The organism is Aureimonas sp. AU20, assembly GCF_001442755.1.
GTDB lineage: Bacteria > Pseudomonadota > Alphaproteobacteria > Rhizobiales > Rhizobiaceae > Aureimonas.
Window position 1 is genome coordinate 2498319 of the sequence record NZ_CP006367.1, and the last position, 115343, is coordinate 2613661.

The 115343-nt window shown below is 63.6% G+C and carries 97 protein-coding genes and 4 tRNA genes (2 of these 101 cut by a window edge); 33 read left to right on the forward strand and 68 right to left on the reverse strand.

Going from position 1 to position 115343, the window contains the following annotated elements:
• The 8 genes from tmk to coaD all read right to left on the reverse strand — a co-directional run.
• On the reverse strand, positions 1 to 384 hold the 5' portion of the coding sequence (gene tmk / locus M673_RS11110; protein ID WP_061976125.1) for a dTMP kinase. The gene continues 318 nt to the left of window position 1, outside the view; only the first 384 of its 702 coding nucleotides appear in the window; its start codon is at positions 382 to 384; the stop codon falls past the left edge of the window.
• Positions 381 to 1718, reverse strand: coding sequence for a D-alanyl-D-alanine carboxypeptidase family protein (locus M673_RS11115; RefSeq protein WP_244493155.1), 1338 nt, complete (start codon positions 1716 to 1718; stop codon positions 381 to 383). The genes tmk and M673_RS11115 overlap by 4 nt, the downstream gene beginning before the upstream one ends.
• Entirely contained in the window at positions 1654 to 2649 is a 996-nt protein-coding gene (locus M673_RS25090) for a septal ring lytic transglycosylase RlpA family protein (RefSeq protein WP_274534656.1), read from the reverse strand. The genes M673_RS11115 and M673_RS25090 overlap by 65 nt, the downstream gene beginning before the upstream one ends.
• Before the next feature lie 398 nt (positions 2650 to 3047).
• A complete protein-coding gene (gene tgt / locus M673_RS11125) occupies positions 3048 to 4187 on the reverse strand; it encodes a tRNA guanosine(34) transglycosylase Tgt (protein ID WP_061976127.1) in 1140 nt (379 codons plus the stop codon).
• Positions 4184 to 5266, reverse strand: a complete 1083-nt coding sequence (gene queA / locus M673_RS11130; RefSeq protein WP_061976128.1) for a tRNA preQ1(34) S-adenosylmethionine ribosyltransferase-isomerase QueA — start codon at positions 5264 to 5266, stop codon at positions 4184 to 4186. The genes tgt and queA overlap by 4 nt, the downstream gene beginning before the upstream one ends.
• A 12-nt stretch (positions 5267 to 5278) precedes the next feature.
• Positions 5279 to 5749 carry a peptidylprolyl isomerase gene (locus tag M673_RS11135; RefSeq protein ID WP_061976129.1) on the reverse strand — a complete coding sequence of 157 codons (471 nt, stop codon included), beginning with the start codon at positions 5747 to 5749 and terminating at the stop codon, positions 5279 to 5281.
• A gap of 99 nt (positions 5750 to 5848) precedes the next feature.
• On the reverse strand, positions 5849 to 6391 hold the full coding sequence (locus tag M673_RS11140; protein WP_061976130.1) for a peptidylprolyl isomerase: 543 nt from the start codon (positions 6389 to 6391) through the stop codon (positions 5849 to 5851).
• A 19-nt stretch (positions 6392 to 6410) separates the two neighbouring features.
• Complete coding sequence (coaD, locus tag M673_RS11145; RefSeq protein ID WP_061976131.1) at positions 6411 to 6923, reverse strand: pantetheine-phosphate adenylyltransferase; 513 nt, start codon at positions 6921 to 6923, stop codon at positions 6411 to 6413.
• A gap of 38 nt (positions 6924 to 6961) precedes the next feature.
• On the opposite strand from coaD, the gene M673_RS24185 reads away from it, so the two are divergent.
• Positions 6962 to 7234, forward strand: coding sequence for a hypothetical protein (locus M673_RS24185; RefSeq protein ID WP_148640031.1), 273 nt, complete (start codon positions 6962 to 6964; stop codon positions 7232 to 7234).
• Between the two features lie 27 nt (positions 7235 to 7261).
• Here M673_RS24185 and gyrA read toward each other — a convergent pair whose 3' ends face one another.
• Positions 7262 to 9967 (reverse strand): DNA gyrase subunit A, encoded by a 2706-nt coding sequence (gene gyrA / locus M673_RS11150; RefSeq protein WP_244493173.1) that lies wholly within the window; start codon positions 9965 to 9967, stop codon positions 7262 to 7264.
• Between the two features lie 462 nt (positions 9968 to 10429).
• Here gyrA and M673_RS11155 point away from each other — a divergent pair, with 462 nt between their 5' ends.
• On the forward strand, positions 10430 to 11065 hold the full coding sequence (locus M673_RS11155; protein ID WP_061976133.1) for a MarC family protein: 636 nt from the start codon (positions 10430 to 10432) through the stop codon (positions 11063 to 11065).
• An 11-nt stretch (positions 11066 to 11076) separates the two neighbouring features.
• Here M673_RS11155 and ssb read toward each other — a convergent pair whose 3' ends face one another.
• Complete coding sequence (ssb, locus tag M673_RS11160) at positions 11077 to 11640, reverse strand: single-stranded DNA-binding protein (RefSeq protein WP_061976134.1); 564 nt, start codon at positions 11638 to 11640, stop codon at positions 11077 to 11079.
• 248 nt (positions 11641 to 11888) lie between these two features.
• Between ssb and uvrA the strand changes: the two genes are divergently transcribed.
• The gene (gene uvrA / locus M673_RS11165) at positions 11889 to 14765 is read left to right on the forward strand and encodes an excinuclease ABC subunit UvrA (protein WP_061976135.1); all 2877 of its coding nucleotides are present in this window, start codon (positions 11889 to 11891) and stop codon (positions 14763 to 14765) included.
• A gap of 3 nt (positions 14766 to 14768) precedes the next feature.
• Here the strand turns inward: uvrA and M673_RS11170 are convergent, their stop codons facing one another.
• The gene (locus M673_RS11170) at positions 14769 to 16217 is read right to left on the reverse strand and encodes an NAD(P)H-hydrate dehydratase (protein ID WP_148640032.1); all 1449 of its coding nucleotides are present in this window, start codon (positions 16215 to 16217) and stop codon (positions 14769 to 14771) included.
• 284 nt (positions 16218 to 16501) lie between these two features.
• On the opposite strand from M673_RS11170, the gene M673_RS11175 reads away from it, so the two are divergent.
• Positions 16502 to 16840 carry a P-II family nitrogen regulator gene (locus M673_RS11175; protein WP_019995247.1) on the forward strand — a complete coding sequence of 113 codons (339 nt, stop codon included), beginning with the start codon at positions 16502 to 16504 and terminating at the stop codon, positions 16838 to 16840.
• 56 nt (positions 16841 to 16896) lie between these two features.
• Positions 16897 to 18306 (forward strand): type I glutamate--ammonia ligase, encoded by a 1410-nt coding sequence (gene glnA, locus M673_RS11180; protein ID WP_061976137.1) that lies wholly within the window; start codon positions 16897 to 16899, stop codon positions 18304 to 18306.
• Between the two features lie 72 nt (positions 18307 to 18378).
• Here glnA and M673_RS11185 read toward each other — a convergent pair whose 3' ends face one another.
• On the reverse strand, positions 18379 to 19434 hold the full coding sequence (locus M673_RS11185; protein ID WP_148640033.1) for an alpha/beta hydrolase family protein: 1056 nt from the start codon (positions 19432 to 19434) through the stop codon (positions 18379 to 18381).
• A gap of 52 nt (positions 19435 to 19486) precedes the next feature.
• Between M673_RS11185 and parE the strand changes: the two genes are divergently transcribed.
• From parE to M673_RS11200, 3 genes are all read left to right on the forward strand, one after another.
• Complete coding sequence (parE, locus tag M673_RS11190; protein ID WP_148640034.1) at positions 19487 to 21520, forward strand: DNA topoisomerase IV subunit B; 2034 nt, start codon at positions 19487 to 19489, stop codon at positions 21518 to 21520.
• A 12-nt stretch (positions 21521 to 21532) separates the two neighbouring features.
• On the forward strand, positions 21533 to 22117 hold the full coding sequence (locus tag M673_RS24620) for a hypothetical protein (RefSeq protein ID WP_061976139.1): 585 nt from the start codon (positions 21533 to 21535) through the stop codon (positions 22115 to 22117).
• 205 nt (positions 22118 to 22322) lie between these two features.
• Complete coding sequence (locus M673_RS11200; protein ID WP_061976140.1) at positions 22323 to 23888, forward strand: DEAD/DEAH box helicase; 1566 nt, start codon at positions 22323 to 22325, stop codon at positions 23886 to 23888.
• A gap of 147 nt (positions 23889 to 24035) precedes the next feature.
• Here the strand turns inward: M673_RS11200 and sufA are convergent, their stop codons facing one another.
• From sufA to M673_RS11235, 7 genes are all read right to left on the reverse strand, one after another.
• Positions 24036 to 24410 carry a Fe-S cluster assembly scaffold SufA gene (gene sufA, locus M673_RS11205; RefSeq protein ID WP_061976141.1) on the reverse strand — a complete coding sequence of 125 codons (375 nt, stop codon included), beginning with the start codon at positions 24408 to 24410 and terminating at the stop codon, positions 24036 to 24038.
• 79 nt (positions 24411 to 24489) lie between these two features.
• Positions 24490 to 24846, reverse strand: a complete 357-nt coding sequence (locus M673_RS11210) for an SUF system Fe-S cluster assembly protein (protein ID WP_306302817.1) — start codon at positions 24844 to 24846, stop codon at positions 24490 to 24492.
• 83 nt (positions 24847 to 24929) lie between these two features.
• Positions 24930 to 26183, reverse strand: coding sequence for a cysteine desulfurase (locus M673_RS11215; RefSeq protein WP_061976143.1), 1254 nt, complete (start codon positions 26181 to 26183; stop codon positions 24930 to 24932).
• 56 nt (positions 26184 to 26239) lie between these two features.
• Positions 26240 to 27484, reverse strand: coding sequence for a Fe-S cluster assembly protein SufD (sufD, locus tag M673_RS11220; RefSeq protein WP_061976144.1), 1245 nt, complete (start codon positions 27482 to 27484; stop codon positions 26240 to 26242).
• Positions 27484 to 28239: a Fe-S cluster assembly ATPase SufC gene (gene sufC / locus M673_RS11225; protein WP_061976145.1), complete on the reverse strand. Its 756-nt coding sequence runs from the start codon at positions 28237 to 28239 to the stop codon at positions 27484 to 27486. The genes sufD and sufC overlap by 1 nt, the downstream gene beginning before the upstream one ends.
• Positions 28240 to 28319: 80 nt before the next feature.
• Positions 28320 to 29858, reverse strand: a complete 1539-nt coding sequence (gene sufB, locus M673_RS11230; RefSeq protein WP_061976146.1) for a Fe-S cluster assembly protein SufB — start codon at positions 29856 to 29858, stop codon at positions 28320 to 28322.
• 140 nt (positions 29859 to 29998) lie between these two features.
• Entirely contained in the window at positions 29999 to 31171 is a 1173-nt protein-coding gene (locus M673_RS11235) for a cysteine desulfurase family protein (protein WP_061976147.1), read from the reverse strand.
• Positions 31172 to 31367: 196 nt separating this feature from the next.
• Between M673_RS11235 and M673_RS11240 the strand changes: the two genes are divergently transcribed.
• Positions 31368 to 32042, forward strand: coding sequence for an alpha/beta hydrolase (locus M673_RS11240; RefSeq protein ID WP_061976148.1), 675 nt, complete (start codon positions 31368 to 31370; stop codon positions 32040 to 32042).
• A gap of 53 nt (positions 32043 to 32095) precedes the next feature.
• Positions 32096 to 33346, forward strand: coding sequence for a tyrosine--tRNA ligase (gene tyrS, locus M673_RS11245; protein ID WP_061976149.1), 1251 nt, complete (start codon positions 32096 to 32098; stop codon positions 33344 to 33346).
• A gap of 52 nt (positions 33347 to 33398) precedes the next feature.
• On the opposite strand, the gene M673_RS11250 is transcribed toward tyrS, so the two are convergent.
• Positions 33399 to 36737 carry an AsmA-like C-terminal region-containing protein gene (locus tag M673_RS11250; protein WP_187301254.1) on the reverse strand — a complete coding sequence of 1113 codons (3339 nt, stop codon included), beginning with the start codon at positions 36735 to 36737 and terminating at the stop codon, positions 33399 to 33401.
• 296 nt (positions 36738 to 37033) lie between these two features.
• Here M673_RS11250 and M673_RS11255 point away from each other — a divergent pair, with 296 nt between their 5' ends.
• The 3 genes from M673_RS11255 (at position 37034) to M673_RS11265 (ending at position 39671) form a co-directional block, all read left to right on the forward strand.
• Positions 37034 to 37516: a peroxiredoxin gene (locus M673_RS11255; RefSeq protein WP_061976151.1), complete on the forward strand. Its 483-nt coding sequence runs from the start codon at positions 37034 to 37036 to the stop codon at positions 37514 to 37516.
• On the forward strand, positions 37513 to 38334 hold the full coding sequence (locus M673_RS11260; RefSeq protein ID WP_061976152.1) for a ferritin-like domain-containing protein: 822 nt from the start codon (positions 37513 to 37515) through the stop codon (positions 38332 to 38334). Before M673_RS11255 ends, M673_RS11260 begins: the two co-directional genes overlap by 4 nt.
• Positions 38335 to 38426: 92 nt before the next feature.
• Entirely contained in the window at positions 38427 to 39671 is a 1245-nt protein-coding gene (locus M673_RS11265) for a M23 family metallopeptidase (protein ID WP_061976153.1), read from the forward strand.
• 81 nt (positions 39672 to 39752) lie between these two features.
• On the opposite strand, the gene prfB is transcribed toward M673_RS11265, so the two are convergent.
• From prfB to M673_RS11280, 3 genes are all read right to left on the reverse strand, one after another.
• A protein-coding gene (gene prfB / locus M673_RS11270; protein ID WP_148640037.1) for a peptide chain release factor 2 occupies positions 39753 to 40881 on the reverse strand; the annotation gives its coding sequence in 2 pieces (ribosomal slippage) (positions 39753 to 40811 and positions 40813 to 40881; 1128 coding nt in all).
• A gap of 86 nt (positions 40882 to 40967) precedes the next feature.
• A complete protein-coding gene (locus tag M673_RS11275; protein ID WP_061976155.1) occupies positions 40968 to 43409 on the reverse strand; it encodes a penicillin-binding protein 1A in 2442 nt (813 codons plus the stop codon).
• A 190-nt stretch (positions 43410 to 43599) separates the two neighbouring features.
• The gene (locus M673_RS11280) at positions 43600 to 44778 is read right to left on the reverse strand and encodes an N-acetylmuramoyl-L-alanine amidase (RefSeq protein ID WP_082639371.1); all 1179 of its coding nucleotides are present in this window, start codon (positions 44776 to 44778) and stop codon (positions 43600 to 43602) included.
• Between the two features lie 567 nt (positions 44779 to 45345).
• Between M673_RS11280 and M673_RS11285 the strand changes: the two genes are divergently transcribed.
• Positions 45346 to 48243: an Rne/Rng family ribonuclease gene (locus tag M673_RS11285; protein WP_061976156.1), complete on the forward strand. Its 2898-nt coding sequence runs from the start codon at positions 45346 to 45348 to the stop codon at positions 48241 to 48243.
• 62 nt (positions 48244 to 48305) lie between these two features.
• Here the strand turns inward: M673_RS11285 and M673_RS11290 are convergent, their stop codons facing one another.
• On the reverse strand, positions 48306 to 49475 hold the full coding sequence (locus tag M673_RS11290; protein WP_061976157.1) for a pyridoxal phosphate-dependent aminotransferase: 1170 nt from the start codon (positions 49473 to 49475) through the stop codon (positions 48306 to 48308).
• A gap of 101 nt (positions 49476 to 49576) precedes the next feature.
• Between M673_RS11290 and M673_RS11295 the strand changes: the two genes are divergently transcribed.
• From M673_RS11295 to aat, 5 genes are all read left to right on the forward strand, one after another.
• A complete protein-coding gene (locus tag M673_RS11295) occupies positions 49577 to 50968 on the forward strand; it encodes a M48 family metalloprotease (protein WP_244493156.1) in 1392 nt (463 codons plus the stop codon).
• Positions 50965 to 51759: a DsbA family protein gene (locus tag M673_RS11300; protein WP_061976158.1), complete on the forward strand. Its 795-nt coding sequence runs from the start codon at positions 50965 to 50967 to the stop codon at positions 51757 to 51759. Before M673_RS11295 ends, M673_RS11300 begins: the two co-directional genes overlap by 4 nt.
• Positions 51760 to 51995: 236 nt before the next feature.
• Positions 51996 to 52478 carry an acetyl-CoA carboxylase biotin carboxyl carrier protein gene (gene accB, locus M673_RS11305; protein ID WP_061976159.1) on the forward strand — a complete coding sequence of 161 codons (483 nt, stop codon included), beginning with the start codon at positions 51996 to 51998 and terminating at the stop codon, positions 52476 to 52478.
• Positions 52479 to 52531: 53 nt separating this feature from the next.
• Positions 52532 to 53884, forward strand: a complete 1353-nt coding sequence (gene accC / locus M673_RS11310) for an acetyl-CoA carboxylase biotin carboxylase subunit (protein WP_061976160.1) — start codon at positions 52532 to 52534, stop codon at positions 53882 to 53884.
• A 7-nt stretch (positions 53885 to 53891) separates the two neighbouring features.
• Positions 53892 to 54563: a leucyl/phenylalanyl-tRNA--protein transferase gene (gene aat / locus M673_RS11315; protein ID WP_061976161.1), complete on the forward strand. Its 672-nt coding sequence runs from the start codon at positions 53892 to 53894 to the stop codon at positions 54561 to 54563.
• Here aat and M673_RS11320 read toward each other — a convergent pair.
• From M673_RS11320 to M673_RS11350, 7 genes are all read right to left on the reverse strand, one after another.
• Positions 54503 to 54913, reverse strand: a complete 411-nt coding sequence (locus M673_RS11320; protein WP_061976162.1) for a DUF2155 domain-containing protein — start codon at positions 54911 to 54913, stop codon at positions 54503 to 54505. The two genes, aat and M673_RS11320, sit on opposite strands and share 61 nt — an antisense overlap.
• Before the next feature lie 17 nt (positions 54914 to 54930).
• On the reverse strand, positions 54931 to 55320 hold the full coding sequence (locus M673_RS11325) for an NADH:ubiquinone oxidoreductase subunit NDUFA12 (protein WP_061976163.1): 390 nt from the start codon (positions 55318 to 55320) through the stop codon (positions 54931 to 54933).
• 68 nt (positions 55321 to 55388) lie between these two features.
• Positions 55389 to 56888, reverse strand: a complete 1500-nt coding sequence (gatB, locus tag M673_RS11330; protein ID WP_061976164.1) for an Asp-tRNA(Asn)/Glu-tRNA(Gln) amidotransferase subunit GatB — start codon at positions 56886 to 56888, stop codon at positions 55389 to 55391.
• A 67-nt stretch (positions 56889 to 56955) separates the two neighbouring features.
• Entirely contained in the window at positions 56956 to 58437 is a 1482-nt protein-coding gene (gatA, locus tag M673_RS11335) for an Asp-tRNA(Asn)/Glu-tRNA(Gln) amidotransferase subunit GatA (RefSeq protein ID WP_061976165.1), read from the reverse strand.
• Positions 58438 to 58463: 26 nt separating this feature from the next.
• A complete protein-coding gene (locus tag M673_RS11340; RefSeq protein WP_061976166.1) occupies positions 58464 to 58940 on the reverse strand; it encodes a GNAT family N-acetyltransferase in 477 nt (158 codons plus the stop codon).
• Position 58941: 1 nt separating this feature from the next.
• Positions 58942 to 59229 carry an Asp-tRNA(Asn)/Glu-tRNA(Gln) amidotransferase subunit GatC gene (gene gatC, locus M673_RS11345; RefSeq protein ID WP_061976167.1) on the reverse strand — a complete coding sequence of 96 codons (288 nt, stop codon included), beginning with the start codon at positions 59227 to 59229 and terminating at the stop codon, positions 58942 to 58944.
• 101 nt (positions 59230 to 59330) lie between these two features.
• The gene (locus M673_RS11350; RefSeq protein ID WP_061976168.1) at positions 59331 to 60032 is read right to left on the reverse strand and encodes a metal-dependent hydrolase; all 702 of its coding nucleotides are present in this window, start codon (positions 60030 to 60032) and stop codon (positions 59331 to 59333) included.
• Positions 60033 to 60131: 99 nt separating this feature from the next.
• Between M673_RS11350 and ruvX the strand changes: the two genes are divergently transcribed.
• A complete protein-coding gene (ruvX, locus tag M673_RS11355; protein WP_061976169.1) occupies positions 60132 to 60626 on the forward strand; it encodes a Holliday junction resolvase RuvX in 495 nt (164 codons plus the stop codon).
• On the opposite strand, the gene M673_RS11360 is transcribed toward ruvX, so the two are convergent.
• Entirely contained in the window at positions 60563 to 60895 is a 333-nt protein-coding gene (locus M673_RS11360) for a DUF6105 family protein (protein WP_061976170.1), read from the reverse strand. The two genes, ruvX and M673_RS11360, sit on opposite strands and share 64 nt — an antisense overlap.
• Entirely contained in the window at positions 60895 to 61422 is a 528-nt protein-coding gene (locus M673_RS11365) for a hypothetical protein (RefSeq protein WP_061976171.1), read from the reverse strand. Before M673_RS11365 ends, M673_RS11360 begins: the two co-directional genes overlap by 1 nt.
• Positions 61423 to 61576: 154 nt before the next feature.
• Here M673_RS11365 and M673_RS11370 point away from each other — a divergent pair, with 154 nt between their 5' ends.
• The 8 genes from M673_RS11370 (at position 61577) to rpmG (ending at position 71572) form a co-directional block, all read left to right on the forward strand.
• Entirely contained in the window at positions 61577 to 62530 is a 954-nt protein-coding gene (locus tag M673_RS11370; protein WP_061976172.1) for an aspartate carbamoyltransferase catalytic subunit, read from the forward strand.
• Positions 62527 to 63843, forward strand: coding sequence for a dihydroorotase (locus M673_RS11375; RefSeq protein ID WP_061976173.1), 1317 nt, complete (start codon positions 62527 to 62529; stop codon positions 63841 to 63843). The genes M673_RS11370 and M673_RS11375 overlap by 4 nt, the downstream gene beginning before the upstream one ends.
• Before the next feature lie 10 nt (positions 63844 to 63853).
• Positions 63854 to 64459, forward strand: a complete 606-nt coding sequence (gene plsY, locus M673_RS11380) for a glycerol-3-phosphate 1-O-acyltransferase PlsY (RefSeq protein WP_061976174.1) — start codon at positions 63854 to 63856, stop codon at positions 64457 to 64459.
• Positions 64456 to 65580, forward strand: coding sequence for a DNA-processing protein DprA (gene dprA / locus M673_RS11385; protein WP_061976175.1), 1125 nt, complete (start codon positions 64456 to 64458; stop codon positions 65578 to 65580). Before plsY ends, dprA begins: the two co-directional genes overlap by 4 nt.
• Positions 65581 to 65697: 117 nt before the next feature.
• The gene (gene topA, locus M673_RS11390) at positions 65698 to 68445 is read left to right on the forward strand and encodes a type I DNA topoisomerase (protein WP_061977805.1); all 2748 of its coding nucleotides are present in this window, start codon (positions 65698 to 65700) and stop codon (positions 68443 to 68445) included.
• Between the two features lie 8 nt (positions 68446 to 68453).
• Positions 68454 to 70754 carry a ribonuclease R gene (rnr, locus tag M673_RS11395; RefSeq protein ID WP_061976176.1) on the forward strand — a complete coding sequence of 767 codons (2301 nt, stop codon included), beginning with the start codon at positions 68454 to 68456 and terminating at the stop codon, positions 70752 to 70754.
• A complete protein-coding gene (locus M673_RS11400; protein ID WP_082639376.1) occupies positions 70751 to 71194 on the forward strand; it encodes a DUF983 domain-containing protein in 444 nt (147 codons plus the stop codon). Before rnr ends, M673_RS11400 begins: the two co-directional genes overlap by 4 nt.
• Before the next feature lie 210 nt (positions 71195 to 71404).
• Positions 71405 to 71572 (forward strand): 50S ribosomal protein L33, encoded by a 168-nt coding sequence (rpmG, locus tag M673_RS11405; protein ID WP_019995293.1) that lies wholly within the window; start codon positions 71405 to 71407, stop codon positions 71570 to 71572.
• 588 nt (positions 71573 to 72160) lie between these two features.
• On the opposite strand, the gene M673_RS11410 is transcribed toward rpmG, so the two are convergent.
• Positions 72161 to 73531: a PleD family two-component system response regulator gene (locus M673_RS11410; RefSeq protein ID WP_061976177.1), complete on the reverse strand. Its 1371-nt coding sequence runs from the start codon at positions 73529 to 73531 to the stop codon at positions 72161 to 72163.
• A 3-nt stretch (positions 73532 to 73534) separates the two neighbouring features.
• A complete protein-coding gene (locus M673_RS11415) occupies positions 73535 to 73906 on the reverse strand; it encodes a response regulator (protein WP_058598284.1) in 372 nt (123 codons plus the stop codon).
• Between the two features lie 118 nt (positions 73907 to 74024).
• Between M673_RS11415 and M673_RS11420 the strand changes: the two genes are divergently transcribed.
• Both M673_RS11420 and M673_RS11425 read left to right on the forward strand, forming a co-directional pair.
• A complete protein-coding gene (locus M673_RS11420; protein WP_061976178.1) occupies positions 74025 to 74336 on the forward strand; it encodes a DUF3572 domain-containing protein in 312 nt (103 codons plus the stop codon).
• Positions 74336 to 74998, forward strand: coding sequence for a hypothetical protein (locus M673_RS11425; RefSeq protein WP_061976179.1), 663 nt, complete (start codon positions 74336 to 74338; stop codon positions 74996 to 74998). The genes M673_RS11420 and M673_RS11425 overlap by 1 nt, the downstream gene beginning before the upstream one ends.
• A gap of 12 nt (positions 74999 to 75010) precedes the next feature.
• Here the strand turns inward: M673_RS11425 and dnaE are convergent, their stop codons facing one another.
• The 26 genes from dnaE to M673_RS11555 form a co-directional block, all read right to left on the reverse strand.
• Positions 75011 to 78481 (reverse strand): DNA polymerase III subunit alpha, encoded by a 3471-nt coding sequence (dnaE, locus tag M673_RS11430; RefSeq protein ID WP_061977807.1) that lies wholly within the window; start codon positions 78479 to 78481, stop codon positions 75011 to 75013.
• Positions 78482 to 78900: 419 nt separating this feature from the next.
• A complete protein-coding gene (locus M673_RS11435; protein WP_061976180.1) occupies positions 78901 to 80457 on the reverse strand; it encodes a GMC family oxidoreductase in 1557 nt (518 codons plus the stop codon).
• Positions 80454 to 81044, reverse strand: coding sequence for a gluconate 2-dehydrogenase subunit 3 family protein (locus tag M673_RS11440; protein WP_148640038.1), 591 nt, complete (start codon positions 81042 to 81044; stop codon positions 80454 to 80456). Before M673_RS11440 ends, M673_RS11435 begins: the two co-directional genes overlap by 4 nt.
• Positions 81045 to 81286: 242 nt before the next feature.
• A complete protein-coding gene (locus M673_RS11445; RefSeq protein WP_061976182.1) occupies positions 81287 to 81976 on the reverse strand; it encodes an ABC transporter ATP-binding protein in 690 nt (229 codons plus the stop codon).
• Entirely contained in the window at positions 81973 to 83289 is a 1317-nt protein-coding gene (locus tag M673_RS11450; RefSeq protein WP_374755557.1) for a lipoprotein-releasing ABC transporter permease subunit, read from the reverse strand. The genes M673_RS11445 and M673_RS11450 overlap by 4 nt, the downstream gene beginning before the upstream one ends.
• Positions 83289 to 84611 (reverse strand): proline--tRNA ligase, encoded by a 1323-nt coding sequence (gene proS / locus M673_RS11455; protein WP_061976184.1) that lies wholly within the window; start codon positions 84609 to 84611, stop codon positions 83289 to 83291. Before proS ends, M673_RS11450 begins: the two co-directional genes overlap by 1 nt.
• 467 nt (positions 84612 to 85078) lie before the next feature.
• Complete coding sequence (locus M673_RS11460) at positions 85079 to 85345, reverse strand: DUF1467 family protein (protein ID WP_061976185.1); 267 nt, start codon at positions 85343 to 85345, stop codon at positions 85079 to 85081.
• A gap of 46 nt (positions 85346 to 85391) precedes the next feature.
• Positions 85392 to 87002, reverse strand: a complete 1611-nt coding sequence (locus tag M673_RS11465) for a ribonuclease J (RefSeq protein WP_244493174.1) — start codon at positions 87000 to 87002, stop codon at positions 85392 to 85394.
• Between the two features lie 118 nt (positions 87003 to 87120).
• On the reverse strand, positions 87121 to 87897 hold the full coding sequence (locus M673_RS11470) for a biotin--[acetyl-CoA-carboxylase] ligase (protein WP_061976187.1): 777 nt from the start codon (positions 87895 to 87897) through the stop codon (positions 87121 to 87123).
• A 3-nt stretch (positions 87898 to 87900) separates the two neighbouring features.
• Complete coding sequence (nuoN, locus tag M673_RS11475) at positions 87901 to 89349, reverse strand: NADH-quinone oxidoreductase subunit NuoN (protein ID WP_061976188.1); 1449 nt, start codon at positions 89347 to 89349, stop codon at positions 87901 to 87903.
• A 20-nt stretch (positions 89350 to 89369) separates the two neighbouring features.
• A complete protein-coding gene (locus tag M673_RS11480; RefSeq protein ID WP_061976189.1) occupies positions 89370 to 90878 on the reverse strand; it encodes an NADH-quinone oxidoreductase subunit M in 1509 nt (502 codons plus the stop codon).
• Positions 90878 to 92854, reverse strand: a complete 1977-nt coding sequence (gene nuoL, locus M673_RS11485) for an NADH-quinone oxidoreductase subunit L (RefSeq protein ID WP_061976190.1) — start codon at positions 92852 to 92854, stop codon at positions 90878 to 90880. Before nuoL ends, M673_RS11480 begins: the two co-directional genes overlap by 1 nt.
• A gap of 8 nt (positions 92855 to 92862) precedes the next feature.
• A complete protein-coding gene (nuoK, locus tag M673_RS11490; protein WP_061976191.1) occupies positions 92863 to 93171 on the reverse strand; it encodes an NADH-quinone oxidoreductase subunit NuoK in 309 nt (102 codons plus the stop codon).
• A 22-nt stretch (positions 93172 to 93193) separates the two neighbouring features.
• Entirely contained in the window at positions 93194 to 93808 is a 615-nt protein-coding gene (locus M673_RS11495; protein ID WP_061976192.1) for an NADH-quinone oxidoreductase subunit J, read from the reverse strand.
• 109 nt (positions 93809 to 93917) lie between these two features.
• Positions 93918 to 94409 carry an NADH-quinone oxidoreductase subunit NuoI gene (gene nuoI, locus M673_RS11500; RefSeq protein WP_061976193.1) on the reverse strand — a complete coding sequence of 164 codons (492 nt, stop codon included), beginning with the start codon at positions 94407 to 94409 and terminating at the stop codon, positions 93918 to 93920.
• Positions 94410 to 94513: 104 nt separating this feature from the next.
• The gene (gene nuoH / locus M673_RS11505; protein WP_061976194.1) at positions 94514 to 95560 is read right to left on the reverse strand and encodes an NADH-quinone oxidoreductase subunit NuoH; all 1047 of its coding nucleotides are present in this window, start codon (positions 95558 to 95560) and stop codon (positions 94514 to 94516) included.
• Between the two features lie 15 nt (positions 95561 to 95575).
• Positions 95576 to 97651: an NADH-quinone oxidoreductase subunit NuoG gene (gene nuoG / locus M673_RS11510; RefSeq protein WP_061976195.1), complete on the reverse strand. Its 2076-nt coding sequence runs from the start codon at positions 97649 to 97651 to the stop codon at positions 95576 to 95578.
• Between the two features lie 68 nt (positions 97652 to 97719).
• A complete protein-coding gene (gene nuoF / locus M673_RS11515; protein WP_061976196.1) occupies positions 97720 to 99027 on the reverse strand; it encodes an NADH-quinone oxidoreductase subunit NuoF in 1308 nt (435 codons plus the stop codon).
• Positions 99028 to 99044: 17 nt separating this feature from the next.
• Positions 99045 to 100238 (reverse strand): NADH-quinone oxidoreductase subunit NuoE, encoded by a 1194-nt coding sequence (nuoE, locus tag M673_RS11520; protein WP_061976197.1) that lies wholly within the window; start codon positions 100236 to 100238, stop codon positions 99045 to 99047.
• Positions 100239 to 100395: 157 nt separating this feature from the next.
• Positions 100396 to 101586: an NADH-quinone oxidoreductase subunit D gene (locus M673_RS11525; RefSeq protein ID WP_061976198.1), complete on the reverse strand. Its 1191-nt coding sequence runs from the start codon at positions 101584 to 101586 to the stop codon at positions 100396 to 100398.
• Between the two features lie 2 nt (positions 101587 to 101588).
• Positions 101589 to 102020 (reverse strand): GFA family protein, encoded by a 432-nt coding sequence (locus M673_RS11530; protein ID WP_061976199.1) that lies wholly within the window; start codon positions 102018 to 102020, stop codon positions 101589 to 101591.
• Positions 102017 to 102625 (reverse strand): NADH-quinone oxidoreductase subunit C, encoded by a 609-nt coding sequence (locus M673_RS11535; RefSeq protein ID WP_061976200.1) that lies wholly within the window; start codon positions 102623 to 102625, stop codon positions 102017 to 102019. Before M673_RS11535 ends, M673_RS11530 begins: the two co-directional genes overlap by 4 nt.
• Position 102626: 1 nt before the next feature.
• Positions 102627 to 103184: a NuoB/complex I 20 kDa subunit family protein gene (locus M673_RS11540; protein WP_061976201.1), complete on the reverse strand. Its 558-nt coding sequence runs from the start codon at positions 103182 to 103184 to the stop codon at positions 102627 to 102629.
• Positions 103175 to 103540 (reverse strand): NADH-quinone oxidoreductase subunit A, encoded by a 366-nt coding sequence (locus tag M673_RS11545; RefSeq protein ID WP_019995320.1) that lies wholly within the window; start codon positions 103538 to 103540, stop codon positions 103175 to 103177. Before M673_RS11545 ends, M673_RS11540 begins: the two co-directional genes overlap by 10 nt.
• Positions 103541 to 103827: 287 nt before the next feature.
• Positions 103828 to 103904, reverse strand: a tRNA-Asp gene (locus tag M673_RS11550).
• A gap of 58 nt (positions 103905 to 103962) precedes the next feature.
• Positions 103963 to 104039, reverse strand: a tRNA-Asp gene (locus tag M673_RS11555).
• 270 nt (positions 104040 to 104309) lie between these two features.
• On the opposite strand from M673_RS11555, the gene M673_RS11560 reads away from it, so the two are divergent.
• Positions 104310 to 104385: transfer RNA gene (locus M673_RS11560), tRNA-Val, on the forward strand.
• Positions 104386 to 104715: 330 nt separating this feature from the next.
• On the opposite strand, the gene M673_RS11565 is transcribed toward M673_RS11560, so the two are convergent.
• The 6 genes from M673_RS11565 to M673_RS11590 form a co-directional block, all read right to left on the reverse strand.
• Positions 104716 to 104994, reverse strand: a complete 279-nt coding sequence (locus M673_RS11565) for an HU family DNA-binding protein (protein ID WP_061976202.1) — start codon at positions 104992 to 104994, stop codon at positions 104716 to 104718.
• Between the two features lie 164 nt (positions 104995 to 105158).
• Complete coding sequence (gene lon, locus M673_RS11570; RefSeq protein WP_061976203.1) at positions 105159 to 107585, reverse strand: endopeptidase La; 2427 nt, start codon at positions 107583 to 107585, stop codon at positions 105159 to 105161.
• A gap of 246 nt (positions 107586 to 107831) precedes the next feature.
• Positions 107832 to 109100, reverse strand: coding sequence for an ATP-dependent Clp protease ATP-binding subunit ClpX (gene clpX, locus M673_RS11575; protein WP_061976204.1), 1269 nt, complete (start codon positions 109098 to 109100; stop codon positions 107832 to 107834).
• Between the two features lie 245 nt (positions 109101 to 109345).
• Entirely contained in the window at positions 109346 to 109978 is a 633-nt protein-coding gene (locus M673_RS11580) for an ATP-dependent Clp protease proteolytic subunit (RefSeq protein ID WP_061976205.1), read from the reverse strand.
• A 197-nt stretch (positions 109979 to 110175) separates the two neighbouring features.
• Positions 110176 to 111531: a trigger factor gene (gene tig / locus M673_RS11585; RefSeq protein ID WP_061977808.1), complete on the reverse strand. Its 1356-nt coding sequence runs from the start codon at positions 111529 to 111531 to the stop codon at positions 110176 to 110178.
• 76 nt (positions 111532 to 111607) lie between these two features.
• Positions 111608 to 111691, reverse strand: a tRNA-Leu gene (locus M673_RS11590).
• A gap of 307 nt (positions 111692 to 111998) precedes the next feature.
• On the opposite strand from M673_RS11590, the gene M673_RS23670 reads away from it, so the two are divergent.
• Both M673_RS23670 and trmFO read left to right on the forward strand, forming a co-directional pair.
• Positions 111999 to 112142, forward strand: a complete 144-nt coding sequence (locus M673_RS23670) for a DUF1127 domain-containing protein (RefSeq protein WP_082639382.1) — start codon at positions 111999 to 112001, stop codon at positions 112140 to 112142.
• A gap of 219 nt (positions 112143 to 112361) precedes the next feature.
• Entirely contained in the window at positions 112362 to 113795 is a 1434-nt protein-coding gene (trmFO, locus tag M673_RS11595; protein WP_061976206.1) for a methylenetetrahydrofolate--tRNA-(uracil(54)-C(5))-methyltransferase (FADH(2)-oxidizing) TrmFO, read from the forward strand.
• On the opposite strand, the gene M673_RS11600 is transcribed toward trmFO, so the two are convergent.
• Positions 113796 to 115343, reverse strand: partial view of a DUF4153 domain-containing protein gene (locus M673_RS11600; RefSeq protein WP_061976207.1) — the 3' portion only. Its footprint extends 219 nt past the window's final position; only the last 1548 of its 1767 coding nucleotides appear in the window; its start codon lies off the right edge, out of view; it ends in the stop codon at positions 113796 to 113798.

The following is a 115343-nucleotide window of genomic DNA, read 5'->3' on the forward strand; positions in this document are numbered from 1 at the left end:
CACGGCCAGCGTCTCGGGCGCAACGCCGCCGACGCTGCCCTGATAGACCCGGGTCGAATCATGGAACCGGTCGCAGAGCACGATCTCGCCGCGCCAAAGGGCCGGCAGGATCACGCCCTCAATATGGTCGCGCCGTCCCGCCGCGAACAGCAGGGCCTCCGTTTCGCCGCCGAGGTCGCGAGCCCGGCCGGACAGGAGGATCTGCCGGAGCGCATCGGCGGCCGGTGTCCCGCCGGGCTCGCGCGTCGTGCAGACCTCATGCCCCTGCTCGCGCAGGAATGAGGCCAAACGAGCGATCTGCGTCGTCTTGCCGCTTCCCTCGCCTCCCTCGAAAGTGAGAAAGAAGCCGGCGCTTGGATCGGTTATGGACGTGGCTTCTCTCATAGGCTGCGGATCCAGCCAAAAGCCAGTTCCTGGATCGCGCCCGCCGCCCGCGCGGCAAACGTACCTTCCGACACGTCCTCTCCGACGAAGACGTCTCGCTGCAAGGCAGGCTTTCCCTCGATCGTCACGTTCAACGTGCCGATTCGATCGCCTTTGCGCAGAGGCGCCTGCAACGGGCCGTCATATCGCACGGTGGCGGCAACGAGGTCGGTGCGTTTGCGCGGGATGTAAAGTTCCACCTTGCCATCGACCACTGCTGAAACCTGACCGGCCGTTCCGCCGAAGACCTGCGCCTGACCCACTGCCTGACCGGACGCGAAGATCGTGCGCCGCTCGAAATTCGCGTTGGTCCAATCGAACAGGCGCACCGTCTCCTTGGTTCGCGCCGCGTCGCTTTCGAAACCGAAGAGTGAAAGAACGGTCTGACGACCATCCTTCCCGATCACCCCGACGATCGAATAGCCCTCGCCGTCAGTGAAGCCGGTCGCCAGCCCAGTTGCGCCGATGCCAAGGCGCAGCAGCGGGTTGCGATTGCGTTGTAGAATGCGGTTCCACTCGAACTCCGGCTCGGCGTAGAGCACCGCCTGCTCGGGATAGGCCGAGACGATATGACGGCCGAGAAGTGCCATGTCTCGCGCCGAAACGGCCTGCCCCTCGGCCGGCAGACCCGTCGCGTTCACGAAGTGGGAGGCGGTGAGGCCGAGTTCAGTGGCGCGTCGGTTCATGTGCTCGGCAAAGGCGCGTTCCGAACCTTCCAGGCCTTCCGCAAGGATGATCGCAGCATCGTTGGCGCCCTGAATTGCCAAGCCCTTCAACAGCGCGTCCACCGGCACGTTGGAGCGCACTGAAGCAAACATCGTGGCGGTCCGGGATGGTGCGCCGCCGGTGCGCCAGGCATGGTCGCTGACGGGATAAGTCGTTTGGGGCTCGATGGCGCCCTTGGCCAGCGCGTCCAGAGCGATGTCGGCAGTCATCAGCTTCGCGAGCGAGGCCGGCGCGAAGCCCTGATCGCCGTTTTTCTCCAGAAGAATGCTGCCAGTTTCGACATCCAGGACATAGGCGCTGCGCGCTGCCGTGTCGGTAAAGAACGGGGCGTCCGGCCCTTGGGCCTGCGCGGGACCGTTAGCTGCCGCAAGTATGCCGGCGGCAAGCAGCGACGCGGCCAACGCTCGATAGATCGGCTCCGGCATACACCTCAAGGAGTCGAGGGGCATGGAAGCGAACGGCATGGAGGAACGATCGAAGCGGGCGAATGCAATCCCCTGCAGCTCACTCGTCCCGTAGGGCGAAGGCATCCTTGAAACCGGCAGACCAAAGGCGGCGCAGACCGACATCGATGCTCTGCCCCTCGGCCACCACCAGCGCGAAGGACGATCCCTCCGCGCTTTTCTGCTCGACAATCTCGCCATAGCCAGCCGCCGCGTTCTCAAGCGCCATCAGTTGGGAGATATCATCGACCCGACCGATTTCGATACGGTTGCTGGGCGCGTCATTCGGCGCGATCGCGGCAATCGCCCGCATCGCGTCGGACGACAGACCGAGCGACTTGGCGTAAGACATCGTGATCTTCGGCATGGACACGCCCGGCGGCGTCGCGGCGTCGTAGGTGTCGATGAGGTCCTCGATGGAGGATGGCTTGGGCGCGCTCTTCGCCACCGCCTTGGGGACCGGACGCACCAGAGGCTTGGTCGCAACCTCTGCCGGCTGTTCCTGCCTGCGCGGGCTGAAGGCTGCGGTAAGAAAGGACGGCCAAACCGACTCGCTCTTCGAGGCCACCATGACGCCAGACGAGAGCCCGGCATCCTCCGGCTTCACGGTACCAGGATGGTACGAGGCCATAAGGACTTTCGTGTCGTCGCCTTCCAGCGGGGCTCGGCCGACATATTCGACCTTCACATCGGCAATGCCGTCCTGCTGAAAGCCCAGAAGCTGGGCTGCGCGCGAGGAGACATCCATCACCCGATCATGGACATAGGGGCCGCGATCGTTGACGCGCACCATGACGGAGGCGCCGGTCTTTCGGTTGGTCACACGGGCGTAGGACGGCAGGGGGAAGGTCGGATGCGCGGCCGACAGATGATACATGTCGTAGATTTCGCCATTGGCCGTCAGACGGCCATGGAAATTCGCGCCGTACCAGGACGCGGTGCCGGACTTCACGTAGCCCGGCTCTTCCTTGGGATAATACCATTTGCCCTTGACCATGTAGGGCTTGCCGGTCTGATCGCGGCCGCCGCCCTTGGGCACGGTCTTGGACCGCGTCATCCGCGGGCTCGCCTTAACGCCGAAGATGCTCGAGCTGAAGATCGGCGCATCGTCCTCCGGCGCCAGCTCCTCATGGGTCGAAGACGAGGTCGACTGACAGGCCGACAGGGTCAAGCCGACAACGCAGACCGTCGAGACGAGCAGGACCTTCCGGCCGCGACACGTGGCTTCGGTTTTGATCATCAAAACTCATGTCCCCCAAAGGGTGCTTCGCGCCGCACCCAGATGCTTCCCTATTCCCTCACCCTAAAAACTTACGAAGAATTTAAGATGGCGATCAAGTTGTCTCGTTCGCAATCAAGGGATGGCGGTCGGTTTCGCGACGATAGGACGAGTTTATCCCCAGATCATTGGCGAGGCAGGGTCGTTTCACGGGCTTGGGAAGCGGTGCAAACCGTTCAGGCAGCCTTGCGGGCAGCTTCCCCACGCGTCCATCGCTCGGTGGTCTCGGCGGCGAAGTCGTCGAAGTGCCCTTCTTCGATCGCCAATCGCATGCCCGCCATAAGCCGCTGATAATACGCGAGATTGTTCCAAGTCAGGAGCATTCCAGCCAAGGCTTCGTCGGCGCGAACGAGGTGATGCAGATAGGCGCGGGAGTAATCACGGGTTGCGGGACAGTCGGACGTATCGTCCAGCGGGCGTGGATCTTCAGCATGCCGTGCGTTCTTCAGATTGACGCGTCCGTCGCGCGTGAAGGCCAGACCATGCCGACCCGCCCGCGTCGGCATGACGCAATCGAACATGTCGATTCCCCGCGCCACGGACTGAAGAATGTCGTCCGGCGTACCGACGCCCATGAGATAGCGAGGCTTCTCCGTTGGAAGGGACGGCAGAGTTTCTTGAAGCGTTTCCAGCATGACAGCTTGCGGCTCGCCGACCGCCAGACCGCCCACCGCGTAGCCCTTGAGATTCATCGCCGCCAGACGCTCGGCCGATCGAATGCGCAGATCCGGCTGGTCGCCGCCCTGAACGATGCCGAACATGGCCTTGCCCGGCTGGTTGCCGAAGGCGACGGCGGAGCGCTCGGCCCAGCGCAGAGAAAGCTCCATGGCCCGCTCGATTTCGCTACGCTCGGCCGGCAAGCGAATGCATTCGTCGAGTTGCATCTGGATGTCGGCATCCAGCAGCCCCTGAATCTCGATCGAGCGCTCCGGGCTGAGGTCATGCACCGAGCCGTCGACATGCGAGCGGAACGTGACGCCCTTCTCGCTCATCTTCCGCAGGCTCGACAACGACATGATCTGGAAGCCGCCGGAATCGGTGAGGATCGGAAAGGGCCAGCGGGCGAACTCGTGCAAGCCGCCGAGGCGCGCCACGCGCTCCGCCCCAGGCCGGAGCATCAGATGATAGGTGTTGCCGAGGATGATATCGGAGCCGAGCTCGTGCACCTGGTCGAGATACATGGCCTTGACCGTGCCGGCTGTTCCCACCGGCATGAAGGCCGGCGTGCGGATCGTCCCGCGCGGCATGGTGATCTCGCCGCGACGCGCCTTGCCGTCGGTCGCCAGAAGCCGAAATCCGAATTCATTCGTGGTCATGAAACTGCCTTCGGACGCTCCAGCAGGCAGGCGTCACCATAGGAATAGAAGCGATAGCCCGTCTCGATCGCATGGGCATAGGCGTGTCTCATGCGATCCAGCCCGCTGAATGCGGAGACGAGCATGAAGAGCGTCGAGCGCGGCAAATGGAAATTGGTCAGCAGCGCGTCGACCGCGCGGAACTCGTAGCCCGGCGTGATGAAAATGTCGGTCGCCGCATGGAAGGGTTCGATCCGGCCACTTTCCGCCGCGCTCTCCAGAACGCGCAGCGAAGTCGTGCCGACAGCCACGATCCGCCGGCCCGCGTCCCGGGCCGCCGAAAGGCGCCGGGCGGTACCGGGGTCGATCGAACCGAATTCGTGATGCATGCGGTGGGCCAACGTGTCCTCGGCCTTCACCGGCAGAAAGGTCCCTGCCCCGACATGCAGCGTCACATACTCGAAGCCGACCCCCGCAGACGCCAGGGATTCGAGAAGCTCCGGCGTGAAATGCAGGCCTGCCGTCGGCGCAGCGACAGCGCCGTCATGCTTGGCATAGATGGTCTGGTAGTCGGCCCGGTCCTGCTCGTCTTCCGGTCGCTTGGACGCGATATAGGGCGGCAGCGGCAGATGGCCGACACTCGCAATGGCCGCGTCCAGCTCCGGCCCCGAACTGTCGAAGCGCAGCACCGTCTCGCCGCCATCGCCCCGTTCTTCGACCTCGGAGCGCAGCGTGGTACCGTCCGCGCCTTGGAAGGTGATGCGATCGCCGACCGATACGCGCTTGGCCGGACGCACGAATGCGGCCCAGCGCCCCGCGTCGAGCCGCATGTGAAGCGTCGCCTCGATCTGCGCGACACCTTGACCTGCCGGCAGCCCTTCGCGCCGGCGCTCGCCGTTCAACCGCGCAGGAATGACGCGAGTGTCGTTGAAGACGAGAACGTCGCCGGCGCGTAGCAAGGACGGAAGATCGGCGATGCGACGATCACCCAGCCCGCCCGAAGCCGGGACATGAAGAAGGCGCGCCGATTCGCGCGGAAGAGCGGGTCGCAGGGCGATCCGCTCTTCCGGTAGGTCGAAATCGAAAAGATCGACCCGCATCCCGCCCGAACCTTAGAGGTCGGCGGCGACGCGTGCGGTGGTGATCGAGTCCGGGTCGCGAACCGGCTCGCCGCGCTTGATCTGGTCGATCGCGTCCATGCCCTCGATCACCTCGCCCCAGACCGAATACTGGCGGTCCAGCCAAGGCGCGCGCTCGAAGCAGATGAAGAACTGCGAGTTGGCCGAGTTCGGGTTCGCCGTGCGAGCCGCCGAAACAGTGCCGCGCTTGTGCGGCTCGGCCGAGAACTCGGCCTTGAGGTCGGGCTTGGACGACCCACCTGTGCCGGTGCCGGTCGGATCGCCGGTCTGCGCCATGAACCCGTCGATCACGCGGTGGAACACCACGCCATCGTAGAACTTCTCGCGAGCGAGTTCCTTCACGCGGGCGACATGGCCCGGGGCCAGGTCCGGCCGGAGCTTGATGACCACACGGCCCTTGGTGGTTTCGAGGACGAGGGTGTCTTCCGGGTTTTCGAAGGTCATGCCTTCCTCCTGGTCAAACGACGAATGGCCTGGACCCGCCAGGCCATTCCGATGTGCTTCCTTGGCCGATCCCCCTCGCGCATGCAAGGGGACCGCCGGTTACTTCCCGTCGACGACCTTGACGCTGACCATCTTGTCGGGGTTCGTCACTTGCCCGTTGCGGGCCTCGTCGCCCTTCTTGATCTTGTCGACCACGTCCATGCCCTTAGTCACTTCGCCGACCACGGTGTACTGGCCGTTCAAGAAGTCGCCGTCACCGAGCATGATGAAGAACTGGGAGTTGGCCGAGTCCGGGTTCTGAGCGCGCGCCATACCGACCGTGCCGCGCTTGAACGGCTCCTTGGAAAACTCCGCCTTCAGGTCCGGACGCTTGGAGCCGCCCATGCCTGTGCCCGTCGGGTCGCCGGTCTGCGCCATGAATCCGTCGATCACGCGGTGGAACACCACGCCGTTGTAGAAGCCTTCGCCGGCGAGCGCCTTGATCTGTTCGACATGCTTGGGCGCGAGATCGGGGCGAAGCTTGACGTCGATCTCCCCCTTGTCGGTGGTGATCACCATCGTCTCGGCCGCCTGGGCGAGGCTCGGCAGCGCCGAGGAGGCCAGAACCATGGCGGCCAATCCGATCGAGGCAAACAACTTCATACCAAACTCCCTCTTCGGCTCAGTGCCGAACGAATTTCTCACGTAGGGCCTCGGCGACCATGGGCGGCACGAAGCCGGAAACGTCGCCGCCGAGGCCGGCGATCTGACGAACCAATGTGGCCGTTATGGGCCGGGTTTCGATCGAGGCCGGCAGAAACACCGTTCCGATATCGCGGGCCAGGCGGCTGTTCATGCCTGAGAGTTGCATCTCGTAATCGACATCGCCGGAGTCGCGAACGCCCCGAATCAAGGACGTGGCGCCATGGCGCCGCGCTTCATCCACCGTCAGCCCCTGGAAGAAACTGACCTCGATCACGGCGTCTAGGCGTTCGCCCTCGACCACCCGGCGCACCAGGGCCGCCCTCTCGTCCGCGTTGAACAGGGGCGCTTTCCCCGGATGCACGCCGATCGCGACCACGATGCGGTCGAAGAGGTGCGAGGCCTGCGTCAGAATGTCGAGATGGCCATTCGTCATCGGATCGAATGAGCCGGCGAAAAGACCAGTCCGGCGTGTTCGCCGCTCGCTAACCATTGCATCAAACTCCCTGCGATCGGCATCGGCCCGAGGTCATGACTTCGCACTTCGAAAACCATTCCGCCATCAGGATGGGCTTCCTCAGAACACGTGGCGAGCAAGAAATCTCGAAGCTGGCCACGTTCAGGGAACGAACTAACAATTTCTTACGTTTTAGCAGCGAATTCGGAGATATGATGATGCTGGTTTTTGCCCTGTCTCTCGCGATGATCGCTTCTCTGGTCACTGCCACGGCCGTTGCGGTTCATAACGAAGCCGACAAGTCGCGCGTCAAGATCGCTGCCAAGACGCGTCGCATCCTCCGCTAGACCTTCGCCCCAAAGTAGAGGCGGCGCTTACGCGCCGCCATCGTCTTGGGCACCGTCCGGGGTCTCGTTGTTCTCCACGTCCATGGCAACGATTTCGTCGTCCCCGCCTTGATCCGGTATGCGCTCGACCGAAACGACCTTCTCGCTGTCGGCGGTATTGAAGATCGTAACGCCCTTCGTCGCACGACCGGCGACGCGGATGCCTTCCACCGGAACGCGGATCATCTGCCCGCGATCGGAGATCAGAAGGATCTGGTCGCCCGCTTCCACAGGGAAGGCTGCCACCAACTGACCGATGTCGGCCAGACGTGAGACATCAGTGGCTCGAATGCCCTTACCGCCACGTCCGCTGGTGCGGAACTCGTAGGACGACGAGCGTTTACCGAAGCCGAATTCGCTGAGCGTCAGAACGAATTCCTCCGACGCGCTGAGGAAGGCGTAACGCTCCGACGAGAGCGACACTTCCTCCACGCCCTCCTCATCCACCATGCTATCTGCAGCCGCCGCCTCGCCTTCGACGGCCCGGCGCATCCGCAGATAGGCGGCGCGCTCGGCAGCGGTCGCGTCGACATGGCGAAGGATCGCCATGGAAATCAGTCGATCATTCTCGGCAAGGTTCATGCCGCGAACGCCGATCGAGTTGCGCCCGGCGAAGACGCGGACCTCCGGCACGGAGAAGCGCGTGCACTGGCCGCTGGCCGCAGTCAGAAGCACGTCATCGTTTTCCGAACAGGTCGCAACGGCGAGGATCTCGTCCTCCGCTTCTTCGAGCTTCATCGCGATCTTGCCGTTGCGATTCACCTGCAGGAAGTCGGCCAGCTTGTTGCGGCGGACCGTGCCCTTGGTGGTCGCGAACATGACGTTCAGCTCGGCCGCCTGCTGCTCGTCGTTCGGCAGCGGCAGGATGGAAGTGATGCGCTCGCCCTTCTCCAGCGGCAGCATATTGACCAGCGCCTTGCCGCGCGACTGGGGCGTCGCGAGCGGAAGCCGCCAGACCTTCTCCTTGTAGACGATGCCGCGCGAGGAGAAGAAGAGAACCGGCGTGTGCGTGTTCGCCACGAAGAGACGCGTGACGGAATCCTCGTCGCCCTTCAGCGACATGCCCGACCGGCCCTTTCCGCCGCGCCGCTGGGCTCGGTAGGTGACGAGCGGCACGCGCTTGATGTAGCCGCCATGGCTGACCGTGACGACCATGTCGTCGCGCGGAATGAGGTCTTCGTCCTCGAGATCCCCGGCGCCTTCCAGAAGCTCGGTCCGGCGGGGCGTCGCAAACTCGGCCTTCACGGCCGCAAGCTCGTCCTTGATGATCTCTCGGACTCGAACGCGTGAAGAAAGGATTTCGAGGTATTCCCGAATCTCGTTTCCGATGCCGTTCAGCTCGTCGCCGATCTCGTCCCGCCCGAGCGCCGTCAGACGCTGCAGACGAAGGTCGAGAATGGCGCGTGCCTGCGTCTCCGAAAGGCGATAGGTGCCAGCGTCGCTGATCCGGTGTCGAGGATCGTCGATCAAGCGGATCAGGGGCGCCACGTCGCGCGCGTCCCACTCCCGCTCCATCAGTTGCTCGCGAGCCGTGGCCGGGTCCGGCGCATGGCGAATGAGCTTGATGATCTCGTCGATATTGGCGACGGCGATCGCCAGACCCACTAGGACATGTGCCCGCTCGCGCGCCTTACGCAGGAGGTACTTCGTCCGCCTTTGAACCACTTCCTCACGGAAGGACACGAAAGCCGAAAGCATGTCGAGAAGGTTCAACTGCTCCGGCTTGCCGCCGTTCAGCGCAACCATGTTGGCGCCGAAGGTCGTCTGCAGAGGGGTGAAGCGGTAGAGCTGGTTGAGGATGACGTCGGACGACGCGTCCCGCTTCAATTCGACGACGACGCGGTAACCCTCGCGGTCGCTCTCGTCCCGGATGTCGGAGATGCCCTCGATCCGCTTTTCGCGAACCAAATCGGCCATCTTCTCGATCATCGTCGCCTTATTCACCTGATAGGGAATCTCGGTGATGACGATGGACTCGCGGTCGCCCCGCATCTGCTCGACATGCACCTTGCCGCGCATGAGGATGGAGCCGCGACCGGTGGCATAGGCGTTGTTGATCCCCACACGCCCGATCACCAGCGCGCCGGTCGGAAAATCCGGCCCGGGGATGAACTCCATCAACTCGTGAAGCGGCAGAGACGGGTTGTCGATCAGCGCCACGCAGCCATCGATCAGCTCGCCCAGATTGTGCGGCGGGATGTTGGTGGCCATGCCGACGGCGATGCCGCCCGATCCGTTCAGGAGAAGGTTCGGAACACGCGCGGGGAGCACGACAGGCTCCATCTCGCGCCCGTCGTAATTCTCCTGGAAATCGACCGTATCCTTGTCGATGTCCGACAGGATCGCGTCGGACACTTTCTGGAGTCGGCATTCGGTGTAGCGCATGGCGGCAGGCGGATCGCCGTCGATGGAGCCGAAATTGCCCTGCCCGTTGATCAGCGGCGCCCGAAGCGAGAAGTCCTGCGCCATGCGAACCAAGGCGTCGTAGATCGACGCGTCGCCATGTGGATGGAACTTCCCCATCACCTCGCCGACGACGCCGGCGGACTTGCGGAACGACTTGTTGTAGACGAGGCCCATCTCATGCATCGCGTAGAGAACGCGGCGATGCACCGGCTTCAATCCGTCCCTCACATCCGGCAACGCACGGCTCACGATGACGCTCATGGCGTAATCGAGATAGGACCGCTGCATTTCCTCGATAATGGAAACCGGCTCGATGCCGCTTGGCCGCTCGGGCGGCTGATCTTGCTTAGTGTCGGACAAGGACAAGTTCCCAAACTCAACGTCGAAGACTTATAGCGTGCCCAGCCCACACTTGGCAAATCGAGTCTGCAGTAATTGCTCAGTAAAATCAGTTGGTTATTCGACCGCAAAGACAATTCGAATTTCTACAGGCCATTGCGCGCTGCGCCAGCCGCGAAATGCAAGGTTTGCCGGTCGCGGCATAGGCGGGGTGGCGGGTCTGCACGACATGGAGAGAGTCAGCTTCAAGCGCTCAGCATGCGGGAAACATGCCACGTCTGAGACATAAGGCTTGTCTCACGACAGGAGACGGGCGGCCTCGGTACGCGCCTCAGCTAACCGACTCGCCGATGGCTTGCCCTCTCCTCCTCACCCCCTCTAGGGAGAGGTGGAACACGATTGGGGGCCGGAATGATCGAAACTCTTTTGAACGGCTTCGCGACCCTGTTCGTGATCATAGACCCGATCGGGTTGGCGCCGCTGTTCCTTGGCCTTACGCCCGGACTCGCCATGGCGGATCGCCGCCGTCTGGCGCTGCGGGCCTGCCTGATCGCCTTCGTGATCCTGGCGGTCTTCGCGCTGGCGGGCGTCGCCGTTCTGCAGACGCTCGGCGTGTCGCTCGGCGCCTTCCGCGTGGCCGGCGGGCTGTTCCTGTTCTGGATCGCTTTCGAACTGGTCTTCGAGAAGCGCAAGACGCGCAAGGAGAAGGACGCGGAAACGGCCATGACCGAGCACGAGGTCTACGAGATCGCCGCCGTGCCGCTCGCCATTCCGCTTCTAGCGGGGCCCGGCGCGATCTCCGCCGTGATCCTTCTATCCGGCGCCCTGCCGGGGCCGACGGGTCAGATCAGCCTCCTGCTCGTGATCGCCGCCGTTGTCGGTGCGACCTATCTCATGCTGAGCGTGGCGCATCGCCTCGACCGCTTCCTAGGGCAGACCGGCCGCGCCGTGGTGACGCGGCTCTTAGGCGTGCTTCTGGCCGCGCTCGCGGTTCAGTTCGTGGCGGACGGCATCGCTTCTCTCATCGAAGGAAGCCGTCTCGCCTGAGTAGAAATCGATCAGAACGGGATTTCGTCGTCCATGTCGTTGGATGGGCGTCCGCCGCCACCGCTGCCGCCGCCATAGCCCCCACCGGAGCCACCGCCACCGCTGCGGCCACCGCCGCCGCCGCCCGAACGACCGCCCGAGCCACCACGATCGTAACCGCCACCACCGCCGGCGCCGCGATCATATCCGCCGCCTTCGGCTCCACCGCCGCCGCCCTCGCCGCGCCCGTCAAGCATCTGCAGCTCGCCGCGGAATCGCTGGAGAACGATCTCGGTCGTGTAGCGCTTCTGGCCGGACTGTTGGTCATCCCAGGCGCGGGTCTGGAGCTGGCCTTCGATATAGACCTTGGCGCCCTTCTTCAGATACTGCTCGGCGACCTTCACCAGACCGTCGTTGAAGATCACGACGCTGTGCCACTCGGTGCGCTCCTTGCGCTCGCCCGACGCCTTGTCGCGCCAGGTTTCCGAGGTCGCAATGCGCAGATTGGCCACGGCGTCGCCCGAGTTCAGCCGCCGGATTTCCGGGTCGGCACCCAGATTGCCGACGAGGATGACCTTGTTGACGCTTCCCGCCATTCTTCTTCTCCGTATGTAGCTCTCGTCGCGCGAACTCTAAGGGCGCTGGCAGCCGAGGGATAGCGCGCCGCCCCATCCATCCCCAGGCGGATTCAGCGAATCGGCAGGGAGATTGTCCGCAGGACGCTTGTCGGTTAGAACAAATTAGGAACAATACGCATCCGACGCCAGTGCCTGGTTCGAAACCTTTGATTCCCGACGCGACCTCCCGATATGGGGGCCGAGATCGGACAGAATGCGGCGACCCCATGAAGAACGTCATTTCCATTCGCGGTGCGCGCGAACACAATCTTAAGAATGTCGATCTCGACATTCCGCGAGACAAGCTCATCGTGATGACCGGCCTGTCGGGATCGGGCAAGTCCTCGCTCGCCTTCGACACGATCTATGCCGAAGGGCAGCGTCGCTATGTCGAAAGCCTTTCGGCCTATGCGCGCCAGTTCCTGGAGATGATGCAGAAGCCTGACGTCGATCAGATCGACGGCCTGTCGCCCGCCATCTCCATCGAGCAGAAGACGACGTCGAAGAACCCGCGCTCGACTGTCGGCACGGTGACGGAGATCTACGACTATCTCCGCCTTCTCTATGCGCGCATCGGCGTCCCCTATTCGCCGGCCACCGGCCTGCCAATCGAGAGCCAAACGGTCAGCCAGATGGTGGACCGCATCATGGCGGTGGACGAAGGCACGCGCCTTTATCTACTGGCTCCGATGACTCGTGGTCGCAAGGGCGAGTTCAAGAAGGAACTGGCCGAGCTGCAGAAAAAGGGCTTCCAGCGCGTCCGCATCAATGGCGAGTTCCACGACATCGCGGACGCGCCCGCGCTGGACAAGAAGTTCAAGCATGACATCGACGTGGTGGTGGACCGCATCGTCGTGCGCGGTGATATCAAGGCGCGGCTTGCCGACTCGCTGGAGACCGCGCTCGGGCTCGCCGAAGGCCTCGCCGTCGCGGAATATGCCGATGGGCTGGACGAGAACGGCAAGCCGCGTCAGCTCCTGTTTTCCGAGAAGTTCGCCTGTCCGGTTTCGGGTTTCACCATCCCGGAAATCGAGCCGCGTCTTTTCTCCTTCAACAACCCGTTCGGCGCCTGCCCTCGTTGCGACGGGCTGGGCGCGCAGCAGCAGATCGACCCCAAGCTCATCGTCCCGGACGAGTCGCGCACGTTGAAGAACGGCGCCATCTCGCCCTGGGCGAAATCCACCTCGCCCTATTACGGCCAGACGTTGGACGCGCTTGGCAAGGAATACGGGTTCAAGCAGACCGATCGCTGGTCGGCACTCCCGCCCGAAGCCCGCAAGGCCATCCTGCACGGCACCGGCACGCGCAAGATCGAGTTTCTCTATAACGACGGCCTGCGCTCCTACTCCACCACCAAGACCTTCGAGGGGATCATTCCCAATCTCGAACGGCGTTGGAAGGAGACCGACTCGGCTTGGTCGCGCGAGGAGATCGAGCGCTTCATGTCGGCGACGCCCTGCCCGGCGTGCGGCGGTACGCGGCTGAAGCCCGAGGCGCTGGCGGTCAAGATCCGTGGTTGCCACATCGCCGAGGTGACGGACCTGTCGATCCGCAAGGCGCGCGACTGGTTCGAGGATCTGCCCGAGCATCTCACGCAGAAGCAGAACGAGATCGCCGTCCGCATCCTGAAGGAAATCCGCGAACGCCTGCGGTTCCTCAACGACGTCGGGCTCGAATATCTCAGCCTGTCGCGCTCCTCCGGCACCTTATCCGGCGGCGAATCGCAACGCATTCGTTTGGCCTCCCAAATCGGCTCGGGCCTGACGGGCGTTCTCTATGTCCTCGACGAGCCGTCGATCGGTCTGCACCAGCGCGACAACGAGCGGTTGCTTGGAACGCTGCGGCATCTCCGCGATATCGGCAACACGGTGATCGTCGTCGAGCATGACGAGGATGCCATTCGTCTCGCCGACCATGTGGTGGATATCGGTCCGGCCGCCGGCATCCATGGCGGACAGGTCATCGCCTCGGGCACCCCTGCCGAGGTCATGGCCAATCCGGCGTCGCTGACGGGCCAGTACCTTTCCGGCGCGCGCGGCGTGCCGTTGCCTCCTAAGCGCCGCAAGCCGCAGAAGGGCAAGGCGATCAAGGTCGTCGGCGCGCGCGGCAACAATCTGCAGAACGTTACCGCCGAAGTCCCGATGGGCGTCATGACCTGCGTCACCGGGGTCTCCGGGGGCGGCAAGTCGACCTTCCTGATCGAGACGCTATTCAAGGCGGCGGCACGACGTATCGCTGGCGCACGTGAGGTTCCCGCCGATCACGATCGGATCGACGGGCTGGAGCTTCTCGACAAGGTCATCGACATCGACCAGTCCCCGATCGGTCGCACGCCGCGCTCCAACCCCGCGACCTATACCGGCGCCTTCACCCCGATCCGCGACTGGTTCGCGGGCCTGCCGGAATCCAAGGCCCGTGGCTACCAGCCGGGACGCTTCTCGTTCAACGTGAAGGGTGGCCGCTGTGAGGCTTGCCAGGGCGATGGCGTCATCAAGATCGAGATGCACTTCCTGCCCGACGTCTATGTGACCTGCGACGTCTGCCACGGCAAACGCTACAATCGCGAGACGTTGGACGTCACCTTCAAAGGCAAGTCGATCGCCGATGTGCTCGACATGACGGTGGAGGAAGGCGTCGAGTTCTTCTCTGCCGTGCCGGCGGTGCGGGACAAGCTGGCAACGCTGAAAGAAGTCGGGCTCGGCTATATCAAGGTCGGTCAGCAGGCGACGACCCTGTCGGGCGGTGAAGCGCAACGCGTAAAGCTCGCCAAGGAACTCGCTCGAAAGGCGACGGGCCGTACGCTTTATATCTTGGACGAGCCGACCACCGGCCTGCACTTCCACGATGTCGCCAAGCTTCTGGAAGTGCTCCACGAATTGGTCGATCAGGGTAACACGGTTGTCATCATCGAGCACAATCTCGAGGTCATCAAGACCGCAGATTGGATCATCGATATCGGCCCGGAAGGCGGCAGCGGGGGCGGCGAGATCGTCGCCACCGGCACGCCTGAGGAGATTGTGAAGGTGGAGCGGTCTTGGACGGGTCGCTTCCTGAAAGACCTGTTGGAACGCAAGCCAAGCCTCAAGGCGGAGGCGGCGGAATAGGCGCTACGGCGCCTGCTCCGCCGAAAGGCTCGCCAACTCCCGGTGAACGGCCGGCAGACAGGTCGGCAAGTCTTCCGAAATCAGACCGGGTCCAAAATGCTCGGCGGCCTTGCCGTGTATCCAGACACCGAGGCAGGCGGCTTCGAAGCTTGGGACACCTTGAGCCAGTTGCGCAGCGATGAGGCCGGTCAGCACATCGCCCGTTCCAGCCGTCGCAAGCCAGGGCGTGCCGGTCGCGTTGATCGCGGCCCGGCCATCGGGCGCGGCGATCACCGTATCGGCGCCCTTCAGCACCATCACAGCACCCGAGCGCGCGCTGGCCTCTCGTGCTTGGTCGAGTTTCGACCGGGTCTTGTCGGCCGCAAGATCGGGAAAGAGCCGGGCGAACTCGCCGGAATGCGGCGTCAGGACTAGGGCGGGCTGATCCGTCGCCGCCCTGCGAGCGGCCGCGAACAGCGCCTCCGGCTCTTCCTTGAACGAACTCAGCCCATCGGCGTCCAGCACAAGCCGCCGCCCCGCTGCGAGCACGGCCTCCGTCGCCTGCCTCGCACGCTCGCCGATGCCATAGCCGGGCCCGAGCACGAAAGCGTTCAATCGCTTGTCCTCCAGGAGCCCGGCCAGATCCTCCGCCTCGCAACGTTTCAGCATGATGCTCGTCAGATGATGCGCGTTCACCAGCAAGGCCGAGGCCGGCGAAAACATGGTCACCAAGCCCGCTCCTCCGCGAAGTGCTGCCATGGCGGAAAGGCGCGCGGCCCCTGTCTGCGCCATGCCGCCGGAGAAGACGACGGCATGGCCGCGATCATACTTGTGATGGGCGCTAAGCGGTGCGCTTGCATAGGCTCGCCACAAGGCCGGCTCGTTGGCGTAGGTCGGGGAAGCGTCGTCCAGCGCCTCGGCCATGGCCGCCGCCGGCATCGGGAGTTCCGCCACGGTCACGGCGCCGCAGAGATCGCGACCAGGCAAGAGAAGATGCCCGGGCTTGCTGAGAACGAAGGTGATCGTGAGAGACGCCCGAATAGCGGCACCACGCACCTGCCCGGTGCGACCATCGACCCCGCTGGGAATGTCGACGGCTAAGATCGGAACCCCCGATGCGTTGGCCTTGTCGATCACCTCAGCGACCACGCCCTCGACCTCCCGGTCGAGCCCTGCTCCGAGCAGTCCGTCTAGAATGAGATCGCACCCCGTCGGGTCGAAGTCGGCAAGGCCGCGGGAGTCGTCCTCATCTTCCACTGCGGCGAAGATGAGCACGTCCCAACCCTTGGCGCCGAGGATCCGACTCGCGGCCAATGCGTCCTTGCCGTTGTTGCCCTTGCCCGCGAGGATGGCGACCCGCCCCGCATTCTGAAAGTTCCGAGAAGCATAAGCGGCTACGGCCCGCCCCGCTGCGTCGATCAACTCACGAACCGAAATGCCCTCGCGAGCAGCAGATTCGTCCGCAACCTTCATCTCCTGAGGCGTCCAGAGACGGCAAGCTTCGGGATGCGAGGCAGAAGTGTTCATAATTTATGCATCCTGCATAAAAATTTCACAGAAGTTTGCCTATAAGGGCCTCAGTTCCAGCCTGTTTGGCAGTGGCGCACGTTTGCCCTATTCGATAGACAACGCATAAGGCGCAAGCCGCTTCCGTCCAGAGGACGCGAGAGCGGAAGGGCGCTGCGGGATCAGCCGAAAGCGGCCGTTTCTTCCTGCGATGCAGGATGGAATCAGGTCTTTGCGGAAGGGGTGCGACGTTGAAAAAGGTCGAGGCGATCATCAAGCCGTTCAAGCTGGATGAGGTCAAGGAAGCGCTTCAGGACGTCGGCCTTCAGGGCATCACGGTGATCGAGGCCAAGGGCTTCGGTCGTCAGAAGGGGCATACGGAGCTCTATCGCGGTGCCGAATATGTCGTGGATTTCCTCCCCAAGGTGAAGATCGAGATCGTCCTCGCCGACGACGCCGTCGCAGCGGCCGTCGAGGCGATCCGCAAGGCGGCCCAGACCGGGCGCATCGGCGACGGCAAGATTTTCGTTTCCAACGTCGAGGAAGCGGTCCGCATCCGCACCGGCGAAGTCGGGACGGACGCCATCTGAAAGCCGAGCGGCTTTCGAGACACCAGAGTTCAGTCGTTCAATCAGGAAGGACCGGTATGACTTCGGCCAACGACATTCTGAAGCAGATCAAGGACAACGACGTCAAGTTCGTCGACCTGCGCTTCACCGACCCGCGCGGCAAGCTGCAGCACGTCACCATGGACGTGACGATGATCGACGAGGACATCTTCTCCGAAGGCACGATGTTCGACGGCTCCTCGATCGGTGGCTGGAAGGCGATCAACGAGTCCGACATGATCCTCATGCCGGATCCCGAGACCGCGCATATGGACCCGTTCTTCGCGCAGTCGACGATGGTCATCATCTGCGACATTCTCGACCCGGTCTCGGGCGAGAGCTACAATCGCGACCCGCGGTCGATCGCCAAGAAGGCCGAGGCCTACCTCAACCAGTCCGGCATTGGCGACACCGCCTATTTCGGTCCGGAAGCCGAGTTCTTCATCTTCGACGACGTCCGCTATAAGGCCGACCCTTACAACACGGGCTTCAAGCTCGACTCGACCGAGCTGCCGTCCAACGACGACAGCGAGTACGAGACCGGCAATCTCGGCCACCGTCCGCGCGTCAAGGGCGGCTACTTCCCGGTGCCGCCGATCGACAGCTGCCAGGACATGCGCTCCGAGATGCTGACCGTCATGGCCGAGATGGGCGTGAAGGTCGAGAAGCACCACCACGAGGTGGCAGCCGCTCAGCATGAGCTCGGCGTCAAGTTCGACACGCTCGTGAAGAACGCCGACAACATGCAGATCTACAAGTACGTGACCCACCAGGTCGCGAACGCCTACGGCAAGACGGCGACCTTCATGCCGAAGCCGATCTTCGGCGACAACGGCTCGGGCATGCACGTGCACCAGTCGATCTGGAAGGGCGGCAAGCCGACCTTCGCGGGCAACGAATACGCCGGCCTCTCCGAGAACGCGCTGTTCTACATCGGCGGCATCATCAAGCACGCGAAGGCCATCAACGCCTTCACGAACCCGTCGACCAACTCGTTCAAGCGTCTGGTCCCCGGTTACGAGGCTCCGGTTCTGCTCGCCTATTCCGCGCGCAACCGTTCGGCCTCCTGCCGTATCCCGATCGGCCAGTCGCCGAAGGCCAAGCGCGTCGAGGTTCGCTTCCCCGATCCGACCGCGAACCCCTACCTCGCCTTCGCCGCCATGCTGATGGCCGGCCTCGACGGCATCAAGAACAAGATCCACCCGGGCGCCGCCATGGACAAGGATCTGTACGACCTGCCGCCCGAAGAGCTGAAGGAAATCCCGACCGTCTGCCGCTCCTTGCGCGAAGCACTGGAGTCTCTGGACGCGGACCGTGACTTCCTGAAGGCCGGTGGCGTGTTCGACGACGATCAGATCGACGCGTTCATCGAACTCAAGATGACCGAAGTGCTGCGCTTCGAAATGACGCCGCACCCGGTCGAGTTCGACATGTACTACTCGATCTAAGCCTTCGGGCTCATTCATCCGATCCGTCAGATCGGATAAGGGAAAAGGCCCCTCGCGGGGCCTTTTCTCGTTTCAGCGGGTCAGCATCCAGTTGAGCGTTTCGCGCCAGTCGATCATGCGGATCGGCGTCCCGTGATTGCCATCGTCGAACACAACCATTCGGATGGGATAGCTCGGCTGCCGACTGCGAACGGCATCGAAAAACGTCCGCTGACGCTCCAGAGGATAGACCTTGTCTCGCGTCCCATGCGCCAGAACGATCGGCACATCGCGTCCAACTTCGGCCTTGCGCAGCGCGTCGAAGCGATCCCAGCTGCTATTGGCGCCAAGAAGGACCAAGCCATCGATGGCGGCGACGATCGGCGCTTGGGTCAGAAGACTCCAGCAAAGTTCGCCACCCATGGAGCCACAGGCAAGAACGATTCGCCCGGTCTCGTTTCGCGCCCGCAGGCTCTCGATCAGGTGCCCAACGCGGGTTGAGTCTTCCGATCCAAGCCGTCCGCCATCCACTGTGACATAGGCCCCGCCGGCCCGCGTCAGCAGATTTTTCAGCCGATTGAAGTTTCCGCCGAAGGTCCAGTCGTTCATGCCGAGTCGGCGGTCTCCGTTGCGTCCGTGAACGAACACCACGATGGCTTTCGCGCCTGCGATTTCGCCGACGCGCGTCCAGTGGAGATTGCCGCCGGCGCCAGGGGAAACCTCCTCGACCTGAGATGCGGACGGCAGACGCTCGACATAAGCGCCGCGCACGCGCCGCTCAGGGATCTCGTCGCGCGCGTCGATGTCTCGGGACTCGGCGTAGGGCACATCCTTCAGGGTACCGTCCTTCGAAATCGCGGTCGGTTCGGGATAGGCGAACAGCGCGTCCTTGAAGGGTGGCAGCGTCAGACCGGACCGGGCCTCGACGGGATTTCCGACCGCTAACGCCATCACGAAGGCGCCAAGGCCCAGCGTCAGGGCAGGCGTTCGTCCGTGTCTCGGCCGGTGCAATCGCGCCATAGCTCCCATCCTTCCCTTACTCAGCCGTTCGACATCGGCAGCTTCTTTGTCCATAAACGACCCAGCTCTCGCGCCCAGTCCGAGACACGAGAACACTTGAAGAACATTGCTGAAATCGATACGTCCCACCCATGCAGTGCTCAGACTTCCGAACCTTGATGCAGAGAGGGGCCGATCGCCCATGAGCGATGATCTGTTCGCCGGATCGGCCGTGCCCAAACTGACCGCCACGACGCGCACCGCTCGCGCTCCCAAGTTGGTGGAAACGCCTGCCGCTCCCCTATCGCAGGACTACACAGCCGCCGATATTGAGGTCTTGGAGGGGCTTGAGCCTGTTCGGCGTCGACCGGGCATGTATATCGGCGGAACCGACGAGAAAGCCCTGCATCACCTTTTCGCCGAGGTGATCGACAACTCGATGGACGAAGCCGTCGCGGGGCATGCAACGGTCATCGACGTATCGCTCGATGCCGAGGGTTTCCTGACGGTGGCCGACAACGGACGTGGAATCCCCATCGATCCGCATCCGAAATACAAGGACAAGTCTGCGCTCGAAGTCATCATGACGACGCTACACGCTGGCGGCAAGTTCGATTCTAAGGTCTACGAAACCTCGGGTGGTCTGCACGGCGTCGGCGTGTCAGTGGTCAACGCGCTGTCGGACATGCTCGAAGTGGAGATCGCCCGCAATCGCAAGATCTACCGCCAGACCTATTCGAGAGGTCTCGCAACCTCGCCGCTGGCCGAGATCGGCGACACTCAGAATCGGCGGGGAACGAAGGTCCGCTTCCATCCCGACCCGGCGATCTTCGGCCCGAATGCACGTTTCGATCCCGCGCGCCTGTTCGGCATGGCGCGTTCGAAGGCCTATCTCTTCGGCGGGGTGGAAATCCGCTGGTCCTGCGACCCTGCCCTGCTTGGCGAAGGCAGCAAGACGCCGCCTAAGGCCTCCTTCCACTTTCCAGGTGGGCTCAAGGATTATCTCGACGCCTCGCTCGAAGGCGAACAACGCATCACCGCACAGATTTTCTCCGGCCGAACCGAACGCGCGTCGGGCCATGGCGCTGTGGAATGGGCAGTTTGCTGGACGGCCGGAGACGGCACTGTCCGTTCCTACTGCAACACGATCCCGACCCCGGAGGGCGGCGCGCACGAGACGGGTCTGCGCAACGTGCTTCTGCGCGGCCTCAAGGCCTTCGCCGAACTGTCGGGCAACAAGCGTGCGGCAGCGATCACCGCCGAGGACGTGATGATCACGGCCTCCGCCATGTTGTCAGTCTTCATCCGCGAGCCTGAATTCGTCGGCCAGACCAAGGACCGGCTGGCGACGACGGAGGCCCAGCGCATCGTCGAGAACACGCTGCGCGATTCCTTCGACATCTGGCTGGCCTCTTCGCCGCAGGACGCGGCGCGGCTGATCGAATGGGTGGTGGAGCGCGCCGACGAGCGGCTTCGGCGCAAGCAGGAAAAAGAAGTCAGCCGGAAGACAGCAACGCGTAAGCTGCGCCTGCCCGGCAAGCTGGCTGACTGCTCGCAGACCGGGGCTGCCGGGGCTGAGATTTTCATCGTAGAGGGCGACTCGGCCGGCGGTTCGGCGAAGCAGGCACGGGACCGCGCACGGCAGGCCATCCTGCCCCTACGCGGCAAGATCCTGAACGTCGCCTCGGCAGGGCGCGAGAAGCTCGGCGCCAACCAGCAACTCGCCGACCTGACTCTGGCGCTCGGTTGCGGCACGCGTTCGAAGTACCGACAGACCGACCTGCGCTACGAGCGCGTGATCATCATGACGGACGCCGACGTCGACGGCGCCCATATCGCCTCGCTGCTCATCACCTTCTTTTTTCAGGAAATGCCGGAGCTGATCCGCGAGGGCCATCTCTTCCTGGCGGTTCCGCCGCTCTACAAACTCAGCCAGGGTGGCAAGACCTTCTATGCACGCGATGATCAGGATCGCCAGCGATTGATCGCCAAAGAATTCAAGGGCAAAGGCAAGGTCGAGATCAGCCGGTTCAAGGGGCTAGGCGAGATGCTCCCCTCCCAGCTGAAGGAGACGACCATGGACCCGAGGAAGCGAACGCTTCTAAGAGTCGTGGCGGACTCGACGCCCGAGGCCGGAACCGCTGGCGTGGTGGACGCGCTTATGGGAAACAAGCCCGAGGCGCGCTTCCGCTTCATCCAAGAGCGGGCCGCCTTCGTGAACGATCTCGATATCTAAGGAAACCTCGCCATGACCCGCTTTTCCCGGATATGGCTCGCATCCACACTGATGACGGCCACCCTTGTGCCGCACCTTGCCTTCGCACAGGCCGCGACGGACACCCCGTCGGCCGCCGCCCCACCGAGTGCGACCGAGACCACGCCGACGACAGAGGCGCCCCCTGCGCCGGCTGCATCCCTCAAGCCGCAGGACGAAGCGGGGCGCAATGCCAAGGTCCTCTCGGCCATTGCCGGGCTTGATCCGCTCATCGGTGACGTGCAGTTGGTCGGCCCCTGGACGGATGGCGATCGCCATGGCGTCTGGCGGACGGTGATGACGCAGCCTGCGCAGGAAAACGGTGGCAATCGTTTCTTCGTTCAGCAGATCGAGCAGTCCGGCGACGTCTCGCACGTGTCGTCCTCGATCGAGGTGACGGAGATCGCCGAGGTCAAGGGTGCTGTGGTCGGCTATCGCGCCGATCCCCCGGCCGAAGGTCAGGAAAGCAATCTGACCCTCTTCTTCGACATCCTGCCGTTGGACGGCGAAGTGACGGACACGTACGAACTCTTCATCGCGCCCAACACCCCCTATCGCTTCGGGCCGGCCACCAACTGAATGCGCAAGCCGAACGTGACAGTCGAAACGGTACCCGAGATCCATTGATTGAACTCGGGACCGATCTCGGGGAGAAGCCCTCCTCCACAAGGCAAACCGGCTGTTTGCTTGACAAATCACCTTGTCAAGCCTATGGCGCAGCTAAACTATGCGCGGAGACGGGCTTCGGCGACATTCTCCTCCGACAGAAAGACATAGCGATCTCATGCACTTCTCTGAACTAGGCTTGAGCGCGAAGGTTCTTTCCGCTGTCGAGGCGGCGGGCTACTCGCAACCGACCCCGATCCAGGAACAGGCCATTCCGTACGCCTTGGCGCGCCGGGACGTTCTTGGCATCGCGCAGACCGGCACGGGCAAGACGGCGTCTTTCGTACTGCCGATGCTGACCATGCTCGAACAGGGCCGCGCCCGAGCGCGCATGCCGCGCACCGTCATCATGGAGCCGACCCGCGAACTGGCCGCGCAGGTCGAAGAGTCCTTCGTCAAGTACGGCGCCAACCAGCGCCTGAACGTCGCGCTGCTGATCGGCGGCGTCTCCTTCGAAGAGCAGAACAAGAAGCTTGAACGCGGCGTCGACGTCCTGATCGCGACGCCCGGCCGACTTCTCGACCATTTCGAACGTGGCCGCCTGCTGATGACCGGCGTCGAGATCCTCGTCATCGACGAGGCCGACCGGATGCTCGACATGGGCTTCATCCCGGACATCGAGCGCATCTGCAAGCTCATCCCCTTTACGCGTCAGACCTTGTTCTTCTCGGCCACCATGCCGCCGGAAATTACTCGTCTGGCCGACCAGTTCCTGCAGAATCCCGTGCGTGTCGAAGTCGCCAAGGCATCCTCCACCGCCAAGACGGTGGAACAGCGTCTGGTCGCCACCCGCAAGGAAGATTACGCCAAGCGCGAGGCGCTTCGCCGCGTCATCCGCAGCCAAGGCGAAGAGATCACCAACGCCATCATCTTCTGCAACCGCAAGCGCGACGTTTCGCTGCTGTTCCGTTCCATGGAGAAGCATGGCTTCTCGGTCGGCGCGCTGCATGGCGACATGGACCAGCGCTCGCGCACCATGACGCTGCAGTCGTTCCGCGACGACAAGATCACCTTTCTCGTCGCCTCCGATGTCGCGGCGCGCGGTCTCGATATTCCCATGGTTAGCCACGTCTTCAACTTCGATGTGCCGATCCATGCCGAGGACTACGTTCACCGTATCGGCCGTACGGGCCGCGCCGGACGGTCGGGCAAGGCTTTTACGCTGGTTTCTAAGTCCGACCAGAAGTTTCTCGATGCCATCTTGGCCATGACGGGCCAGGACATCGAATGGTTCGAGGGCGATCTGACGACGATCTCTGCGGCGGCCGACGACGAGGGCGATCGCGGAACCGAGCGGCGCAGTAGCCGCCGTGGCGAACGCGGCGAGCGGAGCGAGTCCACCCGCACCAGATCCCCGCGCACCCGAAGCCGCAGCCGAGGAGAGCGCATGGCCGAGACAACCGAAACGCCCGAAACCGATGTCGAGCTCGATGTCGTCGAGGCTGCGGAGCGTACGCTGGCGACTTTCGACAGCGAAGTCGCGCCTGTAGCAGAGGCCGCCCCCTTCACGCGCCGTGACCGGGATCGCACACCGCGCGAGAATCCGCGGCGGTCGAGCAGTGCTGCTCCCTACAACAACGACCGGCGTGGTGGCCGCTCCTCCGGGATGGACGAACCGAGCCCCGTTGGTTTCGGTGACGATATTCCCGCTTTCATGCTGATCGGTACAGGCGCCCGTCTGTAAAGTGCCGTCGGCATTGATCGAGCAAATTAAGGCCGGGGCTTCCTGGCTCATGTAAACAGAAAGGCCAGCGTCATTCGAAGGCTGGCCTTTTTGCTTGTCAGGAATGGCGCTTTCGATGTCCTCGCTTCAAGCGTGGGACGGTAGCGTTCAGGCGTCGGCGGTTTCAAGCTGCTTGGCATCGACCGGTTTCAGTTCCACCGACTCGCCACAGCCGCAGGCCGACGTCTGATTTGGATTGTTGAACACGAAGCCGGACCGCAGCACGGTTTCTTCGTAGTCCATCCGTGTCCCCAGCAGAAACAGGACAGCTTCTGGCGCGACGAAGACACGTGCGCCCTCATGCTCGACAACGTCTTCCCCGGGCTTGGGACCGTCTGCGAGAGCGATGGTATATTCCATGCCCGCGCAGCCACCCTTCTTGATGCCGACGCGAATGCCTAGCGCCTCGCCGTTCGCGGCCGTGATCGAGCGAACGCGCTCGGCCGCAGTATCGGTCAGCGTGATTACCGCGAAGCGTCCCATGCTGGATCCCTTCTCAAGCTCTTCTTTCAAATGGTGAAGACTGCGATGGGTCGCAAGGCTTCACCAACCCGGAGACCCGTCAGTACCAGCCGACGGCCACCTGGGCCTCTTCGCTCATTCGCTCAGGCGTCCAGGGAGGATCGAACACCAGTTCGACTTTCACCACCTGAATGCCCTCGACCGTCCCCACGGCATTCTCGACCCAACCGGGCATCTCGCCCGCGACGGGGCAGCCGGGGGCGGTCAGAGTCATGTCGATCGCGACGTTCCGGTCGTCATCAATGTCGATCTTGTAGATCAGACCGAGCTCGTAGATGTCGGCCGGAATTTCCGGGTCGTAGACCGTCTTGAGTGCCGAAACGATATCGTCCGTCAGCCGCGTCAACTCTTCGGCCGGAATGGCGGAGACGGCGGTGCCGCCTCCAGCCAGGGCGATATTGGCCTCGGCGCGATCCGGCCCTTCGGTCTCCTCGACCGACGCTGCGGCACTGTGAGGGGTGTTTTCCATCGTTTGATTCCTCAGGCGAAGAAGCGCCTGGCCTTTTCGAGGGCTTCCGCCAGACTATCGACTTCTGCCCTCGTGTTGTAGAGGCCAAACGAGGCTCGGCAGGTCGACGTGGCGCCAAAGCGCTTCAGCAAAGGTTGGGCGCAATGCGTGCCGGCGCGGACGGCGACGCCCTCCCGGTCAATGACCATAGCGACGTCGTGCGAATGGATACCTTCCAAATCGAAGGATATGATCGCGCCCTTACCCGGCGCGTTGCCGTAGATCCGCAGCGAGTTGATCGCGGTCAGCCGCTCGGTTGCGTAGGTGAGCAGCTCATGCTCATGCGCTGCGATCCGCTCTCGTCCGATCGAGAGCATATAGTCGAGCGAGGCGGCCAAGCCGATTGCTTGGACGATCGGCGGGGTGCCGGCTTCGAAGCGATGCGGCGGCGCGTTATAGGTGACCTTGTCCTCGCTGACCTCGACGATCATCTCGCCGCCGCCATTGAAGGGGCGCATCTGCTCCAGCCGCTCGCGCCGGCCGTAGAGCACACCGATGCCGGTCGGCCCGTACACCTTGTGTCCGGTGAAAATGTAGAAGTCGCAGCCGATCTCCTGCACGTTCACGCTGAGATGAACGGCCCCCTGGCTGCCATCGACGAGAACGGGGATATTCCGCTCGCGCGCCAGCGCGCAGATGTCCTTGACCGGCGTCACTGTCCCCAGGACATTGGACATGTGGGTGACGGCAACGAGCTTGGTTCGCGGACCGATCGCCTTGGCAAAATCCTCCAGCGAGACCGAACCGTCCTCCGCGACCGGCACGAACACGAGCTTGGCGCCGCGCCTCTCCCGCAGGAAATGCCAGGGCACCAGATTGGAATGGTGCTCCATGATCGTCAGGACGATCTCGTCGCCTTCTGCGATTTCCTGCTCGAACCCGTAGGAAACGAGGTTGATCGCTTCCGTCGCCGAACGCGTGAAGACGATCTCCTCCGGCGTCGGTGCGTTTAAGAAGCGGCGAACCGTTTCACGCGCGTTTTCGAAGGATTGCGTCGCGGCATTCGACAGGAAATGCAGGCCGCGATGGACGTTTGCATATTCGTCGGCATAGGCGTGGCGGATCGCGTCGAGCATGGCATTCGGCTTCTGCGCCGAGGCACCATTGTCGAGATAGACGAGCGGCTTGCCGTAGACGTATTTCGAGAGGATCGGAAAATCCTTCCGAATGCTCTCCACATCGTAGGGTTGCCGATCCAGGGTCGCAGAGCTGAACGGGGCATTCATCGCGTCCGGTCCTCCGGCTGGGCGCTCGTCCCCGGAGGGAACGAACGCCGGATGGGTCAGTGTCGGCTATCCAGCCAAGCGTCGATCCGCGCTTCCAGCGCTTCGACGACGGCCTCGTCTTCCAGCTCCTCGACCACCTCGCCGACGAAGGCCTTCACCAGAAGCGAACGCGCCTTGGCCTCGGGGATGCCTCGGCTCATCAGGTAGAAGAGGTGGTCGGCATTGATCTCGCCGGCCGTGGCGCCGTGGCCGCACTGAACGTCGTCCGCGAAGATCTCGAGTTCCGGCTTTGCGGAGAACTCGCCGTCCTCCGAAAGGAGCAAAGTGTTGCAGGCGAGACGCGCGTCGGTCTTCTGCGCGCCCTTGGCCACGCGGATCATGCCCTGGAACACGCCATGACCGCCCAAGACCACGTTGCGGAAGATTTCCGTCGAGGTCGTGTGGGCGACGGTGTGGTTCAGCGTGGTCGTGACATCCACATGCTGGCCATCCTGCAGGAGGTTGACGCCGCGGATCTTGATATCGGCGCCCTCGCCTTCCGTTACCGCGTGAACCTCCTGGCGCACGACGGCTCCGCCGGCGTTCAGGACGAAGAGACGCAGCTGTGAATTGGCGCCGAGCGTCACGTTGAGCTGGCCGAGATGGCTCTCGTCCAGGCCCTTTTCCTGGACCACGATCCAAAGGAGATCGGTGTCGTCACCGAGCTCCAGGGTAAAAACCGCAGTGGAGACGGCGCCCGGACCGGCCGGCGCCGCGCGCTCGACAATGGTCGCACGCGAACCCGCGCCGACGCGCACATTGGCGAAGCTCTGGCCGCCGGTGGCGCCCGGCTCCGGTCGAAGCTCGATGGGGGACGCCAGCGTCAGGCCGGCCGCGATGTCGATCTCTACGCCGCGCGCGCCCATCGCCTGGTTCAGAACCCGGATCGTGTCGAAGCCGCGATCGAGATGGTTGACCGAATGGTTCCACCGCGCAGTGGTCCTGCCTTCGGCAAGGGTAAGGCCGGAGACGGGATCGTTGCCAGCCGCCGCACGATCGAGTTCGACCACGAGCGATTGCGGCAGGAGCGGCGTCAGGAAGGTCGGTTGGCCAGCAATCTCGGCGCTTTCCTCACGCTTCTGGCGACCCAGAAGAGCGCGAAGATCCGTGTAGTGCCAAGCTTCGACGCGGCGGCTCGGGAGCCCCTCGCTTCGCAGCATGTCGAGCGCCTCGCGCGAGGCGTCGTTGGAAACGCGCCCCTCGGCTCGGTCGATCAGCGCCAGTTCCGCCGCCGTGCGCGGCTGCGTCTTGGTGAGTGACATCAGGCGGCCTCGCCGATGATCTGCGCGTAGCCTTCGTTCTCCAGCTGCAGCGCCAGGTTCTTGTCGCCCGACTTGATGATGCGGCCCTTGTAGAGGACGTGCACCTTGTCTGGCACGATGTAGTCGAGCAGGCGCTGGTAGTGGGTGATGACGAGGAAGGAGCGATCAGCGCCGCGCAGAGCGTTGACGCCGTCCGCCACGATCTTCAACGCGTCGATGTCGAGGCCGGAGTCGGTCTCATCGAGAACGCAGAGCTTGGGCTCGAGCAGCGCCATCTGCAGGATCTCGGCGCGCTTTTTCTCGCCGCCGGAGAAGCCGACGTTGAGCGGACGCTTCAGCATGTCCATGTCGATCTTGAGATCAGCCGCCGAACCCTTCACCCGGCGAATGAAGTCGGGCGTTGTCAACTCGCCCTCGCCGCGTGCCTTGCGCTGCGAGTTGAGGGCGGTCTTGAGAAAGGTCATGGTGGCGACGCCCGGGATCTCCAGCGGATACTGGAAGGCCAGGAAGACGCCCGAAGCGGCACGCTCGGCCGCATCCATCTCCAAGATGGACTCGCCGTTGTAGAGAATGTCGCCCTCGGTGACCTCGTAATCCTCGCGCCCCGCGATGATGTAGGAAAGCGTGGATTTGCCCGAGCCGTTCGGGCCCATGATCGCGGACACTTCGCCGGCTTCCACCGTCAGGTCCAAGCCGCGAAGGATTTCGGTTCCGGTCTCGGCGACCCGGGCGTGAAGGTTCTTGATTTCCAGCATCGTCGTTCTTCTAAGGTTTGGGGAGACAAGCTGCGCTCAAGCGCGGCTTTCTTTGAATGGTGAGGCCTAGCGGGCGTGGTTCAGCCGACGCTGCCTTCGAGCGAGATGCCAATCAGCTTCTGCGCTTCGACGGCGAACTCCATGGGCAGCTGCTGGATCACGTCCTTGACGAAGCCGTTCACGATGAGCGCCACGGCCTCCTCTTCCGGAATACCGCGCTGCATGCAGTAGAAGAGTTGATCCTCGGAGATCTTCGAGGTGGTCGCCTCGTGCTCGAATTGAGCCGAGGCGTTCTTGGCCTCGATATAGGGAACGGTGTGGGCCCCGCAGTCCTCGCCGATCAGAAGCGAGTCGCACTGCGTGAAGTTGCGCGCGTTGGAGGCCTTGCGCATCGCCGTCACCTGACCGCGATAGGTGTTGTTGGAATGGCCAGCCGAGATACCCTTGGAGATGATCCGGCTAGACGTGTTCTTGCCGATATGGATCATCTTCGTGCCGCTATCGATCTGCTGGCGGCCGTTGGACACCGCGATCGAATAGAACTCGCCGCGCGAATTGTCGCCGCGCAGGATGCAGGAGGGGTACTTCCAGGTGATCGCGGAGCCGGTCTCGACCTGCGTCCAGGAAATGCGCGAGTTCGCGCCCCGGCAATCGCCGCGCTTGGTGACGAAATTGTAGATGCCGCCCTTGCCGTCCTTGTCGCCGGGATACCAGTTCTGGACGGTCGAGTACTTGATCTCGGCGTCGTCCAGCGCCACGAGCTCGACGACCGCGGCGTGAAGCTGGTTCTCGTCGCGCTGCGGTGCCGTGCAGCCTTCGAGATAGGAGACGTAGGAGCCGGCATCGGCGATGATCAGCGTCCGCTCAAACTGGCCGGTGTTTCGCTCGTTGATGCGGAAATAGGTCGAGAGCTCCATCGGGCAGCGAACGCCCGGCGGAATGTAGACGAAGGAGCCGTCGGTGAAGACGGCGGAGTTCATCGTCGCGAAGAAATTGTCCGACACCGGCACGACCGTGCCGAGATACTTGCGCACGAGATCGGGGTGCTCGCGGATCGCCTCCGAGATCGGCATGAAGATCACGCCGGCCTTCTGAAGCTCCTTCTTGAAAGTCGTGGCGACGGAAACTGAGTCGAAAACCGCGTCGACCGCGACGCGGCGCCCGTAGCTCCCCTCGGAGGGTGGTACGCCGGAATCATCCTCGCTGCCGAACTCGGACGGCTCGTCCGGCTTGCGCACGCCCGCCAGAATTTCCTGCTCTTTCAGCGGAATGCCGAGCTTCTCATAGGTTCGCAGTATCTCGGGATCGACCTCGGCCAGCGAAGCGGGACCCGACATCGACTTGGGTGCGGCGTAGTAGTGGATGTCCTGGAAGTCGATCGCGGGATAGTCGAGACGGGCCCAGGACGGGCTCTCCATCGTCTTCCAGCGCTCGAACGCCTGGAGCCGCCATTCCAGCATCCACTCGGGCTCGCCCTTCTTGCCGGAGATGAGACGAATCGTCTCCTCGGTCAGGCCCTTGGGAGCGACGTCCATCTCGATCTGGGTTTCGAAGCCGTATTTGTACTGATCGACGTCGATACGGCGGACCTGATCGATGGTCTCCTGGACTGCTGGCATGCTCATTCTCCCTACTCGCCGGATTCAAAGTCCGGTGGTTGGTTATTCGGTCGGCATATATCGATTGTGCGCGACCGTTGAAATGGTGATCCGAAGTGAAAAGTTGAAGATCTGTAACCAGATTAACGGCACCTTCTTTCTCAGGCCGCTCTCGGATCCTCTTTCTCCAGGCTTTTCATCCATATGCGCTCGAAGGCTTCCGCGAAGGCGTCGAGATCGGACGCCGTCGTTTCCAGCCCGAAGCTGACGCGAATCGCTCCTGCCTCGGGTTCGATTGCGGCCCCGCCGTTTCTGAGCGCCAGCAGAACATGGCTCGCACCGAGTTTGCCGGAAGAACAGGCCGACCCGGCCGACACCGCGATCCCCTGCAGGTCCAAGGCGATCTGAACCGTTTCCGCGCGAAAGCGGGGATGATGGAGCGCCACCGTCTGCGGCAGCGTCGTATGGTCTTGTCCAAGCACGAGACTGGCATCCAATCGTGACAGCCGCTCCACGAGACGCTGCCGCTTTTCGCGCAGCTCGCCGGAGCGCACCAGACGTCGGCCAGCCGCCTCGGCCGCAGCACCGAAAGCGATGACGAGAGGCAAGGCTTCCGTTCCCGCTCTCTGGCGCGTTTCCTGCGCTCCGCCGGTGATCAACGGGTCTGGTCGGAATTGCTCCTCGCGGAGCACGAAGGCACCGACGCCTTTAGACGCGCCGATCTTGTGCCCCGACAAGATGATCGCATCGCAGAGCGGAAGCAGGCTGTCGATCGGCAGGCGGCCGACCATCTGAACGACGTCGAGCAGCAGCCGAATGCCATGATCGCGGCAGATTGCGGAGATGGCTTCCACGGGCTGAAGCGCGCCGGTCTCACTATTGGCGACGCTCATCGCGAGAAGGCCGGGACCGGCCTCAGCCCAGGTCGTCAACGTCTCGAAATCGACGACTCCGTTCCGATCCACGCCCAGACGCGTGATCGCCGCAGCGGGATATCGACCGCCTTCGCGGATACAGGGATGATCCGTGTCGAGAACGGCCAGACGACCCAGCCTCGCGGTCTCGCCACCGCTGCGCCAATCCGGCGTGAGGCAGGTGGACGCGGCTTCGCTGGCACCGCTGGTGAAGACGACCTGTTCGGGAGAAGCGGCGGCCAGTCCGGCGACCTGCGCGCGGGCACGAGCCAACGCGGCGCGTGCGGCTCGGCCTTCCGAATGAACCGAAGACGGATTGCCGACCAGGTCCAAAGCGCGAACGAAGGCGTCGCGCGCTTCGGGCAGAAGCGGCGCGCTGGCATTGTAGTCGAGATAGATGCGTCGCCCGGAAGCCGTCATCCCAAACCTTTGCCGACGGACGGAACCGAAATGGGGTCGCGAAAATCGTTGTATTCGAGCCGGTCCGCGGACTACATAGCCCCCTTGAGGGAAGCGTGTAGTTTTGAATCGTTCTAAGCATAGAACCTACGAGGCTGCCTATCCTCCGTCAAGGTGCCGGCCTTCTCCGGCGCCGCTTCCTTGAGGTTTGCAAGCGATGCCCGAAGTTATCTTCAACGGTCCGGCCGGTCGTCTGGAAGGCCGCTACCAGGCGGCGAAGGAAAAGAACGCGCCCATCGCGCTCGTCCTTCACCCCCATCCCCGCTTCGGCGGCACGATGAACAACCAGATCGTCTACCAGCTCTTCTACATGTTCGTGGAGCGCGGGTTCACGACCCTTCGCTTCAACTTCCGGGGCATCGGCCGCAGCCAGGGCGAGTTCGACCACGGTTCGGGTGAGTTGTCCGACGCCGCCGCCGCGCTCGACTGGATTCAGGCCATCCACCCCGATTCGAAGAATTGCTGGGTCGCCGGCTATTCCTTCGGCTCGTGGATCGGCATGCAGCTTTTGATGCGCCGGCCGGAGATCGAGGGCTTCATGTCCATCGCCCCCCAGCCCAATTCCTACGACTTCTCGTTCCTGGCGCCCTGCCCGTCCTCCGGCCTCATCATCCATGGGGACAAGGACAAGGTCGCGCCGCCCAAGGACGTGCAGGGGCTGGTCGACAAGCTGAAGACCCAGAAGGGCATCCTGATCACGCAGAAGACGATCGAGGGCGCCAACCACTTCTTCACGGACCACACGCCCGAACTGATGGCGGAATGCGCGGAATATCTGGATCGCCGCCTGATCGGCGAACTGTCCGACGTGCGCCCCAAGCGCCTGAAGTAAGACCCCGTCTCGCGTCGGGTGACGAGCGCCCGACGCGACAGGAGAGAAAGACCATGCCGAAGTTCAAATCCGATTTTCTGCGCGTCCTCGACGAGCGCGGCTTCATCCACCAGATCTCCGATCCGGAAGGTCTGGACGCGCTCGCTCTCAAGGGGCCGATCACCGGCTATGTCGGCTACGACGCGACGGCGACGTCGATCCATATCGGCAATCTGATCTCCGTCACCATGCTCTACTGGCTGCAGGAGACCGGCCACAAGGCGATCAGCCTGATGGGCGGCGGCACGTCGATGGTGGGCGATCCGTCGTTCCGCGACAGCCAGCGCGGCATGCTCACCCCTGAGCAGATCCAGACCAATATCGACGGCATCCAGCGCGTCTTCGGCAACATCCTTCGCTATGACGGGCCGAACCCGGCCATGATGGTGAACAATGCCGACTGGCTGATGAAGCTCAACTATGTCGAGTTCCTGCGCGATGTCGGCCGGCACTTTTCGGTCAACCGCATGCTGAGCTTCGATTCGGTGAAGTTGCGGCTCGACCGGGAGCAGTCGCTGAGCTTCCTCGAATTCAACTACATGATCATGCAGGGCTACGACTTCACCGAGCTGAACCGCCGCCACGGCACGGTTCTGCAGATGGGCGGGTCGGACCAATGGGGCAACATCATCAACGGTGTCGACCTCAGCCATCGCATGGGCGGGCCGCAGCTCTACGCTCTGACGACGCCGCTTCTCACCAAGTCGAGCGGCGAGAAAATGGGCAAGTCCGCCTCCGGCGCGGTCTGGCTGAACGGCGATCTCTTCAGCCCCTATGACTTCTGGCAGTACTGGCGCAACACCGAGGACGCCGATGTCGGCCGCTTCCTGAAGATCTTCACCCGCCTGCCGCTGGACGAGATCGCGCGTCTTGCCGCGCTCGGCGGCTCGGAGATCAACGAGGCCAAGAAGGTGCTGGCGACCGAGGCGACCGCCATCGTCCATGGGCGGGACGCGGCCGCCAGGGCCGCCGAGACGGCCCGCACCACCTTCGAGGAAGGCGCGCTCGCCGAAAGCCTGCCGACCATCGAGATCGCCAAGGCCGATCTCGCGGGAGGCATCGGAATCCTGTCGCTGCTGGTGAAAGCCGGTCTTGCCGCTTCCAATGGCGAGGCGCGCCGGCATGTCGCGGGCGGGGCCGTGCGTCTGGCGGACCAGCCGATTACAGACGACCGCAAGCTGGTCGGCGAAGCCGAGATTCAGGACGGAGTGGCCAAACTGTCGCTCGGCAAGAAGCGCCACGTCCTCGTGCGCATCGGCGACTAAACGCGTCGATCCGGCGAACCCTACGAAAGGCGGCTCCTTTGAGCCGCCTTTTTCATTGGTAGGAGAAGATCTGGCGGAAGATGCCGGGCGCGATCACGGAGATCGGATTGACCACCAGTGTCGGCGAGGCGAAGGGGCCGTCGAGCCGGTAGGTGATGCCGATGAGGCCGCCTTCGTTGCCATTGCCAAGGATCTGGCCGAGCACGGGAATGGCGCCGAACATACGGTTCAGCCCGTAGGCCGGCATGAAGGAGCCAGAAATATCGATCTGACCCTTGGCATTGTAGAGCGTGCCGTTAAAGCTCGATCCGAAGACCGGGCCACGCAGGATTCCGTCCGCCACGCGCAGCGTCGAACCGGTGTAGCTGAGCTTGGCCGATGCGTGATCGAAGAAGGCCCGCTCGGTCTGTAGATTCTGGCCAACCGCCTGAGACAGTGTCTGGTCGCTTTGCCCGCCGGACGAACCGACGATGCGCGACAGCCTGGGCTCGTCCACCAGCGTGAAGTTCGTCAGTTGCAGAGCGCCTTGGTAGGATGTGTCCGCCGTGCCGAGAAGATCGAGCGTCGCTTGTCCGCCCTGCATGTGCTGATAAAGTCCGGCAAATCCCAAGAGTGCGCCAAGATCGGCGCTGCGCAGCCGTATCGCCTGAACATCGCCGCGTGGTGATAGGTCCCCGGTGACGGCCCCTCCGCCGACGGAGCCACCGAGATTGAGCGCGGCCATGCGGCCTTTGGCGCTGGCATAGTTCATCTGAAAGTCGCGGATGCTCTGTCCGTTGAACCCGTTCAGAACGTCGATATCCGCATTCACGTCGAAGGTCCCGCCGCCGATCTTGCGATCCTTCTTGCCGACATTGCCCTTTAGCTCGGCTAGGATCGGACGGGCGTCGAAGCGCGATCCCGTCAGCTCGACGCCGTAGCCGTTGCGATGCCGCGTGACCTTCACCGCAATGTCGTCCCCCGGATTGAGCGAGACATTGGTGAGATTGGCGGTCGACAACCCTTCGCCGTCCAGCGCCACGCTTCCCTTCGCCGCGAACCCTTCGCCAGTCAGGCTGATGTCGCGTAGGTTCGTTCCGCCCTCGCCTTGCGCCATGAGGAAGGACAGGGCGGCGGGCACGCCGGCGCCCTTCTTCCAGGCGATGAACGGCAGATCGAGCGTCGCGTCGCGAAGGTCCAGCTCGGCTCGAAGGCCGGAGGCGGTTTGTGATATCTCCGCCTTGGTGGTTCCAGCGAGGACGCCTTTCAAAGCTGGCACCGCCTCGGCAACCCTCTTGCCCGGAATCGTCGCCGACACGTCCACCCGCCGCTCGCCCACCGGCTTTTCGCCGAAGGGAAGGATGAAGTTGAGGTCGCCCGTAAGCCCTTCTATGTCAGCGTCGAGTGAGCCGCTCGCCTGACCCGGAATGACGTGCAGAACGCCATCCAGCTTCGAGAGCCTGCGCCCCTGAATGGGCTGGCCTGGATCGACCTTCTTCAGAGTCGCTTCGACGTTCCAGGCTTCCACCTGCTTCTCCGGCGCAATCCCATCGCCCAGCCGGAACGACGCCTCGACCTTCGCCTCGATCTCGCCGGACACCTTGGTGGGATCGAGCTCAATGGATCGGAGCGCGTGGATCGGCTCGGAATTGGCGACCTCCAGCGCATCCCGAATCGCGCCGCTGGCCGCAAGGTCGAGATCGATATGCAGATCGCGCTGATTGCCCTCCGCCGGCTTGCCCAGCGCTACTTTCGCCGGGCCGATCGCCAGATCGGGATGGCCCACCATGTCGGAACGATCGACGAAGACGGTGGTCGTCCCGCCGCGCGTTTCCAAACGGCCATTGGCCTTTTCGAGCCGGGGCACCGTTCCAACCGTGGAAAGGTCCATGTCCCGCAGGTCGAGGTCGATCTGCAACTCGCTGTCCTGAGGCGCCCGGTCCGGCTTGAAAGCTTCGCCGAGCCGAGCGCGGGCGACGTCGATGCGGATCGAGCCGGCCGGCACGGCGCCTTCGTCCCCGATATGCGCGATCACCCAGTTGCGCGCCTTGCCCGACACATTGAACGGCCAGAAGGCCTTGATCGACTCCGCCGAAAGATCGACGGCTTCCAGACGCAAGGACGTGAGATCGTCTGGCGAGCGTCCGCGATAAATGGCGTTGCCCGTCAGCTTGCCCTTCGACGGCGCGAGATCGAGCTGGGTAATCTCCGCCGTCTGGGCGAGCGGATCGATCAGACCGTCGAGCCAGAGGCTCGCCTCTCGCGGCTCGGTTTCCCCCTCCGGCAGGCCCACCTTAGAGCGGATCTGCTTGGTGCCCACTCGAAAGCGCAGGCGATCGGGGTCGGCCACGCCATCCGTGACCACCGGCTCGGCTGTCCCTTCCAGATCGAAACCCACATCGCGAAACCGCAAGGGGCTGGACAGGATCTGCACCCTGTCCTCACCCTCCCGATATTCGAGTCGAAGCGTCGAGGGTTCGATCTCGGTTCGGTTCAGGCCTAGCTGCAGATGTCCCGCGCCGGATCGGAGCGAAACGCCGAGAACAGCCATACCGGTCTCGGCCTGCCGGTGCATGCCGGCCTCGAGCGAGATCGAAGCATCGCTGCCGAAGGGGCGCTCGTCCTTGGTTTCCGAAAGCGGAGCCGGCGGTAGAACGGCGGCGAGGTCGATCGAGCCCGAGCGAAGCGAGAAGGATTGCAGGCGCGCGCTGTCCGGGTCGAAATCCGCAGCCCCACCGATCGAAAACGGAACCCCTGCAATGTCGAACTTGGAATAGAGCGACAGCGAGCCATCCAGCGCGCGGTGCAGTTCGGCCCGCTCCAGGCGAAGATCCGGCACGCGGGCGAAGGCGCCGGTAAAGCCTTCGATCGTGATGTCCACGAAGGCAACCGTGTCGAAATGGTAGGCCTGGAGGGCCTGAAGCTGGCGCTCGAGCGTTTGGATCGCGCTTTCGGCTGCTCGCGAGATGCGAGAGCGAGGCGGCTCGGCGTCCGTGGTGGGCAAGGCGGCCGGGACGTCCGTGGGCTGGACGCGCGCCGGGCCGCGATAGCGCTCGGACGGTGTTTCGCCGAAAGCTGCCAGGTCGATCCGCGCTCGCTCGATTTCCAGGCGCCCGAATTCCAGCGAGCCACCGACGAGCGGCAGCAGACGAACGGCGACCGAAACGCGGCCGATCTCAGAACTCAGCTCCGGACGATCGCGTCGATGCAGCGCCACATCGTCCCACGACAGAGCCAGAATGCCGTCGCGGCGCACCTCGAAGCGCTGCGCGCCCAAGGATACGTCGTAGGCCGGCCCGAAGAGCCGCGACAATGCTGCCTTGGTCTGGCCCTGTACGAAGGCCTCGCCGGCCGGCGTGCCAAACAGGACGAAGAGACCAAGCGCGGCAAGCATCGCAATCAGGACAAGCAAGCTGACCATCGCGCCAAAAAGGCGAACGACCCGCGTCATGCAGGGGACCCTGCGCCGAAGCGCCGCACGCAGAAACGAGGGGTCGGCCGTGGCGTCTCGAAGCGGCATGCCATGAGGAGCTGCATCGTTCCTTCGGTCTTGGACGCCCGTCGGCGGGCATTGCGGTCTGGTGAATTTTACGGATCGGGCTGCCCGAACCATGGTCCGCTGATATAGACGAACGAACCGAGGGGTGAAGTCGATGTGGTCCCGTCGTCTCGCTCATGCCGTGTCTTTTGGCCGAAAGGAAGGCTCCCATGTCCGTACCCAGTGTAGGGCAAGACTGCCCCGATTTTGAACTGCCGGAAAGCGATGGGCAGTTCGTCTCCAAAGCCTCGCTCAAGGGTCGGCCCTTCGTCCTCTACTTCTATCCGAAGGACGACACGTCCGGCTGCACCACGGAGGCGATCGAGTTCACGGCTTTGATCGAGGACTTCGCAGCGCTCGGCGTCGAGGTCTTCGGCGTCTCGCCCGATTCAGTGAGCAAGCACTGCCGTTTTCGCGACAAGCACGGTTTGAAGGTCGGCCTGCTCGCCGACGAGGAAAAGACGCTGCTTCAGGCGTTCGGGGTCTGGGTCGAGAAGAGCATGTATGGTCGGAAGTATCTGGGCGTCGAGCGCACCACGGCCCTGATCGACCGCGAGGGCAAGGTCGCGAAGGTCTGGAAAAAGGTCAAGGCGGGTGGCCATGCAAAGGAGGTCCTGGATGCCGCCAAGGCTATGAAGGACAGCGGGGCGTGAGCGAGGCCGTGCCCGGTACGCTTCGCGCAAGCGCGATCACGGCTTTGTCCACCGCGGACTTGGCGGAAAAGGCGCGGTTGACCACGGCTGCAGGCGAGCGCTGGTTCGCCCGCCGGCTCGGCCTTTCGGCGCCGACGGACCCCGCGCCGCCAAGCCGCCCCGGGCGCCCTGTCGAGCCTTGCCTCGTCCCGCCGCGACAGGTGCCCCGTCGCTCGGTCCACACGCCGGAAGGGCGGATCGCGATGATCCATGCCCTCGCCCATATCGAGTTGAACGCCATCGATCTGGCACTGGATATCGTGGCGCGGTTCTGCGGCCAGCCCGTTCCCCGCTCTTTCTTCGACGGCTGGATGACGGTCGCCATGGAAGAGGCCAAGCATTTCGGGCTGCTCTCGACCCGGCTGCATGATCTCGGCTCGCACTATGGCGCGCTGCCGGCGCATGACGGCTTGTGGCAGGCGGTCGAGGTGACCTCGCACGATCTCTCCTCGCGCCTGGCCATCGTGCCTCTGATCTTGGAAGCGCGGGGGCTCGACGTCACGCCCTCGCTTCTCCTGAAGCTTGGCGAGGTCGGCGATCGCGAAACGGCGGCGATTCTGGAGATCATCTATAACGACGAGAAGAAGCACGTCGCGATCGGCGCCAAATGGTTTCGCTTCCTTTGCGCCCGGCAGCGGATCGACCCGGCCCGGCGGTTTCAGGAGATCGTTCGCGAATGCTTTCGAGGCGAGGTGAAGCCGCCCTTCAACGACCGGGCGAGGGCCGAAGCGGGCTTGACGCCGACCTTCTACCGCTCGCTTTCGCCGCTTTCGAGCTGACGACCATCCAACGATCTCAACGCTCCATTAACCCTAACGAGGTCTAATGCCGGCATCGCCTGTGCGTTCGTTTGAGTTGGAGTCGATTGCGGATGGCTTCCGAATCTCGAAGAAGCGTTTTCGGCCAACGGTCGGCCCCGCACACGATCGTCATCGCGCGTGGCGATAAGATCCGGCACTGGACCGTACGGCCGTGGCTTCTGGGCTCCGGCATCGGCCTCCTGGGTCTGACGCTGACAGGAAGCCTCGCACTCGCCGGCGCCTATCTCTTCAACGACAACATCGTGGCCGCGCTTCTGGCGCGCGAAGTCAAGGTGACCAATGCCTATGAAGAGCGTATGGGCGCGCTGCGCAACGAGATCGACCGGCTGAAGACCGGCCAGACCAAGGTCCGTGATACCGTTGCCGCGCAGGTTCAGGACCTTCTCAGCCAGCAGGCGGAACTGACCGATCGCTTCCAGCAATTGCAGCCGCTCCTTGAAAAGGCGCAAGGCATGGGCGTCCTCGCCCCCGCCGAAAAGGCCACCAAGGAAGACGAGCATCCGGCCCCCGCCGAAACGAACGCAAAAGCGGAGACCGCCAAGCCGTCCGCCGGCGACCTCATGGAGGATATCAGCGCCCTCCCCCTGCGCCACACGGATGTCACGCAGATCGCCGATCTCGTTCTACCGACCATTCGGCGGTCCGTCAGCATGGTCAGCGACGAGCAGACCAGCACGATCGCCGAACTCACACGCACGGCACAGGAGCGCGTCGGCCGTCTCGCGGGCGTTTTGGGTTCGATCGGCATTCGAACCGACGAGACGAATTCCGCGATGGGCGGACCCTTCATTCCCGCCGACGGCGACCTGTCCTTCGGAGAGAGCCTGAACTTGCTCGACCAGACTCTGCGCGCCTATGACGATCTTCGGACCCGCTCGGCGCGAATGCCGCTGGCCGATCCTCTCCCCGGCGCCACGATCAGTTCGACATTCGGCGTCCGCCCCGACCCCTTCTTTCGGCGTGCGGCGCTCCACAGCGGCGTCGATCTCGCCGCGCCGAGCGGCACTCTGGTCAAGGCGACGGCCAGCGGCAAGGTCGTGTCCGCTGGCGAGGCGGGCGGCTACGGCAACATGATCGAGATCGATCACGGCAATGGCTTCAGCACCCGCTATGCGCATCTGTCGCAGATCGACGTTTCGGTAGGCGATCGGATCAAGGCGGGACAGGCGATTGGCCGCGTCGGCAGCACGGGACGCAGCACCGGCTCGCATCTCCATTATGAGGTGCGGACGAACGAGGTGCCGGTCGATCCCGAGCGCTACATCCGCGTCGGCCACAAGCTGGCCAAGCTGTAGACGCACTCTCCCGTACACATCAAAAAGCCCCACCCGGGTCGACCGGGCGGGGCTTTTTGATTTGATGGGCCGCAGGTCTGATCAGTCGAGATCGGCCACGTCGACATCGCCGCCGAACACGCGCTGGGCCAGCGCCGCTTCGATGAACAGGTCGAGGCTGCCGTCTAGCACCTGCTGCGGGCTGGTGCTTTCCACGCCCGTCCGCATGTCCTTCACCAGCTGATAGGGCTGGAGGACATAGGACCGGATCTGGTGGCCCCAGCCAATATCCGTCTTGGAAGCGGCGGCGGCGTTCGCCTTCTCCTCCTGCTTGCGCAGTTCTTCTTCGTAAAGGCGCGCGCGCAGCATGTTCCAGGCCGTGGCGCGGTTCTTGTGCTGGGAGCGCTCGCTCTGGCACTGAACCACGATGCCGGTCGCGATATGCGTGATGCGCACCGCCGAGTCGGTCGTGTTGACGTGCTGTCCACCCGCGCCCGAGGCGCGATAGGTGTCGATGCGCACATCGCCTTCGTTGACGTCGATCTCGATCGAATCGTCCACGACGGGATAAACCCAGACCGACGCGAAGGACGTGTGCCGGCGCGCCTGGCTGTCATAGGGCGAGATGCGGACGAGACGGTGAACGCCCGACTCGACCTTCATCTTGCCATAGGCATTGTGGCCCTTGAGCAGGATCGTGGCGGACTTGATGCCCGCTTCTTCGCCGGAATTCTGCTCGAGCACCTCGACCTTCATTCGGGTGCGCTCACCCCATCGCATATACATGCGCAGAAGCATGGACGCCCAGTCCTGGCTTTCCGTGCCGCCGGCGCCGGAATGGATTTCGACATAGGTGTCGTTCGCATCCACTTCGCCGGACAGGAGAGCGTCGATCTGACGTTCTGCGACATCCTTCTGGAGCGCCTTGATGGCGTTCTCGGCCTCGGTCACGATCGACTCGTCATCTTCCTCCTCGCCCATGGCGATGAGTTCGATGTTGTCGGCGAGACCGCGCTCGATGGTCAGGATGCCGTTCACGCCGGAATCGAGACGCTGGCGCTCCTTCATCAGGCGCTGCGCTTCCTGCGGGTCGTTCCAGATCGTGGGATCTTCGGCGGCCGCGTTCAGCCGATCGAGTTCGCGGAGGGACTGATCCCAGTCAAAGATGCCTCCTCAGCAGGCTTACGGCCTGCTGGATTTCGTCGACAATGGATTGGATCTCGGCACGCATGCCGTTTCCCTCGCTTTGAAAAAGGATTGGAATGGCGCGGACCATAGGGACCGCGTCAGGGCATGTAAAGCTTGGATGACGCCGGCCTAGAACAGGCCGCCCGCCCCCGACACGATGGCCTGCTGCGCCTCGGCCGGCAGAGGTTCGGCCGCCGCGCTCGGCCCCGAACTGCCCGCACCGATGACCTGATAGACGTTGGACGGCCCCGTTCCTGGCTTGAAGGCCTCGATGATCGCGTCCTTCGAGCCGGGATCGGCGGCCATGCCGGTGCGCTTGTCCACCGCGATCTGCGTCATGCCTTCGGGAATGCGGAAGTCGGCGACAGGCTTGCCCTTGATGGCATCCTTCATGAAGTCCACAAAGACCGGCGCGGCGAAGCCGCCGCCCGTGCTCCCATGCCCCAGCGGCTGCGGATTGTCGTAGCCGAGATAGACACCGGTCACGAGGTCCGGCGTAAAGCCGACGAACCAGGCGTCCTTCTCGTCGTTCGTGGTGCCGGTCTTGCCGGCAGCGGGCACGCCGAGTTCCTTGACGACGGTCGCCGTGCCGCGCTGCACGACGCCTTCCATCATGGAGGTGATCTGGTAGGCCGTCATCGGGTCGAGAACCTGCTGGCGATCGTCCACGAGCTCAGGCTCGGCCTGATCGGACCAACCCGCCGCGTTGCAGTCTTCGCAGCGGCGATTGTCGTGCTTGTAGACCGTGCGGCCGTAGCGATCCTGCACGCGGTCGATCAGCGATGGCTCGATCGAGCGTCCGCCATTGGCCATCACCGAATAGGCCGAGACCATGCGCATGACCGTCGTCTCGCCCGAGCCGAGCGCCATCGGCAGATAGGGCAGCATCTTGTCGTAAATGCCGAAACGCTCGGCATATTCGGCGACGAGCTTCATGCCCATGTCCTGGGCGAGGCGCACGGTCATCAGGTTGCGGCTCTTCTCGATGCCGGTGCGCAGCGTCGAAGGACCGGCGAACTCGCCGCCGTAGTTCTTCGGTTCCCAATAGCCGCCCGTGCCATCCGCGATCGAGATCGGCGCGTCGAGAATCACCGAAGCGGGCGTGTAGCCATTGTCGAGCGCCGCCGCGTAGACGATCGGCTTGAAGGAGGAGCCCGGCTGGCGATAGGCCTGCGTGGCGCGGTTGAACTCCGACTGCGAATAGGAAAAACCGCCGACCATGGCCATGACGCGGCCGGTGTGCGGGTCCATGGCGACGAGCGCGCCTTGCACCTTCGGCGGCTGGCGCAGGCGATAGCCGCCGTCCGGCTTCTTCTCGACATAGACCACGTCGCCGCGCTGAAGGACGCGGTCGGCTGTCTTCACCGAAACGCGGCGTCCGTCCTGCACGGTTTGCAACGCCCAGCGCATGTCGGCCAGCGCGATCTCGCCCATCTCGCGCTCCGGACCGCGCCGGCCCGAGGCCAGCTTTTCCGGCTGCAAGCCGATATTGACCGCGTTGGCATCCGCCGTGAGCACCACGGCCAGACGCCATTCGGGCACGTCGGACATCGCTTCGATATCACCGATGGGCGTCGCCCAGTCGTTGCCGAGTTCGACGGTTTTGACCGGCCCCCGGAAGCCCTTGGCCTGATCGTACTGGATCAACGCCTGTTGCAGGGCGTGGCGCGCCTCGATCTGCATGTGCGGGTCGATCGTGGTGCGAACCGAGAGACCGCCCTCGTAGAGCGCGTTCATGCCGTAGCGCGAGATGATATCGCGACGGACCTCTTCGGTGAAATACTCGGCCGAGGGGACATAGGCGCTGCTGGAGCGCGTCTTGATGCCGAGCGGCTTGGCGATGGCCTCGTTGGCCTCGTCCTGTGTAATGAACCCGTTTTCCGCCATACGCTGGATGACCCAGTTGCGACGGCCGATCGCCTCGTCCGGATTGCGGAACGGGTTGTAGTTCTCCGGCGCCTTGGGCAGCGCGGCGAGATAGGCGACCTCCTGAATCTCCAGTTCGTTCACCGACTTGTCGAAATAGGACAAGGACGCGGCGGCCACGCCATAGGAGCCGAGACCGAGATAGATCTCGTTGAGATAGAGCTCGAGGATGCGGTCCTTCGAATAGGCCTGCTCGATGCGCAGCGATAGGATGGCTTCCTTGACCTTGCGCTCCATCGAGCGCTCGTTGGTCAGGAGGAAGTTCTTGGCAACCTGCTGGGTGATGGTGGAGCCGCCCTGCATCGGGCCGCCCTTGACGAAGACCATGGCGGCGCGGCCGATGCCTTCCAGATCGACGCCATGGTGCTCGTAGAAATTCTTGTCCTCGGCCGAGAGGAAGGCGTTCTTCAATCGGGAGGGAATGGCCTGGATCGGCAGGTAGAGCCGGCGCTGCTTGGCATACTCGGCCATCAGGCCGCCGTCCGACGCATGAACGCGCGTCATCACAGGCGGCTCGTATTTCTCAAGCACCTGATAGTCGGGCAGGTCCTCACTCATCTTCGCGACATAAAGGCCGGCGCCGCCGGCGCCAATCAGCGCCAGCACCGATCCGATGCCGAAGAAGTAGCCGAGCAGTCTGATCATCGTGACCCTATCGCCTGCATTTCAGGATGCGCCCGAACAGCGCGACACGACTCGCCCGGTCTCGAACCTGCGATCGCCTCGTGCACCCTTGCGTTCAAGGTTCGGACTTTCTTCATAAATGAGGCGCCCCGATGTTGCGAGGCGCCATTGCCGATCCGTTGTGGCAAATGCATCACGCGCCCCGGTAGCGTCAATTCGATCCGCGCTGATCCACAATCGATCGATGCCGGGAAAACGCCTCGATGGAGCGCGCCAGGATCGAGGCGACCTTCTTCTGCCACTCAGGGGACGTCAGAAGCTTCTCCTCCTCATCGTTCGACAGATAGCCCATCTCCACCAGGACCGAGGGCACGTCGGGCGCCCGAAGCACGCGGAAGCCAGCCGATCGCTTGGGATTGTTGATGAGGCTGACGCCACCGGTCTTGAGTTCGCCGACGAGGCTGAGCGCGAAATGCTCTGAGAAGCCTTCCGTTTCCTGCCGCACGAGATCGACCAGAATGTCGTGGATCTCCGGCGCGTCCTGATCCCACTCGGCACCGGCGAAGCGATCGGCCGAGTTTTCGCTTTCGGCGAGTTCGCGCGCCAGCCCGTCCGACGCCTTTTCCGACAGCGTGTAGACCGTCGCGCCGCGCAGATCCTTGAAGCGAATGGAGTCGGCATGAAGCGACACGAACAGGCCGGCCTTGGCGCGGCGGGCGATCGCCGCGCGCTCGTTCAGCGGAATGAACGTGTCGTCCTCGCGCGTCATCTCGACCTTGATGTTGGGGAAAGCGGACAGCGCCTCGCGCAGCGCGAGGCCGAAGGCGAGATTCACCGCCTTCTCCTCCGTACCCTTCTCGCCCGTCGCACCCCGGTCCACCCCGCCATGGCCGGGATCGATCACCACGACGAAGGGTCCGGACGGCGCGGGGGCGCCATGCGCAGCGGGCGAGACGTCGCGCGCCCGCGCCGCCACGGTGAAGTCCGCTTCCTTGCCCTTTGCGAGCGTCAGGGAGATGCGCGTCTTGCCGTCTTCGCGCTTCAACTCGACATCGGGGCGCACGGGGCCCTTCAGCTCCATCAGCAGGCGATAGCGATTGGGGCCGGCCAGCCCTTGCTTGATCGAGCGAACGAAGCGCGCGCTCTTTACGTCCGGCAAGACAGCCGCCGAAAGCGCATCGTCGAGATCGAGCGTCAGCCGGAAAGGTTTCTTGAGCGCCAGAAGCTGCGGATCGGCGGCACCATCGAGTTCCACAACGAGATGATCCGCCTCCCCTTCGCTGGTGATCCGAATCGAGGTGACGACCGAGGGATCGGCGGCGCGCGCCGCAACCGGGCCGGCGAGAAGAAGGAGACCGAGAGCGGCCAGGCAGACAAGAATTCGGGACATGCGAAAGCGAACCGGGCGTCTGGCAATGGTGATAAAGCCGTTCGTAACGGCCCAACATGGCGGGGAACTGCCTCTTTGAGAGGCTTGGCCCTTGTTTAGGCGCGTTCCACACCATAAAAGCAGAAGTGGGGCTACCGCGTCGATCGCTGAGTGGCTTCGCGACCGATCGGGACGGATGACATCGTCCGTCCGATCGAGACGCGTAGCCGACTTGCACGTTGCGCCATCTTGCACGGTGCGATCGTGCGCGACGAGCCCCCGGCAAATTCTCTCCGTCCGATTCCTATCGGCGGAACAGCATCATACGGACCGGCCACAAGGTCGAACGTATGTCTTTTCATCGGCCGACGAAACGGCCACCAGTTGTTGCAGGTCGCGTGCGCGTGTCGTCAGCATTTTTTCAATCCCGGATAGACCGCCTCCTGATTGGACGGGCGAAGCATCCTTTGACCGGGATCTTGCTGGCTCCGAACCGCACGGCGCCTGAGGGCCCACCCTTCCCGATTTTTCAACCGGCGCGGCGCGTCGGACCGTCCGGCGGGGTCAGGGTCTCGGAGTTGAGATTCCATGGCAAACAAGATGCTGATCGATGCGTCGCATCCCGAAGAAACCCGGGTCGTCGTCGTCAAAGGTAACCGGATCGAGGAATTCGATTTCGAGTCCGAACACAAGAAGCAGATCAAAGGCAATATCTATCTGGCGAAAGTGACGCGGGTCGAACCCTCGTTGCAGGCCGCCTTCGTTGAGTACGGCGGCAACCGGCACGGTTTCCTCGCCTTCAGCGAAATCCATCCCGACTACTACCAGATTCCCGTCGCCGACCGCCGCGCGCTGGTCGAGGACGAACTCGCCCGCGCGGCCGAGGAAGAGGACGAGCTGGAGCGCAAGCCCGCTCGCGAGAGCCGTTCCCGGCCCCGCCGCTCGCGCGACGGCGGAGCGAAGGCGGCCGAAGCCACGGACGAGAGCGTGTCCGAGGACGTCTCCGAAAGCGAGACCGAAGTCGACGAGATCCAGGACGCCGACGAGGAAATCGCGGAAGTCGGCTCGGCGCAGGTCGGCAATTACGGGGAACCGGGTTCGGACGATTCCACCGTCGTCGAAGCGTCCAACGGCGAGTCCGTCTCTGAGGAGGGCGAAGGCGCGTCCGAGGAAACCCGCAGCGCTCGCGGCAACGACGACGATGGCGGGAAGCGCCGTCGCTCGCGCCGCCGCACGCGCTCGTCCGACCAGGAACCTGCCGCATCCGAGGACGAGGCCGAGCAGGTCGACGATCTCGGCAGCGAGGACGCGCTCGAGGAAGTGCCCGTCCGCTCGCGCCAGCCGCGCAAGCAGTACAAGATTCAGGAAGTCATCAAGCGCCGCCAGATCCTTCTGGTGCAGGTGGTCAAGGAAGAGCGCGGCTCCAAGGGCGCGGCTCTCACCACCTATCTGTCGCTGGCCGGCCGCTACTCCGTCCTCATGCCGAACACCGCGCGCGGCGGCGGCATCTCCCGCAAGATCACCAACGCGGCCGACCGCAAGCGCCTGAAGGAGGTCGTGCACGATCTCGAAGTGCCGCGCGGCATGGGCATCATCCTGCGCACGGCCGGCGCGAACCGCACCAAGGCCGAGGTCAAGCGCGACTACGAATATCTGATGCGCCTGTGGGAGACGGTGCGCACGCTGACGCTTCAGTCGACGGCGCCGACCCTCGTCTACGAGGAAGGCAGCCTCATCAAGCGCTCGATCCGCGACCTCTACAACAAGGACATCGATCAGGTCCTCGTGGCGGGCGAAGCCGGCTACCGCGAAGCCAAGGACTTCATGCGGATGCTGATGCCGAGTCAGGCGAAGGTCGTTCAGCCCTACCGCGACCCGACCCCGATCTTCGCGCGCCAGGGCATCGAAGCCCAGCTCGATAAAATGCTGCAGCCGAACGTGACGCTGAAGTCCGGCGGCTACATCATCATCAACCAGACCGAGGCGCTCGTCGCCATCGACGTGAACTCCGGTCGCTCGACGCGCGAGCATTCGATCGAGGACACGGCCTACCAGACCAATCTGGAAGCGGCAGAGGAGATCGCCCGCCAGCTTCGCCTGCGCGATCTCGCCGGCCTGATCGTCATCGACTTCATCGACATGGAGGAGAAGCGGAACAACCGGAACGTCGAGAAGCGCCTGAAGGATTGCCTGAAGGACGACCGCGCCCGTATCCAGATCGGCCGCATCTCGCATTTCGGCCTTCTGGAGATGAGCCGCCAGCGCATCCGCGCCAGCGTTCTCGAGTCCACGATGCAGACCTGCCCCGTTTGCAACGGCAACGGTTTCATCCGCTCCGCCTCCTCGCTGGCGCTGCATGTGCTGCGCACGATCGAAGAGCATCTCCAGAAGCACGGAACGCATGACCTTCAGGTCCGCGTTCCCACCGCGACGGCGCTCTACATCCTGAACGAGAAGCGCCGGACCATCGACGAGCTCGAGGCCCACCACGGGCTGCGCATCACGCTGGAAGCCGTGGAAGGCCACGGACACCAGCATATCGAGATCGAGCATGGCGCCGAGGCCGTGAAGCGTCCGCGCCCCGAGCCGGTGCGACCCGTCACTCTCGCGCCGGAAGACGAAGTCGAGCCCATCGTCGAGGACGAAGAGGAGATCGTCGCGGTCGCCGCCTCCAACGAGATCGAAGAGGCGCCGGCGCAGGACGGGACGGAAGAAGAGCGTCGCGATGCCTCGCGCCGTCGCCGCCGCCGTCGCCGCAACGGTCGCAAGTCCGATCTGGCGGCCAATGCCGACGAGTCGGAGAACGGCACCGAAGAGGACGGCCCGGTTTCGGACGACGAGACTGGTGAGGTCGAGGTCCAGGGCGAAGCGGAAGCGCTTGCCGGTTCGGACGAGGACGACTCGACCGACGAGAACGGGGACGACGAGAACGGCAAGAACCGCAAGCGCCGCCGTCGCGGCCGTCGAGGCGGTCGCCGCACGCGGGACGACGAGGCGCAGGACGCGCCGGTCATGGACGTAGCAGGCGGAGCCGGAGCCGACGAAGCGCTTCCCGATGTGGTGGCTGACGACGTGGCCTTGGACACAGGAGAAGCCGGCGAGAGCGAGCCTGTGGAGATCGGCGACGTCGCGGAGCGGTCTTTCGAGCCGGAGATGACCGACGCGGTGGATGCAATCGAAGGCGTCGATCTCGACGGCCGCACGCTGTCCGATCTGGAAGCCGATCGCAACAGCGACACGCCTGACGAGAACGAAGTGATGGCCGCCAGCGCCGAAGCCGGTGCCTTGATCGACGCGAACCCGCCGCTGGACGAGGTCTTCCCTTCGGACGCCGCGCCGGCACAGGCCGAGACCGAAGAGCCCGCCCCCGCGTCGGCCGAGCCGCGCGCACCTCGACTGACGACCAATGGCGTCGATCTGCCGGATACGAGCGAGGACACCCGTCCCAAGCGCACCGGCTGGTGGTCGCGTCGCGGCTTCCTCTAAGACGCCAAGCCTGACAAGAAGAAGGGCGGCCAGATGGCCGCCCTTTTCCGTTTCAGAGACCGCTACCGATTCAGGAAACCGGCGAGCCGTTCGACCGCTTCGGCAATATCTGCGGTGGATCCCGCATAGGACAGGCGAACGAAACGCTCGCCCCTCACCGGGTCGAAATCGATGCCCGGCGTGATCGCCACATGACAGGTCTTCAGCACCTGCGAGCAGAAGTCGCTCGCGTCGCGCCAGCCTTCCGGCAAACCGGCATAGGCGTAGAAGGCGCCATCGATCGGCGCGATGTCGGTAAAGCCCAGCGACGGCAGGCGCTGCGCCAGAACGGCGCGGTTCGTGATGTAGTCCTGTTTAGTCCGGTCCAACTCCACCACCGTGTCGAACACGGCTTCCGCCGCAACCTGGCTGAGCTCCGGCGCGGAAATGTAGAGGCTCTGCCCGATCCGCTCCGCCGCACGCACCAGCGAGGGCGGAAGCACCAGCCAGCCGATGCGCCAGCCGGTCATGCAGTAGTATTTGGAGAAGGAGTTCACCGCGATCACGCGGTCCGAGAATTCCAGCGCAGACACGTCCCGGTCGGCATAGGTCAAGCCATGGTAGATTTCGTCGGAAATGAAAGCGATGCCTTCCGCGTCCGCGAACGTGATCAGCGCCTGTAACTCGTCGCGCGGCGTCACCGTCCCGGTCGGATTGGCCGGGCTGGCAACGAGGACGCCCTGCAGCGGCTCGGCACGATGCGCTGACCGCAGATGCTCAGCCGTCAGGATGTAGTTCTCGTCCGGGCCGACCGGGATTTCCACCGGCACCAGACCCAGCGCCTTCAGAATGTTGCGATAGGCGGGATAGCCCGGGTTGGCGATGGCGATCCGATCGCCGGGATCGAAGGCCGTGAGAAACGCCAGATTGAAACCCGCGGACGATCCGGTCGTCACCATGATCCGCTCGGCCGGCACGTCCACGCCATAGGTCTCGACATAGTGGCGCGCGATGCGGTCACGCAGCGAGGTGCGGCCGAGGGCGTCGGTATAGGCAATGCGTCCCGCCTTGAGGAACCGCTCCGCCGCCTCCGCCGCGCGGCTCGGAACGGGCGCGGAGGGTTGGCCGACGGCGAGCGAGATGACGGGCACGCCAGCCGCCGACATGCGGTTCGCTTCCGCCAGCACGTCCATCGCGCGGAACGGATCGATTTCCGAACGTCGGGATGCTTTGATCACGCGGCTGGTATACATGTCGGGTCTCACATTCGCCGGAAAGACATGCCCTCGAACGGGCGGGTTCTTGGGCTTTCGCCGTTCATAGGGTCCGGCCAGGGAAGATGGGAAGGGTTGGCATGAAAGATTGGCGCCGACGTTTGTCGACAGGCTGCCTGGCACTGGCGCTCACGGCTGCGACGCTCGCTGCGACCGCGACGCCATCCGTCGCGCAGTCTGCCGCCCGGCAGCGTCTTCCCGTCGTGCGCGACGCCGAGATCGAAAGCCTGGTGAAGGACTACGCGGCGCCGATCCTCAAAGCGGCGGGCTTGTCGCCGAACCGGGTCGAAATCGTCCTCGTCAACGATCTCAACTTCAACGCCTTCGTGGCGGGCCGGCGAATCTTCATCAACACGGGCACACTCCTCGATTCCGAAACACCGAACGAGACGATCGGCGTGATCGCGCATGAGGTCGGGCATCTCGCCGGTGGGCATCAGGAGCGCTTGCGGGACCAGATCGCCCGAGCGCAGACCATCGCCGTCGTGGCCGGTTTGATCGGCGCCGGCGTCGCGGCGGCGGGCGCGGCCTCTGGCTCGGGCTCCGTCGCCGGCCTTGGCGGCGGTCTGATGACGAGCGGCAGCGGTATCGCGCAACGCAGTCTCTTCGCCTACCAGCGGACGGAAGAGACCACGGCCGACCGCTCCGCCCTGACCTATCTCCGCAAGACCGGCCAGTCGCCCAAAGGCCTCCTCGACAGTTTCGAGGGGCTGATGCGAAAGAACATGCTGGCCGGCGTTTCGCGCGACATCTACCTCTCATCGCATCCCGCGCCGCAGGATCGAATCGGCTTCCTGCAGACGGCAGCCCACGAGAGCCCGTTCTTCGACAAGAAGGACTCGCCCGAGATGCAGCAGCGGCACGACTTCGCCCGCGCGAAGATCGCGGCGTATAATGGCGGAGCGACGCAGGTCCGCCGCACCTTCGGGCGCGATCTCTATTCGCTTCCCGCGCTCTATGGCGACGCGATCGCCACCCATCTCGCCGGTTCGCCAAAGGCCGCACTCGACAAGATCGACGCGTTGATCGCCAAGCAGCCGAACAATCCGTGGTTTCAGGAAGTACGGGGCGAAATCCTGATGGCGGCCGGGCGCGCGGGCGAGGCGGAGCAGGCCTTTACCAAGGCCGCCAAGCTCGACAAGTCCCGCTCCGGGCTTCTCCAGGCGTCAATCGGACAGGCGATCGTCACCGGCGGCGACAAGGTCAAGATGAAGGAGGCGATCGCGCAGATCCAGCGCGGCCTCGAGGCCGATCCCGACAATTCCTCGGCCTATCGCTTCCTTGCCATGGCGTATGGCCATCTCGGCCAGATCGGCGACGCCGAACTCGCGACCGCCGAAGGCTATTGGGAGGCCGGCAATTTCACGCAGGCCAAGATCTTCGCCGCCCGCGCCCAACAGAAATTTCGCCCGGACTCGCCGCAATGGCGCCGGGCCCAGGATATTCTCGTGACAAAGGTCAAGCGTTCATGACAGCCCCCATTCAGCAAGGCTCGCGCCTTCGCCCCGCCCGGCTCGGCACGCGCGGCCTTCTCATGCTCGCCGGCCTACTGACGCTCGTCAATGCACCCGCGAAGGCATTCGACGACGCGCAGACCCGCGACATCGAAGGGATCGTGCGCAACTATCTTATCACCCATCCCGAAGTCCTGATCGAGGCCATGCAGGCGCTCGAAACCAAGCGCGTGAGCGAAGAGAACGACACGCGGCGGAGCACTATCGAGTCCTCACGCGACGCGCTCCACGCGACGCCGGATGGCACGGCGCTCGGCGCGGCCAATGGCGATGTGACGCTGGTCGAGTTCTTCGATTACAATTGCGGCTACTGCAAGCGCGCCGCCAGCGACATGGACGTTCTCTTGGAAAGCGACAAGAAGCTGCGTGTCGTCCTGAAGGAAATCCCTGTCCTTGGGCCAGCCTCCGAGGCCGCAAGCCGCGTCAGCCTCGCCTTTCGCTCGGTGAAGCCCGAAAGCTACGCCGCGTTCCAGCGCAAGCTCCTGGCGAGCCGGGCCCAGGTGGACGAGGCCCGTGCCCTGGAGGTGGCCGAAAGCTTCGGTGTTGAGGCCAAGACCCTCAAGCCGCTTCTCCAAGGTTCGGCCGTCCAGGCTGAACTTGCCCAGGCCAACGGGCTCGCCATGGCGCTCGGCATCAACGGTACCCCGAGCTATGTCGTCGGCGACGAACTGGTGGCTGGAGCCGTCGGTGCCGACGCACTGGCCGGTAAAATCGCCAATGTCCGGCAGTGCGGCAGGGCGAACTGCTGAGATTCCTTGATCTCGGCGCCAAAAGGGAGCTTTTCCCAGGAACGACGCCGGTCTATACGCCAGTTCAAACGGATCGCGTCCGGACAGGCGTCAGGACGCGGGTGCTCAGACCTTACTCTCGTGCATCCGCGTTCGAGGCGAACCCATCGGTGGTTTCCAGGCCGGGCGCGCGCCTTTCCCGGACTTGTCGGTCGCCGAGCGGCGCGGCCCAACCATTTTGATTTCGAAGGATTCCCATGCAGAACTCGGAAACGAAAGTCGATCGCTCTCTTGTCCGCGAGCTCGCCGACATCCTGAACGACACCGATCTGACGGAAATCGAGATCGAGCAGGGCGAGCTTCGCATTCGCGTCTCGCGCAAGAAGGAATACGTGGCCGCCGGCGGCTATGCCGCGAGCGTCCCCATGCAGATGCAGGCGCCCATGCCGCAGGCCGCATCGATCCCGGCTTCGCCCATGGCACCGGCCGCAGCACCCGGCCCCGAGGTCGGCTCCGTACCCTCGCCCATGGTCGGCACGGCCTATCTCTCGCCGGCGCCGGGAGCCAAGGCCTTTATCGAGATCGGCCAGCAGGTCAGCGAAGGCGACACGCTGCTGATCATCGAGGCCATGAAGACCATGAACCAGATTCCCGCCCCGCGTTCGGGGACGATCAAGCGGATCTGCGTCGATAACGGGCAGCCCGTCGAATACGGCGAAGCGCTGGTGGTGATCGGCTGAGCCGGTCCCCACGTACCGTTTCAGCGCACCCGTCGATCGATGAAAGGCCCGTCATGTTCAACAAGGTACTGATCGCCAATCGCGGCGAGATCGCGCTTCGCGTGCTGCGCGCCTGCAAGGAACTCGGCATCGCGACCGTCGCGGTCCATTCCACGGCCGACAATGCCGCAATGCATGTCCGACTTGCGGACGAAAGCGTCTGCATCGGTCCGCCCCCGGCGCGCGACAGCTACCTGAACATTCCGCAGATCCTCGCTGCCTGCGAGATTTCCGGCGCCGACGCGGTGCATCCCGGCTACGGATTCCTGTCCGAAAACGCCCGCTTCGCCGACATTCTCGACGCGCACAACATCACCTTCATCGGCCCGACCGCCGACCACATTCGGATCATGGGCGACAAGATCGAGGCCAAGCGCACCGCCAAGCGCCTGGGCATTCCGGTCGTTCCCGGTTCGCCCGGCGCCGTGACGGACGATGTCGAGGCCATGCGCATCGCCAAGGAGATCGGTTTTCCCGTCCTGGTGAAAGCGTCAGCCGGCGGCGGCGGTCGCGGCATGAAGGTTGCCAAGACCCCTGAGGACTTATCCGTGGCCTTGTCCACTGCGCGTCAGGAAGCCGGCGCGGCCTTCGGCGACGACGCGGTCTATCTAGAGAAATATCTCGGCAAGCCGCGCCATATCGAAGTGCAGGTCTTCGGCGACGGGATGGGCAACGCCATTCATCTGGGCGAGCGCGACTGCTCGCTGCAGCGCCGCCACCAGAAGGTCTGGGAAGAGGCGCGCTCGCCGGCTCTGGACGACGCCCAGCGCAGGCGCATCGGCGAGATCTGCGCCAACGCCATGTCCGAGCTGCGCTATCGCGGCGCGGGCACGATCGAGTTCCTTTACGAGAACGGCGAGTTCTATTTCATCGAGATGAACACGCGGCTTCAGGTCGAGCATCCCGTGACCGAGGCGATCACCGGGCTCGATCTCGTTCACGAGCAGATTCGCGTGGCGGCTGGCCAGGGCCTGTCGGTGAAGCAGTCCGACATCAATTTCCTCGGCCATGCCATCGAGTGCCGCATCAACGCCGAGGACCCGCGTACCTTCGCGCCGTCGCCCGGCCAGATCAGCTACTACCATGCGCCGGGCGGGCTCGGCATTCGCGTCGATTCAGGCGTCTATCAGGGCTACACGATCCCCCCCTTCTACGACAGCCTCATCGGTAAGCTCATCGTCCACGGCCGCACACGCAACGAATGCCTGATGCGCCTGCGCCGTGCGCTGGACGAGATCGTGGTCGACGGCGTGAAGACGACGCTGCCGCTGTTCCAGGACCTCGTAGACAATCCCGACATCCAGGCCGGCAATTACGACATTCACTGGCTCGAGCATTACCTCGCCGAGGCGGTGAAGGCGGCGTGAGCCTTCCATGGCGCCGAGTCGACGCGACGAGGATTTCCGGCTAACGCCGGAGATCCTGCTTCGGGCCTATGCGGCCGGGCTGTTTCCGATGGCGGAGGATGCTGAGGACGATTCGATCTACTGGGTCGATCCGACCCTGCGCGGCGTCCTGCCCCTCGACGACTTCCACGTGCCGCGCAGCTTGGTGAAGGCGATCCGCCGGGATACGTTCGATATTCGCGTGGACACGGCCTTCTCGGCTGTGCTCGATGGATGCGCGGAACCGGCCCCAGGTCGCGAGCACACTTGGATCAACCAACAGATTCGCGAGCTGTATCTAGAGCTTCACGCGATGGGCTATGCCCATTGTGTGGAAGCCTGGGAGGGCGACCAACTCGTCGGCGGCCTTTATGGCGTCAGTCTTGGAGGCGCTTTCTTTGGAGAAAGCATGTTCTCCCGCCGCACCGACGCGTCGAAGATTTCCCTGGTCTATCTCTGGGAAAGGCTGACACGCGGCGGCTACACGTTGCTCGACACGCAGTTCATCACCAACCACCTGTCGCGCTTCGGCGCGGTCGAGATCCCGCGCGAGGCCTATCGCAAGCGCCTTGAAGCGGCCTTGGAACAGACCGCGAGTTTCTACCCGGCCGGCGCCGGAACAGTGGAGTCGGTCTTGCAATCTTTGAGCCAGACGTCATAGACGGGATGCTCGACGGCGTTGAGGCCGGGCGAGTCCGCAAACATCCAACCCGAGAAGATGCGGCGAATCTGGCGGTCGAGCGTGATTTCGTCGACCTCCACGAAACTGTCCGTCTTCGGCGTTTCGTCCTGAGAACGGGTGTAACAGGCGCGCGGTGTCACCTGCAGCGTACCGAACTGAACGGTCTCATCGACGGCGACGTCGAAACTCGTGATCCGACCGGTGATCTTGTCGAGACCCGAGAAGACCGCGACCTTGTTGGCGATGCGGGCGGCGGAGGCTGGCGCCGGTACGAGCGACGCCGCCAGAAGCCCAGCTCCCAGCAGCCCGCGAGTAAAAGAGGATGTCATAATTCGCGTGGCCCTGATCAGGGCTGCCACGCGTCGTAATCGCCGGACACGCGCGGCCGCTCGGCCGTGTTGAGCAGCGAGCCCTTCGGGCGATAAGCCCGTCCCGTGCCGGTCAGGTTCGCCTGATGCGGCTTTTCCCAATCGCGCGGACGATAGTCTTCCTTCGGGGGCGGCGTGTCGACGCGATGATGCATCCAGCCGTGCCAGCCCGGGCCGATGGCGGAAGCCTCGGCCGGTCCGTTGTAGATGACCCAGCGGCGCTTGCCGTCGGCGGACTGGTAGTACAGGTTGCCGCGCTCGTCCTCGCCGACCGGCTGACCGAAGCGCCAAGTGTAGAAGCGCGTGCCGATCGTCTGGCCGTTCCACCAAGTGAAAATCTGAAGAAGCCAGGGGCTGACTTTACTCATCGGGCTCGTTCCTCGCGTCGGCAAGGGTTATGGTCTGGTGCTGGTCGAAAGTCCATCGCAAACCGGGCTTACTCCAAGCCGAGCTTGGCCTTGACGATATCGTTCACCGCCTGCGGATTGGCCTTGCCACCCATGGCGCGCATGACCTGACCGACGAACCAGCCGGCCAGCGTCGGCTTGGCCTGCGCCTGCGCCACCTTGTCCGGGTTGGCGGCGATGATCTCGTCCACCGCCGTCTCGATGGCGCCGGTGTCGGTCACCTGCTTCATGCCCCGGCTTTCGACCAGCGCCTTCGGGTCACCGCCCTCGGTCCAGACGATCTCGAACAGATCCTTGGCGATCTTGCCGGAGATGACGTTCTCGCGGATCAGATCCAGAATCGCGCCCAGCTGCTCGGCCGAGACCGGGCTGTCCTCGATCGACTTGCCCGACTTGTTGAGCGCACCGAGGAGATCGTTGATCACCCAGTTGGCCGCTTGCTTCGCGTCGCGCCCAGCCGCCGTTCTCTCGAAGAAATCGGCGATCGCCTTTTCCGACACGAGAATCGACGCGTCGTAGGGTGAGAGGCCGGCATGGTCCATCAACCGCTGGCGCTTGTCGTCCGGCAGTTCCGGCAGATCGGCACGAAGCGATTCCACGAACGCGTCGTCGAATTCCAGCGGCAGGAGGTCGGGATCGGGGAAGTAGCGGTAGTCGTGCGCGTCCTCCTTGGAGCGCATTGCCCGCGTTTCGCCCTTCACGGGATCGAAAAGCCTGGTTTCCTGATCCACCGTGCGCCCATCCTCGATCAGAGCGATCTGGCGGCGAGCCTCAGATTCGATCGCCTGGCCGACGAAGCGGATGGAGTTGACGTTCTTGATCTCGCAGCGCGTGCCGAACGCGCCGCCGGGCCGGCGAACCGACACGTTGACGTCGGCGCGCATGGAGCCTTCATCCATGTTGCCGTCGCAGGTGCCGAGATAGCGAAGGATGGTTCGCAGCTTGGTGAGGTACGCCTTGGCCTCGTCGGCCGACCGCATGTCGGGCTTGGAGACGATCTCCATGAGTGCCACGCCGGAGCGGTTCAGATCCACGAAGGACATGGTTGCATGCTGATCGTGCAGCGACTTGCCGGCATCCTGTTCCAGATGCAGACGCTCGACGCCGACCTCGATCTCCTCGAACTGGCCCTTGGAATCGGGACCGACCGAGACGAGCACGATGCCCTCGCCGACGATCGGGTCCTTGAACTGCGAGATCTGATAACCCTGCGGCAGATCGGGATAGAAATAGTTCTTCCGGTCGAAGACCGAGCGATTGTGGATCGCAGCCTTGAGGCCGAGCCCGGTGCGCACCGCCTGCCGTACGCATTCCTCGTTGATGACAGGCAGCATGCCGGGCATGGCTGCGTCCACCAGCGAGACGTTGTCGTTGGGTTCCGAGCCGAACTGCGTCGAGGCGCCGGAAAACAGCTTGGCTTCCGACAGGACCTGCGCGTGAACTTCCATGCCGATCACGATCTCCCAGTCTCCCGAGAGGCCGGAGATGAACTTGCGGGGATCGGGCGTGCGGGTGTCGACGAGGGTCATGATCGAGCTCAGGTGCGAAACGGTGCGGTGGCGGCACGTGGTGCCGCCGGGAGGAAGGCGAAGCGGCTCACCACCAGCGTTGCGGGGCGAACCGGCCTGCCGCCTTCTCGATGACGGAAGCGACGGTGAACAGCGTCTCCTCGCCGAAGGGACGTCCGATCAGCTGCAGGCCGAGCGGCGTGCCCTCGCCCGACAGACCCGCCGGAACCGAGATGGCGGGAAGCCCGGCGAGATTGACCGTCACCGTGAATACGTCGTTCAGATACATCGCGACCGGGTCCGACGCGAGCGTCTGGTCGTTGATCGCGAAGGCGGCGGACGGCGTCGCCGGCGTCAGCAGCGCATCCACCCCGGCGTCGAAGACCTGCTCGAAATCGCGCTTGATCAGCGTGCGGACCTTCTGCGCCTGGAGATAATAGGCGTCGTAGTAGCCAGCCGAAAGCACATAGGTGCCAATCATGATGCGGCGCTTCACCTCGCGGCCGAAGCCTGCGGCGCGGGTCTGCTCGTACATGTCGGCGATATCGCGCCCAGGTACGCGCAATCCGTAGCGCACGCCGTCATAGCGCGCGAGGTTCGAGGAAGCCTCCGCCATGGCGACGATGTAATAGGCCGGCAGAGCGTATTTCGTGTGCGGCAGCGAGACCTCGACGATCTCGGCGCCAGCTTCCTTGGCCCAGGCGATACCCTGGCTCCAGAGCGCCTCGATCTCGGCGGGCATGCCTTCGACGCGATATTCGCGCGGGATGCCGATGCGCTTGCCCTTCAGCGAGCCGCCGACGGCCGCCTCGTAGTCCGGCACGGGAAGATCGACGGAGGTGGTGTCCTTGGCGTCGACCGAGGCCATGGATTTCAGAAGGATCGCGGCGTCGCGCACGTCGCGCGCCACCGGCCCTGCCTGATCCAGCGACGAGGCATAGGCGACGACGCCCCAGCGCGAACAGCGGCCATAGGTCGGCTTGATGCCGACGGTGGCGGTGAAGGCGGCGGGCTGGCGGATCGAGCCGCCCGTGTCGGTGGCGGTCGCGCCTGCGCAGAGACGCGCGGCGACGGCGGCCGACGAACCGCCGGAGGAACCACCCGGCACGAGCGGCGTGTCGGAACCCGCGCGGCGCCATGGGTTGACGGTCGGCCCGTAATGGCTGCTCTCGTTGGAAGAGCCCATGGCGAACTCGTCCATGTTCAGCTTGCCGAGCATGACGGCACCGTCGGCCCATAGATTGGCCGTCACGGTGGATTCGTAGCGCGGCTTGAACCCGTCCAGAATGTGCGAAGCGGCCTGCGTGTGGACGCCTTCGGTGGCGAAGAGATCCTTGATGCCGAGCGGGATGCCGTCCAGCGCCTTGCCCTCGCCGCGCGCGAGACGCAGATCGGACGCCTGCGCCATGCGGCGCGCGGCATCTGGCGTGACAGCGACATAGGCGTTCAGCGCATCGTTCGCGGCTTCGATCGCGACGAGATAGGCGTCGGTCAGTTCCACGGCCGAGAACTGCTTCGCCTTCAGCGCGTCGCGGGCTTCGGCAATCGTAAGGGCGGTCAGGTCGGTCATGAGCTCGTATCGATCACTTCTGCCACTCAGGCCGCGACGGAGCGCGCGAGGGGCTTTTCGTAGAACACGGAATAGGGGCTTTCGGGATAGTCCGCGAAGGCCGGGCAAAGTCGGAAGCCGGCGCGTTCGTAAATCTTGCAGGCGGCGGGCTGCTGGTCGCCGGTCTCGAGCTTGAGAATTGCGATGCCCTCTTCCTCGGCGCGCGCGACGATCCGCTCCAAAATCGCGCCGCCGACGCCACGGCCCTGCTCGGTCGCGCGTACATACATGCGCTTCACCTCGGCGAGTTCGGCGTCGTGCCGCAGGAGCGCGCCGCAGCCGATCGCGACACCATTCCGGCGAGCGACGAAGACCGTGGTGTTCGGCTCCGCCATCTCTTCCGCCGTCATGCAGAAGCGGAATTCCGGCGGGCATAGCGGCTCGAGAAACGCGTTGAGCTCGGCGATCAGCGCGCGCACGTCGTCCTGCAACGGCGTCTCCTCGCGGATCTCGACGGACGCCACCTTACTCCACCACCTTCGGGACCATGAAGTAATGGTCTTCGGTCGCAGGCGCGTTGGCGACGATGTCGTCGGCCTTGTGGCCATCGGTCACCGCATCCTGGCGCTTCTTCATCTGCATCGGGATGACCGATGTCATCGGCTCGACGCCGGAAACGTCCACCTCTCGCAACTGCTCGACGAAGCCGAGGATGGCGTTCAGCTCGCCCTCCATCGTCGTGACGTCTTCGTCGCTGACGGCAATCCGCGCGAGGCGCGCGACACGGCGAACGGTGGCGGTATCGACAGACATTGGACCTCTGGAAGCGGGTAGCTTGCGTCCAACGCTATAGCCATGGGGCCGGCGCGACGCAATGTCGGCCGGCCCCGGATGGTCGCATGTCGCGAAAGCCGTCAGATGTCGAAGGGCTCGCCGACCGGCGGCAGACGGACGCGGTTCGACTCATCCTCCATCGCCTCGATGAACTTGTCGGGGTTGGGATCGAGGATCGGCATCGTGCCCCAATGAAGCGGGATGATCGTCTCGAAGTTGAAGTAGCGCCGGCACGCCAGGGCCGCCACTGCCGCGCCCATGGTCAACCGGTCGCCGATCGGGACGAGCCCGATTCGCGGATGGTGCAGTTCCTCGATCAGGGCCATGTCGCTGAAGATGTCGGTGTCGCCCATGTGGTAGACGCTTGGGCCGTCCGCGAAATGCAGGACGAGGCCGTTCGGCATGCCGAGATAGGTGATGCGCCCCTCCTCCTCGATCGACGCGGAGGAATGGAAGGCCTGGGTCAGCGTCACCGAGAAGTCGCCGAACTTCACCGTGCCGCCTGTGTTGGCCGGCTCGATCGATTCCACACCTTTCGACTTCAGCCACTGAACGAGCTCGAAAGTGCCGACCACCTTGGCGCCCGTGCGCTTGGCGATCTCGATCGTGTCGCCGACGTGATCGGAATGGCCGTGCGTCAGCAGAATATGCGTGACGCCCTCGCTCGCCTTCGCCACGTCGCCTCTGAAATGCGGGTTCCCCGAAAGGAACGGGTCGATCAGGATGACGGACTCGCTGGTTTCGAGGCGGAAGGCGGAGTGGCCGAAATAGGTCATCTTCATGCTAAGGATCTCCGTCGCCTCGCCGCAAGGCCGGAGGCGAGAGTGCCGGGACTGCGCGCGATTAGGTAGCGCCCGGCGTAAAGGGTCAAGGAGTTGCGTGTGCCGCTGGTTCAGATCGAAGAGTTGGGCGCGATCGTGCCACAGAGCCAGACGCTCGCGGGCCTCGATCTCGGCACGAAGACGATCGGTCTCGCGATTTCCGACCTCGGCTGGCGCTTCGCGACTCCACGCCCCGTCCTGCGCCGGGTCAAGTTCGGGGTCGACGCCGCAGCCCTTCAAAAGGTTCTCGACGCGTCGCAGTGCGGAGGCATCGTCATCGGCCTGCCGCTCAACATGGACGGCAGCGAAGGCGTGCGCTCGCAATCGACCCGCGCCTTCGTTCGCAACTATCTCCGGCTCGATCCGCGACCGATCGCCTTCTGGGACGAGCGGCTCTCAACCGTCGCGGCCGAACGGGGAATGCTGGAGATGGACGTCTCTCGCGCCAAGCGGGCCGAGCGAATCGACTCGGCCGCCGCGTCCTTCATTCTTCAGGGGGCGCTGGACAGGCTTTCGACGCTGCTTGAACGCGGCGACGGTGCAAATCTCGCATAAGCGCGCTTGCTCAGCGCCACGATCGCCTTGCGACGGCGTAAGGCATAGAGGCCCATGACGATCGCGCTATCCAAGACCAGCGCTCGGACCACCAGAGGCGGCAGGCTTTCGGCCGGCACCCCGAGCGTCTGAGCGTAGACGCCGAAGACCAGATCATAGAAGTCCCGCGTCAGGAAGAAGAGGCCGAAGCTGACATCCTGCGAGGCGAGGCCGAGCCAGCCGGTCAGGATCGAGATCGGCATGAACCAGAGCCCAAGCAGCCAACGCATCAGCGCCTATCCTCGTCCGCCCTGCGCGTCGCCGGGTGACGTTGCGCGGGATCAGGCACCGACCGCTCGATCGCGGCCAGAGCCTTGCGGAAGGCCAGTTCGTCGTCCCTGTCATCGGCCGAAAAGACCGCATGGTCGAACACCAGCGCGACGATGCTGAGGAACAGCGACCAGAAGGCGAGATCGACCCGGTCGAACACATGGGCAAGCGGCGGACCGAACAGCGCGGCGGCGACCACCATCGCCGAGCAGATGCCGATGCCGGCGAAGCTCAAGCGCTCGCCCTGGCGGCGCAGGCGATCGGTTCCGCCATGAAGCGAACGAAGAGCGACCGCTAGAAGGCCGGCGGTGCCGAGCGTCAAGCCGGCGACGAAGAGCGATGCGACCGGCGTTCCCGCGGCGGCGGGCTCCAGCGCGTGGCCGCCGATGGCGTCGATGCCCGCCAGATGCGCCAGTTCCGACAGACCGGTGACCGCATGAAACCCGAGCCAAAGGCTCAGGGCGAAGCTTGTCGCGACTCTCGTCATCGCACCCTCTCCATCCTTAACGAAGTCTTAACGCGAAACTCCCCCCATCCGTTGTGGGACGCAAACGAAAGAGTCGGGTAAGGTTAACGGGCCGGCCGTGGCGCCTCCCCGCGCTTGTGGCGGCGGGTGCTTTCTCCTATAGGCGGACCTCGACATGTCAGCGCCCTCGCACACTCCGCTCGCCCGTCGGCACCTTCTCGGCATCGCCGGATTGTCGCTGCCCGACATCCACCAGCTCATGGACCTCGCGGAAAGCGAGATCGCCGTCAGCCTTGGTCGGGACAAGAAGAAGTCCGCCCTTCGGGGGCGGACCCAGATCAATCTTTTCTTCGAAGCCTCGACCCGCACCCAGGCCTCGTTCGAGCTAGCGGGAAAACGGCTTGGCGCCGACGTGATGAACATGTCGGTGGCGAACTCGTCGGTCAAAAAAGGCGAGACGCTGATCGACACCGCCATGACGCTGAACGCAATGCGGCCCGATCTTCTCGTCGTGCGCCACCATGCGGCCGGCGCCGTCGCACTGCTGGCCCAGAAGGTCGGCTGTTCCGTCGTGAACGCTGGCGACGGCGCGCACGAGCACCCGACCCAGGCGCTTCTCGATGCCCTGACCATCCGCCGGCACAAGGGCCGCGTCGCCCGCTTGGTGGTGGCGATCTGCGGCGACGTGCTCCACAGCCGCGTGGCCCGCTCCAACATCCTTCTCCTCAACGCGCTCGGCGCGGACGTGCGCGTCGTCGCGCCCTCCACGCTGCTCCCGGCCGGCATCGAGCAGATGGGCGTCACCGTGTTCCGCAACATGGAAGACGGGCTGCGGGACGCCGACGTGGTCATGATGCTGCGCCTCCAGCGCGAGCGCATGGAAGGCTCCTTCGTTCCTTCCGTGCGAGAGTATTTCCGCTTCTTCGGACTGGACGGACAGAAGCTCTCGCGCGCGAAGCCGGACGCGCTGGTGATGCATCCCGGCCCGATGAATCGCGGTGTCGAGATCGCGTCCGACATTGCGGACGGTCCGCAGAGCGTCATCGAGGAGCAGGTGGAAATGGGCGTCGCGGTGCGCATGGCCGTCATGGAATGGCTTGTCGGAGACCATGCCGAGGGCCGGGCATGACCGCCGTCGTTTCCCGCCCGCTTGTTGTCGCCAATGCTCGAATTCTCGACCCGTCCCGTCGCCTGGACGAAGTCGGAACGCTGATCGCCGAAGACGGCATCATCCTCGCCGCCGGCGGGAATGCGCAGAACCAGGGCTTCCCCGAAGGCGCCGAGGTGATCGACGCGCGCGGGATGCTCCTGATCCCCGGACTCGTCGACGCGCGCGTCTTCATGGGCGAGCCGGGCGGAGAGCATCGCGAGACGATCCGCTCCGTGTCCCGCGCGGCCGCCGCCGGCGGCGTCACGTCGATCCTGACCATGCCCGACACCGACCCGGTGATAGACGATCTTGCCCTTGCGCAATTCGTCTCGCGCACGGCGCGAGAAACCGCGATCATCAACGTCTTCCCTTCGGCGGCCCTCACCAAGGGATTGAAGGGCAAGGAGATGACGGAGATCGGTCTTCTCGCCCAAGCTGGTGTGCTGGCCTTCACGGAGGGGCGCCATACGCTGCGCGACCCCGCCCTGATCCGTCGCATCATGACCTATATCCGGGATTTCGACGCGCTCTTCCTGCACGAGACGCAGGATGCCGATCTGACAGGTTCGGGCGTCATGAACGAGGGGCTGCTGGCATCCTGGCTCGGCCTGCCCGGCATCCCGCGCGAGGCGGAAATCATCCCGCTCGAGCGAGACCTGCGCCTCGCAGCCCTCACGGGCTGCCGCTACCACGCGGCCAAGCTTTCGACCGCCGCCTCGCTCGACGTCTTGCGCCGTGCCAAGCGCGAAAACCCGAAAGTCTCGGCCGGCGTCTCCATCAATCACCTGTCGCTGAACGAGAACGACATCGGCGAGTATCGGACCTTCTTCCGCCTGTCGCCGCCGTTGCGGTCCGAAGACGACCGGCAGGCCATGATCGAGGGAATCGCCGACGGCACGCTCGACGTCATCGTGTCCTCGCACGATCCGCAGGACGCCGACGGCAAGCGCCGCCCCTTCTCGGACGCGGAAGCCGGCTCGATCGGGCTGGAAACGTTGCTTCCGGCGGCGCTCCGGCTCCATCATTCCGGCCAGGTTCCACTGGCCCGCATCATCGAGTGCCTGACGGTCGCGCCGGCCAAGCTGCTCAAGCTCGACCGGGGCACGCTGGAGCCCGGCCGCCCGGCCGACTTCGCGCTGGTCGATCTGGACGCGCCCTACGTCTACGACAAGACGCGCATCCGGTCGCGTTCCAAGAACTCGGCCTTCGAGAACGCCCGCTTCCAGGGTGAGGTAATGCGCACGGTGGTGGCCGGGCGCACCGTCTTCGACACCGCCAACGGACCGCTGTGAGGACCTCCGCATGATCTGGACCGGCAGTTCCCCAATGGCCATCGCCGTCTTTCTCGCGGTCGGCTATCTCTGCGGCACGATCGCCTTCGGGTTGATCCTGACGAAGATGTTCGGCCTGGGGGACCTGCGCTCCATCGGCTCGGGCAATATCGGCGCCACCAATGTCCTGCGCACGGGCAACAAGAAGGTCGCCGCTCTGACGCTCGCAGGCGATCTCCTGAAGGCGACGATCCCCATCCTCGTCGCGTGGCGCTGGGGCGCGCCGGCTGCAGCAGCAGCTGGGCTCGGGGCCTTTCTCGGGCATCTTTTTCCGGTTTGGCTGGGCTTCCGGGGCGGCAAGGGCGTCGCGACCTATATCGGCGTCCTTCTCGGTTTCGCGCCGATCGGAATCCTCGTCTTCGCCGCCGCGTGGCTCGGAATGGCGAAAGTCTTCCGCTACTCCTCGCTCGCCGCGCTCACGGCGACGCTGCTCGTGCCAATCGCCTATCTCCTTCTGGGCAATTCCATGGCGGCGGGTCTCACCGCTATCCTGACCGTCTTCGTCTATCTCAAGCATATCCCCAACATCCGCCGCCTCCTGGCAGGAACCGAAAGCCGGATCGGGTCCAAGGGATGAGCTTGGCGGCCGGAGAGCGAGCTTCGCTTTCCGAGGCGGAACGCCTCGCGCGGCTGCGGCTGATCCGCAGCGACAATGTCGGACCCGCGACCTTTCACGCCCTGCTGCGTCGGTTCGGCACGGCCTCGGACGCGCTGACGCATCTGCCCGAACTCGCCGCGCGCGGCGGCACCCGGCGCCGCATCACGATCTGCACGAGCGAAGCGGCCGAAGCCGAATTCATGCGCCTCGGCCGGTTCGGGGCGCGGCTTCTCTGCCATGACGAGGCGGACTATCCGCAGGCGTTGCGCGCGGCCGAGGGTGCCCCGCCGCTTCTTTCCGTCATGGGCGAGGTCACTTGTCTCGCCAAGCCCAGCGTCGCCATCGTCGGCTCGCGCAACGCCGCCGCCGCCGGCGGCCGGCTGACGCGTATGTTCGCGACCGAACTCGGGCAGGCCGGCTATGTCATCGCGTCCGGCCTCGCGCGCGGCATAGACACGGTGGCCCATGAGGCCGCTTTGGAGACGGGAACCATCGGCGTCTTCGCCGGCGGGCTCGACCGCCCCTATCCGCCTCAGAACAAGCCCTTGATGCGCCAGATCGTGGATCGTGGCGGATGCCTTGTCACCGAAATGCCCTTCGGTTGGGAGCCGCGCGCGGTGGATTTCCCAAGGAGAAACCGCATCGTGGTCGGCCTGTCGCTGGCCGTGCTCGTCGTGGAAGCCTCGCTGCGCTCTGGCTCGTTGATCAGCGCGCGCCTTGGTGCCGAGATGGGCCGTCTGGTCTTCGCGGTGCCGGGTTCGCCGCTGGAAGCGCGATCCGCCGGCACCAACGCGCTTCTAAAGGACGGCGCGCATCTGGCGACCGAGACCGCCGACCTGCTCCATGCGCTTCAACCGATGGCCGAGCGCCGCGCGGTGCCGAGCGAGTCCGAGCCGACATTCTTCGAAGGGAATGCCGAGCCCGCAAATGGCGAACGCGAGCGCATCCTTCGGGCCCTCGGCGTCGCTCCGGTCTCGCTGGACGATGTCTCCAGCCATAGTGGCGTCGCCCCGGCGGCGATCCATCTGACGCTCCTGGAGCTGGAACTCGCGGGCCGTCTGGAGCGCCATTCCGGTGGCCGCGTTTCGCTTCTTCCTTGATTGCGCCGCCCCGCTGTTGCAGCGGACGGGTTGACCCACGCGCTTGGGCTGTCCATGTGAACGAAGCGATATTCCGGCGCGTCGGCTTTGCCCGACCGCCTTTCCCAGGACGTGCACATGGACGTGGTCATCGTCGAATCGCCTGCAAAAGCGAAGACGATCAACAAATATCTCGGCAGCAACTACACGGTGCTGGCGTCTTTCGGTCACGTTCGGGATCTCCCGGCGAAGGACGGGTCGGTGCGTCCCGACGACGACTTCTCCATGGACTGGGAGGTGGACAAGCCCTCGCAGAAGCGCCTGAGCGACATCGCCGCCGCCTTGAAGAACGCCGACGCGCTGATCCTCGCGACCGACCCGGATCGCGAAGGCGAAGCCATTTCCTGGCATGTGCTGGAAGTCCTGCGCGAAAAGAAGGTGCTGAAGGACAAGCCGGTCAGCCGCGTCGTCTTCAACGCCATCACCAAGAACGCCGTGCTCGACGCGATGGCCAATCCGCGCGAGATCGACGTGCCGCTGGTGGACGCCTATCTCGCCCGCCGGGCGCTCGACTATCTCGTCGGCTTCACGCTGTCGCCGGTGCTCTGGCGCAAGCTACCCGGCGCGCGCTCGGCCGGCCGCGTCCAGTCCGTGGCGCTGCGGCTCGTCTGCGATCGCGAAGCCGAGATCGAGCGCTTCAAGACCGACGAGTACTGGCAGATCGCCGCCAAGCTCTCGACGCCGCGCGGCGAGGATTTCGAGGCGCGCCTCACCGCCTTCGAGGGCGAGCGGCTGCAGCGCCTGTCGATCAACAACGAGACACGCGCCTTCGCCATTCGCGACATGCTGAACGGCGCCTCGTTCCGCGCCGTCAGCGTCGAGGCCAAGCCCACCAAGCGCAACCCCTCGCCGCCCTTCACCACGTCCAGCCTGCAGCAGGCGGCCTCCGCCAAGCTCGGCTTCGGCGCCTCGCGCACGATGCAGATCGCCCAGCGCCTCTATGAAGGCATGGATATCGGCGGCGAGACGGTCGGCCTCATCACCTATATGCGAACCGACGGCGTGCAGATGGCGCCCGAAGCCATCGACGCGGCGCGCGAGGCGATCGGCGAAACCTTCGGCAAACGCTATGTGCCGGAGAAGCCGCGTCTCTACTCGACCAAGGCGAAGAATGCGCAGGAAGCGCACGAGGCGATCCGCCCGACCAGCTTCATGCGCCTGCCGAAGGACATGGAGCGCTTTCTCGACCGCGATCAGGCGCGCCTCTACGACCTGATCTGGAAGCGCGCCATCGCCAGCCAGATGGCCTCGGCCGAGATCGAGCGCACCACGGTCGAGATCGCGGCCGAGAACGGCGCTCAGAAGGCGCAGCTGCGCGCCACCGGTTCGGTGATCCGCTTCGAGGGCTTCATCGGCGCCTATCAGGACCACCGCGACGATTCCAAGACCCAGGCCGACCAGGAGGCAGAGGAAGACGATTCCGCCCGCCTGCCCGAGATCAAGCCGCAGGACGGACTGAAAAAGCTGGCGGTCAACCCGACCCAGCATTTCACCGAGCCGCCTCCCCGCTTCTCGGAAGCCTCGCTGATCAAGCGGATGGAAGAGCTCGGCATCGGCCGCCCCTCCACCTATGCCGCCACCCTGCAGACGCTGCAGGACCGCGAATACATCGTGCAGGACAAGCGCAAGCTTCTGCCCGATTCCAAGGGCCGGCTGGTCACGGCCTTCCTGCACAACTTCTTCGAAAAGTACGTCGAGTACGATTTTACCGCCGACCTGGAAGGCCAGCTCGACCGCATTTCGGCGGGCGAACTGTCTTGGAAGGACGTGCTGCGCGAGTTCTGGAAGGACTTCTCGGCGCAGGTCGACGGCACCAAGGAACTTCGCGTCACCGACGTTCTCGACGCGCTGAACGAGGAACTGGCTCCGCTCGTCTTCCCCGACCGGGGCGACGGGACGGACCCGCGCGTCTGCCCGCGTTGCGCTCAGGGCAAGCTCAGCCTCAAGCTGGGCAAGTTCGGCGCTTTCGTCGGCTGTTCGAACTATCCCGACTGCGGCTACACGCGCCAGCTCGGATCCAATCTCTCGGCCGAGGGCGTGGAAGGCGATGGCGGCCTGAACGAGCCAAAGGATCTCGGCAGCGACCCGGATTCGGGCGAGCCGATCACCCTGCGCTCGGGCCGCTTTGGGCCCTATGTCCAACGCGGCGACGGCAAGGAAGCCAAGCGCGCCTCCCTGCCGAAAGGCTGGCTGGTTGGCGATATCGACTTCGAGAAGGCTCGCAGGCTGCTGTCCCTGCCCCGCGAGGTTGGCCTCCATCCCGAGTCCGGCAAGCCGATCCTGGCGGGCCTCGGCCGCTACGGCCCGTTCCTCCAGCATGACGGCGGCTATGCCAATCTGGAGACGGTGGAGGACGTGTTCGAGATCGGTCTCAACCGGGCCGTGACCGTGATCGCCGAGAAGAAGGAAAAGGGTCCGCGCGGTCGCGCGACGCCGGCCGCTTTGGCGACGCTCGGCGAGCATCCGACCTTCGGCGGCGAAATCACCGTGCGCGAAGGGCGCTTCGGTCCCTATGTCAACGTCGGCAAGATCAACGCGACCCTTCCGAAGTCGAAGGACCCGGCCTCCGTCACGCTGGAGGAAGCGATCCAGCTTCTGAACGAGCGGGCGGAAAAGTCGGGCAAGGCGCCGACCAAGAAAGCCGCGCCGAAGAAGGCGGCCCCCAAGAAAGCGGCCCCCGCCGAGGGCGACGCGGCGGAGAAGCCGAAGAAGGCACCGGCCAAGCGCGCGGCGGCCAAGCCGGCCGCCAGGAGCGACGAGCCCCCCGCACGGCCCGCCGCTCCCAAGACCGAGTTGATCAAGGCGCCGAAGGCAAAGGCGAAGTAAGGAGTTCCATGGCCAAGCGAGCGATCCCGACCACCGACGAACGCTCGCTGAGCCGGGAGGCGGTCCTGCGCTTCATCGCGGACCACCCGGACCGCGCCACCAAGCGCGATCTGGCAAAGGCCTTCGGGGTCAAGGGCGAGGCACGGGTCGCGCTCAAGGACATCATCGCCGATCTCCAGGCCGACGGCCTCCTGGCTGGCGGTCGCAAGCAATACACCCGCCCCGGCGCGCCGCCGACCGTCACGGTTCTCGAAATCCGCGACCGCGACGACGAAGGCGGCCTTCTGGCCGACCCGGTTGGCTGGGACGAGAGCGATCTCGGTCCCCGTCCCCGCTTCACCGTGCGCCAGAAGCGCGACCAGGCCGCCATCGCCGGGATCGGAGATCGCATCCTGGCGCAGCTCGACTTCGACGCGCCGGAAGGTCCGGCGGCCGACGTCATTCGCCTGCTCGATCGCAAGACTGCTCGGCCGCTTGGCGTCTTCCGCGAGACGGCTGGCGGCGGCGGCAGGGTGGAGCCTGTCGAGCGGCGCCAGCACGAATTCGTCGTCGGCCCCGGCGACACGCGAGGCGCCAAGGATGGCGATCTCGTTGAGGTCGAGCCGTCGCAGCGCATGCGCGCCGGCCTGCCGATGGGATCGATTGCCGAAGTGATCGGCTCGCTTCACACCGAAAAGGCGATCTCCACCATCGCGCTGCACGCGCATTCGATTCCGCATGTCTTCCCGAAATCGGTTCTGGCGGAGGCCGACGCGGCCGGTCCGGCGACCATGGCGCATCGCGAGGACTGGCGCGATCTGCCGCTGGTCACAATCGACCCGCGCGACGCCAAGGATCACGACGACGCGGTCCACGCCGCTATCGACAGCGATCCGTCCAATCCCGACGGGTTCGTGGTGACGGTCGCGATCGCCGACGTCTCTTGGTACGTCCGGCCGCATTCGAAGCTCGACGCGGAGGCCAAGCTGCGCGGCAACTCGGTCTATTTCCCAGACCGCGTCGTCCCGATGCTGCCCGAGCGGATTTCAAATGATCTTTGTTCGCTGCGCGAAGGCGTCGACCGACCGGCGCTGGCCGTGCGCATGATCTTCGACCGCGACGGCGACAAGCGCTCGCATCGCTTCCATCGCATCATGATGCGCAGCCATGCCAAGATCGCCTATCAGGACGCCCAGGGAGCGATCGACGGGACGGAAAAGCTGGTCGATCCGCAGATCGTCGCCAGCGTCCTCCGCCCGCTTTGGGACGCCTATGCCGCGTTGAAGCACGCGCGCGACCGGCGCGCGCCGCTCGATCTCGACCTGCCCGAGCGCAAGATCGTGCTCGATGCGGCCGGCCGGGTCGATCGCGTCATCCTTCCCGAACGGCTCGACGCGCACAAGCTGATCGAAGAGTTCATGATCCAGGCCAACGTCGCCGCGGCAGAGGCGTTGGAGCAGCAGAAACAGGCGCTGATCTACCGCGTCCACGATTCGCCCTCGCTCGCGAGGCTGGAAACGCTGCGCGACTTCCTGCGCACGCTGGATTTACCGCTCGCGAAGACCGGTGCCCTGCGGCCTGCCAATTTCAACGGCATTCTCCACGCCGTGAAGGACACCGAGCACGAGAGCCTGGTGAACGAGGTCGTTCTGCGCTCGCAGAGCCAGGCCGTCTACACACCCGAGAATCTCGGCCATTTCGGCCTCAATCTCATGCGCTACGCGCATTTCACCTCGCCGATCCGCCGCTACGCCGATCTCATCGTCCACCGCGCTCTGGTGAAGGCGTTGGGTCTCGGTGATGGCGGCTTGAGCCGCGAGGACGAGGAGCATCTGGAAGAGACCGCCGAGGCGATCAGTCAGGCGGAGCGCCGCGCCATGGCGGCCGAGCGCGACACGGTGGACCGCCTTATCGCTCATCACCTCGCCGACCGGCTGGGCGAGGAGTTCGAGGGTAAGATTCAGGGCGTCACCAAGTCGGGCCTGTTCGTCCAGTTGCCGACATTCGGCGCCGACGGTTTCATTCCGATCTCGACTTTGGGCGCCGACTACTACCACTATGACGAAGTCGGCCATTCCCTCGTCGGCGAGCGTTCGAAGCGTGGCTTTCGGCTGGGCGATTCGGTCGAGGTGAAGCTGGTGGAAGCCGTGCCGCTGGCCGGCTCGATGCGATTCGAGATGCTGTCCGAACCACGGGAGCTGCCGGCCACGACCGGCTCGTTCCACAAGGCGGCGCGGCGCGGCCACCGTCTCCATCGGCCCGGGCGCACGCCAAAGCCCGCCGGCAAGGGCCCGAAGGCGGCCGCTGGGAAAGGACGGGGAAAGCGATGACCATCGCCCCTCATGAGTCTCATGCGAACGTTCTGGAACCGGCGGCGAGCGACGCGGGCGAGCCGCGCGATACGCTGCAGGCCATGGGGCGTGGCTTCCTCATGCGCTGCCCGCGTTGCGGCAAGGGGCGGCTCTTCTCGGGCTATCTCAAAAGCGTCGATCGGTGCGAAGCTTGCGGTGAAGCGTTCGAGCACCATCGGGCCGACGATCTGCCCCCCTATCTCACGATCTTCATCGTCGGCCATTTGGTGGTCGCGCTGTTCATGGGCATGGAACAGGTCACGGACCTGCCGCTCTGGGCGCATCTGGCCATCTGGGTTCCCGTTACGATTGCTCTCTCGCTTGTGCTGCTTCGGCCTCTGAAAGGCGCCACGATCGGTCTTCAATGGGCCATGCGGATGCATGGGTTCGGCGGACGGGGCGAGGAAAGCGATAGCTGAGACGACCTGTTGGAGCCCGAAGACCTTGACTTCGGCGTCTCCATAAGTAGTGTTCGCCGCGATAAGGGCGCATGGTTTCGTGCGCCTGTTCGGCTTGTGTCGCTTGGCGAGATGGGCCAGATACAATCTCTAATGTCCTGCATGCCCCGTGCGACGCCTGTTCGGCCCGCCGTCAGACGCAGGGCCACGATTCGCCAGGATGGACGCACAATGGCCAAGGCTACAACGATCAAGATCAAGCTGCTCAGCACGGCTGACACCGGCTTCTTCTACGTCACCACGAAGAACAGCCGTACGATGACCGACAAGATGGTCAAGACGAAGTACGATCCGGTCGCTCGCAAGCATGTCGAGTTCCGCGAGACCAAGATCAAGTAAGTCTTCGTCCGTTTCGGATTTCGAGAACGCCGCCCCTTCCGGGCGGCGTTTTTCGTTTGGGGGATAGGCTGTGAGACAGCGATCGTACGGAGTTTGAAAGTCGGCTCGGCGTGACGCAGAACACCACCATCGCATCAAGCGTCGAGGCACGCCAAAGCGTGCTTGCCTGGAGCGGGAGCGATTTCGTGTCGGGAATGGTCACGGAGGGCGCGTCAAGCTTTGAACCCTCCCCTAGGGGGAGCAGTTCACCCCATCGCCGCTATATCGCCATATCGGCTACGGGTTGGTTCTGATCGCTGAAGCTCGCCGACCCTAGAGGCGACCTCTAGCGTGGCAGCAAGCATATGATCGAAGCTGTAAAAGTGGTCGGCCGGCGCGCCGATCGCGGCACGAGGATACCGCGTATGACCAGCTGCCGGCCGACCGCCCCACGGGACCCAGGAGATGCGGCGGACCTGAGCATTCCATGGGGAAACTGAGAACAGACGCTTGTCTGTGACCTCGAAACCCTACCCTTCCAGACTTGCCGAGAATCGAAGGGGAATCAATCTCGATAATGCAAAATGCTCCCATTCGTTTTAGGAATGGTTAAGGTCCGGCCGTCGAGAGATCGCTGGCGACGACGACGCGGTTTCGCCCGCCCCGCTTCGCCTCGTAAAGCGCGATGTCGGCTCGCTTCATCAGCCCGCGCGGTTCCATCCCGTTCAACCTGGCAAGCCCCACGCTGGACGTCACGGGTATTGCCAGATCCTGGACCTCGAAGGGTTCCACCTCGATCAACTTGCGCAGCCGTTCCGCCGCACCCTCGGCGGAGGCAAGATCGGTGTCGGGCATGAGAAGCGCGAACTCCTCGCCGCCGATCCGTGCCGCGAGATCGCTGGCACGAAGGCTGCGACGCACGCGCTCCGCGAACTGACGAAGCACCTCGTCTCCGACATCATGGCCATAGGTGTCGTTGATCTGCTTGAAGTGATCGATATCGAGGATCAGGACGCAGAGCGGTCTGCCGCTGCGAGCGGACTGTTCGCTTGCCTGAGCCAGATGCCCGTCGAGAAAGCGACGATTGTAGAGGCCGGTCAGAGGATCGATCGTCGCAAGCTCGATCGTCGTCTGCACGCTGCGCCGCAGGCCTTCGTCGTATCGTCTGCGCTTGATCTGGGTGCGAATGCGCGCCAGCAGTTCGTTCGGGTCGAGCGGGCGCTGACAATAGTCGTTGGCCCCCAGTTCCAGGCCGCGCGTGACGCGCGCCTCATCCTCCGGTCCCGCGATCAACAGGATCGGCGTCTGGCGCGTGCCTTCGTTGGACCGCAGGCGCGAACACAGGCGCAAGGCATCGAACGCTTCGGCCTGGAGATCGAGGATGAAAAGGTCGACCGGCTCGGCGGGGTTCAAGGCCGCCTCGGGCTCCGTAGCCGGCACGATCGTATGTTCGGCGCCGACGAGGCGTTTGAGCCGAAGCGCTTCCTCCGGCCGGGCCATCATCGCGCAGAGGCGACCGTTCCGCCCCATGGTCTCGGCTCCGAGATTCCAGGGCTCCGCCACGACCCGCGCTGCCGTCTCGGCGCGCACGCGCAGTTCGTCCGTGAGCATCTTCAGGCGGGTCAGGCTGCGGATGCGCGAGAAGAGCGGTAGTCCGCGCACGGGCTTGGTCAGGAAATCGTCCGCCCCGGCCTCGAGGCCGCGAACGCGGTCCGCCTGCTGGTCGAGCGCCGTGACGAGCACCACCGGGATATGCAGCGTCGTCGGCTCCGCCTTCAGACGGCGGCAGACCTCGTACCCATCCATATCCGGCATCATCACGTCGAGCAGAACGAGATCGACCATCTCGCGGCGGCAGATATCAAGTGCCTCTGGGCCGGACGAGGCGAGCAGAACCTCGAAATACTCCTCGGATAGCTGCGCCTGCATCAGCCGGCGATTGACCGGCATGTCGTCCACCACGAGGATCCGGGCAGACATGGCTCAGGCGTCGCCGAGGAAGGACTTGATGGTTTCGATAAATTTCAGGACGGAGATCGGCTTCGAGATATAGGCTTCGCATCCGCCCTTGCGGATTCGCTCCTCGTCGCCCTTCATGGCAAAAGCCGTCACAGCGATGACGGGAATCGACCGCAGTTCGGGATCGGCCTTCAGATCGCGCGTGACGTCGAGGCCGGAAACCTCGGGAAGCTGGATATCCATGAGAATGAGGTCAGGGCGATGTTCACGCGCGAGATCGACCGCGGTCAACCCCGAACGGGTCTGCACCGTGCGATAGCCGTGAGCCTCGATCAGGTCGCGGAAGAGCTTCATATTGAGCTCGTTGTCCTCGACGATCATGACGGTCTTGGTCATACGCATACCCTCTGCCAGGCGTGATCTCACCCGGTTCCCGACCTTCAATAGGCAAAGCTAGAGCAATTTGATTTAACAATTCGGCAATCTCGCTCTTCGAAGGATGAAGGCTACGATTATGATTAACGAGAACTACCGTAGCGGAAACCATGAAGCCCAGCAGACCGCATCGGGTCTCGCGGTCGAAGCTTTGTCCTTTATCGCCAGCGACGGCCTTCTGTTCAGCCGGTTCCTGCGCCTCACCGGTCTTGAACTCGAAAACCTGCGCCAAGCCGCCGACGAGCCGGCGTTCCTCGCTGGCGTGCTCGATTTCGTTCTGTCCGACGAGCGGATCCTGACGGATTTCGCCGCTCATATCGACGTGCCTCCCGAGCGTGTGGCGGCCGCGCGGCGAGTGATGGCCGGGCCTTATGCGGAATCCTATTCCTGATGACGACAGTCGGACCCACGATCGACGCTCTTCCCAAGAACCATGACGCATTGATCGTTCTGGATGTGGACGAAGTGGTGCTGCATTTCATCGCACCCTTCTGCGAACTTCTGGCGGAGCATGGCGCCAAGCTGCATTTCGAAAGCTTCCGTCTGACAGGGAACGTGCGCTCGATCTCGACTGGCGCCGCCGTATCGGGCCATGAGCTGGATCGGATCACGGCGCTCCTTTATGCCGACCAGACCGAGCGCCAAGCCCCCGTGGATGGCGTAGTGGAAGCCCTAGCAGACCTGCGACAGAAAGCGGACGTCGTCTATCTCACGGCGATGACGCCGAGCTACTACAAGCAGCGACGGGCGCTTCTGGACAGCCATGGGCTGAGCGATCCGATGATCGCGACGGAACGCTCAAAAGGCGGCCTGATTGCCGAGATGCGGCAACGCTGGCGCGGGCCCATCGTCTTCGTGGACGATCTTCCACCCAATCTGGAGGGCGCGCGGCGCAGTGCGCCGGACATCCATCTCGTGCATCTCATGGCCAATCGCGAGTTTCGCGCGCATCTCCCGCCCATGCCCCATGGCACACAGCGCGCCGAGGACTGGCGCGACGCGGCCGCGAAGATCACGGTGCTCTTGGCGAATGCGAACGAAGAGCGCCGCTAGACGCCCTTCACCTCAGGCCAGTTCCACGTCTATCACGCCGGGCGAAGCCTTGATGGCGCTCGCCATCTGTGGCGAAACGCGGAACTTGCCGGGAAGCGCGATCTCCACTTCCCGCTCGCCATCGTCGCGAAGGAGGATCAGCGACACATCGCTGTCTCCTCCGGCGCGAAGCTGGTTCTGAAACAGGGAGAAGGGCTTGGCGTCGCGCAGGAAGATGCGTAGCGCCTTCTGCATCTTCTCCGCCTCTGCCTCCAGGGATTGGACGCCAGATGCACGCAGGGAAATGCCCTCCGGCCGGTCCTCCGCCGAAACGGTGACGATGACCGAAGCGCCCGGCTCCAGCTTGTCGCGGAAGGCGATCAGAGTTTCCGTGAACAGGACGATCTCGTACTGACCCGTCGCGTCCGAGAGCTGGACGATGCCGATCTTGCCGCCCGTGCGGGTTTTGCGCTCCTGGCGCGAGGTCACCGTTCCCGCCAGCCGGCCCGCCGTCTGGCCCTTGCGCACGCCGGCCACGACCTCGGCATAGGATTGGACCTTCAGCCGCTTCATCGCATCCTTGTACTCGTCCAATGGATGGGCCGAGAGATAGAAGCCGATCGACTGGAACTCGCGAAGAAGCTTCTCCGTCGTCGTCCAACCCGGCACGTCGGCCAGACGCAGCGGCTCCGGCTCGCCGCTGCCGCCGAACATGTCGTGCTGGCCAGAAGTCCTGCCCTCTTGCGCCAGCGCGGCATAGGACGCCAGCTTTTCCAGATTGCCGCAGAGCTTGGCGCGGTCGAGACCGAAACTGTCCAGCGCGCCAGCGGCGATCAGATGTTCCAGCGTCCGCTTGTTGACGATCTTCGGGTCGATTCGGGCGCAGAAATCTTCGAGGCTCTTGAACGCCCCTCCATCCTGCCGCCGCTCCACGATGTGGTCCACGGCCTGTTCGCCGACGCCCTTGATGGCGGCGAGCGCGTAGATGATCTGCCCGTCCTGCACCTCGAACGCCCGGTGGGACCGCTGCACGGAGGGCGGCACGACGAGGATGCCAAGACGCTTGGCGTCCAATCGGAAGTCGTTGAGCTTGTCGGTGTTGCCCATGTCCAGCGTCATGGACGCGGCCAGGAACTCGACCGGGTAGTTCGCCTTCAGATAGGCCGTATGGTACGAAACCAGCGCATAAGCGGCGGCGTGGCTCTTGTTGAAGCCGTAGTCGGCGAACTTGGCCAGAAGGTCGAAGATCGTGTTGGACTGCGCCTTCGGAATGCCGTTCTTGACGCAGCCTTCGACGAAGCGCACCCGCTGCACGTCCATCTCGGCGCGAATCTTCTTGCCCATGGCGCGGCGCAGCAGATCGGCCTCGCCCAGCGTGTAGCCGGACAGGACCTGCGCGATCTGCATCACCTGTTCCTGGTAGATGATGACGCCCTGCGTCTCCCGAAGAATCGGCTCGATCTTCGGGTGGATGATCTCGACTTCTTCTTCCTTGTGCTTGCGCGCGTTGTAGACCGGGATGTTCTCCATCGGGCCCGGGCGATAAAGCGCGACCAGTGCCACGATGTCCTCGAACCGGTCGGGCCTCATGCCGATCAGCGCCTTGCGCATGCCGACCGATTCCACCTGGAACACGCCGACCGTCTCGCCGCGCGTCAGGAGATCGTAAGTCGGCTTGTCCTCCAAAGGCACTGCGCCGAGATCGATCCGCTCGCCGCGACGCGCGATGAGGTCAACGGCGGTCTTCAGCGTCGTCAGCGTCTTGAGGCCAAGGAAATCGAATTTCACGAGGCCCGCCTGCTCCACCCATTTCATGTTGAACTGGGTGACCGGCATGTCGGAGCGCGGATCGCGATACATCGGCACGAGCTTCGACAGCGGCCGGTCGCCGATCACGATGCCGGCGGCGTGGGTCGAGGCGTGTCGATAGAGGCCTTCCAGCTTCAAGGCGATGCTGAGAAGGCGGTCCACCACCTCCTCCTTGCGCCGCTCCTCCTGTAGGCGTGGCTCGTCCTCCAGCGCCTGGGCGAGCGTGACCGGATTGGCTGGGTTCTGGGGCACGAGCTTGCAGAGCTTGTCGACATGGCCGTAGCTCATTTCGAGCACGCGGCCGACGTCGCGCAGCACGGCGCGCGCTTGCATCGACCCGAAGGTGATGATCTGCGCGACCTGCTCGCGACCGTATTTCTGCTGGACGTAGCGGATCACCTCTTCGCGCCGGTCCTGGCAGAAGTCGATGTCGAAGTCGGGCATCGACACGCGGTCCGGATTGAGGAAGCGCTCGAAGAGAAGTGCGAAGCGAAGCGGGTCGAGATCGGTGATGGTCAGCGAATAGGCCACCAGCGACCCCGCGCCCGAGCCACGGCCGGGCCCCACCGGAATCCCCTGCGCCTTGGCCCATTTGATGAAGTCCGCCACGATCAGGAAATAGCCGGGGAACTTCATGCGTTCGATGACCGAAAGCTCGAATTCGAGCCGCTCGCGATAGCTCTCTTCCGTCTGGCCCGCCGCCGGGCCATGAGCGGCCAGACGCATCTCCAGCCCCTCCTGCGCCTGTCGGCGCAGCTCGGATGATTCCGCCAGCTCGGCCTGGGTGGCATCAGCATCGGCACCGGCAAAGCGCGGCAGAATTGGCTTGCGGGTGCGCACGCGGTAGGAGCAGCGGCGCGCGATCTCGATCGTGTTCTCGATCGCCTCCGGCAGGTCGGCGAAGAGCAGCGCCATGTCGTCCTGCGACTTCAGGCAATGGTCGCGCGTCAGGCGGCGGCGGTCCTCGTGGCTGACCAGCCGATTGCAGGCGACGGCAATCAGCGCGTCATGCGCGTCGAAATCCTCGTTGCAGAAGAAGAAGGGCTCGTTGGTCGCGACCAGTGGCAGGCCAAGCTCGTAGGCGAGCGCGACCGTCTCTCCCTCGGTGCGACGCCCCCGCCCCTCATGCCGCTGGAGCTCGACATAGAGCCGGTCGCCGAAGAAGCCGGCGAGCTTTTCCAGACGCGCGCGAGCGACCAGCCCCTGCCCGGCGGTGATGGCCGTGCCGATCGGCCCGAGCGGACCGCCGGTCAGGGCGATGACGCCCTCGGCATGCTCCCCCAGCCAGTCTACCAGGACATGAGGGCGCATGTTGCCGTCATGTGCGAGATAGGAACGCGAGACGAGTTCCACGAGATTCTCGTAGCCCCGCTCGGTGGCCGCCATCAGGACCAGCGAGCCGGATGAGCCGAAGCCGGATCGATCGCGCGGGTTGCCCTCGACATCGCTAAACTCGACATCGATCTGGCAACCGATGATAGGCTGGATGCCGGACTTCGCGGCCTTCTCGGAGAACTCCAGCGCACCGAAGAGATTGCCGGTGTCGGCGATGCCGATGGCCGGCGCGCCGTCCGCCTTCGCGAATTTGATGATCTGATCGACCCGGAGCGCGCCTTCGAGAAGCGAATAGGCGCTGTGCACGCGAAGATGAACGAAACGTAGAGGCGCAGGAGCGCCCTTCTTCTCTTCGGCCATGACGAGATCCCCGGTGTCCGCGCGGACGCCGTCCAGGCGACCGCCGAGCCGCGCATCGACCTCGAGTTCGCCAAGCGACTCGTTGTCGATATCTTCGGCAAGGAATTCGTCAGTGTCCCAATTCATAGGCCAGAGTCCAGCCCGCGTCGTCGGATGTCCCCGTCTTTCGACGGACGGGCGATCACATCAGGTGAAGGATAAGCGCAAAGCTCGCCACGAAGGCGGAGACGGCGGTGAGCGAGGCGATTTCTCTGAGAACCAGCATTTCAATCTCCATCAAGCTGTGTTCTCAATTTGTTCCATATTTCAGTCGAATGCAAGAACAAAGGCGGAACAAATTCGTCAGGACTTCTAAAACGTTAAAGGCCCGGCGGAAACCGCCGGGCCTTTAACGTTTCGACGTGGCGGACTGGAAGCTGTCAGACGGACCCATGCTTTCCGAGGAAGCCATCGGCCGTGCGCAGGCTGAGCGCCATGATCGTCAGTGCTGGGTTGGCGGCGAGCGAACTCGGGAAGACCGAATTGTCGGCGATCCAAAGATTGGGAATGTCGAAACTGCGGCCATGGGGATCGACGACATTCTCGCCAGCATTCGTCCCCATGCGGCATGTCCCGATCGTATGGGCCGTGCGGTCCAGCACCCAGATGTCGCTTGCGCCGGCGGCTTCCCAGACCGATTTCATGAAACCGATGGCATGTGCGCGAAGCCGCTTCTCGTTCTCGCCATAGCCGAAGCGGATGATCGGCTTCGGCATGCCGCGGCCGTCCAGCTCGTCCGACAGGATCAGGTAGTTGTCGTCGCTCGGCAGCCCCTCGCCGTTGATGCCGATGCCGGCGACGTGATTGTAGCAATCGAGATAGTCGGTCAGCCGCTGGCCCCAGAGCCCTCTTCCCCGCGCCACCTGATCGGCCCAGGTCTGCAAGACGACGCCGAGGCTTTGCACGAGATAGCCACCCGCGAAATCCGCGTTTTTGGGGCGCAGCATATCCTCGGTGATGAGGGCTGAAGGATAGCCCTTGTTCATCCGCATCTCTGTTGGAAACGTGCCCCAGACTTGCGTCGCGACATGGGCGGTGTAATTGCGCCCAACTTGTCCGCTCGAGTTCGCGATGCCCTGACGCAGAAGAAGGCGCGGCGTCTCGATCGCGCCGGCGCAAAGGAACACGGCCGCGCAGCGCTGCCGGACCTCGCGCTCACCCTGGAGATAGACGACGGCGATGACGCGTCCCTGCGTGTCGAACTCGAAATGAGTAGCGAAACACTCGTCTCGGATCTCGGCACCCCTTGCCACGGCAAGTGGGAGATAGGTCACGTCCATCGACGTCTTGGCCCCGTTGCGGCAACCCTGATGGCAGTAGCCGCAATTAACGCAAGCCTCACGCGTGGGACCATCCGCCTGCTCAAAGCGCCGGGAGACGACCGCAACCGGGCCGTCGCTCGCCGTCGCGCCAATCGCGGCACAGCCCGCCGCCATGGCTTGCGCCGGTGCGTTCCGAAGCACGGGCGGGAGGCCATAGCCGCGCGCGGGGTCCCACGGATAGGAGGCAGGACCCGACACGCCAACAAAGCGCTCGATCTCCTCGTAATAGGGCACGAGGTCTTCCAGCCGCAGAGGCCAGTCGCGCCCCTTGCCTGTTTCGGTTTGAAGCCGAAGGTCGCGCCCGTCAGCACGGGGCACGAAGGCGCCCCAGTGCAGCATGGAACCGCCGACGCCGACACCGCTATTGTTGGCGCCGAACGCTTCCGGCATCGAGCCACCGCTGATCCGCTCGTCCATCCAGTAGAGGTCCGACGACAAGGTCTCGTCGGCGGCATACTCCTCTTGGGACCGATTCGATCCCGCTTCCAGCGCGACGACACGCAGGCCAGCGGAGGCCAAACGTGCGAGCAAGGGCGAACCGCCCGCCCCCGTTCCGATCACCACGGCATCGACCGTCTCGTCCAATCCGTAGCGCGCCATCAGGTCGAGCCTCATCGGACGCTCTGCCCTGCGGCTGGAGAAATCGGCTCGGGTTCCCAAGTCTCGCGCTCGCCGATTGCGACCTTGCGAAAGCCGACAAACCGCTCGCCCGTCTCGCCGCCATTCGCGAAGCCGGAATATCCGATGCGAGCCATCACAGCGGGGTGGGCGACGTAATGCCGGACGGAATCGGACCGCACCTCCTCGAACCAAAGCGCCATCTGCTTGGCGTCGAACAAGGTTGAGTCGCTTGATCTGAGATCATCCGCCGCGGCAATCGCCTCCAGAATTTCGTCCTGCGATGCGCCGTCGAGTGTCGCGAAATCTGCTCCATCTCGGTGGCGCGCGATAGCATCCAGCGTGTCGAGCCCAATCTTGTAGGCGTTCGGGTCTGTCGGAAGGGCTTCGTAACGCCAGCCGTTTCCGTCCTGATCCCCCATCATCCGGTCCAGTCGGAGGGCAATATCGATCCCGTAGGCCGCGGCCGTTGGAATGATCCGGGCCAACATGGCCCTAAGCGTCACGATCTGAGCTTCAGAGAAAGCGCGGGGTTCAGCGTCGGGGTCGTCTGGACGCGCCCGCTCGGCCAGCGCCTCGCGCAACCTGTCGCTAACGCGCTCCACTGGAACGAGATCGGTACAGAGTGGCGGATTTGAAGGAGTCGGGGGCACGCGGAGGACGCTGGACAACGGCTGTTCCCATTCAGCTAGAACGGTTCAAAGACCGCCGACTAACTAATGAGCCACCAAAACGCTGCATGGCATCCGCCGACATGTTGCCGCATCGGCAACAAGCGGCCCGGCCAAACCGGCAGCGAAACCGGCTTGTCCGCGAGCGCCGACGCCTAAAGCGTGTGGCTGAGTACCTTCCCGTCCTGAAGCGTCACCGCCCTGTCCATGCGCCGGGCGAGATCGTGATTGTGCGTGGCAATTAGAGCCGCCACGCCGGACTGGCGCACCAGCGCCGTCATCGCGTCGAAAACATAATTCGACGTGGTCGGGTCGAGATTTCCCGTCGGCTCGTCCGCCAAAAGCACGAACGGATTGTTGGCGACGGCCCGCGCGATGGCGACACGCTGCTGCTCGCCGCCCGAAAGCTCCGACGGACGGTGCTTGGTGCGATGGCCAAGACGCATATAGTCGAGCAATTCGTGCGCCCGCTCGGCCGCGACCTCCCGCTTCAAACCGCCGATCATCTGCGGCAGCATGACATTCTCAAGCGCCGAGAATTCCGGCAGGAGATGGTGGAACTGATAGACGAAGCCGATCGCCGCTCGGCGCATGGCGGTGCGACCCGCATCGTCCAGCGCGCCGCAAGACTGGCCGTTGACGATGACGTCTCCTGCATCGGGCCTCTCCAGAAGGCCGGCAATGTGAAGCAGCGTCGATTTGCCGGAGCCGGACGGCGCCACGAGAGCCACCATCTCGCCGGGCATGATGTCGAGATCGGCCTGCTGGAGGATCGTCAGCCGCGACTCACCCTGCACGAAGTGGCGTTCGACGCGTTCGAGCCGAAGGGAAGCATTCTGCATCATTCGTACCGGAGCGCCTCGACGGGATCGAGTTTGGACGCCTGCCAGGAGGGGAAGATCGTCGCGAGGAAGGACAGGCCGACGGCCATGAGAACCACGGTCGCGACCTCGCGCGGATCGATCTCCGCCGGAAGGCGGCTGAGGAAATAGAATTCCGGGTTGAAGAGTGTTGTGCCCGACACCCAGGAGAAGAACTGCCGAAGGTTCTCGATGTTGAGGCAGAACAGAGTGCCTAGCGCAAAGCCGGCAATCGTGCCGGAGACCCCGATCGAGGCCCCCGTGATCAAGAACACCCGCATGATGGAGCCGCGCGTCGCGCCCATCGTGCGCATGATCGCTATGTCCCTGCCCTTGTCCTTCACCAGCATGAAAAGTCCGGAGATGATGTTGAGCGCCGCCACGAGAACGATCAGCGTCAGGATGATGAACATGACGTTCCGCTCGACCTCCAAAGCCGAGAAGAAGCTCTCGTTCTGGCGCTGCCAAGTCACCGTGTAGTTCGGACGCGCAGCGGCCTGTTCGATCGGCGCCTGGAGCGCGGAGACCTTGTCGGGATCGTTGACGAAGATCTCAATCGACTGCGCCTGGTTCTCCTGGTTGAAGAAGAGCTGCGCCTCGCCGAGCGGCATGTAGACATAGGCCGCGTCATATTCCGAAAGCCCGATCTCGAAGATCGCGACGATCGGGTAGGCTTTCACGCGCGGCGTCACGCCGAGCGGCGTCACGTCGCCCTCGGGCGAAACCAGGGTGATGGAGTCGCCCAGCCTCAACCCCAAAGAATCGGCCAGGCGGCTGCCGATCGCGACGCCCTGGCTCGTGTCGAAATTCTCGATCGTGCCGAGCTTGATGTTCGATGCCACAGGCTTCAGCCGCAGAAGGTCCTCGCCGCGCACGCCCTTCACCAGCGCGCCGGTGCTCGCATTGTTGGAGCCCGTCGCCAGAACCTGCCCCTGCACGAGCGGCATGGTGAAGGCGACCCCGGGCACGCCGGCGAGACGACGCGCCACCTCGTCATAGTCGGTCAGGGGCTGGTCCATCGGCTGCATGATGACATGGCCGTTGACGCCTAGAATGCGGGTCAGCAACTCACCGCGAAAGCCGTTCATCACCGACATGACGATGATAAGGGCGGCAACGCCCAGCATGATGCCGAGGAAGGAGAAGCCCGCGATCACCGACACGCCGGCATCCCGCCGCCGCGACCGGAGATAGCGTCCCGCGATCATCCACTCGAAGCGCGAGAAGGGCTTCGTCTTCGGGGCGGGACCAGTGTTCACCGTAGCGGCGGAGAGCGTCTTCATGCAGCCATCCGAGATCAGGCCGACAAGCGACGCAGAACGTCGCCGACGGGGAGCGTTTCGCGCTCGCCGCCCGCTCGCAGCTTGATCTCCACTTCGCCAGCCTTGGCGCCGCGCGGGCCAACAATGACCTGAACCGGCAGACCGATCAGGTCCATAGTCGCGAACTTGGCGCCCGCGCGCGTGTCCTGATCGTCGTAGAGGACGTCCTGCCCCGCTGCCTGCAGCTCCGCATAGAGGCGCTCGCAAACCGCGTCGCAATCGGCGTCACCGGGCTTCATGTTGACGAGGCCAACGTCGAACGGCGCGACCCCCTTCGGCCAGATGATACCGTTCTCGTCATGCGAAGCTTCGATGATAGCAGCGATCAGGCGGCTTGGGCCGATGCCGTAGGACCCCATGAACACGGGCACATCCTTACCATCGGGGCCGGTCACGTTGGCCTTCATGGGCTCGGAATACTTCGTGCCGAAATGGAAGATATGGCCGACCTCGATGCCGCGCGCCGCGACGCGGTCGCTCTCCGGCAGCGCGTTCCATGCGGCCTCGTCATGCATCTCGTCCGTCGCCGCGTAGGGCGTGGTCCATTTCGTCACGATCGCGTCGAGCGCGGCCGCGTCGGAGAAGTCCACCCCTTCGGCCGGCACGTCCATGCCGAGATAGTCGCGATGACAGAACACTTCGCTCTCGCCGGTCGAGGCGAGAATGATGAATTCGTGGCTCAGCTTGCCCCCGATCGGACCGGTATCGGCGCGCATCGGAATGGCTTTGAGGCCCATGCGCTCGAACGTGCGGAGATAGGCGACGAACATCCGGTCATAGGCGGTCTTCGACGACTCGTAGTCGATGTCGAAGGAATAGGCGTCCTTCATCAGAAACTCGCGCGAGCGCATCACGCCGAAGCGGGGGCGCACCTCGTCCCGGAACTTCCACTGGATGTGGTAGAGGTTCAGCGGTAGGTCCTTGTAGGACCGGACATAGGACCGGAAGATGTCGGTGATCATCTCCTCGTTGGTCGGACCGAACAGAAGCTCGCGTTCGTGGCGGTCCTCGATCCGCAGCATCTCCTTGCCGTAATCGTCGTAGCGCCCGCTTTCGCGCCAGAGATCGGCGGATTGGATGGTCGGCATCAGCATCTCGATCGCCCCGGAGCGGTCCTGCTCCTCGCGAATGATGTTGGAGACCTTGTCCAGCACGCGCTTGCCCAGCGGCAGCCAGGAATACAGCCCCGCCGCCTGCTGACGGATCATCCCAGCCCGCAGCATGAGCCGATGCGAGACGATTTCCGCTTCCTTCGGTGTTTCCTTCAGAATCGGCAGAAAGTAGCGGGAAAGGCGCATGGGGACTCTAAGCTCGGGCGAGAGAACGAAGACGCGAGGCCAAGCCTCGCTCGGCTTCTTAACGGCTCAGGAACCGAAAGCAAAGCCACGCCCTCGATTGTCGCCGGACCCAATGCTGCCGCCGCGTCCTGCCGCTTGTATCGAGCAAGGAACAATATGCTCAGACATAAGGCGCGCTGCGAAAGAAAGTGTCATACTTCTGCCATTTGTGCTCGACAACGGCGAGATTCGGAGTCTAAGCTCAAGCATCAACAAGCGCCGAATGGCGCACTTACCGGCAAGTCGCGTTTGGGAGGACGTGATCTTCGGCGCGCCAAGGCGCAGCCTCGGTCCAAGGACCGATGTAAGATCCAGGCTTGCGATCTAAAATGCGAGGCAGTGCCTCGCATTTTTTTTGTCTTGAGTTTGCTGGTTTCAATCAGGAATGCCCGCCTCGGTTGGGGCCACTTCTGCTTGTGCGGCTGCAATCACGTTCCCGGAACAATATGCGGCAGGCTATCAAGGCTGAGACCGAGATACTGAGTGCCGACGTAGAAGAGCGCAAAGACCGCGCAGGCCAGAAGCGTCGTGCGCACAATGGTCCGCCATGCGTGGAAGCGGCTGGGAGCACTATGAGTCGTGCCTAGCACCACCTCGCCATCGTCGATTTGCGAGCGCGCACCGATCGGCAGAACGAGAAAGAGCACCGTCCACCAGATCACGAAATAGATCGCAATGGATGTGACGATGCTCATCGATTGTCTCCTCGCCGCAGACCGTCCCTAATGGGACCGGCTCAGGCTAGTTCTTAACCACGAAAACGGTAACCGCCGGCTTCTTGCCCCAAGCGTCGTTCGCCTCTCCGCGAACGGCGCGACGAACCGCTTCCCGCACGAGTTCCAAGTCCTTGCGACGACCGCGCGGAATGCTTTCCACTGCACCTGCGGCCGCGTCGAGCAGGACCTCGGTCATATCGTCGCCATTCTCGTCCTTCTCGGGAAGCCCCATGGCGACGATTTCGGGATCAAGTTCGAGTTCGAGCTTGGTGTTCAGCTCAATTAGCACCGAGACATGGCCGGCAAAGGCCAAGCGCCGACGCTCGTCGATGCCCATCTCCTTCGTGCCGCCAATCAGGAACCCGTCCTTGTAGAAGCGGCCGACGGGCACTTCGTCGATGATCGTTGCGGGACCGGGAGCCAACCGCACCAGCTTGCCATTGCGCAGCGACACGACGTCCGGCACGCCGAGTTGCTTGGCAAGCTCAGCATGGGCTGCCAGATGCGCCGGCTCGCCATGCGCAGGCACCGCGATCTTCGGGCGCGTCCATTCGTACATCCGACGCAGCTCGGAGCGACGTGGGTGGCCGGACACGTGAACCAGCTTGTCGTGATCCTCGATCACGATGATGCCGCGCTCGATCAACCCGTTCTTGACCTCGTTGATCGCCTTCTCGTTGCCCGGAATGCTGCGGGAGGAGAAGATGACGGTGTCGTCGCGCGACAACGCCACGGCCGGATGCTCGTCCTTTGCAAGCTTGGATAAGGCCGCGCGCGGCTCGCCCTGGCTGCCGGTTAGGACGATCACGGCCTTCTCGCGCGGAATGTAGCCGAAATCCTGCTCGCTGACGAAAGGCGGCAGGGATTCGAGATAGCCGAGTTCGGAGGCGACATCGGCCACGCGCTTCATCGAGCGCCCCATCAGGAGAACCTGACGACCCGCCAGATCGGCGGCTTGCGCGATCGAGCGGATGCGGCCGACATTCGAGGAGAAGGTCGTGACCGCGACGCGACCCTTGGCTGTCCCGATGATCTCGGCGAGCGACGCGGATACTTCCTTCTCGCTCGGAGACTCTCCTTCACGCATCGCGTTGGTCGAGTCGCAGACGAGAGCGAGCACGCCTTCGTCGCCAATCTCGCGCAACCGCTTCTCGTCGGTCGGCTGCCCAAGGCCAGGCGTCGCGTCGATCTTCCAGTCACCCGTATGGAGCACGGTTCCGAGCGGCGTGCGAATGGCGAGCGCAACCGGCTCCGGGATCGAGTGCGTGACATTGACCGCCTCGATAGAGAACGGTCCCACGTCGAAACGATCGCCCGCACGGAAGATCGTGATCGGCACTTTCGGTGCGCCGGGCTCGCCCTCGCGCTTGGCGGCGAGCAGCGCGGCCGTGAAGGGCGTCGCATAGACAGGCGCCTTCAGGCGCGGCCAAAGGTCGAGAACCGCTCCGTAATGGTCCTCATGCGCATGGGTGATAATGATGCCCTTGAGGGCGTGCAGCCGCTGCTCGATGAAGGTCGTGTCGGGAAACACGAGGTCCACGCCCGGCAGTTCGGGGCCGGCGAAGGACACGCCGCAGTCGATGGCGATCCATTCCCGGTTGTCCGCAGGGCCGAATCCATAAAGGGCGAGATTCATACCGATCTCGCCGATGCCGCCAAGCGGCACGAATACCAGTTCGTTCAAGTCACAGTCGCTTTCAAAACAGGCCGAATATCGGCGTCTTCATTTCCAAAGGCAGGGATCACCTGCAAACTCACTGAGCGGCCGACGCATCAGGGCGCGGCAACAGGAAGACATCTCCAGCCGAGATCTCGAGACGACGTGCGTCCTGGGTTTCCAGAACCAATCGACCCGATTCATCGAGATCGGCGAAACGACCTTCCAAGGTTCGATCCGAGAGATTCACGCGGCATGTCTGGCCGAGCCCAGCGGCTCCCGCCATCCATTCCGTGCGTATGTCCGAGAAATGGCGTCCCCGACGCCATAAGTCCAGAGCCCATTCCACGCCGTCCGCGAGAGCCAGGAAGGTCTCGCGAACCGAAGCTGGGCTCCCAGCACGGCGAAGCGTGGTCACGGCGTAGGGAGCGTCGTCCGGGCACAGTTCGACATTGAGACCGCAGCCCACCACGACGGCCTGCCGTCCATCCGGGCTGCGCTCGCTCTCGACCAGGATACCGGCGCATTTGGCACCGTCGAGCAAGAGATCGTTCGGCCATTTGATCCGCACGCGATCGGCGTCGATCCCCGGCAGCGAGCAAAGGGCGCGTCGCATACCCACGGCGATCACCAGAGGCAATTGGCCGAGCGATGCCACGGCCGCCGGATCGATCAAAAGAAGGCTGGCGTAAAGATTGCCTGTATCAGACGACCAAGGGCGGCCCCGCCGCCCTCGCCCTGCCGATTGTCGTTCGGCTGTGATCCAAAGAGGCCCGGGATCCCCTGCCCGCGCGGCGTCCATAGCAACGCTATTGGTCGAACCGACCTCGCCCAGAGCAAGCCACCGACGTGGCAACGGAGACCCGACCCTCATTCCTCAGAGGAAGAAAGAACGGGCTGCAGCCGCTGCGGCCGCGAAGATCGGCCCGGCAACGAAGATATAGGCGGGGAAGACGAAGAGCGTCGCCGCTCCGAGCACGACCTTGAGCTCCGTTCCCATCGGCTCGAAGCCACCGATAGGCTCGTCGAACCACATGACCTTAACGACGCGAAGATAGTAGAAAAGACCCACGGTCGAAGCGATCACGCCGATTACGGCGAGCGGAACGAGACCGGCACCGACGGCCGCCACGAACACGTAGTACTTCCCCCAAAAGCCGAGCAGCGGAGGAAGGCCCGCCAGCGACAGCATGAGGGTCGTCAGCGCCAGAGCCATGATCGGGTTGGTGCGGGACAGACCGGCGAGTTCGTAAACGTCCTCGACCATCTCGTCGCGCCGACGAAGCGACAGGATCACTGCGAACGTGCCAAGCGTCATCGTGACATAGGTCACCATATAGATCAGCACGCCGCTCACGCCGGCTTCGTCGCCGGAGGCCAGACCGACCAGGACGTAGCCCATGTGACCGATCGAGGAGTAGGCCATCAGACGCTTGATGTTGCGCTGGCCGATCGCGGCGAAGGATCCGAACAGCATGGAGGCGATCGAGATGAAGATGATCACCTGCTGCCAGTCCGCTGTCAGCGGGCCGAAGCTCTGCACGGTGAAGCGGGTCAACAGCGCGATCGCGGCGACCTTCGGCGCACCCGACAGGAAGGCGGTGACCGGCGTCGGCGCGCCCTCATAGACGTCCGGCGTCCACATGTGGAACGGCACGGCCGACACCTTGAAGGCGAGGCCCGAGAGGACGAAGACCAAGCCGATCAAAAGGCCGATCGAACGCGCTTCATGCGATGAGATCGCAACGGCGATCTCGCGAAAGCCGATCTGGCCCGTGAAACCGTAGACCAGCGAGGCGCCGTAGAGCAGCATGCCGGAGGACAGAGCGCCGAGAACGAAGTATTTCAGCCCTGCTTCCGTCGACTTCACCTGATCTCGGGCGATGGCGGCGATGACATAGATCGCCAGCGACTGAAGCTCAAGGCCCATATAGAGGGCAATCAGATCACCGGCCGAGACCATGACGAGCATGCCGATCGTGCAGAGCACGATGAGAACCGGAAACTCGAACTTGTCGAACCGCTCGCGCTTGGCGAACGTCGCCGACATGAGAAGCGCGGCCGCCGATCCGATCAGAACGAGGATCTTCATGAAGCGGGCGAACGGATCGAGAATGATCGAGCCGCCGAAGGCGACACCGTCCGGCACCACGAAGCAGAGCCAGCCCGCCGCGAAAACGAGCAGGCCAACTGCGAGCGACAGCACGAAACCGCCGCTCTTCTCGCCCTGGAAGACGCCCACCATCAGTAGAAGCATCGCGCCGACCGCAAGGATCAGCTCGGTGCCGACAATGGGGAGGCTTTGCGCCACGAATTGCGAAAACATGATCTGTTCAGCCCAGTCGGTTAGTGCAGAGACGCGACATTGGCGGCAGCCTGCAGGGCGGCGGTGTAACTCCCGAGAAGATGCTCCACGGAGGCGGCCGTCACGTTGAACACCGGCATCGGATAAACGCCGAAGAAGATCGTCAGCACGGCCAAGGGATAGAGCAACACCTTCTCACGCGGCGTCAGGTCGAGAATGCTCTTCAGGTTTTCCTTATCGAGCGCCCCTAGAATGACGCGACGATAAAGCCAAAGCGCATAGGCGGCAGACAGGATGACGCCGGTCGCGGCGAAAATCGCGACCCACGAATTGACCTGGAAGACACCCATCAGCGTGAGGAACTCGCCGACGAATCCGCTCGTGCCTGGCAGGCCGACATTGCCCATGGTGAAGAGCAGCATCATCGCGGCATAGGCCGGCATGCGGTTCACCAGACCGCCATAAGCAGCGATCTCGCGAGTGTGCATGCGGTCATAGACGACGCCGACGCAAAGGAAGAGCGCGCCCGAGATGAGGCCATGCGACAGCATTTGGAAGATCGCGCCCTGCACGCCCTGCGCGTTGGCGGCGAAGATACCCATGGTCACGAAACCCATGTGCGCCACCGACGAATAGGCGATCAGCTTCTTGATGTCCTCCTGCATCAGCGCCACCAGCGAGGTGTAGATGATCGCGACGACGGAGAGCGTGTAGACCAGAGGTGCGAATTCGGCCGAGGCCAACGGGAACATAGGAAGCGAGAAGCGCAGGAAGCCGTAGCCGCCAAGCTTTAGGAGAATGCCCGCCAGGATAACCGAACCCGCCGTCGGAGCCTCCACGTGGGCATCTGGTAGCCAAGTGTGGACTGGCCACATCGGCATCTTCACCGCAAAGGAGGCGAAGAAAGCGAACCAGAGCCAGCTCTGCATCGAGGCTGGGAACTGGTAAGCAAGAAGATCCGGGATCGAGGTCGTTCCGGCCGTCCAGAACATCGCCATGATGGCAACGAGCATGAAAACCGAACCGAGGAAGGTGAAGAGGAAGAACTTGTAGGACGCATAGACGCGCCGCTTGCCGCCCCAGACGCCGATGATCAGGAACATCGGGATCAGCGAGCCTTCGAAGAAGAGGTAGAAAAGCACGATGTCCAGCGCGCAGAAGACGCCGACAACCAGCGTCTCCAGCACGAGGAAGGCCATCATGTATTCCTTGACACGAACCGTGACGGAGTCGCGGCTGGCCAGGATGCAGATGGGCATCAAGAAGGTGGTCAGGATGACGAACAGCATTGAGATGCCATCGACACCCATGTGGTAGCTGATGCCACCTTCGAGCCATTCAGCCCGTTCCACCATCTGGAACCCGGGCACGCTCTTGTCGAAGCCAACCCAAATCAGCAGCGACAGAAGGAAGGTGAAGACCGTAACCAGCAGCGCGACGTTGCGAATGTTCCGGCGCGCCAGCTCGCTATCGTCCCGCGTGAACAGGATGATCAGGACGCCGACGAGCGGAAGGAACGTGACGGTCGATAGGATCGGCCAGCCGGTCATCAGATGGTTCCCCAGAACATCATGAAGGTGACGAGCGCCGCGACGCCGATCAGCATGACGAATGCGTAGTGGTAGAGATAACCGGTCTGCATTTGAACGACCCGGTTTGTCACGTCGAGAACGCGGTTCGAGATTCCATCGGGGCCGAGCCTGTCGATGACCTGACCGTCACCCGTCTTCCAAAGGAAGCGGCCGAGGCGTTTGGCGGTGCGCACGAACAGGAAGTCGTAGAGCTCGTCGAAGTACCACTTGTTGAGGAGGAACTTGTAGAGGCCCGGATTTCGCGCTGCGAGCTGACCCGGCTTCTCCGGCGAACGTACGTAGAAGACGTAAGAGACAAGGAATCCCAAGACCATCGCGATGGTCGGCGACCAGATCACCAGGGTCGGAACCTCGTGCGCCTCGTGCAGCACGTGGTTTTCCGGTCCGGTGAAGATCGCCGTGTGCCAGAAGGTCTCGTATCCGTGTCCCAGAAAGAACGGATAGAACACGATACCCGCGAGCAGCGCGCCCGCCGACAGGATGAAGAGCGGCACGGTCATGACCGGGGGCGACTCGTGGACGTGGTGCATGACCTCGTGGCTGGCGCGCGGCTTGCCATGGAAGGTCAGGAAAACGAGGCGCCAGGAGTAGAAGCTGGTCAGCGCGGCCGCGATCACCGTCATGATGTAGCCATACATCGCAAAGGCATTCTCACCGGCGAAGGCGCTCTCGATAATTGCGTCCTTGGAATAGTAGCCCGCCGTGAACGGAAAGCCGGTCAGCGCCAACGTACCTATCATCATGGTCCAGTAGGTGATCGGGATGTGTTTGCGCAGCCCGCCCATGTTGCGCATGTCCTGTTCGCCATCGACGGCGTGGATCACCGAGCCGGCACCGAGGAACAGAAGCGCCTTGAAGAAGGCGTGCGTAAACAGGTGGAAGATCGCCGCGCCATAGGCACCGACGCCGAGCGCAACGAACATGTAGCCAAGCTGCGAGCAGGTCGAATAGGCGATGACGCGCTTGATGTCGTTCTGGACGAGGCCGACCGTGGCCGCGAAGAATGCCGTGGTCGCGCCGATGAAGGTGACGAAGGTGAGCGCCGAGGGGCTGAGTTCGAAGACCGGCGACATTCGCGCGAGCATGAACACACCCGCCGTCACCATCGTCGCCGCGTGGATCAGCGCGGAGACCGGGGTCGGGCCTTCCATCGCGTCCGGCAGCCAGGTGTGCAGGCCGATCTGGGCCGACTTGCCCATGGCGCCCATGAAGAGGAGCATGCAGATAGCGGTCATCGCGCCGGCGACGCCGAGCGAATAACCGGCAAAGCTCAGCACCGGCTGCGTCGCCTCCCCGCCTTCGCCATGGATGGCACCGACCAGCTGGCCGGCACCGGCGAAGATCGTGTCGAACTGCACCGAGCCGAAGACGACGAAGAGACCGAAGATGCCAAGCAGGAAGCCGAAGTCACCAACGCGGTTGACGACGAAGGCCTTCATCGCCGCGGCATTGGCCGAAGGCTTCTTGTACCAGAAGCCGATCAGCAGGTAGGAAGCCAGACCCACGCCTTCCCAGCCGAAGAACATCTGGACGAGATTGTCGGCCGTCACCAGCGTCAACATGGCGAAGGTGAAGAGCGAGAGATAGGCGAAGAAGCGCGAGCGCGACTCGTCGTGATGCATGTAGCCGATCGAATAGACGTGGACGAGCGCCGAGACGCTGTTCACGACGACCAGCATGACAAGCGTCAGGCGATCGATCCGCAGCGACCAGGACACGTCGAGCGCGCCGGCCTGGATCCAATGCAGGACGGAGACGTGCAGCGTCTCGCCATTGCCGAAGCCGAAGGAGATGAAGGCGATCCAAGATAGGACAGCAGCGACAATCAGGAGCGCCGTGGTCAGATATTCCGACGCCTTGTGACCGATGGTCGGCCCCGCGAGCCCGGCAGTGATGAAGCCGATCAGCGGGAGTAGAACGATGAGGGTATACATCCTCGCCTTCAGCCTTTCATCGTGTTGACGTCGTCGACCGCGATCGACCCGCGATTGCGGAAGAAGACGACCAGAATTGCAAGTCCGATCGCAGCTTCGGCGGCGGCGACGGTCAGAATGAACAGGGCGAAGATCTGCCCCGCCAAGTCGTTTAGGAAGGCTGAGAACGCCACGAGATTTAGGTTGACGGCGAGCAGGATGAGTTCGACCGACATCAGGATCGTGATGATGTTCTTGCGGTTCATGAAGATACCGAAGACGCCGATCACGAAGAGAATGGCGGCAACCGTAAGGTAGTGTCCGAGACCAACGGCCATATTGCTGTTCCTTGGGTTCCGCTCAGAGTCCGCGACCGGTCTCGACCTGAACGACCTCGATCGAAGTCGCCGGGTTGCGACGAACCTGCTCGGGGATCGACTGCCGCTTCAGGCCCGGCTTATGGCGCAGCGTCAGGACGATGGCACCCACCATGGCGACGAATAGGATGAGACCCGCCATCTGGAAGAAGAAGACGTAGCGGGTATAGAGCACCTGCCCGATCGCCTCGATGTTCGACATCGTTTCGAGCGGGGGCATGGGCAGAACTGTCGCCGACGTCGGCGCCGGCTGGTAGTAGCCGCCCGACAGGGCGATGATCAGCTGGGCCAGCAGCACGAAACCGATGATCGCGCCGACCGGCGCGTATTTCAGCGCGTCTTGCTTGATGCGACCGAAATCGAGATCCAGCATCATTACGACGAAGAGGAAGAGGATCGCCACGGCGCCGACATAGACGACGATCAGGATCAGCGCGAGGAACTCGGCTCCCGTCATCAGGAACAGGCCCGCCGCCGCCACGAAGGTCAGGATGAGGAACAGGACCGAATGGACCGGATTGCGCGACACGACCACCATCAGCGCCGAACCGACGCTGACGATCGCGAAAACATAGAAGAAGAACGTCTGCAGCCCCATCGTGGCGGGCTCCCCCAAAAGGTACGGTTCACTCGCAAGAAGCGCGCGACAAAGGCCGCGCGGCTTGCCCTAATCTCAGCCGCGGCCCCCGGAGGCCACCGCCAGAGGCTTAACGGTACGGTGCGTCGAGCGCAATGTTGCGCGCAAGCTCGCGCTCCCAACGGTCGCCGTTCGCCAGCAGCTTTTCCTTGTCGTAGTAGAGCTCTTCGCGGGTTTCCGTCGAGAACTCGAAATTCGGCCCCTCGACGATCGCGTCGACCGGGCAAGCTTCCTGGCAGAAGCCGCAATAGATGCACTTCACCATATCGATGTCGTAGCGCACGGTGCGGCGCGTACCATCGTTCCGGCGCGGACCGGCTTCGATAGTGATGGCCTGTGCCGGGCAGATCGCCTCGCAGAGCTTGCACGCGATGCAGCGCTCCTGGCCGTTGGGATAGCGGCGCAAGGCATGCTCGCCGCGAAAGCGCGGGCTGACCGGACCCTTTTCGAACGGATAGTTCAGAGTCGATTTTGGCGCAAAGAAGTAGCGCATGGAGAGGCGGAACGCTGCCAAGAACTCCAGAAGAAACAGCGATCGAATGGACTGCGTCAGAGCGCTCATCTTTTACCTTGCCTCCGAAATCCGGAGTGAATGTCAGGTCGGCCTTCGCGCCCATGCGTCGGGGAATGCGAAGAGGAAGAAAGGCGGCCGAACCGCCTCTCCGATCAGGCGTTGCCCCAGCCCGTGAGCTGGAGAACGAAGGCGACGATCACGACCATGGCGAGCGAGATCGGAAGGAAGACCTTCCAGCCCAGACGCATCAGCTGGTCGTAGCGATAGCGGGGCACGAAGGCCTTCACCATGGCGAAGAGGAAGAAGCAGAAGGTGACTTTGATCAGGAACCAGATCACCCCAGGCACCCAGGTAAAGGGCGCAAAGCCGAACGGGGGCAGCCAGCCGCCGAGGAACAGGATGGTCATCAGCGAGCACATCAGGGTGATCGCTGCATACTCGCCGAGCATGAACATCATGTAAGGAGTCGAGCCATACTCGACCATGAAACCCGCGACCAGCTCAGATTCCGCCTCCGGTAGATCGAAGGGCGGCCGGTTCGTCTCGGCCAGGGCCGAGATAAAGAAGATCACGAACATCGGGAAGAGCGAAAGCCAGTGCCAGTCAAGGAAACTGGCAGGCAGGCCGAGCATGGTGCCGAGGCCATCCGACTGCGCCACGACGATGTCGGTGAGGTTCAGCGAGCCGACGCAGAGGAGGACGGTGACGATAACGAAACCGATCGAGACTTCGTAGGAGACCATCTGCGCTGCCGAGCGAAGCGCGCCGAGAAAGGCGTATTTCGAGTTCGACGCCCAGCCGCCCATGATGACGCCATAGACCTCGAGCGAAGAGATCGCGAAGATATAGAGAATGCCGAGATTGATATCGGCAATCACCCAACCGTCGGCGATCGGCACCACCGCGAAAGTGGCTAGTGCCAACACGACCGCGACCAGAGGCGCGACGAGGAACACCACCTTGTCGGAGGAGGCCGGAATGACCGGCTCCTTCAGCACGAACTTCAGCAGATCGGCGAAAGACTGGAAAAGCCCGAAGGGACCTACGACGTTCGGACCGCGACGCATCTGCACCGCCGCCCAGATCTTGCGATCCGCCAGAAGGATATAGGCGATCAGTACGAGCAGCACGACCAGGAACAGAAGGCTCTGTCCGAGGATGACCAGCGCTGGCCAGATATAGGACGAGAAAAGGTCCATGTGTTTTGGTCTTCCTTACTCGGCAGCCTGGAGCTGTTCGCCGCGCGCCAGACGCGAGCACTCGGCCATCACTTTGGAGGCCCGGGCAATGGGATTGGTCAGGTAGAAGTCACCGATACGCGAGCGGAAGGTCTCGCCGCTCAACGCGCCGGCGCGATCAGCCAGAACAGTGATCGCGTTGCGATCGGCTTCCACCAGCTCGCCCTGCGACAGATGAGGGACGGCGGCAACAAGGTCAGTCCTCAGTTGCAGAAGTGAGTCGAAGGGCAGAGCCTTACCGAGCACCCCAGACAACGCGCGGAAGATGGCCCAGTCCTCCTTGGCGTCGCCCGGCGGGAATGCGGCACGACCACCGGACTGGACCCGCCCTTCGGTGTTGACGTAGATGCCGGCCTTCTCCGTATAGGCCGCCCCCGGCAGGATGACGTCGGCGCGATGCGCGCCCTTGTCGCCATGCGTGCCGATGTAAACGACGAAGGGACCAGCCGCGATGTCGATCTCATCGGCCCCGAGGTTGAAGAGAACATCGACGCCGCCATCGGCCATCTCATGCGCCGAAGCACCGCCTGCCGTCGGCACGAAACCGATGTCCAGACCGCCGACGCGCGACGCAGCCGTGTGAAGAACGTTGAAGCCGTTCCAACCATCAGTAACGGCGCCGATTTCGCGAGCGAGCGCCGCGATCGAGTTCAGAACGTCGAGACCGTTCTCGCCCGACAGAGGCCCCTGCCCGACGATGATCATCGGCCGCTCGGCCTTGCTCAAAGCCTCGTAGAAGTCGCGGTTCGCCGTTTCGATCTCGCCCAGCGTCTGAGGTCCGGCGCCGAGATGCGTCACGGCATATCGCAGGTCGACATTCTCCCCGATCAGACCAATCGGGAAACCGCCCCGGCGCCAGCGCTTGCGAATGCGCGCGTTGAGAACCGGAGCTTCGAAACGCGGATTGGCACCGATGATGAGAAGCGCATCCGCGTTCTCAATGCCGGCAATCGTCGTGTTGAAGAGATAAGAGGCACGGCCATCGGCCGGGTCGATCTTCGATCCGTCCTGGCGACAGTCGATATTGGTGGAACCGAGCTCGCCCATCAGGCGCTTGAGCGCCCACATCTCTTCGAGATTGGCGAGATCGCCGGCAATGGCCCCGATGCGGTTCGCGCTACTGGCAGCGATCTTCGACTTGATCACGTCGAAGGCTTCCGCCCAGGTCGCCGGCTGGAGGCGGCCGTCACGGCGCACATAGGGCCGGTCCAGGCGTTGCGTGCGAAGGCCATCCCAGACGAAGCGGGTCTTGTCGGAAATCCATTCCTCGTTCACGAGCTCGTTCGTGCGCGGCAGAATGCGCATGACCTCGCGGCCGCGTGTGTCGACGCGGATTGAAGAGCCGACCGCATCCATGACGTCGATCGTCTCGGTCTTGGTCAGCTCCCACGGGCGAGCTTGGAAGGCATAGGGACGGGAGGTTAGGGCGCCAACCGGGCAGAGGTCGATCACGTTGCCCTGCATCTCGGACGTCATAGCCTGTTCGAGATAGGTCGTGATCTCGGCATCTTCGCCACGGCCGATCAGACCGAGCTCGGAAATGCCGGCGACTTCCGTGGTGAAGCGAACGCAGCGCGTGCAGTGAATGCAGCGCGTCATAATCGTCTTCACGAGCGGGCCGATATATTTGTCTTCGACAGCGCGCTTGTTTTCTTTGTAACGCGAGGAATCGACGCCGAAGGCCATGGCTTGGTCTTGCAGGTCGCACTCGCCGCCCTGGTCGCAGATCGGGCAATCCAGCGGATGGTTGATGAGGAGAAACTCCATCACCCCTTCGCGCGCCTTCTTCACCATCGGCGTGTTGGTGAAGATTTCAGGCGCCTCGCCGTTCGGGCCGGGGCGCAGATCGCGCACGCCCATGGCGCAGGATGCGGCAGGCTTCGGCGGACCACCCTTCACCTCGACCAGACACATGCGGCAATTACCGGCGACCGAAAGCCGCTCGTGAAAGCAGAAGCGCGGGATTTCGGCACCAGCCTCCTCCGCTGCCTGTAGCAGCGTGTAGTGGTCGGGAACCTCGATCTCGTTGCCGTCGACTTTGATCTTTGCCATCTGCTTTTCTCAGTTCCGGTGCGCCTGACCGGCAGAGCCATCGCCCTGCCCCGTTCCGCGTCGCCCGATTACTCTGCCGCCTGAAGGATGGCGGGACGGTCCTTATCGGCATTGCGCGAGAATTCGTCGATCCGGCGCTCGATCTCGGCGCGGAAATGTCGAATGAGACCTTGGATCGGCCAAGCCGCAGCATCACCAAGCGCACAGATCGTGTGACCTTCGACCTGCTTCGTCACGTCGAGCAGCATGTCGATGTCGCGCTTCTGCGCGTTGCCGACCACCATGCGCTCCATGACGCGCCACATCCAGCCCGTGCCTTCGCGGCAAGGCGTGCATTGTCCGCAACTCTCATGCTTGTAGAAATAAGCTAGCCGAGCGATGGCCCGGACGATGTCGGTCGACTTGTCCATGACGATCACGGCCGCCGTGCCGAACGAGGACTTCACCTCGCGCATGCCGTCGAAATCCATGATCGCGTCGACCATCTGCTCGCCCGGCACGAGCGGGCAGGATGAGCCGCCCGGAATCACGGCCAGAAGATTGTCGTACCCGCCGCGCACGCCGCCGCAATGGCGGTCGATCAGCTCGCGGAACGAGATGCCCATCGTCTCTTCGACCGTGCAGGGGCGGTTAACGTGACCCGAGATCGAGAAGAGTTTGGTACCAGTGTTGTTCGGGCGGCCGAAGCCAGCAAACCACGCACCGCCGCGACGCAGAATAGTCGGGGCGACCGCGATCGACTCGACGTTGTTCACGGTCGTCGGGCAGCCGTAGAGACCCATATTGGCCGGGAAAGGCGGCTTCAGCCGCGGCTGGCCCTTCTTGCCCTCGAGGCTTTCAAGCAGCGCAGTTTCTTCACCACAGATGTAGGCGCCGGCGCCGTGATGGACGAAGACGTCCATATCCCAGCCGCACTTGTTGTCGCGGCCGAGTAGGCCGGCCTCGTAGCATTCGTCGATCGCGCGCTGCAGCGCCTCACGCTCGCGGACATACTCGCCGCGAACGTAGATGTAAGCCGCATGCGCGCCCATCGCGAAACTGGCGATGATGCAACCCTCGATCAGCGTGAACGGATCGTTGCGCAGGATCTCGCGATCCTTGCAGGTGCCAGGCTCGGACTCGTCTGCATTGACCACGAGATAATGCGGCCGCTCGCCGACCTCCTTCGGCATGAAGGACCATTTCAGACCGGTCGGGAAGCCAGCGCCGCCGCGGCCGCGCAGGCCCGAGGCCTTCATCTCGTTGATGATCCAGTCGCGGCCTTTGCCGATGATCTCGGCCGTGCCATCGAAATGCCCGCGCCGCATCGCGCCCTTCAGGCTCTTGTCCCGAAGACCGTAGATGTTGGTGAAGATGCGATCCTGATCCTGCAGCATAGTCGCCTCCCCGCCTCTCAGCGCTTCGTCTCGTCAGCGCTCGGCACGCTGCGGTTCTCGCTTCCGGATGCGCCGGCCTCGCTGGCCGGAGTTCCAACCGTGTCGGACGTGTTCTTGCGCTCGCCTTCGAGCTGGCCACTGGCGCTGGATTCACGATTCGACAGGTCGGAGCTAGACGTCACCTTCACCGGCGACTCGCCAGGCACGCGCTGCTCGTCACGAACCACGGAATCTTCGGCCGCAGCACCCTTGTCCTTCATCGGCCCGTCGCTGCGCGGCTTGCCATCGGTCGAGCCCGAAGCGGACCCGAACTCAGCCTTGTCGCGCTCGTTCTGGCCGGTCGGGCCTTGCGTGGTCCCACCGGTCTTACCGGCACCGGCGTGTCCGGCGCCATCGGACGGATCAACGCTGGTCGACTCCTCCTTCGCGGAACGGGAGTCGGCAGCAGAAGCTTTGCCCGGCGACTGGATCGTCGGATCGGTTTCCGGCGCGCTGGTTTCGACGCGACCTGCCTGCGAAGGCGGGGTCGACGTTTCGCCACCCGAAGTCGAGGTCGAAGCCTGATCGCGCGAGCGCGCCTCTTCCCGCCCGTCTTCATCGTTGAAGGCCGTCAGCGTGGTAAGACCACCGATCGGCACGGACAGGTGACGATCGACCTGCGGCCCCTTGCGGACGCTCTCACCCTCGCCGGCATCGAACGCGGCGATGATCTCGCCCAGCCGCTCCGGCGTCAGGTCCTCGTAGGTGTCCTTAAAGATCATGACCATTGGCGCATTGACGCATGCGCCCAGGCACTCCACCTCTTCCCAGGACAGGGTGCCTGTCTCGTTGAGGTGGAACGGCTCAGGATGAATGTGCTTGCGGCAGGCCGCCTTCAGATCTTCAGCGCCGCGCAGCATGCAGGGCGTCGTGCCGCAGACCTGAACATGGGCCCGCGTGCCAACGGGCTTAAGCTGGAACTGAGTGTAAAAGGTCGCGACTTCGAGGACGCGGATCATCGGCATGCTCAGGCGATCGGCGACATACTCGATCGCCGCTTTCGTTACCCAGCCGTCCTGCTCCTGCGCACGCATGAGCAGCGGAATGACCGCCGACTGCTGGCGCCCCTCGGGATAGCGAGCGATCAACGTGACGGCCCACCGCTCGTTTTGATCCGAGAAGGCAAAGCTCTGGGGTTGAACGGCATCTTCCGCAAGGCGTCGGACAGACATTGGACCTCGACTTCAGAACGGTTCCAACATGCGTATGTTGCGGCGCGTTCTAACATAGAATGCTTAAAAGACCAGCGACTTCACGAGACCGCGAGCACCGGCAGTTTCTAGGCCAAACGTTGGCCGGCGAAGCCGAAGAAAGGCCTCGCCAACGGGCTTAGCGATCAACCTCGCCGAACACGATGTCGCAGGACCCCAGGATCGCGGACACGTCGGCCAGCATATGATTGCGGCACAGGAAATCCAGCGCCTGAAGATGCGCGAAGCCCGGGGCCTTGATCTTGCAGCGATAGGGCTTGTTGGTCCCGTCCGCCACCAGATAAACGCCGAACTCGCCCTTCGGCGCCTCGACCGCAGCGTAGACCTCGCCTTCCGGGACGTGGAAGCCTTCGGTGTACAGCTTGAAATGGTGGATCAGCGCTTCCATCGAGCGCTTCATCGCAGCGCGCTTGGGCGGCACGACCTTGCCCTCGGTTGAGGACACAGGACCAGCCCGGTCCTTGCCCGCGAGGCGCTCAATGCACTGCTTCATGATGGCGGTGGACTGGCGCATCTCTTCCATGCGGATGAGATAGCGGTCGTAGCAGTCGCCATTCTTGCCGATCGGAATGTCGAACTGCATCTGATCGTAGCATTCGTAAGGCTGCGACTTGCGAAGATCCCAGGCCGCGCCCGAACCGCGCACCATGACGCCGGAGAAGCCGAGGGCGAAAGCGTCCTCCAATGACACGACGCCGATATCGACATTGCGCTGCTTGAAGATGCGGTTCTCGGTCAGAAGCTCATCGATATCAGCGAGCGCCTTGAGGAACGGATCGCACCAAGCGCCGATGTCGTCCACCAGACGGGCGTCCAGATCCTGATGCACGCCGCCCGGTCGGAAGTAAGCGGCATGCAGCCGCGCGCCGCTTGCCCGCTCATAGAAGACCATGAGCTTCTCACGTTCCTCGAAGCCCCAAAGCGGCGGCGTCAGAGCGCCGACGTCCATGGCCTGCGTGGTGACGTTGAGAAGATGCGAAAGGATGCGCCCGATTTCGCAGTAGAGCACGCGGATCAGCTGCGCCTTGATCGGCACGTCCACCTCGGCCAGCCGCTCCACCGCGAGGCAGAACGCATGTTCCTGGTTCATCGGCGCGACATAGTCGAGCCGGTCGAAATAGGGGATCGCCTGCAGATAGGTCTTCTGCTCGATCAGCTTCTCGGTGCCGCGATGCAAAAGGCCGATATGCGGATCGACGCGCTCGACATTCTCGCCGTCCAGCTCGAGAACCAGACGAAGAACGCCGTGGGCCGCCGGATGCTGCGGACCGAAATTGATATTGAAGTTCCGGACGTCGATCTCGGCCACGGTCAGGCCCCTTGTTCGTTAGCGGATTGCGCCATGACGTCGGCGCCGGTCAACTTGCGGGTATCATTGGCGAAGGCATAGTGCGCAGGCTTCTCGTCCACGAAGATTTCCTCCGCGAAGTGGAAGCCCTCCTGATCGTCGAAGGCCTGGAACGAAACGGCATGCATGGAGCCGTCCTGCATTCGCCAGGCGAGACTCGATCCGCAACTCTTGCAGAACAGGCGCTCGCCGTAGGCGGACGATCGGTAGATGCCGAGCGTCGCACTTTGCATAAGCTCGAAATCGCCCTCGCAAGGAACGGCCATGAACGTACCGCCGCTCCAGCGACGGCAAAAGCTGCAGTGGCACACATCCATTTCCGGCTTGGCGGGCCGCGCAAGAAAACGCACGGCGCCACACAGACAGCCACCCGCTCTCACGCCCTCTCCTATCATCGCCGGCAGTTCGTCTTCGCCTTCTCGTCGCCCGGCAGGACGTAATCCGTCCCCTCCCAGGGCGAGAGAAAGTCGAAATTGCGGAACTCCTGGCGAAGCTGCACGGGTTCGTAGACGACCTGCTTCAACTCTTCGTCGTAGTGGACCTCGACGAAGCCGGTCAGGGGGAAATCCTTGCGAAGCGGATGCCCCTCGAAACCATAGTCGGTGAGGATGCGACGCAGATCGGGATGACCCGTGAACAAGATGCCATACAGATCGTAAGCTTCCCGCTCGAACCAGTCGGCACCGGGGAAGACGTCCGTGATCGATGGAACGGGGTTGTCCTCGTGTGTCGAGACCTTCACGCGGATGCGATGGTTCAGGTAGGGCGACAGGAAATGATAGACGACCTCGAACCGCTCGATGCGATTGGGGTAGTCCACCCCACAGAGATCCACGAAGCACTTGAACTGGCACTGCGAGTTGTCGCGCAGGAAAGTCGTGACCTCGACGATGTCGCTCGGCCGAACCTCGATCGTGAGTTCGCCATAGGCCTGCTTGGTCTCGACGATCTTGCCGCCAAACGCCTCGCCCAGGAAATCCGAAAGCTCGCTCGTGCTCATATCAGCGCTCGATGGTCCCTAGGCGGCGGATTTTCTTCTGAAGCAGCAACATGCCGTAGAGCAGTGCTTCGGCCGTCGGCGGGCAGCCCGGCACATAGATGTCGACCGGAACGACGCGGTCGCAGCCACGGACCACCGAATAGGAGTAGTGGTAGTAGCCGCCACCATTGGCACAGGAGCCCATGGAGATGACGTAGCGAGGCTCCGGCATCTGGTCGTAGACCTTGCGGAGCGCAGGCGCCATCTTGTTGGTCAACGTGCCGGCGACGATCATCAGGTCAGACTGGCGCGGCGAAGCTCGCGGCGCGAAGCCGAAGCGCTCGCCGTCATAGCGCGGCATCGACATCTGCATCATCTCGACCGCACAGCAGGCGAGACCGAAGGTCATCCACATCAGCGAACCCGTGCGGGCCCACTGGATCAGATCCTCGGTCGACGTGACGATGAAGCCCTTGTCGGCTAATTCGTTGTTGACGTCGGTAACGAAAGGGTGGGCCGCCGGGGCGACCTGCAAATCCGAGCGAGACGCCAGCGAAGAGGAAGCGGGGGTCAATCCCATTCCAACGCACCTTTCTTCCATTCGTAGACGAAGCCGACGGTCAGAACACCCAGGAACACCATCATCGACCAGAGCCCGGCCCAACCTAGTTCATGGAACGACGCGGCCCAAGGGAACAGGAAGGCGACTTCGAGATCGAAGATGATGAACAGGATGGATACGAGATAGAATCGAACGTCGAACTTCATACGGGAATCATCGAACGCGTCGAAGCCGCACTCGTAGGCCGAAAGCTTTTCGTCGTCGGGCGCCTTGAAAGCCAGGAGAAACGGCGAGACGAGAAGCGCCAGGCCGATCAGCAGGGCGACACCCACGAAGATGACGATCGGGAGATAAGAACCAAGGAGCTCGTTCACAAGCCTAACTCTCCATACCGCGAACGGGTCGCGATCGGGCAACGGTCTGACGCTTCACGTAGTTTCCGGCCAGGTCGGCGTCGCCGCACCCCTTACCGCGAAACCTGGAAGCTATCCCGCTTCGCCAAATCGGGGCGAGAATTAGACCCTTCCCAAAGTAGAAGCAAGGAGCCTTTCGTCGCTGCAAAACACTTCGCGCAAGCTCGGCCGCAGTGCGGCAAAAGAGCCGCATCAGATGTGGACAGCTCGATATTAGGCTTTGTGATAGAGGAGTTAAAGTGAGAAGATGGCGCGAGTGACGGGGCTCGAACCCGCGACCTCCGGCGTGACAGGCCGGCACTCTAACCGACTGAGCTACACCCGCGCAAACGATCACCCAAAAGCGATCTATAGAAAGCCACCATACGGTAGCTGAGTTAGAATGGCGCGAGTGACGGGGCTCGAACCCGCGACCTCCGGCGTGACAGGCCGGCACTCTAACCGACTGAGCTACACCCGCGCTCCGTGCCGCTGTCGTTTCCGTCAGCGGCATGAGGGGTCGTTTAAGGCGTGCCGCTGACGGTGTCAACGTCCCTTTTTCAGCCTACACAAATTCAATGACTTACCGGCTGCGTCCCTCGTTTCATGGCGTCCGCAAGACAGAATCGCTAGCTTTGGATGACGAATCGACCGCGTCGACCAGTCGAAATCGCCGCCTGACCGCGCACGGCGCCGCCGAATCGCTCTCCCGCTTGCATTTTCGTGCCCGAGCGCCTATCCGATGCGCGTCGGGCGATTAGCTCAGTTGGTAGAGCGCCTCGTTTACACCGAGGATGTCGGCAGTTCGAGCCTGTCATCGCCCACCATTCCCCGACATTCCTAACCAGACTAGGCAGTTGGGAATGACCTTTACTGACCGGGAAGGTTGCTGTGGAGTGAATGCGAACAAGGTTCGCCGACAAAGACGCCCTCCCCAGCCCGATCTCGCTCATGAAACAAATGAGCAGTCCATCGACGCCTGCCATTTACGTTTCAGCTGCTAACGATCGCCTTTGTCCCCTGTCGGTCCGAGATCGGTTGGTCTTATGGTTGGAAAGCCCTCCCCCCATCTCAGATATGCGCGGCCGTCATCCCGATACAAAAAAAGGCCGGCACCAAGGTGCCGACCATTCTCTCGAACAAATCTACGGCTTAAATCAGCCAGCGTTGACCGCATCCTTCAGGCCCTTGCCAGGCGTGAAGCGTGCCACGTTGCGAGCCGGAATATCGACCTCAGCGCCGGTCGACGGATTGCGGCCCTTGGATGCGGCGCGATGCGACACGGAAAACGTCCCGAAACCAACGAGACGGACGTCGTCGCCCTTCGCCATGGCACCCTGAAGCGCGTCGAACACCGCGTCGACGGCCGTCGTTGCGTCCTGCTTGGACAAGCCAGCCTTTTCCGCGACGACGGATACGAGCTCATTCTTATTCATGCCAAATCTCCAAACGTTTGGTCTTACCGACTCCGGCGGCCACGATGCTGAAAAGACCGGCCAGCTTCAAGGTGAGATGGACCAAAAGCCCGGGAAACAAGGCTTTTGCAAGCAAAATGCCGCCCTGTAGGGCGGCATTTTTCGTTTTTTGAAGCGGAATCGGATCAATGAGCGATGGCGGAGGTGCCTTCGTCCCCCGAATCACGGACGGGCACGGGGTTGTCCGCCTCGGTCCATTCGATCGCCTCGGGCTTCCGGATCAGCGCGTTGGCGAGGACCTCGTTCATGTGTGAGACCGGAATGATCTCGAGATTGTTCTTCACATTGTCGGGGATTTCCGCGAGATCCTTCGCGTTTTCCTCCGGGATCAGAACCGTCTTAATGCCACCGCGCAGGGCGGCAAGCAGCTTCTCCTTCAAGCCGCCGATCGGGAGCACCCGTCCGCGCAGGGTGACCTCGCCCGTCATGGCGATGTCCCGACGCACGGGGATGCCGGTCATGACCGACACGATAGCGGTCGCCATGGCCGTACCGGCTGACGGACCGTCCTTCGGTGTCGCTCCTTCCGGGACGTGAACGTGAATATCCCGCTTGTCGAAGAGCGGCGGCTCGATGCCGAACTCGATCGCGCGCGAGCGGACGTAGGACGCCGCCGCCGAGATCGACTCCTTCATCACGTCCTTCAGGTTGCCCGTCACCGTCATCTTGCCCTTGCCGGGCATCATGACGCCTTCGATCGTCAACAGTTCGCCGCCGACCTCGGTCCACGCCAAGCCCGTCACCACGCCGACCTGATCCGACAACTCGGCCTCGCCATAGCGGTAGCGCTGCACGCCGAGATAATCCGCCAGATTGGCGGCCGTGACGGCCACCGACTTAACGTCGCCTCGCACGATCTGCGTGACCGCCTTACGTGCAAGCTTCGACAGCTCGCGCTCGTAGGAGCGCACGCCGGCCTCGCGGGTGTAGCGCCGAGCGATCTCGCGCAGCGCGTCTTCCGCCACGGAAAACTCGCTGGCCTGCAAGGCGTGGTCGCGGATGGCCTTCGGCAGAAGATGCCGCTTGGCGATCTCGACCTTCTCATCCTCGGTGTAGCCGGCGATCCGAATGATCTCCATGCGGTCCATCAGCGGGCCGGGGATGTTCAGCGTGTTCGCGGTGGTGACGAACATCGTGGACGAGAGATCGTATTCGACCTCCAGATAGTGGTCCATGAAGGTCGCGTTCTGCTCGGGATCGAGCACCTCCAGCATGGCCGAGGACGGATCGCCTCGGAAGTCCTGGCCCATCTTGTCGATCTCATCGAGAAGGAAGAGCGGGTTATTGCGCTTCGCCTTCTTGAGGGACTGGATCACTTTGCCCGGCATGGAGCCGATATAGGTGCGCCGGTGACCGCGAATCTCGGCCTCGTCCCGCACGCCGCCGAGGGCCATGCGGACATATTCACGGCCTGTCGCCCGGGCGATGGACTTGGCGAGGGAGGTTTTGCCGACGCCGGGAGGGCCGACGAGGCAAAGGATCGGGCCCTTGATCTTGGGCTGACGTGCCTGCACCGCGAGATACTCGACGATGCGCTCCTTCACCTTGTCGAGCCCGTAGTGCTCTTCGTCCAGAATCTGCTCAGCGCGCTTCAGATCGATCCTGATCTTGGACGACTTGCCCCAGGGCAGGCCCAGCAGCCAGTCGAGATAGTTGCGAACCACCGTCGCCTCGGCGGACATGGGGCTCATCTGCCGCAGCTTCTTCAGCTCGGCGGAGGCCTTCTCCTTGCCTTCCTTGGAGAGCTTGGTCTTCTTGATGCGCTCCTCGATTTCGGCGAGTTCGTCACGGCCTTCCTCACCGTCGCCGAGTTCCTTCTGGATCGCCTTCATCTGCTCGTTCAGATAGTACTCGCGCTGGGTCTTCTCCATCTGGCGCTTGACGCGCGAGCGGATGCGCTTCTCCACCTGTAGAACGGAAATCTCCGCTTCCATGAAGCCCAGGGCGCGTTCCAGACGCTCGCGGACGCTCACGATGCCGAGCATTTCCTGCTTCTCGGGAATCTTGATCGCAAGATGGGAGGCCACCGTGTCGGCCAGCTTGGAATAGTCGTCGATCTGCCCGGCGGTGCCGACCACCTCCGGCGAGATCTTCTTGTTCAGCTTGACGTAGTTCTCGAACTCCGAGATCACCGACCGGGCCAGAGCCTCGATTTCGACCTGATCATCCTCGACCTCGTCCACCACCTCGGCGTGAGCCTCGTGCCACTCGGTGCGGTCCGTGAAGCTTGTGATTGAAGCGCGCGAGATGCCCTCCACCAGAACCTTCACGGTCCCGTCGGGCAGCTTCAGAAGCTGAAGGACGTTGGCGAGCGTGCCGAGATCGTAGATGGCGTCCGGCGCCGGATCCTCGTCGCCCGCATTCTTCTGGGTCGCAAGCAGGATCTGCTTGTCGGAGCCCATGACCTCTTCCAGCGCCTTGATCGACTTCTCGCGGCCGACGAACAGCGGCACGATCATATGCGGGAACACGACGATGTCGCGGAGCGGCAGAACCGGATAGGTCTGCCCCGAGAGATCGCCGAGACCGCGGTCGGATGTCGAATTGGACATGAAATTCCTTTCTGCGGCGAAGCCGCTAGTGGCCCATCCACGCCGGCCCAATCAGGCACCGAGGCGAAGGCCGTCATCGAATCGCAATGTGGCGACTTGGTCCCGTCCATTCAAGCCGATGGCGCGTCGCCAAGGCGTGAACGAAGCGGTTTCAAAACGCGCACGAACCCCTGAAAAACCAATGGCCCGTTCCAGCACTCTGCCGGAACGGGCCATCTCGTTTAAAGCTTCGGGCCGTTGGACCGATCAGGCACTAGCCGTTTCCTTCTCGTCCTTGCGGTCCGAGTAGATGTAGAGGGGCCGCGCGTTGCCGTCGATCACCTCTTCCGAGATCACCACCTCGCGAACGCCTTCCAGCGTTGGCAGGTCGAACATCGTGTCCAGCAGCATGGATTCCATGATCGAGCGCAGGCCGCGAGCCCCGGTCTTGCGCTCGATCGCCTTGCGGGCGATCGCCTTCAGCGCATCCTCATGGAACGTCAGCTCGACATTCTCCATCTCGAACAAGCGCTGATACTGCTTGACCAGGGCGTTCTTCGGCTCGACCAGAATCTGCACCAACGCGGGCTCGTCCAGATCTTCCAGCGTCGCCAGAACCGGCAGACGACCGACGAATTCCGGGATCAGGCCGAACTTGAGGAGATCCTCGGGCTCGACGCGGCGGAACAGCTCGCCCGTGCGGCGATCTTCCGGCGACTCGACCGTGGCGGCGAAGCCGATCGAGGTCTTGCGGCCGCGATCAGAAATGATCTTGTCGAGGCCTGCGAAAGCGCCGCCGCAGATGAAGAGGATGTTCGCCGTATCGACCTGCAGGAACTCCTGCTGGGGATGCTTGCGGCCACCCTGCGGCGGAACGGACGCGACCGTCCCTTCCATGATCTTCAAGAGAGCCTGCTGGACGCCCTCGCCCGACACGTCGCGGGTGATCGAGGGATTGTCCGACTTGCGGCTGATCTTGTCGATCTCGTCGATGTAGACGATGCCGCGCTGCGCGCGCTCGACATTGTAGTCGGCCGACTGGAGCAGCTTCAGGATGATGTTTTCGACATCTTCGCCGACATAACCGGCTTCCGTCAGCGTGGTTGCGTCCGCCATGGTGAAAGGCACATCGAGAATGCGTGCCAGCGTCTGGGCGAGCAGCGTCTTGCCGCAGCCGGTCGGGCCCATCAGCAGGATGTTGGACTTCGCCAGTTCGACGTCGTTGTTCTTCTGCGCGTGCGCCAAGCGCTTGTAGTGGTTGTGCACCGCGACCGAGAGAACCTTCTTGGCGAAGGACTGGCCGATCACGTAATCATCGAGAACCGCGATGATCTCCTGCGGGGTGGGCACGCCCTCGCGCGACTTCACCATGGAGGATTTGTTTTCCTCCCGGATGATGTCCATACACAGCTCGACGCACTCGTCGCAGATGAAGACCGTGGGCCCGGCGATCAGCTTGCGGACTTCGTGCTGGCTCTTTCCGCAGAAAGAGCAATAGAGCGTGTTCTTGGAATCGCCGCCGCTCACTTTGCTCATCGTTCTTCCTTCCGTTCCGCACCTCGGACTTTGAGGTCCGGAGATGGGTCGTCAGACCCTTTTTTCGTCATCCTATGCTGCAACGCTCATAAAGCAATCGTTCAATCCGACCGGCAGAAGGCTTCGTCGCAGATCCGTCATCACACGGTAGCCGGATCATCCTTGATCGACGCTTAACGACAACGCCGGCTTCCACCTTTCCTAGGTAGAAACCGGCGATGGCAACATCAAGATCGCAGCAGGGATCAGTTGGTGGTGCTGACTTCCAACGCGTCGCGCGAGGAATAGACCTTGTCGATCAGGCCGAACTCGCGCGCCTCATCGGCGGTCATGAAATGGTCGCGGTCGAGCGTGCGCTCGATCGTCTCGTAATCCTGGCCGGTGTGCTGGACATAGACCTCGTTCAGGCGACGCTTCAGCTTGATGATGTCCTGCGCGTGGCGCTCGATGTCGGAGGCTTGGCCCGAGAAGCCGCCCGAGGGCTGGTGCACCATGATGCGGGCATTGGGCGTGGCGAAGCGCATGTCCTTGTGACCGGCGCAAAGAAGCAGCGAGCCCATGGACGCCGCCTGCCCGATGCAGAGCGTCGAGACCGCCGGCTTGATGAACTGCATCGTGTCGTAGATCGCCATGCCCGACGTCACCACGCCGCCCGGCGAGTTGATGTAGAGCGAGATTTCCTTCTTCGGGTTCTCGGCCTCGAGGAAGAGAAGCTGCGCGCAGACAAGCGTGGCCATCGAATCCTCGATCGGCCCGGTGATGAAGATCACCCGCTCCTTCAGGAGGCGCGAGAAGATGTCGTAGGCGCGTTCGCCGCGGTTGGTCTGCTCCACCACCATGGGCACGAGGTTCATCGCGGTTTCGAGAGGATGCTTCATGTGAGGGAACGTCCGTTGATGGAGGGATCTTTGGAACCGCCGCGATGCGTCGAATCGGGCTCGCGTCCGTCTGACCCTAGATAGGGCTTAGCCGGGCGCCTGTGCAACCATGGCCATGGGAGGGGTTACCGCTCCCTGAAAACGAAAAAGGGCCGGCAAACATGCCGGCCCTCCGAAATCGAGGATGAACCCGGGGATCAGGCGGCAGCCGCCTCGTCCTCTTCCTCCTTCATCAGCTCTTCCTTGGAGACGGTCTTGTCGGTGACATCGACCGTGGCCAGGAGATGGTCGACGACCTTTTCCTCGAAGATCGGTGCGCGCAGGCTCTGGACGGCTTCCGGCGTGTTGCGGAAGTAGTCGTAGACCTGCTGCTCCTGGCCCGGATACTGCCGGACCTGGTCGATCACGGCGCGCTGCAGTTCCTCGTCGGACACCGTCACGCCGGCCTTCTCGCCGATCTCGGACAGGACGAGGCCCAGACGGACGCGGCGCTCGGCGAGCTTCTTGTACTCGTCGCGCGCCTTCTCCTCCGTGGTGTCCTCTTCCTCGAAGGTCTTGCCGCTCTGCTCGAGCTCGCGGGTCACCTGCGCCCAGATGTTGTTGAACTCGGCTTCGACGAGCTTCGACGGCAGCTCGAACGCATAGTCCGCGTCCAGCGCATCGAGAAGCTGACGCTTCACCTTCTGACGCGTCGCCTGGCCGTACTGGCTCTCGATCTGGCCGCGCACGATCTCGCGAAGACGGTCGATCGACTCCAGGCCGAGCTTCTTGGCGAGCTCGTCGTTCAGTTCCATCTCGTCCGGCTTGGCGACGGACTTGATCTTCACCTCGAACACGGCCTGCTTGCCGGCGAGATGGGCCGCACCGTAATCCTCCGGGAAGGAGAGCTCGACATTCTTCTCATCGCCAGCGGACAGGCCGACCAACTGATCCTCGAAGCCGGGGATGAACTGGCCCGAGCCGAGCACGAGGTTCGAGTCGGTGGCCGTGCCGCCCTGGAAGGCTTCGCCGTCGATCTTGCCAAGGAAGTCCATGGTGACGCGGTCGCCGGTCTCGGCAGCGCCTTCCTTGGGCTGGAAGGTGCGCGCGCTCTCGGCGATGCGCTTCACCTGCTCCTCGACTTCGTCCTCGGCGATCTCGACCACCGGACGCTCGATCTTGATCGCGTCGGTGCTCTTGAGTTCGAAGGCGGGCAGCGTCTCGTAGGAGACGGTGAAGCGGAAGTCGCTCTGGCCGTTCAGAACCTTCTCCGCCTCACCCTCGTTCTCCGTCATCTGGATTTCGGGACGCATGGCCGAGCGCTCGTTGCGCTCCGCGATCACGGTGCGCGGCGTCTCGTTGATGATCTGGTTCACGATTTCGGCCATGATCGACCGGCCATACGTCTTGCGCATATGGGCCATCGGGATCTTGCCGGGGCGGAAGCCCTTGATCTTAACCTGATCCTTGATCTCGAAGAGGCGGGTCTGCAGCCGTGCCTCAAGGTCCGACGCCGGCACGACGATCTCGATCTCGCGCGACAGGCCTTCGGCCTTGGTTTCCTTAACCTGCATCATCAACCCTTTATGGTCTGCAACGGCGGTCCAAAGTCCGTCGTCGCGCGTCAATCTCGTTTGTCTGGATCAGACGTGGTGCGGGTGGAGGGACTCGAACCCCCACGCTTTTGGCGCCAGAACCTAAATCTGGTGCGTCTACCAATTTCGCCACACCCGCCCGTCGCCGCGAACCCCACGGCTCTACGACGCGCGCCTCTATATCATCGGCTTCGGCTGCGTCAAAGTTTTTAAACATGTTTGCGACAGCTGGGTTCGGTACGGACTCTTCCGTCGCGCGCCGGCCAGCAGAAAGCGATCGAATATCTCTCTAAATCGTTTCGTGTTGCGTTGCACCAATCGCAGGCCTGCCATGCGGCCAACCTTCTACCCGACGTCAGCGGTGCCCATTATGTTCGGTCCAACGAAGCGGGACGACACCAGATCGACCGCCTAAATCGATTTAATGATCCTTTGAGGGTGTCCCGATGAACATCATGCGCTCCTACTCGTCTTGGCGTCGCTACCGCGAGACCTGCAATGAGTTGAACCGTCTTTCGCACCGCGAACTGAACGATCTCGGCATCGCGCGCACCGACATCCCTTCGATCGCGCGGCAGGCCGTTCGCTAAATTCCCTATCTCGCTGGAGTCCCTTCTCCTCCTCCCAGGGCTCCCCAGCGACCGGCAAGCCTGCAGACTCCTCCTCCCACTGCAGGCTTTCTTCAGACACCCGCCGGTCCTCCCCCGGCGGGTGTCGTCGTTTCGCGACCGGCGATACTGCAGGCAGTCCGTTCAAAGCGGGTCCCGAACCCCGTTTCGATTTGCGCGCGGATGCGGTAAATCGACGTTATGACCCAGAAAAACCCCATCCATATCATCGGCGGCGGCCTCGCCGGCTCCGAGGCGGCTTGGCAGATCGTGCAAGCTGGCCAGCCGGTCGTGATGCACGAAATGCGCGGCGTGCGTGGCACCGACGCCCACAAGACCGACGCCCTAGCCGAACTGGTGTGCTCGAACTCCTTTCGGTCGGACGACGCGACGACGAACGCCGTGGGCGTTCTCCATGCCGAGATGCGTTTGGCGGGCTCGCTCATCATGCGCTGCGCCGACCAGCATCAGGTGCCCGCCGGCGGGGCGCTGGCCGTGGACCGCGACGGGTTCGCGGAGGCTGTCACCCGAAAACTTGCTACCCATTCACTGGTGGAAATCCGCCGCGAGACGATCGACGGGTTGCCGCCGGAAGAATGGGGGCCGACCATCGTCGCAACCGGTCCGCTGACCGCCCCCGCCTTGGCCGAAGCAATCCGCCAGGAGACCGGCGCGGACGCCCTCGCCTTTTTCGACGCGATCGCGCCGATCGTTCATTTCGACACGATCGACATGGACAAGGCTTGGTTCCAGTCGCGCTACGACAAGGTCGGGCCGGGCGGCACGGGCAAGGACTATGTGAACTGCCCGCTCGACCGCGAGCAATATGAGCGCTTCGTCGGCGAACTAATTGCCGGCGCCAAGACCGAATTCAAGGAATGGGAAGGTACGCCCTATTTCGATGGCTGCCTGCCGATCGAAGTCATGGCGGAGCGCGGCATCGAGACGCTGCGGCACGGGCCGATGAAACCGATGGGCCTCACCAACGCGCACCAGCCCGAGATCAAGGCTTATGCCGTGGTCCAGCTGCGTCAGGACAACGCGCTCGGCACGCTCTACAATATGGTCGGCTTCCAGACGAAACTGAAATATGCCGATCAGGTCCGCATCTTCCGGACCATCCCGGGGTTGGAGAACGCCGAATTCGCTCGGCTGGGCGGCCTGCATCGCAACACCTACCTGAACTCGCCGACGCTTCTGGACGGCGCGTTGCGCCTGAAAAGCCTGCCGCGTCTGCGCTTCGCCGGCCAGATCACGGGCTGCGAGGGTTATGTCGAATCCGCCTCGATCGGCCTGCTCGCAGGTCGGTTCGCGGCCGCCGAGGCACGGGGCGAGGTGCTGGCACCGCCGCCTCCGACCACGGCTATGGGCGCGCTGCTCGGCCATATCACGGGCGGCCACCTCGTCACTGACGAAGAGCCGGGCAAACGGTCCTTCCAACCGATGAACGTAAATTTCGGCCTGTTCCCGCCGGTCACCGTGCCGCGAGAGGAAGGCAAGCGACTGCGCGGCAAGGAAAAGACCATTGCCAAGAAGATGGCTCTGTCCGCACGAGCGCTGGCGGACTTTGCGCAATGGCTCGACCTGCCCGCGCCGATGCCGACGCAGGCTCCTTTATCGGAAGCGGCGGAGTAACTACTCAGCTTTCCATTCGGCTCGGCGCACTAGGATCGTGGCGCCGAGCCCGTTGAAGACGCGGGCGCGCGTATCGATTCCCGCCTGATCGACGTCCAGGCGAATCCGCCGCCCATCGTCGGATGTGAGGTCGGCGCGCTGTGGCGGCCCGTCGATGGCTGGCGCGAGACGCAGAAGCTCAGCGAGCACCGGCTCGAGCCCTACACGATCGACGACACTGCCGTGTCTGATCGACAGCCCCTGCCCGTCTTCCGTCAGTGCCACCATCCATGCATCGGAATTGTCAGTCGCTTGTCCCGCTTCGAAGGAGCTGTAGCGAATTCGCAAGGCGAGATCGAAGTCGGCGAGATCGAGTCCCTCGCCGTTCCGGCTCGCCGCGAAGAGCTGGAAGCCGTTGAAAGTCGGTACGGCGGAAGCTCGCGAGGTGGGCATATCGATACCCGCGACACGCATGACCTCGAAAGCGCGAATCGTCTCGTTCTGCCAGATCGGATCTCCTGCCCCCTCCGGCGGCAGGACGCCTCGAACGTCACGCAACCGGCGGAGCAGGCCGAGATCGGCGATCCCGTCCCGCAAGCTCGCCATGTCCTCTTGCACGAGTGCGCGACCCTCCGCGCGATGGCCCGTTGCCTCGGACAGGCGGGCGAGTTGGCTACGCACGACGGTGCTCTCCACGCTCCACGGACCGAAGGTCGTAAGCAGCAGCAAGAGGGCCGGCACGCCGACCAGCCATCGAATGTCGCCCGCTGCCCGACGCCAGACAGCCAAGGCCAGCACGAGAGCCAAGGAGAGGCTCCACGCGGCGAGCCCGTAGGAGGCCAGCATCCAGCCGCCGGTCTCCACACGCTGCCAGATGATGGCGCCAAGCGCGACGGTCGGAAGGGCGAGCATCAGGCGCCAGAATCGCAAGAACAGGGTCGTCGGCTTCGGCGCCCCGATGCGGAACGGATCGATCGCGACGCGCAGAGCCATGACCAGCACCGAGAAGACCAACGGCGGCCAGACCTCAGCCGTCGTCAATCGGTGCCCGGCGGCCTCGCGGAGAAGATAGACATGCAGGATCGTCCCGGCGACCAGCACGAGAGGCACGAGCACCCAGTCGAACAGCGGACGGACCACGCGCACCATTCGGTCGGTGGCGTCGAAGACCAGCGAGACGTCCAAGGACGATGGGATGCGCCCAAGGGCAAAAAGCGGACCGATCAGCGTCAGGCCCGTCACCAAGACATAGCGATCCCAGTTCCCCCCGATGTCGAGGCCGAACAGCGCCTCCAGCATCCAGAGAATCACATATCCGGCCAGGAGAAACAGCGCGACCGCGACGAAGGCGACTGCCGCACCAACCACCGTCCAGAGCGTGAAGGCCCAGAAGCGCTCGGGCGAACCACGCCCGACGAAGGGCAGAAGCACCGCGCCTGCCAAAGCGGCCCAGACCATAGCGGTGACGCGGATCGGCGGCGCCCCCGCAGCCCCGATGCTCCAGGCGAGCGGTCCGGCAATTGCCAGCGCCAGGATGACTCGGATCGGACTGGAGATACCCCGCGCTTC

What these genes read in the sequence shown, in the direction of transcription:
- M673_RS11530 (WP_061976199.1), bottom strand. Translation starts at nt 102,020, where the DNA reads ATGATAGGAGAGGGCGTGAGAGCGGGTGGCTGTCTGTGTGGCGCCGTG.
- M673_RS11365 (WP_061976171.1), bottom strand. Translation starts at nt 61,422, where the DNA reads ATGACGAGAGTCGCGACAAGCTTCGCCCTGAGCCTTTGGCTCGGGTTT.
- aat (WP_061976161.1), top strand. Translation starts at nt 53,892, where the DNA reads ATGGCGCCGAGTCGACGCGACGAGGATTTCCGGCTAACGCCGGAGATC.
- nuoN (WP_061976188.1), bottom strand. Translation starts at nt 89,349, where the DNA reads ATGTTTTCGCAATTCGTGGCGCAAAGCCTCCCCATTGTCGGCACCGAG.
- M673_RS25090 (WP_274534656.1), bottom strand. Translation starts at nt 2,649, where the DNA reads ATGACGCGGTCCAAGACCGTGCCCAAGGGCGGCGGCCGCGATCAGACC.
- sufC (WP_061976145.1), bottom strand. Translation starts at nt 28,239, where the DNA reads ATGCTGGAAATCAAGAACCTTCACGCCCGGGTCGCCGAGACCGGAACC.
- M673_RS11470 (WP_061976187.1), bottom strand. Translation starts at nt 87,897, where the DNA reads ATGAGGGTCGGGTCTCCGTTGCCACGTCGGTGGCTTGCTCTGGGCGAG.
- M673_RS11370 (WP_061976172.1), top strand. Translation starts at nt 61,577, where the DNA reads ATGTCAGCGCCCTCGCACACTCCGCTCGCCCGTCGGCACCTTCTCGGC.
- uvrA (WP_061976135.1), top strand. Translation starts at nt 11,889, where the DNA reads ATGAAGAACGTCATTTCCATTCGCGGTGCGCGCGAACACAATCTTAAG.
- M673_RS11565 (WP_061976202.1), bottom strand. Translation starts at nt 104,994, where the DNA reads ATGAATAAGAATGAGCTCGTATCCGTCGTCGCGGAAAAGGCTGGCTTG.
- M673_RS24620 (WP_061976139.1), top strand. Translation starts at nt 21,533, where the DNA reads ATGACCCGCTTTTCCCGGATATGGCTCGCATCCACACTGATGACGGCC.
- plsY (WP_061976174.1), top strand. Translation starts at nt 63,854, where the DNA reads ATGATCTGGACCGGCAGTTCCCCAATGGCCATCGCCGTCTTTCTCGCG.
- M673_RS11140 (WP_061976130.1), bottom strand. Translation starts at nt 6,391, where the DNA reads ATGAAGTTGTTTGCCTCGATCGGATTGGCCGCCATGGTTCTGGCCTCC.
- sufD (WP_061976144.1), bottom strand. Translation starts at nt 27,484, where the DNA reads ATGTCACTCACCAAGACGCAGCCGCGCACGGCGGCGGAACTGGCGCTG.
- M673_RS11300 (WP_061976158.1), top strand. Translation starts at nt 50,965, where the DNA reads ATGACAGCCCCCATTCAGCAAGGCTCGCGCCTTCGCCCCGCCCGGCTC.
- M673_RS11265 (WP_061976153.1), top strand. Translation starts at nt 38,427, where the DNA reads ATGGCTTCCGAATCTCGAAGAAGCGTTTTCGGCCAACGGTCGGCCCCG.
- nuoE (WP_061976197.1), bottom strand. Translation starts at nt 100,238, where the DNA reads ATGTCTGTCCGACGCCTTGCGGAAGATGCCGTTCAACCCCAGAGCTTT.
- M673_RS11535 (WP_061976200.1), bottom strand. Translation starts at nt 102,625, where the DNA reads ATGAGCACGAGCGAGCTTTCGGATTTCCTGGGCGAGGCGTTTGGCGGC.
- M673_RS11240 (WP_061976148.1), top strand. Translation starts at nt 31,368, where the DNA reads ATGCCCGAAGTTATCTTCAACGGTCCGGCCGGTCGTCTGGAAGGCCGC.
- nuoH (WP_061976194.1), bottom strand. Translation starts at nt 95,560, where the DNA reads ATGGACCTTTTCTCGTCCTATATCTGGCCAGCGCTGGTCATCCTCGGA.
- M673_RS11235 (WP_061976147.1), bottom strand. Translation starts at nt 31,171, where the DNA reads ATGACGGCTTCCGGGCGACGCATCTATCTCGACTACAATGCCAGCGCG.
- gatA (WP_061976165.1), bottom strand. Translation starts at nt 58,437, where the DNA reads ATGACCGACCTGACCGCCCTTACGATTGCCGAAGCCCGCGACGCGCTG.
- dnaE (WP_061977807.1), bottom strand. Translation starts at nt 78,481, where the DNA reads ATGGCCGAAGAGAAGAAGGGCGCTCCTGCGCCTCTACGTTTCGTTCAT.
- M673_RS11280 (WP_082639371.1), bottom strand. Translation starts at nt 44,778, where the DNA reads ATGTCCCGAATTCTTGTCTGCCTGGCCGCTCTCGGTCTCCTTCTTCTC.
- M673_RS11540 (WP_061976201.1), bottom strand. Translation starts at nt 103,184, where the DNA reads ATGGGATTGACCCCCGCTTCCTCTTCGCTGGCGTCTCGCTCGGATTTG.
- M673_RS11255 (WP_061976151.1), top strand. Translation starts at nt 37,034, where the DNA reads ATGTCCGTACCCAGTGTAGGGCAAGACTGCCCCGATTTTGAACTGCCG.
- M673_RS23670 (WP_082639382.1), top strand. Translation starts at nt 111,999, where the DNA reads ATGAACATCATGCGCTCCTACTCGTCTTGGCGTCGCTACCGCGAGACC.
- M673_RS11480 (WP_061976189.1), bottom strand. Translation starts at nt 90,878, where the DNA reads ATGACCGGCTGGCCGATCCTATCGACCGTCACGTTCCTTCCGCTCGTC.
- M673_RS11465 (WP_244493174.1), bottom strand. Translation starts at nt 87,002, where the DNA reads ATGAATCTCGCCCTTTATGGATTCGGCCCTGCGGACAACCGGGAATGG.
- parE (WP_148640034.1), top strand. Translation starts at nt 19,487, where the DNA reads ATGAGCGATGATCTGTTCGCCGGATCGGCCGTGCCCAAACTGACCGCC.
- gatB (WP_061976164.1), bottom strand. Translation starts at nt 56,888, where the DNA reads ATGACCCTCGTCGACACCCGCACGCCCGATCCCCGCAAGTTCATCTCC.
- M673_RS11445 (WP_061976182.1), bottom strand. Translation starts at nt 81,976, where the DNA reads ATGATGCAGAATGCTTCCCTTCGGCTCGAACGCGTCGAACGCCACTTC.
- M673_RS11320 (WP_061976162.1), bottom strand. Translation starts at nt 54,913, where the DNA reads ATGACATCCTCTTTTACTCGCGGGCTGCTGGGAGCTGGGCTTCTGGCG.
- tyrS (WP_061976149.1), top strand. Translation starts at nt 32,096, where the DNA reads ATGCCGAAGTTCAAATCCGATTTTCTGCGCGTCCTCGACGAGCGCGGC.
- M673_RS11360 (WP_061976170.1), bottom strand. Translation starts at nt 60,895, where the DNA reads ATGCGTTGGCTGCTTGGGCTCTGGTTCATGCCGATCTCGATCCTGACC.
- M673_RS11400 (WP_082639376.1), top strand. Translation starts at nt 70,751, where the DNA reads ATGACCATCGCCCCTCATGAGTCTCATGCGAACGTTCTGGAACCGGCG.
- M673_RS24185 (WP_148640031.1), top strand. Translation starts at nt 6,962, where the DNA reads ATGACTTCGCACTTCGAAAACCATTCCGCCATCAGGATGGGCTTCCTC.
- nuoK (WP_061976191.1), bottom strand. Translation starts at nt 93,171, where the DNA reads ATGGCCGTTGGTCTCGGACACTACCTTACGGTTGCCGCCATTCTCTTC.
- topA (WP_061977805.1), top strand. Translation starts at nt 65,698, where the DNA reads ATGGACGTGGTCATCGTCGAATCGCCTGCAAAAGCGAAGACGATCAAC.
- nuoL (WP_061976190.1), bottom strand. Translation starts at nt 92,854, where the DNA reads ATGTATACCCTCATCGTTCTACTCCCGCTGATCGGCTTCATCACTGCC.
- rnr (WP_061976176.1), top strand. Translation starts at nt 68,454, where the DNA reads ATGGCCAAGCGAGCGATCCCGACCACCGACGAACGCTCGCTGAGCCGG.
- M673_RS11155 (WP_061976133.1), top strand. Translation starts at nt 10,430, where the DNA reads ATGATCGAAACTCTTTTGAACGGCTTCGCGACCCTGTTCGTGATCATA.
- M673_RS11420 (WP_061976178.1), top strand. Translation starts at nt 74,025, where the DNA reads ATGATTAACGAGAACTACCGTAGCGGAAACCATGAAGCCCAGCAGACC.
- M673_RS11495 (WP_061976192.1), bottom strand. Translation starts at nt 93,808, where the DNA reads ATGGGGCTGCAGACGTTCTTCTTCTATGTTTTCGCGATCGTCAGCGTC.
- coaD (WP_061976131.1), bottom strand. Translation starts at nt 6,923, where the DNA reads ATGGTTAGCGAGCGGCGAACACGCCGGACTGGTCTTTTCGCCGGCTCA.
- glnA (WP_061976137.1), top strand. Translation starts at nt 16,897, where the DNA reads ATGACTTCGGCCAACGACATTCTGAAGCAGATCAAGGACAACGACGTC.
- nuoG (WP_061976195.1), bottom strand. Translation starts at nt 97,651, where the DNA reads ATGGCAAAGATCAAAGTCGACGGCAACGAGATCGAGGTTCCCGACCAC.
- gyrA (WP_244493173.1), bottom strand. Translation starts at nt 9,967, where the DNA reads ATGCAGCGGTCCTATCTCGATTACGCCATGAGCGTCATCGTGAGCCGT.
- gatC (WP_061976167.1), bottom strand. Translation starts at nt 59,229, where the DNA reads ATGTCTGTCGATACCGCCACCGTTCGCCGTGTCGCGCGCCTCGCGCGG.
- trmFO (WP_061976206.1), top strand. Translation starts at nt 112,362, where the DNA reads ATGACCCAGAAAAACCCCATCCATATCATCGGCGGCGGCCTCGCCGGC.
- M673_RS11580 (WP_061976205.1), bottom strand. Translation starts at nt 109,978, where the DNA reads ATGAAGCATCCTCTCGAAACCGCGATGAACCTCGTGCCCATGGTGGTG.
- M673_RS11415 (WP_058598284.1), bottom strand. Translation starts at nt 73,906, where the DNA reads ATGACCAAGACCGTCATGATCGTCGAGGACAACGAGCTCAATATGAAG.
- M673_RS11325 (WP_061976163.1), bottom strand. Translation starts at nt 55,320, where the DNA reads ATGAGTAAAGTCAGCCCCTGGCTTCTTCAGATTTTCACTTGGTGGAAC.
- M673_RS11350 (WP_061976168.1), bottom strand. Translation starts at nt 60,032, where the DNA reads ATGAAGATGACCTATTTCGGCCACTCCGCCTTCCGCCTCGAAACCAGC.
- tig (WP_061977808.1), bottom strand. Translation starts at nt 111,531, where the DNA reads ATGCAGGTTAAGGAAACCAAGGCCGAAGGCCTGTCGCGCGAGATCGAG.
- queA (WP_061976128.1), bottom strand. Translation starts at nt 5,266, where the DNA reads ATGCGGGTCGATCTTTTCGATTTCGACCTACCGGAAGAGCGGATCGCC.
- accB (WP_061976159.1), top strand. Translation starts at nt 51,996, where the DNA reads ATGCAGAACTCGGAAACGAAAGTCGATCGCTCTCTTGTCCGCGAGCTC.
- tgt (WP_061976127.1), bottom strand. Translation starts at nt 4,187, where the DNA reads ATGACCACGAATGAATTCGGATTTCGGCTTCTGGCGACCGACGGCAAG.
- rpmG (WP_019995293.1), top strand. Translation starts at nt 71,405, where the DNA reads ATGGCCAAGGCTACAACGATCAAGATCAAGCTGCTCAGCACGGCTGAC.
- M673_RS11425 (WP_061976179.1), top strand. Translation starts at nt 74,336, where the DNA reads ATGACGACAGTCGGACCCACGATCGACGCTCTTCCCAAGAACCATGAC.
- nuoI (WP_061976193.1), bottom strand. Translation starts at nt 94,409, where the DNA reads ATGAGCGCTCTGACGCAGTCCATTCGATCGCTGTTTCTTCTGGAGTTC.
- accC (WP_061976160.1), top strand. Translation starts at nt 52,532, where the DNA reads ATGTTCAACAAGGTACTGATCGCCAATCGCGGCGAGATCGCGCTTCGC.
- sufA (WP_061976141.1), bottom strand. Translation starts at nt 24,410, where the DNA reads ATGGGACGCTTCGCGGTAATCACGCTGACCGATACTGCGGCCGAGCGC.
- M673_RS11135 (WP_061976129.1), bottom strand. Translation starts at nt 5,749, where the DNA reads ATGACCTTCGAAAACCCGGAAGACACCCTCGTCCTCGAAACCACCAAG.
- M673_RS11200 (WP_061976140.1), top strand. Translation starts at nt 22,323, where the DNA reads ATGCACTTCTCTGAACTAGGCTTGAGCGCGAAGGTTCTTTCCGCTGTC.
- M673_RS11435 (WP_061976180.1), bottom strand. Translation starts at nt 80,457, where the DNA reads ATGAGGCTCGACCTGATGGCGCGCTACGGATTGGACGAGACGGTCGAT.
- M673_RS11410 (WP_061976177.1), bottom strand. Translation starts at nt 73,531, where the DNA reads ATGTCTGCCCGGATCCTCGTGGTGGACGACATGCCGGTCAATCGCCGG.
- proS (WP_061976184.1), bottom strand. Translation starts at nt 84,611, where the DNA reads ATGCGCCTTTCCCGCTACTTTCTGCCGATTCTGAAGGAAACACCGAAG.
- sufB (WP_061976146.1), bottom strand. Translation starts at nt 29,858, where the DNA reads ATGCCAGCAGTCCAGGAGACCATCGATCAGGTCCGCCGTATCGACGTC.
- M673_RS11170 (WP_148640032.1), bottom strand. Translation starts at nt 16,217, where the DNA reads ATGAAGGTTGCGGACGAATCTGCTGCTCGCGAGGGCATTTCGGTTCGT.
- M673_RS11460 (WP_061976185.1), bottom strand. Translation starts at nt 85,345, where the DNA reads ATGAGCATCGTCACATCCATTGCGATCTATTTCGTGATCTGGTGGACG.
- lon (WP_061976203.1), bottom strand. Translation starts at nt 107,585, where the DNA reads ATGTCCAATTCGACATCCGACCGCGGTCTCGGCGATCTCTCGGGGCAG.
- dprA (WP_061976175.1), top strand. Translation starts at nt 64,456, where the DNA reads ATGAGCTTGGCGGCCGGAGAGCGAGCTTCGCTTTCCGAGGCGGAACGC.
- nuoF (WP_061976196.1), bottom strand. Translation starts at nt 99,027, where the DNA reads ATGCTGCAGGATCAGGATCGCATCTTCACCAACATCTACGGTCTTCGG.
- M673_RS11290 (WP_061976157.1), bottom strand. Translation starts at nt 49,475, where the DNA reads ATGTATACCAGCCGCGTGATCAAAGCATCCCGACGTTCGGAAATCGAT.
- M673_RS11375 (WP_061976173.1), top strand. Translation starts at nt 62,527, where the DNA reads ATGACCGCCGTCGTTTCCCGCCCGCTTGTTGTCGCCAATGCTCGAATT.
- ssb (WP_061976134.1), bottom strand. Translation starts at nt 11,640, where the DNA reads ATGGCGGGAAGCGTCAACAAGGTCATCCTCGTCGGCAATCTGGGTGCC.
- M673_RS11275 (WP_061976155.1), bottom strand. Translation starts at nt 43,409, where the DNA reads ATGATCAGACTGCTCGGCTACTTCTTCGGCATCGGATCGGTGCTGGCG.
- M673_RS11215 (WP_061976143.1), bottom strand. Translation starts at nt 26,183, where the DNA reads ATGAATGCCCCGTTCAGCTCTGCGACCCTGGATCGGCAACCCTACGAT.
- M673_RS11285 (WP_061976156.1), top strand. Translation starts at nt 45,346, where the DNA reads ATGGCAAACAAGATGCTGATCGATGCGTCGCATCCCGAAGAAACCCGG.
- M673_RS11115 (WP_244493155.1), bottom strand. Translation starts at nt 1,718, where the DNA reads ATGTCGGTCTGCGCCGCCTTTGGTCTGCCGGTTTCAAGGATGCCTTCG.
- clpX (WP_061976204.1), bottom strand. Translation starts at nt 109,100, where the DNA reads ATGAGCAAAGTGAGCGGCGGCGATTCCAAGAACACGCTCTATTGCTCT.
- M673_RS11295 (WP_244493156.1), top strand. Translation starts at nt 49,577, where the DNA reads ATGAAAGATTGGCGCCGACGTTTGTCGACAGGCTGCCTGGCACTGGCG.